This is a genomic window from Bradyrhizobium sp. CW1 (genome assembly GCF_023100665.1).
Lineage (GTDB): Bacteria > Pseudomonadota > Alphaproteobacteria > Rhizobiales > Xanthobacteraceae > Bradyrhizobium > Bradyrhizobium canariense_D.
Window position 1 is genome coordinate 1,053,261 of sequence record NZ_CP064684.1, and the last position, 109,956, is coordinate 1,163,216.

A 109,956-nucleotide genomic window follows, 5' to 3' on the forward strand; every position below is an offset into this window, starting at 1 on the left:
AAAAGCGCGCGCTCGAAGCCTACCGCAAGGCGCTCGCCGTCAATCCGCACCTCGAGAAGATCCCCGACCAGGTCAAGGCGCTGACCGAGAAGGTCGAAGGCCGCGATATTTAGCGGACAAGTCGATCATTGCTCGAGCGAATGCGGCGCAGGCGGATTAACCACGATGACACGCGCCGCGTTACAAGGGGTGTGGATGGCACCGCCGCAGGCCTACCTTCATGGCGGGAGCACAGCCATGAAGCGTTTGATCTTTGCAGGTATGTTGCTGTTGGCGTCGGGCACGGCGAGCCTCGCCGACGGACTGTTCTGGGTGGTCGGCAATCGTGCCACCGGAAAATGCAACATCGTGACCAGCAATCCCGTGATCTTCGGCGACGTCTGGTTCGGTGACGGTCCTTACAAATCGAAGGCCGACGCCAAGCTTGCCCGTTCGACCATCCGCGCCTGTCCCGCACCCACGCCTGACGAGGAAAAGGACGAGGACAGCACGAACTAGGTCGACAGCAATCTAGTGCAAAACGCTGCCTTCGCGCTCGGCGAGGCCGCGATCGACCGCTGCGGCATAGGCCTTTGCAAGCTCCGTCTCGAGGTGCTCGTTGATCAGCAGCAGCGCGCGCACGGCACCGCGCAGGTCACCGTGGCAGCTTGCCACGATCTCGTCGATCGCAGTATCTTTGGATCTCAGGCTCATCGAAATTCTCCGGTTCAAATCAGGATAAATCCTGCCGGTCTTCCCGCATCCCTGAGGGTTGCGAGCACGATCGGCGCCCACCTGCGTCTAAATGGCGGAACCGACCATGGCGATTATAAGGAAGCCGCGATGACGAGTGCATGAAGCTGTTTCGAAGCCTGCGTGCTCCGGGGAGCAGTATTGATTTCATTGCGTTTTTCTCGCTTGAATTATGCACATATCCACAGCCCCGGCATTTCAAGTGGAGCGCGGGGGCTCCCCGGGCGAAACTGCCGGCCGCAAGCCACGTAACTGCCCTGTGCCTTGGGTCGCCCGGATTCCGTCCATGATCGTGATGTCAGTCGTGACCGCGCTGGTTGTGCTGGCGCTGGTCACGCAGGCCGGCGTCCTCGCCGTGCAACGCGCCTTTCCACCGCAGGGCCGGATGATCGAGGTCGAGGGTGCCGTGCTTCACCTCGTCGATATCGGCCCGCGCGATTCGGGCCTGCCGATCGTGATGCTGCACGGCGCGAGCTCCAACCTCGAGGCAATGCGGCGGCCGCTCGGCGATCTCCTCGCCAGGAACCATCGCGTCATCCTGATCGACCGTCCCGGCCACGGCTGGAGCACGCGGGCGCGGCGGCAGGATTCGACGCCGGAGGTCCAGGCGCGAATGATCGATGAGGCGCTCGGCAAGCTCGGGATCGATCGCGCGGTGTTCGTGGTGCATTCCTGGAGCGGCGCGCTCGGCGCGCGGCTGGCGCTCGATCATCCCGGCCGCGTCGCGGGCCTTGTGATGCTCGCGCCCGTCACCCATCCTTGGCGCGGCGGCGTCGGCCGCTACAACGAGATCATCGCAACGCCCGTAATCGGCCCGCTGCTCGCCTACACCATAACCCTCCCGCTAGGCTATTTCCTGAGCGAGTCCGGCGCGCGCAACGTCTTCCTGCCGCAAACGATGCCGGACGGTTTCGTGCAGGACTCCGCGACGCCGTTGCTGCTGCGCCCGCGCGAGTTCATCGCCAATGCCTATGATCTGGTGTCGCTGAAGCAGGCGGTGGCTGCGCAAGCTCCGCGCTACGGCGAGATAACGGCGCCGGTCACGATCATCGCCGGCGAACCCGACAAGACGGTAAAGACCGCCATTCACGCCCGCCCGTTCGCCGCCACCGTGCAGAATGCCAAGCTGATCGTGCTGCCTGATCTCGGCCACATGGTGCAGAACGCGGTGCCCGATCTCGTGAAGACAGAGATCGAGACGATGATCGGGAAAATCGTCCCGGCGCAGGCGACCGCCGATTAGAGCGTTTTCGAGCGAAGTGGATGCCGGTTCGCGTGAAGAAAACGCGTCAAAACGAGAAGCTGGAGCTTCGGTTCAGAACCGAAGCTCCAGCGGCCGCCGTTCCCGCGCTTACTGCTTGATCTTTCCGTCTTTGTCGAACTGCGACACGTAGGCCCAGAGATTGTTGATCTCGGTCTCGTTCTTGATGCCGGCGAACGCCATCTTGGTGCCGGGGATCTTGGCCTTGGGGTCCTTGATGTATTCCTTGAACACGGCCTCGTTCCAGGTGATGCCGGAATTCTTGTTGGCGTCGGAGTAATTGTAGTCCGGCGCGGTGCCGGACTTGCGGCCGTCGAGGCCGTTGAGCTCGGGGCCGACCTTGTTCTTGGCGCCTTCGCCGATCGCGTGACAGGCCAGGCATTTGTTGAACGACGACTTGCCGGCCGCGACGTCCTGCGCCATCGCGGCGGGTGCGGTGGCAATCGCGGTGAGGATGGTCAATGCGCCAAAAATCAGTTTTGTCATCGGGTGCTCTTCGTCTCTTCCCTGGGGGCTGGTCAGTTGCATGCCTGATCGGCAACGGTCGGACCTGCCGGTTTTGGCAGGCCTGCTCGGATTGGACAAGCCGCCAAACCATGGCAGGTTTCACGATTTCCTACTTGTCCCAGAGCGAACTCGCGCAGGATCGTCGATCCGACTTTCGGACGGCCTACCCAAACCACCGCGGACGTGGTTGATTTACCGCGACAAATCGATCATGCGGCCTTGGCCGGAAGGATATGCCATGAAGGAAATGTTATGGCCATCATGATGCCCGCGAGCGACCAGGCCGTGCTCGCGCGCCGCGCCGAGATCGTGGCTGCATTGCGCGCAATCGTGCCGGGCGAAGGCGTGATCGACAGCGCCGCCGAGATGCGGGCCTATGAATCCGATGGGTTGACGGCCTATCGGCAGCCGCCGATGGTCGTTGTGCTGCCCGACACGACCGAGCAGGTTTCGCTGGTCCTGAAATATTGTGCAGGGCAGGGCATCAAGGTGGTGCCCCGCGGCTCCGGCACCTCGCTGTCCGGCGGCGCGCTGCCGCTGGAAGACGGCGTGCTTCTGGGCCTCGGCAAGTTCAAGCGCATCCGCGAGATCGATTTCGACAACCGCGCCGTCGTCACCGAACCCGGCGTCACCAACCTCGCGATCAGCCAGGCCGTCGCCCATGCTGGGTTCTACTACGCGCCGGATCCGTCATCGCAGATCGCCTGCTCGATCGGCGGCAATGTCGCGGAGAATTCCGGCGGCGTGCACTGCCTGAAATACGGCATGACCACCAACAACGTGCTCGGCTGCGAGATCGTGCTGATGAGCGGCGAGATCCTGCGCATCGGCGGCAAGTCGGCGGAAAACTCCGGCTACGATTTGATGGGCGTCATCACCGGCTCGGAAGGCCTGCTCGGTGTCATCACCGAGATCACGGTGCGCATCCTGCAAAAGCCGGAGACGGCGCGCGCGCTGATGGTCGGCTTCGCGCAAGTCGAGGCGGCCGGCGAATGCGTGGCGCGCATCATCGGCGCCGGCATCATTCCCGGCGGCATGGAGATGATGGACAAGCCCGCGATCCACGCCGCGGAGGCCTTCGTCCATGCCGGCTATCCGCTCGATGTCGAGGCCCTCCTCATCATCGAGCTCGACGGTCCCAAGATCGAGGTCGACGAGCTGATCACGCGGGTCGAGACGATTGCGAACGCTTGCGGCTCGACCACCTGCCAGATCTCGACCTCGGAAGCCGAGCGCAATCTGTTCTGGGCCGGCCGGAAAGCCGCCTTCCCCGCCGTCGGCCGCATTTCGCCCGACTATCTCTGCATGGACGGCACCATCCCCCGCGGTGCGCTGCCGAAGGCGCTGGCGCGCATCCGCGAGCTCTCGGAAAAGTACCAGCTTGGTTGCGCCAACGTGTTCCATGCCGGCGACGGCAATCTGCATCCGCTGATCCTCTACGATGCCAACAAGCCCGGCGAGATCGAGCGCGCCGAAGCCTTCGGCGCCGACATCCTGCGCGCCTGCGTCGAGTTCGGCGGCGTGCTCACCGGCGAGCACGGCGTCGGCATCGAGAAGCGCGATCTGATGCCGGAAATGTTCAGCGAGATCGACCTCAACCAGCAGCAGCGTCTGAAATGCGCCTTCGACGCGCAGGGCCTGCTCAATCCCGGAAAGGTGTTTCCGACCCTGCACCGCTGCGCCGAGCTCGGCCGCATGCACGTCCATGCCGGGAATCTGGCATTCCCGGACATCCCCCGGTTCTAGGCGCTTGCGCCGATGGAAGGGCTTGCGATGCACGCCTCTTTCCTCGGCAATGCCTACAGCAGTCCGTATTGCGCCCGCTCGCGCTTCGCCAGCAGCGGCAGGGCTTCGCCAGCGATCCAGGTCTTGAAATGCGCGCTCTCCTGGTGCGCCTTGAATGCCGCCTCGTCGCGGAACAGTTCGTAGAACAGGAACTGGGCCGGATTGTCCTTTGCGCGCGAGATCAAGAACAGCTTGACGCCGTCCTCGCGCTGGGCCTCCGGCAGGAAGCGGTCGAGGATCGCGGCGATCTTGTCGGCCTCGCCCGGCTTCGCTTCCCATTGCGCGACGACGAGCAGGCCGCCGCCGTCGACGGCGTCGCTGAGCGATTTCTGCGTGGCATAGTGGTTCATGATGTCGTCTCCGTCGGTTGGTCTCTCGGTGCAGATTTGTAGCGATCGGCTGTCGGCTTTGGTTCGCCGGTGATCGAAGTGTCGATGTCGTGAATGCTTCGATGAGGATCGAATCTTGGCCGTGGCTCCGAGGTCGAGCCGGATCGCGCGGCAATGGCCGCTGTCGTCACGCTGCATTTGATTTTGGCGGCGAATTTCGCTACCGCCTTTGCCCGTGGATACGCTCAAGGTACGAGACGCCAAAGACGTCGAAGAGGTGGTGCGCGCGGCGATTGCCAATGAGCAGCCGCTCGAGATCATCGGCCATGGCTCCAAGCGCGGCATCGGCCACGCGATGGCGACCAACGCCGTGCTCGACGTCTCCGCGCTGAATGCCATCACCGGCTACGAGCCCAACGAACTCATTGTCACGCTCCAGGCCGGGGCGCCGCTGGCCGACGTGCTGTCGCTGATCGATGCCAAGAACCAGCAATTCGCCTTCGAGCCGATGAACACCGCGCCGCTGCTCGGCACGCCCGCGCTCGGCACCATCGGCGGCATGATCGCGGCTGGCCTGGCCGGTCCGCGCCGGATCAAGGCGGGCGGCGCGCGCGACCATCTGCTCGGGGCGCATGCCGTCTCCGGTTTCGGCGACAGCTTCAAGACCGGCGGCAAGGTGGTGAAGAACGTCACCGGCTACGACCTCTGCAAGCTTCTCGCCGGTTCCTGGGGCACGCTGTCGGTCATGACCGAGGTCACGCTGAAAGTGATGCCCAAGCCGGAGGCCGAGCGGACGCTGTTGCTGCGCGGGCTCGACGATGCCGCCGCCAACAAGGCAATGACGGCGGCGCTCGGCTCGCCTTTCGATGTCTCCGGGGCCGCGCATCTGCCGACATCGGCGTTCCGGACCGAGATCGAAGGTCTCGGCGATATCGCAGGCCAGGGCGAGGCGCTGACCGTGCTGCGGCTCGAGGGCATTGCCGCCTCGGCCGCCCACCGTGCCGGCTCGCTGCGCGAATTGCTGGCGCCGTTCGGAACCGCAATTCTCGTCGAGGACACGGCGTCAGCGGCGCTGTGGACCACGATCCGCGACGTCCTGCCGTTCGCGGCCAGTGGCGCGCTGGGGGCCTGGCCGGTCTGGCGGATCGTCTGCCCGCCGGCGTCGGGCGCGGCGCTCGGGACCCTGCTGGCGCGCGAGACCGGTGGCGACGTGATCTACGATTGGGGTGGTGGACTGATCTGGGCGGCGGTGCCACCGAAGCCGGACGCGCATGCTCGGGCCGTGCGCGAACGTACGAATGCCGCCGGCGGGCACGCCACGCTGATCCGGGCGGCCGAGGACATCAGGCGCGCGATCGATGTATTCCACCCGCAAGCCCCTGGCCTTGCCGCGTTGAGCGAGCGGGTCCGCGCCAGTTTCGATCCGAAGACCATCCTCAACCGGGGGCGGCTGACGCGAGGCACTGCCGCATGAAGACCGAATTTTCACTCGCGCAGCTCGCCGATCCCGACATCGCGGAAGCCGACAAGATCCTGCGCGCCTGCGTCCATTGCGGCTTCTGCACCGCAACCTGTCCGACCTATGTGCTGCTTGGCGACGAGCTCGATAGCCCGCGCGGCCGCATCTATCTGATCAAGGAGATGCTGGAGAAGGACCAGACGCCGACGGCCGAAGTGGTCAAACATGTCGACCGCTGCCTGTCGTGCCTGGCCTGCATGACGACCTGCCCCTCGGGCGTGAATTACATGCATCTGGTCGATCAGGCCCGGGTCAGGATCGAGCAGCGTTACGAGCGGCCGCTCGCCGAGCGGCTGCTGCGCCGAGTGCTGGCCTTCGTCCTGCCGCACCCGCAGCGTTTCCGCGCCAGCATGTGGCTGGCGCGGCTGGCCCGCCCGCTGGCCGCGTTCCTGCCGACGCCGCGGCCGTCGGCGACGCCCGGCCTGGTTCTGCGCCTCAAGGCGATGCTGGCGCTGGCGCCGGACCGGCTGCCGCCGCCCGGGCCCGCCGCCGGCAGTGTGTTCGCGGCACTCGGCAAGAAGCGCGGCCGGGTCGCGCTGCTCCAGGGCTGCGCCCAGCAGGTGCTGGCGCCGCGCATCAACCAGGCCGCCATCAGTCTCCTCACGCGCCACGGCATCGAGGTCGTCCTTGTCAGGGACGAGCAGTGCTGCGGCGCCCTGACCCATCACCTCGGCGACGATCAGGACGCATTGGCACGGGCTCGCGCCAATGTCGCGGCGTGGCGCGCGGAAGCGGCCGGCGAGGGGCTCGACGCCATCCTGGTGACGGCGTCAGGCTGCGGCACCGTGATCAAGGACTACGGCTATCTTCTGCGCGAAGACGCTGCGTTTGCCGCCGATGCGGCGAAGGTCTCTGCGCTCGCCAAGGACATCACTGAATACGTCGCCGGCCTTGGACTCGCGGCCACGACGCGACAGGACAACATCGTCGTCGCTTATCACTCTGCGTGTTCGTTGCAGCACGGGCAGAAAATCACGGGCCTTCCGAAAGAATTGCTTTCCAATAACGGATTCGTGGTGAAAGATGTGCCGGAGAGCCATTTGTGTTGCGGTTCGGCGGGGACTTACAACATTCTCCAGCCCGAGCTTGCGGGCCGGTTGCGCGATCGCAAGGTCGCCAACATCGCGAGCGTCAAGCCGGACATGATTGCCGCAGGCAATATCGGCTGCATGGTGCAGATTGCCAGTGGCACGTCAGTTCCGGTCGTACACACGATTGAGCTTCTCGATTGGGCTACGGGCGGGTCGCAGCCGGCATTGAACGCGCAAGACTGAGCTTTCGAAGACTAAGCTTTCGAAGGCTGAGCTTTCGTCCGGAGATAACGGCTGAAGACACCCGATCGACCATTGTTCGGCGGCAACAGGAGGATCACGATGGCGAAAGCGAAGAAGAAAAAAAGCAAGAAGGCCAAAAAGGCCAAGAAGGCAGTAGCGGCGAAGAAGACCTCAAAGAAGGCAGCCAAGAAGTCCGCGAAGAAATCCGCGAAGAAGTCTGCCAAGAAGGCTCCAAAGAAATCTGCGAAGAAGGCCGCGCCAAAGAAGGCCGCTAAGAAGGCTGCGCCTAAGAAGGCCGCCAAGAAGGCTGCGAAGAAAGCGGCGCCGAAGAAGGCGAAGGCAGCTCCGAAGCCGTCAACGCCGGCAGCTCCGGCTCCCGAGCCTGCCGCCGAGACAAGCTGGGCGATGCCTTCGTCTTCTGCGGACACGACACCGGCCGAAGGACAAGGTTAGGCCCAAGGTCAGGCCAAAGGCTGGATCCAATCCGACGACCATGATCGGCAACAGGAAGGCCGCAGCCGGCGATGCTGCGGCCTTTTTGCATCGGCGCGTCGGCGCGCGGGGATGATCTCGTCGGGAAGCAGCCTGATTCGTGGCACGGGCAGCACGGTACCGCCGGACCCGTACTAACGCGGGCCTCCCAGTGCACTTTGGAATGCAAATAATGTGATCGAGAAGACACACGGGCTGACAACCTTTCGTGGAATCGTCAGAACGCCCAAAAAGTCGGCAGATGCCCGCGTTTTTTGCTTCACGGTTTGCCTCACCCCATCCAGATTGCCGCAGTTACGAAATTTGCAATCAGGTCGAGCGTTCCGGGGGCTTCCGGGATCCGGCTGGGGTCTTAGAACTGGTGATGGGGATCGAAATGAAAAAAGTGGCTTTGTTGGCAACGGCGCTGGCAATGGTGACGGGCTCGGCTTTCGCGGCAGACATGCGAGTGAAGGCACTGAAGGCCCCGCCGGTGGTCGCGTTTGATCCCTGGGATATCGCCTTCGGCGGCGCCATCATGAGCGACTACATCTTCCGCGGCGTCACGCAGTCGAACCACAAGCCGTCGGTCGCGGCCTATTTCGAGCCGCGCTACAACGTCAACAAGGACCTCCAGCTCTACGTCGGCGTGTCCGCCGAGAGCATCTCCTTCGCCAATCGCGCTGCTGCTGAAGTCGACATCTACGGCGGTATCCGCCCGACCTTCGGCGCCTTCGCCTTCGATATCGGTGTCTGGGGCTACCTGTATCCGGGCGGCAGCTGCGCCGACAACGTGCTCACCGGCGGCATTCCGGGCGGCAACGTCTGCGGCGTCAGCACGACCACTATCTTCCTCGCCGACGGCAACGTCATGAAGAAGGACGTCAGCTTCGTCGAAGTCTACGGCAAGGTGAACTACACCATCAACGACAGCTTCACGGTCGGCGCGACCGAGTACTACTCGCCGAACTTCCTGAACTCGGGTGCCTGGGGCAACTACGCTTCGTTGACCGCCAAGTACACGGCGCCCAGCACGGCCTTCGGTGCTTCCGGCATGGGCATGTACGTCTCGGGTGAGTTCGGCCGGCAGTGGTTTGGTACTTCGGACGCCTTCTACGGCACCGGCGTCGGCACCGTTTTCGCCAACGGTATCCCCTACAAGGACTACAACACCTGGAACATCGGCATCGGCTTCACCTACAAAGTGTTCACGCTGGACCTGCGTTACTCCGACACCGACCTGAACAAGGGTGATTGCAACGCCTTCACCAGCGCCTTCAACGCCACCGGCACCACCAACGTCACCGCGATCAATCCGGGCGGTGCTGGCTCCAACTGGTGCGGCGCGGCCGGCATTGCCAAGCTGTCGTTCGACCTGACGGCCATGAGCAACCTGAAGTAAGCTTCTTCCCGAAGCGACTTGATGAGGGCGGCAGGGCAACCTGCCGCCCTTTTGCTTTGGGGCTTTGGGGCGTAGGCCAGGGGCCCGCATGGTTCGAGACGGCCGCCTCCGGCGGGCTCCTCACCATGAGGGGTCACAGATCTCACCGCGAGGACAGACCTCATCCTGAAGGCCGAAAAAGGCGGGCGTCTCGAAGCACGGCCGCAACCAAGGGCCATAGCCTCAGAGCTTCGTCGGGCCGTCTCAGCGTGCCGCGCTCGGCTCCTTCTCGACCGGCACACCACCGTCACCGAGGACGTGGATCGCGCCGTGCTTCACCATCGTCACCTTGCGGGTATGGAAGGCTTCCAGCGTCGAGCGGTGGCCGATCGAGACGAGGGTGGCCTGTGGCAGCTTCTCCGCCAGCAGCCGGTACAGGCGGGCCTCGGACGGCTCGTCCAGCGAGGCCGTGGCCTCGTCCAGGAACAGATAGTCCGGCGCGTGCAGCAGCGCGCGGGCGAGCCCGAGGCGCTGCTGCTCGCCCAGCGACAGCATCCGGTTCCAATGACCGTCCTCCTCAAGCCGCTCGGCGAGGTCGGGCAGGCCGACCGCGATCAGCGCGTCCCTGACGCGTGCAGTTTCAAATGCGCCCGGCGCGGCCGGATAGACCACCGCGTCGCGCAACACGCCGACCGGGAAATAGGGGCGCTGGGGCAGCATCATCAGCTTCGCTTTTTCCGGGACGAAGATGGTGCCGGTGCCGAACGGCCAGATGCCGGCGATGGCGCGGAACAGCGTCGACTTGCCGGAGCCCGACGGTCCGGTCACCAGCACGCGCTCCGGCGTCTGGACGGAGAAGGCGTCGGTGGCGACCAGCGGCGTGCCGCTCGGCAGGTTCACGCAGAGCTGTTCGAGGGTGATATTGCGATTGCCGCCGGCGGCCTTGAGGGCGATCGCAGGCTCGTGCGGCGGCAGGTGCGCGGCCGCATCGACCGACATCTCGAAGCCGTCGAGGCGGGCGACAATCGAGCGCCATTCCGCCAGCGATCGGTACGCCGTGACGAAGAACGACAATGCGCCCTGTACGCTCGAGAAGGCGGAGGCGGTCTGCATCATGTCGCCAAGCTGGATCTTCTTGGCGAAGAAGGCCGGCGCCACCAGCACGTAGGGAAAGATCACGGCGGCCTGCTGATAGCTCGCGGTGAACGCGGTGAGGCGCTTGGTGCGGCTCATGATGGCATACCAATTGCCGATCACGAAGCCGAAGCGGTCCAGCAGCCGGCCGCGCTCGGCGCCTTCGCCCTTGAGCAGCGCGATCTGCTCGGAATTCTCGCGGACGCGGACGAGGTTGAAGCGGAAGTCGGCCTCGAAGCGCTGCTGCTCGAAATTGAGATTGACCAGCGGGGCACCGATCCAGTGCGTCAGCGCGGTGCCGAAGATCGCGTAGACCAGCGCGCCCCAGCACAGATATCCGGGGATCATGAGGTCGGCGCCGAACAGGTGCAACGGCGCAGCGTTGGAAAGCCCCCAGAGGATGATCACGAAGGAGAACAGCGTCACGATCGACGAGAGCAGGCCGAGCCCGATGGTCAGGGTCTGCTCGACGAAGTTCTTGACGTCCTCGGTGATGCGCTGGTCCGGGTTGTCGGCCGCATCGCCCTTAAGCTGCATGCGGTAGTGGGTGGCGCCTTGCAGCCATTCGCCCAAATAGTGCCGGGTCAGCCATTGCCGCCAGCGGATCTGGAGCCACTGGTTCAGGTACAGCTTGTAGACCGCCAGCGCGATGAAGGCGGAGGCGAGGCCGATGAAGATCCAGATCTCCCTGACGAAGCTATCCCAGTCACTTGCCTGCAGTGAGCTGTAGAACCGGTTCTGCCATTGATTGACCAGGACGTCGATCGCGACCAGCGCCAGCTCCATCGCGATGACTGCGGCAAGCAGGCCGCGGCCGGCCCATTTGTCCTCCGACCGGAAATAGGGGGCGGCGATTCGCCAGACGATCGCGAGCGTGGCGCTGATGTTCTTCACAGAGCTCTGTCTCCTGAGGGATGTGCACAACTGCCCGGGGCCAAAGACTTGGGACGACGGCGGAAATCGGCGCGCTTAGACTAAAGTCGCAAGTCCTGCAATTTGCGTTGGCTTGTCGCAGCTTGCAACCCTAGCATGGGGCTCGACGGCGCGGGGTGGGGGCTTCGGGATTTCGCGAGCTTGTGAGCGGACGGGAACCGCTGCATTCGCGAGGAATTCGCGTCCAGCTCGGGGGTTATCGCTTCAGCGTCAAGCAGGATCGGCTGTCCACGCGGGCCGCCTGCAGCACACATGCGTGGGGGAGGAAGATCATGTGGAATCAAGTTTATGACCCGTTGCACAGCCCCGTGCTGTCGACGATCGCGGCGGCAGTCCCTGTCGTCACATTGCTGGTCCTGATCGCGAGCGGACGGGTCCAGGCTCATATCGCAGCGGTCATCGCTGTGATCGTGGCCAATTTGATCACGATCTTCGTCTTCACCATGCCGGCGAACATGTCGATCCGCGCCTCGGTGCTGGGCATCGTCACCGGGTTCTTCCCGATCGGCTGGATCGTTCTCAACGTCATCTTCCTCTACCAGGTGACGGTGAGCACCGGGCGCTTCGAATTGCTCAAGCGCGCGGTGGGCGGCGTCACCGAGGACCGGCGGCTGCAATTGCTGCTGATCGCGTTCTCGTTCGGCGCCTTCTTCGAAGGCGCCTCGGGCTTCGGCACGCCGGTCGCGATCACGGGCGCCGTCCTGATCGGCCTCGGCTTCTCGCCGCTTGCAGCAAGCGGCCTGTCGCTGATCGCCAACACCGCGCCGGTCGCTTATGGGGCGCTGGGCACGCCGATCCAAGGCCTTGCCTCGGTGACCGGGCTTGATCCCTACATCCTCGGCGCGATGGTCGGCCGGCAATTGCCGTTCTTCTCGCTGATCGTGCCGTTCTGGGTGGTGTGGGCGTTCGCGGGCTGGAAGGGCATGAAGGACGTCTGGCCGGCGATCCTGGTCACCGGCGTGTCGTTCGCGGTCCCGCAATTCGTGATCTCGAACTACGTCAATCCCTGGATCGTCGACATCGGGGCGTCGCTGATCTCGATGGGGGCGCTGATCCTGTTCCTGAAGGTCTGGCAGCCCAGGCAGCTCTGGCTGTCGCCGGCGCTGCGCGGCCGCGATGAATCGGCCGCCACCATGGCCGCGGCAAAACCGATGGACAAGACGCCGCTGACGCAGAGCGAGCTGTTCAGCGCGCTGCTGCCGTGGATCATCGTCTGCATCGTGATGCTGATCTGGGGCAATGGTGGATTCAAGACCTGGGCGAACTCGATCTTCACCTGGAACTATCCCGTTCCCGAGCTGCATCAGATGATCAACAAGATGCCGCCGGTCGCGCCGGGGCCGACGAAAGAGAGCGCGGTGTTCGGCTTCACCTATCTCTCGTTCACCGGCACCGGCATGCTGATTGCGGCGATCATCTCAGGCTTCCTGATGGGCGTCGGTCCTGGCCGGCTCTTGACGGAATACGGGCGCACCATCCGGCTTTGCGCGATCTCGCTGATCACGATCTCGGCGATGCTCGCGATTGGCACGCTGACGCGGCTCTCCGGCGTGGACGCGACGCTCGGTCTCGCCTTTGCTGCAACCGGCGTGCTCTATCCCTTCTTCGGCACGCTGCTCGGCTGGTTGGGCGTGGCGCTAACGGGATCGGATACCGCTTCCAACGTTCTGTTCGGAAATCTTCAGAAGATCACCTCCGAGCAGCTTGGTCTGTCGCCGATCCTGATGGCTGCGGCGAACTCGTCCGGCGGCGTGATGGGCAAGATGATCGACGCCCAGTCGATCGTGGTCGCGTCCACCGCGACGAATTGGTACGGGCACGAGGGCACGATCCTGCGCTTCGTGTTCTGGCACTCGATCGTGCTGGCCTCGTTGGTCGGCGTGTTCGTGACGCTGCAGGCCTATGTCTGGCCGTTCACGGCGATGGTCCTGAAGTAGCAGGCCACGCCCGGCTTTAAGCCAAATCCCCGCGAGGTTGCTCCTCGCGGGGATTTTTGCGTGGCCCATGGGCGAACCTTCTCAACGGCGCCGCCGTCTTATAGAAGGTGCCGCAAATCACGTCGGTCGAGAGGTCTCATGGTTTCGTTCAGGCAGATGGTGTGTGCGGCGGTTGCAACGCTCGCGATGTCCACGCTCGCGCGTGCGGAGGACGGTTTTCCGTTCGGCACCGAGATGACGCTGGAGGCGCTGCCGCAGCCGGGCTCGAAGCGGATTCCGAACATCGAGATCGGCGACAATGGCGAAGTCGTGCTGGAGCTCTGGTGCAAGGGCGGCAAGGGCCAGTTCTCGGTTGCCGGCAACACCGTGATCTTCGTCCCCGGCCAGATCCAGGACCGCTCCTGCCCGCCGGCAAGGGCCCAGGCCGACGACGATCTCGTTGCAGCCCTGGGCAGTGTCGAGACCTGGAAGCGCCAGGGTGACGTGCTCACGCTCGTCGGCCCCAAGCCGCTGCGCTTTCGCGTCAACGGCAATTAGCCCCTGCTGTCATTCCCCGCGACCCGGCTACGCCAAGGCTTCGCCGGGGTTGAGGTCCAGGGGCGCCGAAGCTTTAGCACAGGCGGCAGGCGGGGAATCCAGTACGCCGCGGCTTCTCGATTCATCAAAACCTTCTCGGAGTACTGGATCGCCCGGTCAAGCCGGGCGACGACCGAGAGTTGATATGCGGGCTACATCACTTCCACACCGACTTGTCGGCGTCCCAGCGCTGGCCTTTCAGCTCCTTGGTGAGCGCCTCGACCGAACCGTTGTCGTCGGGCTGATCGCCTTCCTCGTCCGCGGTCGCTTCGTCCGAGAGATTGAGCTTGGCGCCGCTGCTCTCGTCAGTGGTCGTGGTCGCGGGACTCCCGATCCAGAGCATGAGCTTGTCGGTCGTGCCGGGCTTGTCGGGCGAGACGAGGCCCGCGACCTCGATCGTGTCGGTGAGCTCGAGCGCGGGAAAATCCTGGTTCGGTCGCTTGAACACCAGCTTGAGCTTGCCGGTCGCCGGGTTGAAGCTTTGCGAGACCGGCTTTGCCGCGAGCGTCCTGCTCAGCACGCCAGCCACCGCGGCCGCGAGCTTGTCGCGGTTGATCTTGTCGCCCTCGCGCCAATCGGCGGCGGCAATGCGGATGGTGCGGTCCATCTCGGTCATGCCCGCGGTCCAGCCCGCGGCGGTGACGCCGGGCGTCGCCTTGAATTTCGCCAGCAGCGCGCCGGCGCGCTCCGGATCGACCGACATGTTGATGGTCTGCTCGCCCGCGCGCAGCGCGTCGCAGCCGACGGTGAGACTCGCCAGCGTCACCTCGACGTCCTGGCCCTTCAGGCTCTTCAGGAACTCGGTCGCGGCATCCAGCTTGACCTTGACCGCGATCGCTTCCGGCGAGACGTCGGTGAAGTCCTTCGGCTGCGGCGTGATGCCGTCGTCGGAGGTCTGGTTGTCGAGGAATTCCTTCTCGCTGAGATCGGAATTGTCGGGCGAGGTGACCTCGGTCACGGTCTGGCCAATGCTGATCTGGCCGCGGAATTCGAACGTGTCTCCGGCCTGTTTGCGCAGCAGCTTGACTGTGACCGGCGCCTTCGCGCCGAGGCTCTGCGTCGTACCCGTCAGGTTCTGGCCCGCGACCTGGAGATTGACGACGAAGCGGTCCTTGCGGTCGGAATTCTTCGCGACGGGATAGCAGACGTCGAGCACGGCTGCGGTGACGGTCTTGCCCTGGCGTGTCTCTTTCAAGATCACGTCGGCATTGCCGTCCATCAGCCCGTCGATCGAGGTGAAATAGCGCGTCTCGACGCCGCCGGGCGCCGTGGCCTTCGGCGCCAGCTTCATCTGGGCGGATGCGACCTCTGGCGAACCTGCAAGCAGAGCCGCCAGAACGGCCGTGGAGCAAAACACAAGCGCGCGCATCGACGAAATCCCCGGGCAAAGTGGGCATGATCCGGAAAGTGTGAAGCGGTTTTCCGACGAGATCAGGCCCAAACAATTCGAATCGGCCGTCACCGTAGTGGGTTTTGGCCGCCGGTTGAATTGGAAAGCACGGGCCATGATCGGCAAAAAGAAGGCCGCCCGGAGGCGGCCTTCGCAGCACTGTCAGGCGAGGTTCGGCCTTAGAAGCCGCCCATACCGCCACCGGCCGGCATGCCGGAGGCGGCTTCCTTCTTCGGCGACTCCGCGACCATGGCCTCGGTGGTCACCAGCAGACCGGCGATCGATGCGGCGTCCTGGAGCGCGGTACGCACCACCTTGGCGGGGTCGATGATGCCCTTCTCGACCATGTCGACATACTCCTCGGTCTGGGCGTCGAAGCCGAAGGTCTCGGACTTGTTCTCCAGGATCTTGCCGACGACGATCGAGCCTTCCACGCCCGCGTTCTCGGAGATTTGGCGGATCGGGGCTTCCAGTGCCTTCAGCACGATGTTGATGCCGGCCTGGACGTCGGCATTGGCGTTGGTCAGACGGCCGACCGCCTTCTTGGCGCGGAGCAGCGCGACGCCGCCGCCGGGGACGATGCCTTCCTGCACCGCGGCGCGAGTGGCGTTGAGCGCATCCTCGACGCGGTCCTTCTTCTCCTTGACCTCGATCTCGGTGGCACCGCCGACGCGGATCACCGCGACGCCGCCTGCGAGCTTGGCGAGGCGCTCCTGGAGCTTCTCACGGTCGTAATCCGAGGTGGTTTCCTCGATCTGGGCCTTGATCTGGCCGACGCGGGCCTCGATCTCCGGCTTCCTGCCGGCGCCCTTGACGATCGTGGTGTTCTCCTTGTCGATCACAACCTTGCCCGCGCGCCCAAGCATCTTCACCGTCACGCTCTCGAGCTTCATGCCGAGGTCTTCGGAGATCAGCTGGCCGCCGGTGAGGATCGCGAGGTCCTCGAGCATGGCCTTGCGGCGGTCGCCGAAGCCCGGCGCCTTGACGGCGGCGACCTTCAGGCCGCCACGGAGGCGGTTGACGACCAGGGTGGCCAGCGCCTCGCCCTCGACGTCCTCGGCGATGATGACGAGCGGCTTGCCCGACTGCACCACGGCTTCCAGCACGGGCAGCATGGCCTGCAGGCCGGACAGCTTCTTCTCGTGCAGGAGGATGTAAGCGTCCTCGAGCTCGGCCGTCATCTTCTCGGGGTTGGTGACGAAGTAGGGGCTGAGATAGCCGCGGTCGAACTTCATGCCCTCGACGATGTCCACCTCGGTGTCGAGTGACTTGTTCTCCTCGACGGTGATGACGCCCTCGTTGCCGACCTTCTGCATCGCCTGCGCGATCATCTTGCCGATGGCGGCATCGCCGTTGGCCGAAATGGTGCCGACCTGGGCGACCTCGGAGGAGGCGGCGACCGGCTTGGCGCGCTTCTCGATGTCCTTGACGACGGCCGCGACCGCGATGTCGATGCCGCGCTTGAGGTCCATCGGGTTCATGCCGGCGGCAACCGACTTGGCGCCTTCGCGGACGATGGACTGGGCCAGCACGGTCGCGGTGGTGGTGCCGTCGCCGGCGAGGTCGTTGGTCTTGGAGGCGACCTCACGCACCATCTGGGCGCCCATGTTCTCGAACTTGTCCTCGAGCTCGATCTCCTTGGCGACGGTGACGCCGTCCTTGGTGATGCGGGGCGCGCCGAACGACTTCTCGATGAGCACGTTGCGGCCTTTCGGGCCGAGCGTCACCTTGACGGCGTTGGCGAGAATATCGACGCCGCGCAGCATGCGTTCGCGCGCGTCTCCGGAAAACTTGACGTCTTTGGCAGCCATGGTCTGCAATTCCTCTTCTTCGTGATGTGTCTTGCTAATTGGGTCGCCTCATTCCGGGGTCCGCGATCGAACCCGGCGGAATGATGCATGCCCGGATCGAGTGACCCGGGCATGCATTCAGCGGCCGTTCAGGCGTCTGGCCTTAGGCCATCACGCCCATAATGTCCGACTCCTTCATGATCAGGAGCTCATCGTTGTCGATCTTGACCTCGGTGCCCGACCACTTGCCAAACAGCACACGGTCGCCGACCTTGAGGTCGATCGGGATCAGCTTGCCGGCCTCGTCGCGACCACCGGGGCCGACGGCGACGACTTCGCCCTGGGACGGCTTTTCCTTGGCCGTGTCCGGAATGATGATGCCGCCCTTGGTCTTTGACTCGGCGTCGATACGTTTGACCACGACACGGTCATGCAGCGGACGAAATTTGGATTTAGTCATGACGTTTCCCTTTGGAGGCTCGCTTCGGAAGGAGAGGAAGTGGGCGGGCGGCGCTTCCGTCCACCCTTCCCGAGGATCGATCGGCGCGCGTTAGCAATCCATCTTTCAGAGTGCTAATGGTGCGCCCGGGAATATGGCTTGGCCGCGATCCTGTCAAGCAAAGGTGGTTAAGCGATTGGTGAGACGGATATAGGATGGTGACATTGGAAACTTGTTCGGGGTGCCGGCGTATTAAAGGACGTCATTGCTCCGGCAGCGGTTTTGCGCTTGGCTGCGTAAGGGGTGCGGCCATGGTTTTGTCCGGGGGAATGCCATGATCAGTTCAGCTCACGCGCGCACGGTCGCCAATCTGGCGGCGGCTTCTTGCCTGGCGCTGCTGCTTGGTGCCTGCGGCGGCGGCATGAGCCTGCCGTCCTTTTCTTCGTCCTCACCGCCCCCCGAGGCCGAGCCCGGCACCGGTCCGGAAATGCCCGCGTCGATCCGCGCCGACGAGATCGTCGGGCGCTGGGGCCTGGCCTCGTTCCAGAACCCGGCCGACCGCGCCCGCACCGAGGCTGCCGCCCGGGCCCAATGCAAAAATCCTTACGTGATCACGGCCGGCTCCTCCGGCGGCGTGATCATGCATCTGGCCGACCAGGCAACACCGCAGGAGCTGCGCCTGAAGGGCTCGCCGAGCGGCAAGAACTATATCGGGCCGGCAGGTCCGACGCCCGGCGACCAGGACCGCGAGATCGTCTCCTTCGACGGCCGCGTCCTCATCACCCGCTTCATCGACAAGGACGCCGCCACCCGCTACGGCAACATGGTCTACGTCCGCTGCGCGCCGAGGGCGTAGTCTCTATCCTTCGTCATGCCCCGCGACCCGGCTACGCCAAGGCTTCGCCGGGGTTGAGGTCCAGGGGCGCCGAAGCTTTAGCGTAGGCGGCAGGCGGACATCCAGTACGCCGCGGCTTCTCGGCTCAATCATTGCCGTCTCTGGAATACTGGATCGTCCGCCTGCGCGGACGATGACAGCGGGGGACGATAGACAACAAAAAAACGCCGGCTTGCGCCGGCGTTTCGTTATTCAGAGCGTCGCGTCCGTTCAGTCGAACAGCGCGTCGATGTCGTCCTGCGAGGCGTGGCCGACGTCGCCTGCGAGCTTCGGGCCGTTGAGAAGCTTGTCGTCATCGCTGCGGGTGTCGACCTGCGGCACGACGTGGGACTTGATCGCGTCGACGCCGCCCCAGATTTCCATCATGGAATTGATGTGCTGCTCGATGAACTTCATCGTGCTCATGACCTTGCTGATGCGCTGACCAGTCAGGTCCTGGAAGTTGCAGGCTTCGAAGATCGAGATGACGCGTTCCTGGATATCGTCGGCGAGCCGCTTCTGCTGATCGGCCGATTGCACCTTGGCCATCGCGCTGGCCGCCTGGTCGATCGACTCGGCGGCTTCGAGGATCTGCTGGGTCGCCTGTTCGGTACCGCCGACGACCGCGCCGAGCTCGCCATTGACCTTGGCCATTTCGCCGCCGTCGAAGCTCTTGCCATGCAGTGTCGCGATCTCGCGCTTGGTGCGGTCGATGGCGTCGTGGATGAGGTCGAGCTCGACCTTCAGCTTCTCGCACTGCTCGATCTGCGCTCGGTAAGTATCGAGCATGGTACGGGCTTCCGAGAGCTCGTGGGCGGTGGAGGCGTCGATCGCCGCCATGGCGGCGCTGCCGGACAACGGCGCGGTGCCCTTCGCCATCTGCGTGCGGATCGCACGCAACTCGGCCATGATCTCGCTATGCATCGGCGCAGCCTCCTCAATCATTTCGGGGCTGGGCATCTCGCCGACAATAGCCTCCTCGACACGAAAACGTTTGCGGTGAATAGCCATCAAGAACTCCCCCCACCTCACTCACGCGTCTTTGTAGGCAGAAGCGATTTAACACGAAGTTCACAGCCGGAACTGTCGTACGGCTGTGCGCGACGGCTTGCAAACGAGCGATTAACCATGCGTGCGCGGCGTTCATCGAAAATAAACGCTGATCGCCAAATTGCGCCGCTGCCGACGACGTGGTGAATCGAAATGGCGTTTCCGTTTACCAAACAAAACGGCTTTTGCTCTTTATTGACCACGTCGCGGGTGCGGATCAGCCATCACCTCGCCACGACGCATGTGATCTAGACGAAACAGTACAGAGTACGTCGATGTTCAAGAAAATGTCCGTTGCGCTGCTTGGCAGCGCTTGCACCTTCCTTGCCGGCGTCAACAGCGCCAGCGCCTTCGACAATAGCGTGCCGAACGATCCGCCCGCGGTGCTGTACCAGCCGCAGGTGCCGCCTGCGCCGGTTCGCGTCGCGTCCAATTCGAACATGGGCGGCGGCTTCATCGAGTTCATCTTCGGTGACGGGCCCGGTCGCGGTCCGGCCTACGCTCCGCAGCAGCCGGTGTATCAGCAGCAGCCGGGTTATTATGACCAGCGCCGCCTGCCGCCGATGGGCGAACCGCAGATGCAGGACGCAGGTCTCCAGCAGGAGGCGGTCGACCCGCGGCAGCGTCAGTTCGATCCGAAATTCGAGAAACAACTCGTTGACTATAGCGGCAACGAAAGCGCCGGCACGATCGTGGTCGATACGCCGAACAAATTCCTCTACCTCGTCGAGGGCAACGGCCGCGCGATGCGCTACGGCATCGGCGTCGGCCGCCCCGGCTTCACCTGGTCCGGCGTGAAGTCGATCACGGCCAAGCGCGAATGGCCGGCCTGGACGCCGCCGGCGGAAATGATCGCGCGCCGTCCTGACCTGCCGAGGCATATGGAAGGCGGCCCCGAAAATCCGCTCGGTGCGCGCGCGATGTATCTCGGCTCGACGCTCTACCGTATCCACGGCTCCAACGAGCCTTGGACCATCGGTACCAACGTCTCCTCGGGCTGCATTCGCATGCGCAACGAGGACGTCATCGATCTCTACGGCCGCGTCAACGTCGGCACCAAGGTCGTGGTGATGTAGGCGCATAGCGCTCGGAACCAAAAACGGCCGCCTCATCGGCGGCCGTTCTCGTTTGGAGCAAGGATAAGAAGCGTCAGGCGTAATCGCTGCCGCCATCATCTCCGCCGCCGAAATCGCCGTCGTCGGCGAGGTCGACATTGCCGCCGTCATTGTCGTTCTGATCGTTGTAATTCTGGTCGTCGTTCGAAGCGTGGTCGGCGAAGCCCTGCCGGGAAGCATCGCCGCGGTTCGAGCCGATGTCGTCGAGGCCGGCATCGCGCGCGAGCGAGCCGCCGGACTGATCGCTGCCGGTCCAGGGGCTGCGATCGCCCAGGGCATTGGTGTCGCCGAAGGCCTGCTGATGCGATCCGCCCATCATGCCGCGGATGCTGGAGAGCAGCAGCGAGCCGCCGACGACGCCGGCCGCGGCGGCCGCCGCCGTGCCGAGGAACGAGCCACCGCCACCGCCGATCGGCGGCGCACCATAGCCCTGACCCGGTCCTTGGCCGTAGGCCTGCCCGTACGGTGGTTGGCCATAGCCCGGCTGGGGCTGCTGCATCGCCTGGCCGCTGTTCCATACCGGCCGCGAGTCACGCGGCGGCACGTTCGGAACCGAGCCGCGCGACGGGCCCCCGCCGAATAGCGTGTCGCGCATGGTGTCCAGGAAACCGCCGGACTGCGCCTGCTCGGGCGCCTGCGCCGCCTCCAGCTCTTGGATGCGGTTGTGAGCACGCTTCAGCGCCTCGTCCTGCAACAGCACGGTCTGCACCAGCGCATAGATGGCGCCGGGCGCCTTGCGCAGGCCGTCGGAGATCGCGGCGATCGCGTCGGGATCGCGCGGTGCATTTTCCAGTTTCGAAAGCCGGTCGAAAAGCTCGTCGACGAGCTGGCGTTCCTGCGGCGTCATGGTCAGTCTCCCTCGCGCAAAACAAGCGCGAGGCAGATGTAGGGTTCCATTGTGGCCCCAACAGTGCCGGCTGGATTAAATTTCGGTATGCGACAAGCTGCCCCGCGGGGCGGCTTTCTCGCAAACTTCGCCGGTTTTACCCCAGCGTGACGCCGCTGTCCGTCAGCAGGCGCGCAAAGGCATCGCCGGCGAGATAGGAGTGCTCGCGTTCGCGGACATCCGTCATCGGGTCGAGCCCGGTGAGAATTTCGTCGACGAAGCCGGGATGACACATCACGAGGCCGCCATCCGGCAGGCCTTCGAGAAATTGCCGCATCAGCTCGCCGAAATCGGCCGCCCGCGTGAAATCATAGGCGCCGGCGAAGCCGGGATTGAAGCTGAGGCCCGCGCTGACGGCACGGCGGCGGAATTGCGCGCTGAGAATGTCGAGCACCATGGCTTTCGGTGAGGCCAGCCGCTGCATCAGCGGCAGGTCGCGGCCGCCCTGGCGCACCCAGGCTTTTGGCGCGACTTCGCTCACCGCATCGACAAAGCCGTCGCGCACCTGCGGGTAGAGCTGCACATGCTGATGGCCGTCGACGAAGTCAGGCGCGCGTCCGAACGCTTTCGCGAAGGCTGCCAGCTGCGCCTTGACCTCGTTGCGAAAGAACTCGCGGTCGAGCCTTCGCGCAAGACCCGCGCGCAGCAGCTTCGGAAACGGGAGAAACATGTCGCCGTCGAGCGGACGGAAATGCATGGTGAGCGGCCGGAACGGTGCCGACAACGTCACGTGCAATCCGATCGCGCAGCGTGGGCTCGCTTGCGCTGCCGCCTGGAGCGCTTCGATCTCGCTGCGCTCGACCGCAGGTCCCACCATCATCACCGAGGTAGCGTTGAGACGGCCGCGTTCGATCAGGTCGCGGATGGCGCGATTGACGCCCGGGCTGATGCCGTAATCGTCGGCGCAGAGCCAGATCCGCCGCAGCGGCGCGGCCGCGCTCATTCGGCCGCCGTCCTCTTCGAGGCGTCCAGGCTTGAAGCGTCCTGGGCCTTCTCGGTTTCGAAATGCTTTTCACTGTGCTCGGCGACGAAGTAGATCGGGCGCGCCTTCAGCTCGGAGAGGATCTTGCCGATATATTCGCCGACGATGCCGATCATGATGAGCTGCACGCCGCCGATCGTCATCAGGCCGATCACGAGTGAGGGATAGCCGGGCACCTGCTTGCCGGTGGTCAAGACCTCCCAGAGGATCGACAGACCGAACAGGAACGCTCCGCCGGCGAGGATCACGCCGAGCAGGCTGGCGAAGCGCAGCGGCGCCACCGAGAACGAGGTGACGCCTTCGATCGAAAGACCAAGCAGGCGTGCGGCGCTGAAGGTCGTCACGCCATGGGTGCGCGGCGCGGGCTCGTAATCGACGCGGATCTGGCGGAAGCCGATCCAGCTCGCGAGGCCCTTGAAGAAGCGGTTGCGCTCGGGCAGCTGCCTCAGTGCTGCGACCGCGCGCGGCGACAGCAGGCGGAAGTCGCCGGCGTCTTCGGGAATCTTCTGGCGCGCGCCCCAATTGATCAGCGCATAGAAGCCGCGCCCGGCGAGCCGCCGCAGGAAGGGCTCGTTGTCGCGATGCGCCTTGGCGGTATAGACGACGTCGTAGCCGTCCTCGATCCAGTGCCGCACCAGTCGCTCGACCAGCGACGGCGGATGCTGGCCGTCGCCGTCCATGAACAGCACCGCGCCGAGCCGGGCATGGTCGAGGCCAGCCATCAGCGCGGCCTCCTTGCCGAAATTGCGCGACAGCGACACCACCTGGACGTCGACCGCGTCGGCCGGCAGCGAGCGGGCGATCGACAGCGTCGCGTCCGCGCTACCGTCGTCGACATAGACGACCTCGCAAGCCAAGCGATAGCGCTGCCGCAAGGTCTTTGCGAGATCGCAGATGCGCTGGTGTAGGGCGGCGAGGCCCGCGGCTTCGTTGTAGAGCGGGACGACAATCGACAGCCCCTTCGCGGCGGCGCTTGCCGCGTTGGTCGTCATGCCGGAAACGTCAGAGCCCAGCGTCATCGATCAAGGTTCCAGAGGCGTTCAAGGTCATCTCAACAGCATATGGTAGCTGCCGTTTGCTGTCGCTACGCTGAACGGAATTGCTCAACAAACTTTGGGCTCACTGCCGCAGGAACGCCTCGAGCCTGGCGAACAGCGGGTTCTCCCGGTCGAACACGTAATCCAGCGAAACCACCGAGACGGTCTCGGCGCCATGCCCGCGCAGGAAGCTCGCGAGTGCATAGAGCTGGCCCGGCGGGCAGTGCAGCGTGAGCATGCCTGACGAGGTCGGTCCGCCGAACGGGGCTTCGACGCCGAAGCGCTCATGGGCCTCGGTGAGCATGGCCGCGTCGCACTGGCGGAAGCGGGTGCGGACTTCGCGGTATTTGTTGGCCCGCGCCCGCGCCGCGATGTGATCGAGGATGATTCGCGCGGTCTCCCGCGCTTGCGGCGACCAATCGGCGTCCCTTGAGGCGACCAGATTGGCCTGGCTGCGCAGGATCACGCCGTCGTCGAGCACCCGCAATCCGTTGGCGGCGAGCGTCGCGCCGGTCGTGGTGATATCGACGATCAACTCGGCGCTGCCGGCGGCCGGTGCGCCTTCGGTCGCGCCCGTGCTTTCGACGATGCGGTAATCGGTGATGCCTTGGCTCTGGAAGAAGGCGCGGGTGAGATTGATGAACTTGGTTGCGACCCGCATCCGCATGTGATGCTGCTCGCGGAAGCCGGTGGTGACGTCGTCGAGGTCGGCCATGGTGCGGACGTCGATCCACGCCTGCGGCACCGCGACGACGACGTCGGCATAGCCGAAGCCGAGGCCTTCGATCAGGGAGACGCGCTTGTCGGCGTCCGCGATGGTCTCCCGCACCAGATCCTCGCCAGTGACGCCGAGATGCGCCGAGCCGCGGGACAGTTGCGAGGCGATTTCGCTCGCCGAGAGATAGGCGACCTCGACATTGTCGAGGCCAGCGAGCGTGCCGCGATAGTCGCGGGCGCCGCCCGCCTTCGACAGCTTCAGCCCGGCGCGGGCGAAGAAGGCCTCGGTATTTTCCTGAAGGCGGCCCTTGGAGGGAACGGCCAGAACGAATGGCGCGCTCATGACTTAAGCTCCCACCTTGCGGCCGATCCGGGTCAGCGCATCCACCCAGACCGAGAAACCGACCGCGGGGATCGGCTCGGCCGATCCAAGCTGGGTCATCAATCCGTCATAGCGGCCGCCGGCAACCAGCGGCTCGGCGCCGTTGCCGCGGTGATGCAGCTCGAATTCGAAGCCGGTGTAGTAGTCGAGCCCGCGCCCGAACGCGGTGGAAAAGCGCGTCGCCTTCACATCGATGCCGCGCGCGGCCATGAAGCCGACCCGGCTTTCGAACTGGTCGATCGCAGCACTGAGGTCGAGCTTCGCATCATTGGTGAGCGCGCGCAGCTCGGCCACGGCGTCATCGGGGTTACCCGATATCGACAGGAAACGTTTGAGCACGGCGATGGCCTCGCGCGGCAGCGCGCCGCCCTTCAGCGTCGACTGCTCGAGGAAGCGGTCGGCAATCTCGGCGGTGGTGCGGCCGCCGACATTGGTGGTGCCGGCGATCGACATGAGGTCGGTTACGAAAGCGAGCGCTGCCTTGCGGTCGGAGCCGGCGAGCGCCGCGAGCACGCCCTCATATTCGCTGCGGGTCGCGGTGGTCGCGGCTGCCAGCCGCTCGAGATCTTGCTCCAGGCTGATCTTGCGGTTGAAATCCTTGACCAGGCGGCGGCGCCAGACCGGATAGAGGTCGAGCGCGTCGAGCAGCGCGTTGAACAGCGCCACGTCGCCGGTGCGGATCTCGACGTCGCGAACGCCGAAGGCGGCGGTCGCCTCCAGCGCCAGCGCCAGCATTTCGGCATCGGCCGCGGCGCGGTCCTGGCGGCCGAACGACTCGATGCCGGCCTGCAGGAATTCGCTGCTCTGGCCGCTGCGGTAGCGGAACACCGGGCCGAGATAACTGAACCCGGCCGGCTGGCCGGCACGGCCAGAGCTGAGGTAATCGCGGGCCACCGGTATGGTCAGGTCCGGGCGCAGGCAGAGCTCATCGCCGGATAGGTCCGTGGTCAGGTACAGGCTCTTGCGGATGTCCTCGCCGGAGAGATCCAGGAACGGTTCGGCCGGCTGCAGGATGGCGGGCTCGGCCCTGACATAGCCGGCCTGCGCGAACGACAGCAGCAGCGTGTCCGCCCAGGCGGAGCCGGCAGCATTTGAGGTGGCAGTCGCGGTCATCTCGGGGTCCATCGTCCCGGTGGAACCGGGCAGGGCAAGCAGGGAACGAATTGCCGCAGGCCTTAGCATGGCCCGGAAGCGGTTTCGACCTCCAAAGGATCAATCGCTTAACAGCGCCGGAGCGACGCACCGTCAGCAGAGGATGCGAAGCCCAATTCAGGCGTCGTCGCCAAGCTAGGTAATATAATACCTAATCGCGCTGCGGCCGATCGAGTTAGGTTGGACGCCTCACCCTCATTCATTCGGCCAGCGAGCTCTCCGGGCCGCTTCCACGAAGGAATGGCCGCCTGGCCGGAATGCTCGCTGCCTCACATGTAACCTCATCCGCGAGCTGCTTGGCCCGGTTGAGGGTGTCCACTGGTCGCATGCTCAATTTGGGTAGGGCGGACGGTCCGTTCGCAGAGCCTTCGTTTACAATGCGAAAGTTGGTTTCCGATTCATGCGGCAACGCACAGACGTTATCGGAACGGTCGCGCGACACACGCTGGCCTATATGCTGTTTTGATTAGCGAGATGTTCCGGCACTACGACTTAGATCCACTCGACCTTCTGATCGTTCGTGCCATTCTCAATGCCCCGCGACCTGCGGCGCGCCGGGGCCAGAGCGCCGGGTGGTTTGCGCCGCGCTAAAGTCGCCGTCTCTACGAAGAACGTCAGGTAAGCAGCAGAACATGGATCAAAGCCGTCTAGTCCCTGCTCGCGAGGCAATGCAAAAGATAGCGGCGGATCGCTTGATGTCGTTCCAGGATCTCAAGCCGTCCTCGGCGCTCGAGCTCAAATCGTATGACATCGATCATTTCGGTGAGACCGAGAAATACGCCGGCGCATCGAGCATGCCGTTGTCTGTCGGGACGACCGCGATCATGCGTGCCCGGCTCACCTTGCCGACCCTGACCCTGTCGCTGTTGAAAACCTTCCCCCGGATCATTCGCGGCTATCAGCTCACCAATGCTGCCGCAGTGGTGGTACCGATGGATCACGTGACCTCTGCCCGCATAAACGGGCAATCGACCGGCGGTTCTGTTGTCATTCTAAAAGGCGGTTCAGATTGCTTGGTGCATGAGCCGGAGGGGCGTCTGCTGGCGGTGGTCTACTTCAGTCCATCCGGGCGGGAGCCATTGCCTGAATTGAGCGATGGATGCCATTTGCTGAATCCGGCGCCGGACGTGCTTGCCTCGCTGCGCCGTCTGATCTCGATCTCGCTTGAAACCGCGGCAAATGACCCGGACTTCCTGAATGAGCCGGCTTCGCAAACGATTGTCGAACGGTCACTGCTCAGCACGATGGATGCGGCGATCTGGTCCAGTGTCGCAAGCGCACCTGCGTCGTCCACCACCGAGCATTATCGGCGGATCGTGGCTGATATGGAAAAACTGATTCGGCGCGATCTGATGATCTGGCACAAGACCACCGAACTGGCGGAACAGGCGGGCGTGTCGGTCCGGACTCTCCAGAGTGCGACACGGGCCATCTGCGGCATGAGCCCACATCGCTATAGCCGGGTCTTGCGCCTCTGGTCGGTACGCAAGCAACTGCGCACCGGCCGAGCAGGCCGGAGTGTGAAGTCCTGCGCGCTTGCGCATGGTTTCTGGCATCTCAGCGAATTCGCAGCGAGCTACAGAGAGGCTTTCGGAGAGTTGCCTTCGGAGACCCTGAACCGATCGCTACGAGGCGAATAGCAACGTGCCTTAGCCGCGTTCGCCACCCCAGTCGCCCAGCACCGCCTGCACCAGCGCCAGCGCGGCCACCGCGGCGGTGTCGGCCCGCATGATGCGGGGTCCGAGCGCCAGCCGCAGGATTTTCGGCTGCCGCAGCAGCAGGACCCGCTCTTCCTCGGCAAAGCCGCCTTCGGGTCCGATCAGCACGTCGATTCCCTCCCCGGCGCGTGCGGCTTGCAAGCTCCGAATGGGGTTTTCGAGCTCCGCCGCCTCGTCGCAGAAGATCAGCAGCCTGCCAGCGGCGCGCTGGGTCAAGAAGCGCTCCAGCGGCACCGGCTCGGCAACGGTGGCGATGCTGAGAATGCCGCATTGCTCGGCCGCCTCGACGACATTGGCGCGCATCCGCTCGGTATTGACGCGTGAGGCCTGGGTGAATCGGGTCAGAACCGGCTGCAGGCTGGCGGCGCCCATCTCGATGGCCTTCTGCACCATGTAGTCGAGCCGGGCATGCTTGAGCGGAGCGAAGATGTAGGCGAGGTCGGGCAGCCGGTCCTGCGGCCGGGTCTGCTGGAGGATGACGAGACCGTCCGGCCGCTTGCGGCCTTCAATGGCGGCCTGCCACTCGCCGTCGCGGCCGTTGAACGCCAAAACCTCGGCCCCGGCGGCAAGCCGCAGCACATTGCCGAGATAATTGCTCTGGTCGCGGTCGAGCTCGACCCTGCCGTCCTGGGCAAGCGGGGCGTCGACGAACAGGCGGGGGCCGCGGAAATCGTGGGAAGGCATCGTCAAAGGTCCGATTTGCCGCCGTTCTTAACCGAAAGCAGTCCTTTCGGGGTAAATTTTGCCAAAATGGTGCGTCGGCGCGCCGCGCTCCCGCCCTATTCAACGGGTTGTTAAGGGCCGGCGGGAATCGTAAAATCGCGAGCACGCCGGTTGCGCTTCAATTGGGAAGACGCCGAACCCCGCAAGCTCCTGCCGGAGAGACTGCCTTGATGATCCGTCATTTGATGGTTCCGATCACTGCCGCCATGGTCACGATGGGCGCCGTTGGTGCCTATGCGCAGGGCTTCCCCGCGCCGCTGCCGGGCCAAGCCCCAACCAGTTCCGCCTTCCCGCCCGTCAATGGCTCGGCGCCCGTCGCCTCCGTCGGCGGCGCGCCGCAATCCTCCTTCCCCGTGAATGGCGCCGCTCCTGTCGGTGGCGCCGGCGCCTTCAGCGCGGCCCCGCCGACGCAAGCCGGTCCCGGCGAGGACTGCATGAAGGCGTTCATGCCTCTGCGCGAAGATGCCGAAAAACGCGGCAAGCTGATCAAGGCCGCGAGCGACCGTCACGCCCCGCCTGACGAGGCCTGCAAGCTGATCCGCAACTTCAGCCAGGCTGAGACCAAGATGATCAAGTACATCGAGGCCAATGCCTCGAAGTGCGGGATTCCGGCGCAGGTCGGCGCGCAGATGAAAGACGGCCACAAGAACACCGAGGCCATGGCGGCGAAGGTCTGCAATGTTGCGCAGCAGATGCAGAACCAGCCGCGCGGACCGGCCGGTCCGTCGCTGAGCGAAGTGCTGGGTTCGGGCTCGCCGCCCGAGGCCAATGCCGGTAAGAAGGGCGGCAGCACCTTCGACACACTCAACGGCAACGTCCTGACGCGATGAGCGACACGTCAGCCCGAGTTGCCGATTCCACCGGCAACTGGGTCGATACGCGTGCGCCGCAATGGGCGCGGCCTTATCTGCGCTTGTCCCGCTTCGATCGTCCGATCGGCTCCTGGCTCCTGTTGATGCCGTGCTGGTGGTCGGCGGCGCTCGCCGCCGGCATGGCCCATGACGTCCGCGGCCTGCCGCTCACCATCGTCCTGTTCTTCATCGGCGCCTTCGTCATGCGGGGGGCAGGCTGTACCTGGAACGACATCACCGACCGTGACCTCGACGACAAGGTCGAGCGCACCCGCTCGCGGCCGCTGCCCTCCGGCCAGGTGAGCGCGAAGCAGGCGCTGGCGTTCATGGTCGCGCAGGCGCTGATCGGGCTCGTGGTGTTGCTGCAGTTCAACCGCTTCGCGATCCTGACCGGCATTGCCTCGCTGCTGATCGTCGCGATCTACCCGTTCATGAAGCGCATCACCTGGTGGCCGCAGATCGTGCTCGGGCTCGCGTTCTCCTGGGGCGCCCTGATGGGATTTGCCGTCACCTTCGGGCGGATCGATGTCACCGCGCTCGTGCTCTATGCCGGCGCGATCTCCTGGGTGATCGGCTACGACACGATCTACGCGCATCAGGACGCCGAGGACGATGCGCTGATCGGCATCAAGTCCACCGCGCGCCTGTTCGGTGCGCATACGCACCAGGCGCTGATACTGTTCTACGGCCTCGCGGTGCTGCTGATCGGCGTGGCGCTGGCGTCGGGCGATGCGCGCTGGCCGGCCTGGCTCGGACTTGGGGCCTTCGCCGTGCATCTGGCCTCGCAGATCGGGCGGCTGAATATCAGCGATGGCGATCTCTGCAAGCGCCTGTTCTACTCGAACCGCGACGCTGGGCTGTTGTTGTTTGCGGGTTTGCTGGCCGACGCGGTGATGCGGACGGCTTAACTCCGGGCGATGATCTCGCGCTCATCGCGATGCACCGACAACTCCCGTGCGACACCGGTGCGGCGGCGCATCAGAAATTTCGGACGGCGGTCGCGAATCGGGTTGGCGCGGCGACGGCGCGGCGCGGGCTGGCGTGCGCCTTCGTCGAGCTGCGGAAGTGCGAACAGCTCGCTCCAGATTGCCCAGGCCTCAACGAGTTCGTCGCCGTCGGCGCTGACCAGCAGCGGAATGGAGAGCGAGGGATCGCGATGAACGAGGACGAGGGTCTGGGCCTCGTCGTTGCCGCGCAGCGCGACGCCGGTGAAGTCGCTGACGCGAACATTGATTGCCATCCGCATGCCGCGGACGGCACGGTGCAGCACGACACGTTCGCGATGAAGCTCGATCTGCCGTACATATCCGTCGGCGCGCGGATCATGCGCATCGAAGCGGACCGGAAGGGAAAGGGGGTCGAGCCGCAGGGAGCGGCTCGACCCGGCGGGAGCGATCCCGCTTGTTGCTGTTTGACGCCTCACGGCTTTAGTTCTCCCCGCCAGGATTATGTTCCCGGTCGATGCGAGGACCTTAGCGCGAGCCTTTCCGAAACCGCTTAAAAAGGCTGGTTAATCCAACCTCACCGCCGCGCATGATTGACAAGACCTTGGCGCGCATGATTGACGAGACGTTGCGCGCAAGGTGCGAATCTGAGCTTTTGGTGGGCTGAAAATGCTTGAAGTCCGCGCGATCAGGGCACATCTGTGGGTTCCGGTCCCGCAGCCCGCCCCAACAGGATTTCGTTTGTGAACCCTTCACCAAGCTCGACGCTTTCGCCCAAGGATTCGTCCACAGCCAGCCGCGACCTGTTCGACCAGTCTGCGCTCTCCGATCTCGCGCAGCGGCTGGTGGAGGCTGCAAGGCGCGCCGGCGCGGATGCGGCCGATGCAGTCGCCGTGCGTGGCGTCTCGCAAGGCGTCGAGGTCCGCGACGGCCGCGTCGAGGAATCCGAACGGTCCGAGGGCGACGATGTCGGCCTGCGCGTGCTGGTCGGCCGCCGTCAGGCGGTGGTCTCGACCAATGATACCAGCGGCGATGCCGTGACCAAGCTTGCCGAGCGAGCGGTTGCGATGGCGCGCGTCGCGCCCGACGACAAATATGTCGGCCTTGCCGATCCGGCACTGCTCGCGCGCGACTTCCCCGATCTCGATCTGCTCGACCCTGACGTGCCCGCGACCTCGGAACTCGAGCGTCGCGCGCTCGAAGCCGAGGCTGCGGCGCTTGGTGTGAAGGGCGTGACCAAATCCGGCGGCGCCTCGGCCTCCGCCGGCATGGGCGGCATGGTGCTCGTCACCAGCACCGGCTTCCACGGTTCTTATCTGCGGTCCAGCCAGGGCATCTCCGCCACCGCCATTGTCGGTGACGGCACCGGCATGGAGCGCGACTACGACTTCACCTCGGCGCCGCATGGTGTAGACCTCTTGTCACCGGAGATCGTCGGCCGTTCCGCGGGCGAGCGCACCGTGGCGCGCTTCAATCCGCGCAAGGTCGAGACCTGCAAGGTGCCTGTGGTGTTCGATCCGCGCGTCGCGGGCTCGCTGGTCGGTCACGTCGTCGGCGCCATCAATGGCGCTTCGATCGCGCGCAAGACCAGCTTCCTGAAGGACACGCTCGGCCAGCAGCTGTTCGCCAACAACATCCGCATCATCGACGATCCGCTGCGCAAACGCGGCCTGCGCTCGCAGACGTTCGACGCCGAAGGCGTCGCCGTGAAGAAGATCGCGCTGATCGACGAAGGCGTGCTGACGACCTGGCTGCTCGATTGCGCGACCGCGCGTGAGCTCGGCCTCACCACCACCGGCCATGCCCACCGCGGCGTGTCCTCCTCGCCGTCACCCGGCCCGTACAATCTGCATCTTGAACCCGGCACGCCGACGCCGGCCGAGCTGATCTCCGACATCAAGCAGGGGTTCTACGTCACCGATTTGATCGGCTCGGGCGTCAACGGCGTCACCGGCGATTACAGCCGCGGCGCCTCCGGCTTCTGGATTGAGAACGGCGAACTCACTTATCCCGTGAGCGAGGTGACGATCGCCGGCCATCTGTTCGAGATCTTCAGGTCGATGCAGCCGGCGAACAATCTCGAGTTCCGCTACGGCGTCAATGCGCCGACGGTGCGCATCGAGGGTTTGACGCTTGGCGGACGTTGACGCGAACGCAACCGGTGAAGCCATCCTGACGCGCGACGCGGCGCTGCTGCAAGAGACGGTGCGGGAGGCGGGCGCACTCGCGCAGTCGATGTTCCGCACCGAGCTGAAGAAGTGGACCAAGGGCGCGTCCTCGCCGGTCTCGGAAGCCGACATTGCCGTCAACGATCTCCTGGAAGCGCGCCTGCGCGCGGCGACGCCCGACTATGGCTGGCTGTCGGAGGAGAGCGCCGACGACGAGGTGCGGCTGTCGCGGCGGATGACCTGGATCGTCGATCCCATCGACGGCACCCGCAACTATCTCAATGGCCATGACGAATGGTGCGTCAGCGTGGCGCTGGTCGAGGATGCCTCGCCAGTGCTGGCCGCGGTGTTCGCGCCGACGAGCGAAGAGTTCTTTTTCGCCGCCCGCGGCCAGGGCACGACCCTCAACGAGGTGCCGGTGCGGGCGACGTCGGGATCCGAGCTTGACTTCTCGCGGGTCGCGGGTCCGAAGCCCCTGGTCGAGCGCCTGAAGCCGTCACTGGGCGAGATCAAGCTGCATCCGCGAATCGGTTCGCTCGCGCTGCGTCTGTGCCGGGTCGCTCATGGCGCGCTGGATGCGGCTTTTGCGGGCGGCAACAGTCATGATTGGGACCTTGCGGCGGCGGATTTGATCGTGCAGGAAGCCGATGGTAGGATGAGCGATCTCTCCGGAGATCCCATCCTCTATAACCGCCGGCAAGTCACGCATGGGGTGCTGGTGGCAGCGGGTCGCGATCGTCATGCGAACATTGTCTCGCATTTTCGAAACCGCCCCTTGCCGTGAAGCGCTTTCTCGTGCTTGTCGAACACTGCTTTGCCGGGCAGCCCGTTAGGAACAGAACCGATGCCAGATAGTGCCCCGCAACAACTGCTCCACCTCGTCGTCGGCGGCGAGCTCGTCGATCTCGAGCACAACACCTTCAAGAACCTCGACGACGTTGAGATCGTTGGCCTCTATCCGAACTATGCGACCGCGCACGCCGCCTGGCGCGCCAAGGCGCAGAGCACGGTCGACAACGCGCAGATGCGCTATTTCATCGTCCATCTCCACCGGCTGCTCGACCCGAATCAAGAACCGGCGCGTTGAAAAAGCTGCTTCGCAATACGCTGAGGAGCAGCTTCGTTCAGCGTGCCGTCGGAATCCTGGCGGCCGAATATCTGCGTCTGGTCTGGCGGACGAACACATTCACGTTCGATCCGCCTGACGTCTATGACCGCGTCGAACCGCAGATCCCGGCGATCTTCGCCTTTTGGCACGGCCAGCATTTCCTCACCCCCTTCATCAAGAACAAGGACTGGTACAAGGCCAGGGTCCTGATCTCCCGTCACCGCGACGGCGAGTTCAACGCGATTGCCGCCGAGCGGCTCGGCATCGGCACCATCCGCGGCTCCGGCGACCATGGCGGCGCGTTTCACCGCAAAGGCGGGGTCGGTGCCTTCAAGGAAATGGTGCGGACGCTCGAGGACGGTTGTAATGTCGCGCTGACCGCTGACGTCCCCAAGCGCTCGCGCGTGGCTGGGCTCGGCATCATCATGCTGGCACGGGAATCGGGGCGGCCGATCATGCCTTTTGCGATGGCGACCAGCCGCTTCGTCCGGCTCAAGAACTGGGACCGCACCACCATCAACCTGCCGTTCGGGCGGGGCGCGTTGGTCGGCATCAAGGAAATCCACGTTCCGCCGGATGCGGACGCCGCCACCATGGAAGCGCTGCGGCTCGAGCTGGAGGAGACCTTGAACGAGGCGACCCGCCGCGCCTATGCGCAACTCGGCCGGCCGGGACCTGCAGATGCCTAAATCGCTACCGGGCTCGCTGCCGTTGACGCTGCGGATGTACCGGCGCCTGGCGCGCGGCCTGGTGCCGCTCGCGCCTGTGCTGATCAAGCGGCGCCTGAAGCAGGGCAAGGAAGATCCCGCGCGCGTCGGCGAACGGCGGGGCCTGTCCCGGGACGTGCGACCGCACGGTCCGCTGGTCTGGATTCACGGCGCCAGCGTCGGCGAGGTCCTCGCCGCGGCGGCCCTGATCGAGCGCTTGCGCGATCTGAACCTGCGCATTCTGCTCACCTCGGGCACCGTCACGTCGGCTGCTATTGTCGCAAAGCGCTTTCCGCCCGACGTCATCCATCAATACGTGCCGTATGATTCCCCGCGCTACGTCGCGCGCTTCCTCGACCATTGGAAGCCGTCGCTGGCGCTGTTCATCGAATCCGATCTCTGGCCGAACCTGATCCTGGCAGGCGCTGCGCGTCGCGTGCCGATGGTGCTGATCAACGGGCGGATGTCGCCGCGCTCCTTCCCGCGCTGGCGCCGCATGCAGGGCACCATCTCGGCGCTGCTGTCGCGTTTCGACATTTGTCTGGCGCAGTCGAAGACCGATGCCGAGCGCTTCTCGGCGCTCGGCGGCCGGGACGTCGTCACCACGGGCAATCTCAAGCTCGACGTGCCGGCGCCGCCGGCCGATCCTGCCAAGCTCGAACGGCTGATGGCGATGACGCGCGGGCGTCCGATCATCGTCGCGGCCTCGACCCATCCGGGCGAGGAGGAGATGCTGGTGGCGGCGCATCGCAGCCTCAGCGGTTTCTTCCCGCAGCTCCTGACCGTGATCGTGCCGCGCCATCCGGATCGCGGCTCCTCGATCACAGGCCTGATCACGGCGTCCGGCCTGAAGCCGGCTCTGCGCTCGCGCGACGAGCTGCCGACGGCGACCACCGACGTTTATATCGCCGACACCATGGGCGAGCTCGGCCTGTTCTATCGCCTCTCGGACATCGTGTTCATGGGCGGATCGCTGATCCGCCATGGTGGCCAGAATCCGATCGAAGCGATCAAGCTCGGCGCGGCCATCGTCCATGGTCCGCACGTCTTCAATTTCGCCGACGTCTACGAGGCGCTCGATCACAGCGGCGGTGCGCGCCAGGCCGACACGCAGGAGCTGCTGATCAAGCAGCTCGGCCAGCTGCTCGCCGATCCTGCCGTGCGTCACAAGATCCAGCAATCGGGCGCCGGCGTGGTCGAGGATCTCGGCGGCGCGCTCAACCGCACCATGACCGCGCTCGAGCCTTATCTTCTGCAGTTGCGGATCGAGATGGGGGCCGCCAATGCGTGAGCCGGCCTTCTGGTACCGGCCACGTTCGCTCGAATCGTACGCATTGGGGCCGCTGGGTGCGCTCTACGGCGCGATCACCGAACGGCGGATGCTGCGCGCGGGCGTCGACGCCGGCATCCCCGTGATCTGCGTCGGCAACTACCATGTCGGCGGCGCCGGCAAGACGCCGACCGTGCTGGCGCTGACGAAGCTCCTGCGCGAGCTCGGCGAGACGCCGGTGGTGCTCAGCCGCGGCTATGGCGGTAGCCTCAGGGGCCCGGTAATGGTCGACCGCATGCGTCACACCGCGTCCGACGTCGGCGACGAGCCGCTGATGATGGCGCGCGACGTTCCCGTCACGGTCGCGCGCGACCGTCTCGACGGCGTCGTGCTGGCGAAGTCGCAAGGCGCCACCGTGATCCTGATGGACGACGGTTTCCAGAACCCGCGTCTTCTCAAGGACACCTCGCTGATCGTGATCGACAGTGAGCGCGGCCTCGGCAATGGCAAGGTGTTTCCGGCCGGTCCGCTGCGTGCGCCGCTGAAGGCGCAGCTCGCGCGCACCGACGCGCTGGTCGTGATCGGCGGCGGCCGCGCCGCCGACGATGTCGCGGCCGAGCTAGCCAGGCGCAACAAGCCGGAACTGCGCGCGCGGCTGAAACCCGACGCCGAGGCGGTCGCAAGACTGTTGGGCAAGCCGGTGTTCGCGTTCGCCGGCATCGGCGATCCCGAACGGTTCTTCCGTACGTTGCGCGCCCGCGGCATCGACCTCGCGCGCACGCGCGCCTTTGCCGATCATCACATGTTCTCGAACGAGGAGATCGCAGCCATCGCTGCGGAGGCGGGGCGCGAGCAGCAAACATTGGTAACGACGGAAAAGGATCTTGCTCGCCTGCACGGCCGTGAAGGCGTGCCGGATGACATCGTGCCTTTCGCGGTGCAGCTCGAGTTCGATGACCCGGTTGCGCTTCGGCAATTGATCAGCGATCATCTCTACAAGGCGCGCGAGCGGCGGTTTTCCAGGCGATGATCTCGTAAGGTGGGCGAGATCTGATCGGGACGACATGTCGCACTGATGAATTTCCTTCCGCACGTTCGGGAGTTGATGTAGCCTCGCATGAGAGCCGTCACCGGGACGTGCCGAACTCCCGGAAATCATCGACGGCGTTTATGCCCACGGCGGGCAGTACCTTCATCATTTCAGATGCAGCGGCCGTAACGACGAGTTCGGAACGGCAGGGAAAGTCATTGCCAAAAACCCAGAGGAGAACATGCCATGCATTTTTGCCTCACCGGACAATACACACCCCGCGCTCTCAATGCCATTTTGGAGAACCCCAAGACCGATCGTCAGGAGGCGGCAAGAAAACTCATCGAAGCGGCCGGCGGAAAGCTGATTTCGATGTTCAGCGTTGCGGCCGACGGCCCAGGCGTGTTGGTGATTTTCGATGTGCCTGATCCGGGTGCGGCTCCGGCCATCTCCGGCCTGACCGTCACGGCGGGCACCCTGCAGAACGTGAAACTGACGCGGCTGTTCACGCAGGACGAGATCAAGCAGGTCCGCCAGAACGCGGCGAAGCTGCGTTCTTCGTATACTCCGCCCGGAAGCTGACATCCGGATCTAAAGCGAAGCCGCCGCAGTCGAAGGAAGCGGCGGCAACGCTCACCTCACAGCAAGAAGCACGTCTGCAACCGAGGCAAGGCGAAGGCCTTCCAGCCTGCGTTGACGAACCATGCTGTCCGGTGCGTGCTGCGTCCGCGGCGTTCAGCAGTCAATCATGCTCACCACGCCCCAACGGCCATCAATCCGATAATGGTCAGGCACGAGACGCAGGCCACCATGGCGGTATAGTACTCGGGTGTATTCATTGCTGCCTCCCAAACTGTTGCCAACTGCTTGGTCACTGCTACGGGGAGAGATCGCCGGTCTCGGGCCGCTTCAATTCGGCGCGCGGCGACCGGTCTTGCGTTGTGCGTCCGTCCTCTCATCGTCACCCTGATCCGGATGATGATGCGCGTCGAGAGCTTCAAAGCGTTCAGCTGCGATCAGAAGCTGTTTCCGCATTTCAGCGAGGCGGGCGCGGCAATATTCACGATAGAGCAGGTCTAATATGGTGGGCATGATCACCCCCATCGTTGATTTTCGATTACAGATATTCCACCGCAAATTTTCGAGGTGATCGTAGCCCGACAGATGGCTCTTCGATATGAGCCCGTTCACAGACTGCGCCAATTCCAGAGCTCAGTGGCCGCTTGGCTGACTTGATTGTCTGTGCGATAAAAAGAGCAGGGCCAGTTACCTAAGATGAAGCATAGCGGCGCTTTGTTTCACCAAGACTTCGTCAAACAACCTAAGAGCGCCAATCGCAACAAAGAATCCAACCACAACGCGAAATAACTAACCATGGAGTGCAAGCACTCTTCGATGCAACGCGGATTGGCATAACGGAAATCATCTCGGCTGTGAGAGCAGCATTTCTGATGCGTCCGAACATGCCTCGTGAAAAAGCTGCACCGCTCGTGCTATGCCGGCAGGGCAGCTGCGCTTTGCCCATCGACAGCAGCCTGCCATTCAGGCGCCATTCATCGCAAGCTCCTATCGTTTTCAGACGCTCAGGAGAATGCGATGAAGTTGCCGTCCGCCGCCGTTGCCGCCAGTCTTGTGGGTCTGATCATTGCGCCGGTGTTTGCACAGACGGCACCGCGGGCGGCGTCCACCGCCACAGTGCCGGTCCCCGCGACCAAGCGCGTGACGTGTCTTTCCACGACGGCAAGCCTGAAGGGACAGGACAAGCGCGACCAGATGCAGCTCTGCATGGCGCAGGCGCGGCTCGATTGCCTGAAGCAGGCGATCGATCAGAAGATCGTCGGCGAGACCAGGAAGAGTTTCATCAAGACCTGCGTGGGCGCGGATGGCGCGGAGCAGCGATAGACGCGCGGCTGCGGCCTCACGCCTGCGGCTTGGGCGCGCCCGGGTAATGCCGCTCGAGCACGGCGGCGGGCGTGGCGTAGGCTTCCTGCAGGTCCACGCTCCAGTATTTCAACTCGTCGAGCGGAATGCGCGTATCGGTGATCGCGCAGCGCACGAAGGTCCCCGGCGAGATCACGCGGAAATCGCCGTCGAGATACTGCACCTGCGCTTCGCCATGGCCCGAAGGGCCGAACTTGTTCAGCACGGTCGAAAGTCTCCGTGGAAGGCCGCTCCGGGATCACCTGGGAGGGCACGATGTGTTGGACGGGATGTAGCACAGATAGGGTGGCTTGTCCGCCCGGTAAACCCACCGGTTTGTGATGTTTTGGCGGCGTTTCCGCATGATAGTGCTTGAGCGAAGGATCCAACGGCAAAGTTCGATGCGCCTTCCGTTCACCGCCCTGTTCCTGACCTTCCTGCTCTCGGCCGCGCACGGCTCGCCGGCACCGCAGCCGGTCGAGATTCCGCTGGCGTCCGGCGTGCTGCATGCGCAGCTCTACAAGCCCGAGGGCACCGGGCCGTTTCCGACCGTGATCGCGCTCCACGGCTGCGGCGGCCTCGGTGGCCATTCCGATTCCGTCCTGCCGCGCTATCGCGAATGGGCCGAGCGGCTGCTCAAATCCGGCAACGCCGTGCTGCTCCCTGACAGCTACGGCTCGCGCGAGCTCGGGCCGCAATGCCGCGTCAAGGAGATCCACGTCAAGGCGCGGCGCGAACGCGTCACCGATATCGCGGCGTCGCGCGCCTGGCTGATGAAGCAGAGCTGGGTTGCGCGCGACCGTGTCAGCCTGATGGGCTGGGCCAACGGCGCCAGCGCGCTGCTCTGGGCCGTGCGTCCGCAAAACCTTGCGCGCGAGACGGGTCCGGATTTCCGCGCCGCGATCGCGTTCTATCCGGACTGCAGGATTTCCGCCGGCCTCGGGTGGAGCACACGGGTGCCGACGCTGGTGCTGATCGGCGGCAATGACGACGTCTCGTCGCCGCCGGCCTGCCGCCAGATGGTCGAGGGCGCGCATGGCCGCAGCGCGCTCGCGCGCATCGTGGTCTATCCCGGCGCCTATCACGACTTCGACCGCGCCAACACGCCGCTGCACGCAGCGAGCGGCAGCACCGACGCCGCCGCGCCCGAGCACGGCCATCTCGGCACCGATGCGGCAGCGCGCGCGGAGTCGCAGAAGGAAGTGGCGGAGTGGCTGGCGCGGTGATGGCAGTGCCGTAGCCCGGATGAGCGTAGCGATATCCGGGTAGGCCTGTCCCGCATGTCGCTGCGCTCATGCGGGCTACATGTGGCGAGCGGGCTCGCCGCGCCGTAGCTCGTGAGAAGCGAAGGCGGGGCCGCCGAAGGGAACAACAGCGGACAGCCCCGCATCGACCACCGCCCTGCACGGAAAATGGCCGACCGTGACTCTACGGATCGCGCGCCGTTGTGGTTTCAGCCCGTGACGACGCCATCATTCGACCACGATGTCGATTAAACGCAATCCCATGCGCAACCGCTTCGTCCTGTTCTCCTCCGCCCTGATCGTCTTCACCGTCGCGGTCTTCCTGTTTGAAGCCCATGCCGGCGCGCCGCAACGCGCGCCGGAACATTGCGGCTTCTGGACCACGATCGACGCGGGATTGTCCTGCCGCTGAGACGCGCAGTCTTGTAGCCCGGATGAGCGTAGCGATATCCGGGGCCGCTACTCCCGCATGTCGCTACGCTCATGCGGGCTACGACAGCGAGTTCGTGACACGCGTCCCACACACTCACTGTCATCGCCCGGCTTGACCGGGCGATCCAGTACGCCGAGGCGGTTGTGATGGATCGAGAAGCCGCGGCGTACTGGATTCCCCGCTCCTGTGCGCAATTGCGCACAAGGCGGGGAATGACAGCCAGGGTGGAACGCCGCCCTCCGCCTAAAACAAATTCCCCTGATCCACCGGCTTGCCCACGCGCTTCGGCGCAGGCTTGGCGTCCTGCGCGGCTGGCTTCGCTTGCGCCGGCGCGCGCTTCGCTGCAGCCGCGGGCCGATCCGCATCCGCGGTCGCACCGACACGGCCATCCGCAAACTCGATCTCGACCCGTGCGCCGGGACCGATCTCATTCGCCGAATGCAGCGGATGGCCGGCCTCGTCCCGCACCAGGGCAAAGCCGCGCGCGAGCACGCCGCGATAGGACAAGGCGGAGAGCAGCTTGCCGCTGTTCTCGACGCGGGCATCCAGCCGCTGCAACAGCGTCACCAGCGCGCGGCCCGCGCGCTCGGCAAGGCGATGCGTGCGCTCGCGCTGGCGGTGAATCGCGTTGCGCTGCGCCTGCGCATTGGACAGTTTTGAGGCGCGCAAGCGCACCTCCAGCCCGGCAAAGCGGTCGCGCCGCCGCCGCAAGAGCGAGCGTGCGGATAGGCCGAGCCGTTCGCCGCACACGGTGAGGCGATGATCAGCCTGCGCGATCTGGCCGTGCAGCACCCGCAGCGTCAGCTTGGCGCCTGCGGCGGTGAACCTTCGGAAATGCGCGTGGGTGTTGGCCTTGAGGCAGCGGGGCAGGGACGCACCCGCCGAATCCAGCCGCTGCCGCGGGATCGCCAGCAAATCGCCGGCGGCCGGCAGCGCGCGCGCGGCGGCACGCAGCTCGCTGCGGCGGCTCTCATGGCCGCGCTGCCAGCAGGACCGGGTACGTCGCCCGAGATCGCCGACCTCGACAAAGAGATCGCTGCGCACCGGCACGGCCATCTCGGCCGCCGCCGTCGGCGTCGGTGCGCGCTTGTCGGCGACGAAATCGATCAGCGTGATGTCGGTCTCGTGCCCCACGGCCGAGATCAGCGGGATCATGCTCTCGGCCGCGGCGCGGACCACGATCTCCTCGTTGAACGACCACAGGTCCTCCAGCGAGCCGCCGCCGCGCGCGACGATCAGCACGTCGGGGCGCGGAATCCTGCCGCCCTCCGGCAGCGCATTGAAGCCGCGGATCGCGGCCGCGACCTGCTCGGCCGAGCCTTCGCCCTGCACCTTGACCGGCCACACCAGCACATGGCGGGGAAAGCGGTCCTCCAGCCGATGCAGGATGTCGCGGATCACGGCGCCGGTCGGCGAGGTCACCACGCCGATCACCTCCGGCAGCCACGGCAGAAGCTGCTTGCGCGCCTCGTCGAACAGGCCTTCGGCGGCGAGCTTCCGCTTGCGCTCCTCCATCAGCGCCATCAGCGCGCCGATGCCGGCCGGCTCCAGCGCCTCGATCACGATCTGGTATTTCGAGGAGCCCGGATAGGTCGTGAGCTTGCCGGTGGCGATGACCTCGAGCCCCTCCTGGGGCTTGAAGCGCATGCGCCCGTGCACGCCCTTCCAGATCACCGCCTCGATCTTGGCGCTCTCGTCCTTGAGCGCGAAATAGCAATGGCCGGACGAATGAGCCCCGCGGAAGCCGGAGATCTCGCCGCGGACCCGGACATGGCCATAGGTGTCCTCGACCGTCCGTTTCAGGGACTGGGAGAGCTCCGAGACGGTGAATTCGGGAGTGTTGAGCAGGGGTTCCGCTGAAGGCATCGGCAAACGATTCGGCATGTGGGGATCAGACCCGACGTTAAGGATTTTTGCAGCGCCGCGCCAATCCGGGTATTGACCAAAAGAGTACTCTGCAATATAGAGTTCTCTATAGCTGAATAGGCTGAGAGGAGTAGATCATGGCAATTCGAGTGCTGCGCGGCGTTGTGAACGGGCTGAAATGGGCCCTGTGTGCGGTCGGCTGTGTGGCGCTGATCCTGGCTGCCATGATCGCAACGCCGCTGGAGCGGCCGCCGGAGATGAAGTCGGTCTCCGACTCATCGAAGGGGATAGACTGGTCCACGCTGCCTCCGCTCGAGCGCTTCCAGGCCCGCGACGGCACCTGGATCGGTTTCCGCCACTACGCTGCCAATGGTCTTGCAACCGGCCGTGGCGCGATCTTCATCCACGGCTCGTCCGGCTCCAGCGGCACCGTCAATCATGCCCTGACCCATGCCATCGCCGCGCGCGGCGTGGAGACCTGGGCGCTCGACATCCGCGGCCATGGTGGCTCCGGCACGCGCGGCGATATCGGCTATGTCGGCCAGCTCGAGGACGACCTCGTCGACTTCGTCGCTCAAATCCGCAAGACCGCGCCGGAGCTGCCGCTCACCTTGATCGGCCATTCCGCCGGCGCCGGCTTCTCGCTGCGCGTCGCCGCGACGCCGATCATGCAGGACATGTTCGTGCGCACCGTGCTGCTCGCACCCTATCTCGGCTATGACGCGCCGACCAACAAGCCGCATGCCGGCGGCTGGGCCAATGTCGACCTGCCGCGCTTCTTCGCGCTGGCCACGCTGCGCAAGATCGGCATCGACTGCTGTTCGCAGCTTCCGGTGCTCGCGCTCGCCGTGCCGGCGAGTTCGGCAAAATATCTCGTCGCCACCTATTCGGACCGCCTGACGCGCAATTTCGCGACGCGCGGCTATCGCCTCGATCTTCCGGCGGCGACACGTCCGGTCACGATCTTCGGCGGCGCCGAGGACGAGATGATGATCTCGGATAAATATGCAGAAACCGTGCAGGCGGTGAAGCCATCGGTCGACGTCAAGATCATCGACGGCATCAACCACATGGGCATCGTCACCAACCCGAAGGCGATCTCGGTCATCGCCGACGATGTGGCGACGCGCGGGACAGGGCAGTCATGATCGACAGCAAGGAAGCCTCCGCGGCGCTGGCCGATATCGACGACATCGTCCAGCGCGTGAAGCAATCGCAGCTCTACGAGCTGGCGAGCCACGCCGCCGTCTGGTGGGGCGCATTGGTGTTCGCGGGCAATCTCGTGACCTGGCTTTGGCCGGTCTATGCGGGCTACGCCTGGGTTGCCGTGGACGTTGTGGGCGCCGGCGGTCTGGTGGTGCTGCGCATTCTCAATCCGCCGCATCACCCCCATGGCGCCGCCTTCAACATCAGACTGCTTCTGGTGTTCGCGCTGTTCTTCGCCTTCGGTTATCTCTGCACCAACGTGATCGGTCATTTCGGTCCGCGCCAGCTGGGCACGTTCTGGCCGCTCTACTTCATGCTGTTCTATTCGCTGGCGGGTCTCTGGTTCGGCTATGCCTTCATGGCGATCGGTCTCGGTATCTCCGCGCTGACGCTGATCGGCTATTTCTACATCGGCGAGGCGTTCCCGCTCTGGATGGCCTTCGTCAATGGCGGAGGCCTGATCCTCGGCGGCCTCTGGATGCGGCGGATCTGATGGCCGAGCTCGACGACATCATCCACCAGCCGTTGCGGCTGAAGATCATGGCGGCACTGAACGCGCTGCCGGCCACCGCAGGATTGGAATTTTCCCGGCTGAAAAAGCTCACCGGCGCCACCGACGGCAATCTCGGTGCGCATATCGAGACGCTGGCCAAGGCGGGCTACGTGTCGGTGGAGAAAGCCTTCGTCGGCAAGAAGCCGCAGACCACGGTGACCGCGACCGCTGCGGGGCGCGGAGCGTTCGCGCGGCATGTGGCGACGCTGCAGGAGATTATTGCGGGGAAGCAGGGGTAGGACGTACTCATAAATGTCGGCTTACCAACGCAAAGCGGAAGTCTCCCACCTCGGGCATGATCGATGGCTTGTGACCCGAAGCTGACCTGCGAGGCTCGCCCGTACAACGATAGTCCATATCAATTGGGGATTGCCGGCATTGCGATGGCCGATTGCTGCGGGTCCAAAGCTATCTCGATACACGCTCCTTCAAAACTGTCCGCACCTTCAAGTGCCAGAAGCTCATTGCGACGATTGAGGGCACCCACGACATCGATTAATCTATGTTAAGGCCGCGCCCGTAACTGGGAGGTAAAATGTTCCCAACGGGGAAGGCGTGCGATGGACTACCGCGCTTATATCATGGGCGAGGACGGGCGGATCAGCGGCGTTCATGAGATCGATTGCGCCAACGACGACGAGGCCACAGCCAAAGCGAGACAGCTGCTCGACGGCCACGATTTAGAAGTGTGGCACAGAGATCGGCGCGTCACTGTTCTCAAGCACCACACAAGACAGTAAGGCCGCTCAGTGGCGGTCGCGGCCATGCAATGTCCCCGGTCAGGCGGCCCTTAGCGGACATGCTCATCAGCTTGTCCTGACGCCGATAACCGCCATTAGCGGACCCTCGCGAACCCGTACCTACGGGGGGAACCAAGGGGCCCGTGATGCGTTAAGAGCAGTTCGGCGGGCCGGAGGGGCGTCCGCCCATTGCACGAACGACGCTCGTATCGGGTCGTCGTTCCTCTCGCCCCCGAGAGCCGGGCACCCGCATGTCGAACGTAGAAGAATTCCCACTCTCCGCCCGGCACCGCCCCACGGAGTTCGAGGCCCTGGTTGCGGCCGGCGCTGCCGCGCTCGATGCCATTCCGGGCGCAGTCTATCTCTGTGACGCGGAGGGGCTGCTGGTCGCCTATAACGCGGAGGCTGTGGTGCTGTGGGGGCGCACACCTGATGTTGGGAGGGAGCGCTTCTGCGGTTCACACCAGCTCTACCTGCTGGATGGAACTCCCCTCGCGCATGCCGACTGCCCCATGGCCACCGCCGTTCGCGCGGGAACGCCGACGCGCAATGCCGAAGTGATAATGGCGCGGCCGGATGGCTCTCGCTTCACGGCCATGGTCAACATCCGGGCGTTGCGCGACTTTTCTGGTCGCATCCAGGGCGCCATCAATTGCTTCCAGGACATCACCGGACGCAAGCAGGTCGAGGAGGAAGTCCGCCGCACGACGCAGGATCTGCAGGACTTTTTCGACAACGGCGCGGTGGGCCTTCACATCGTCAGTGGCGAGGGAATTATCATTCGCGCCAATAAGGCCGAATTGGATCTGCTTGGGTACCGGCCCGAGGAGTATATCGGGCGTCATGTCGCCGAGTTCCACGCCGACGCTCCCGTGATTGGCGATATTCTCCAGCGTCTTTCATGCGGTGAGCCGCTGCAGCGCTACCCTGCCCGGCTGCGCGCCCGCGACGGCACGATCAAGCATGTCCTGATTACCTCGAACAGCCGCATTGTGGACGGCAAGTTTGTCAACACGCGCTGCTTCACGACCGACGTCACCGAACTGCATGCTGCCGAAGAGGCACGGCAAGCAAGTGAGGCGCGGCTTGCGGCGACTTATGAGGCCGCCAGCGTCGGCATTTCGGAGACCGACGAGAACGGTCGCTTCTTGCGGGTGAATGATTCCCTCTGCCGCATCACCGCGCGCAAACGCGACGAACTGTTGGGGATGACCTTCCTCGACTACACCGATTCCAACGATCAGACCGAAGATGCCGAATTGTACGCGCGGCAAGTCCGCGGCGACATCGAGAACTACACGGTTCGCAAGCGTGTACTACGGCCTGACGGGTCCGTTCGCCATCTGGATATCTTCAGTTCGTCGGTGCGGGATTCGGAAGGCTGCTTCCTTTATGGCGTGCGGGTCGCTCAGGATGTCACCACCACCAAGCAACTGGAGGATCGCTTGCGTGAAGGCGAGCAGCGCATGCGCGATCTCCTCGAGGCGTTGCCAGCAGCCATCTACACGACGGACGCCAAGGGGCGCATTAATTTCTTCAATCGGGCTGCCGTCGAGATGGCGGGCAGAACGCCGCAGCCAGGCGACGAATGGTGTGTGACCTGGAAGCTCTATTGGCCCGACGGCTCGCCGCTGCCGCACAATGAATGCCCGATGGCTGTTGCGCTGCGCGAAAACCGGCCGGTTCGCGGTGCCGAAGCGGTGGCCGAACGTCCAGACGGCAGACGCGTGCCGTTTATTCCTTTTCCAACGCCGCTGCGCGACGCGGACGGCAATCTTGTCGGCGCCATCAACATGCTCGTCGACATTAGCGAGCGGAAGAACGCCGAGAACGCTCAAAAGGCTCTCATCGACGAACTAAACCACCGTGTGAAAAACACCCTGGCCACGGTGCAATCTCTGGCGAACCAGACCGCCCGTCACGCCGCCGATCTGCAGGAATTTCTGCCGACCTTCACGGGACGGCTGCTTGCGCTCGCCCGCGGACATGACCTGCTGACGAAGCGAAACTGGCAGGATACGCCTTTCGAAAAGCTCGTCCACGATATCGTCGCTCCGATGTCGGGCGGACGGGTGCTGACTAGCGGGCCGCACGTTGAACTAGACGCCCGCATGGCACTTAGCATCACCATGGTGCTCAACGAGCTTCTGACCAATGCGGCGAAGTACGGCGCACTCTCAGTGCCGAATGGATCAGTTTCGCTCACTTGGCGGATCAGCGCCGGCGAGCGCTCGCAAGCCGTGCTGGATTGCGAATGGCACGAACGTGGCGGACCACCTGTTACGCCTCCAAAGCGGCGCGGCTTCGGCACGCGGTTGATGGAACGTTGCGTCGAGCATGATCTCGCAGGTGAGTTCGATCTGGTATTCGAGCCGGAGGGCACTCGCTGCCGCATGGTGTTTCCCATTATGCCTGCAGCGTCCAATGGTTGAGCTGTCCGGCGCCAAGGTTCTCCTGGTCGAAGATGAGGGCCTTGTGGCCCTCATGCTCGAAGATATGCTTGAGGAACTGGGCTTGAAGGTCGTTGCCTCAGCAGCCCACGTACAAAAGGCGTGCGAACTCGCGACGACGGCATCGTTCGATTTGGCGCTCCTTGATGTGAACCTGGCTGGCGAACTTGTTTTTCCGGTAGCTCGCATCTTGCGGGAGCGAAGGATTCCCTTCCTGTTCAGCACGGGTTACGGCGGACCTCCGCTCGAGGAGGAGTTCAACAGTTCGCCCGCGATAGGCAAGCCGTTTTCTATCGATCAGTTGAACGAGAAATTGCGGGCGATTCTGGCGCTCCCATAGCAGGACGGCTTCGCGCGTTTCCTTGCGTCGGATGCCGATCCGGGCGCCGTGTGCAGGTGCCGAAAGCGAGTACGATTCTCCGGGGTCCGAGGCATCAAGGGGCCAACGCTGCTTTACTGGTACAAAGCTCGTAGGATGGGTTGAGCCCTTGCGAAACCCATCGCTTCTCTATCCCCGTTCTCCGAAATCGCGGCCGTCATCCGACTGATCGCCGGCCCAATCGGCCGGGTAATTGCCGAACTTTATGTGGCGATGAAACGAGGAGGGCGCCCAGTCACGGACTCTGTCGACGAGCCCGTGCTTGACCGGATTGATATGAACATAGTCTACATGCCGCGCGAAATCAGCTTCGTCGCGAACGGTATGCTCCCAATATCTGCTTGCCAGATGCCCCGTTCACCTTTGGCCGCGCGGCTTGGGGATATCCTCTCGTTGCGCGCCAAGCCGCGCGAAAAGGTGGATTTGATCAACTGCCAGCGCATTGCAAAATCGGCACCACCTTCTGGCAACGTCCACACCGTGTGAAGGTGATCAGGCAGCACCACGATGGCATCGATCGTGAATGGATGGCGTCGGTGCGTTTCACGAAACGCCGTGCGCAACAACCCGATATGATCCGTCAGCAACGCTAGCTTCCGCTCCGCCAGGTTGACCGTGAAGAAGAAGCACCCACCCGGAAGAAAGTTGCGGCGGTACGCGGTCATGACGGGACGTTACCACGAAACAAGTGCGATGGGTTTCGCAAGGGCTCAACCCATCCTACGGGCTGCTTACGGTACAAGGTGAGCGTAAAATGGGTCCGTTAGAGCGACTGCGTGGATGGTTTTCAACTGGGTTACTGCCACCGGCGCAATGCCCGCGTTCCGAAGGAGCGAGAGGAGCATCAAAAACTTTGCGTGCGAAATGCGATTTGGAAGTGAAGTGTTGTGAGCAACGATGAACTTTCTGATGGCTGTGAAGCCAGCAACGGTATTAGCAAGCTCGCGGTGAAGCTGCGTTACACTTGAGGTAGCAAAGCCCCCTGCCTTGCGAAGTATTGCCTCAAACTTTGATTGAAGCGGAGAGCCAACAAATCTGGAAAACATTCCTGCGACTAATCGAGTGAGATGCTCGTTGCTTCCCCACATGGAGGCCTTCGTGTCAATTATTGCCATGAGTTCATCGTTCGATGAGTACTTCGAAGCAAGCCAGATTTGGGCATACAAGCTCCATATAGACGAAGAACCGAGACCACTTAGCGTTTGTTTGATGTGTCCACGTACCCAACTATTGTCCGGCAAACGTGCCGCCACAATGGCACTGGCGATTTCGACAAGGGACGCGTCATCTACGAGATGGCCATCTTGAAGGATTTGGGTAAGCAAGTTGAGCTTGAGAGCAGGAGAGCCGGTCAATCCCATCGCTGGTCGTCTGCGTATGGTCCCGATGAATTCGGGCTCGCGCCTCAGCGGCGAGCGCTGGAATGACGGGGAGTTCGGGCGCCGCCCCCTTGAGCCCGGCCCCGATTCGTGCGACCTCCGCCCCCAGCAAATCCCTCATTTCTGAGCCCTCGATGCACATTCTCCTGCTTGGTTCCGGCGGTCGCGAACATGCCCTGGCGTGGAAGATCGCGGCCTCTCCCCTGGTGACCAAATTCTGGTGCGCGCCGGGCAATGCCGGGATCGCGCGCGAGGCGGAATGCGTGGCGCTCGATGTCGCCGACCATGCCGCCGTGATCGACTTCTGCAAGACGAATGCGGTCGAGCTCGTGGTGGTCGGCCCGGAGACGCCGCTGGCGGCCGGTATCGTCGATGACCTCACCGCCGCCGGCATCAAGGCGTTCGGGCCGGACAGGATCCCCGCCCAGCTCGAAAGCTCGAAGGGCTTCACCAAGGCGCTGTGCACCGAGTTCGGCATTCCGACCGGCGCCTACAAGCGATTCACCAACGCCGCCGATGCGCGTGCCTACGTCCAGAGCCAGGGCGCGCCGATCGTGGTCAAGGCCGACGGTCTTGCCGCCGGCAAGGGCGTCGTCGTCGCCAAGTCGGTGCGCGAGGCGGAGGACGCCATCGCCATGATGTTCGACGGCACCTTTGGCGAGGCCGGCGCCGAGGTCGTGATCGAGGAGTTCTTGCCGGGCCGCGAGATCAGCTTCTTCGCGCTGTGCGACGGCGAGACCGCCATTCCGCTGGCCTCCGCGCAGGACCACAAGCGCGTGTTCGACCATGACGTCGGCCCGAACACCGGCGGCATGGGCGCCTATTCGCCGACGCCGCTGGTCACGCCGGCGATCCATGACGCGATCATGGCCAAGATCATTCTGCCGACGGTATCAGGCATGAAGCAGCGCGGCACGCCGTTTCGCGGCATTCTCTACGCCGGGATCATGCTGACGACGCAAGGGCCAAAACTGTTCGAGTTCAACGTCCGCTTCGGCGATCCCGAGTGCCAGGTGCTGATGCTCAGGATGATGTCGGACATCGTGCCGGCCTTCCTCGCCGCCTGCGACGGGCAGCTGAAGAACTTTGACCTGCGCTGGCATCCGGAGGCCGCGCTCACGGTGGTGATGGCGGCAAAGGGATATCCCGGCGATTACCAGAAAGGCACGCGGATCGAGGGGCTCGATGACGCCGCCAAGGTCGAGACCGCCGAGATCTTCCACGCCGGCACGGTCGAGAAGGACGGCGCCATCCTCGCCAATGGCGGCCGCGTCCTCAATGTCTGCGCGCTCGGCAAGACCGTGACGGAAGCGCAGGTGCGCGCCTACCAGGCCGTCGACCGCATCAATTGGCCGGAAGGCTTCTGCCGCCGCGACATCGGCTGGCAGGCCGTGGACGCCGAGAAGTCCAAGGGCTGACACGCTTTTTTCGCACGCGCGCGCAATTTCCGCCGTGCCCGTCGGCACTCCGAATTTGTGTAGGCGGCTGTTGGACTTAGCTACTGTGCATGGGGTTGTTTTTCGACTTTTTTGTTTTGGGGCATTCTCAAGACCGAGCAGATCCCACGCTGACAGATAAGGATGCAGAAGATGTCCGATCTCGCCGACCTCTATCCCGGCTTCGCCTCCGAATGGATCAACACCTCCTTCGGCCGCATCTTCGCCCGCGTCGGCGGCAAGGGACCGCCGCTGTTGCTGCTGCACGGCTTCTCCGAGACCAACGTGATGTGGCACCGCGTGGCGCCGCAGCTGGCCGACCGGTTCACGCTGATCATCGCCGATCTGCCCGGCTATGGCTGGTCCGACATGCCCGAGAGCGACGCGCTGCACATGCCCTACAGCAAGCGCGCGATGGCCAAGGCCATGGTCGAGGCGATGGAGCGCCTCGGCCACGTGCACTTCGCGCTCGCCGGCCATGATCGCGGCGGCCGCGTCTCGTATCGGCTGGCGCTCGATCATCCCGGCCGGCTGTCGAAGCTTGCGGTGCTCGATATCCTGCCGACCTACAATTACTGGGAGCGGATGAACCGCGCCTATGCGCTGAAGATCTATCACTGGACTTTTCTGGCGCAGCCCTATCCGCTGCCGGAGACGCTGGTCGCGAGCAATGGCGAGTTCTTCCTGCGCTTCAAGATGGCGAGCCAGACCAAATCGAAGACGCTCGATGCGATCGACAAGCGCGCGCTCGAACACTACATCGCCCCGTTCCGCGATCCCGCCCGCGTCCACGCGATGTGCGAGGATTATCGCGCCGGCGCCTATTTCGACTACGATCTCGACAAGGCCGATTTCGAGGCCGGCAAGAAGATCACCATTCCGATGCTGGCGCTGTGGGGCAATGCCGGCGTGGCGCAAGCCGCCGCCACCCCGCTCGACATCTGGAAGCAATGGGCGACCAACGTGGACGGCATGCCGGTGGATTCCGGCCACTTCCTCACCGAGGAAAATCCCGGCGTCACCGCGAAGGCGCTGCGCGAGTTCTTTGCCGCGCCTTAGCGCCGCTCGCGAAAGAAGTCCTTCAGCATCCGCGCCGACTCGCTTTCGCCGACCCCGGAATAGACATCCGGGACGTGATGGCAGGTCGGCGAGGTGAAGAACCGCACACCTGATTCAACCGCGCCGCCCTTGGGGTCGGCGGCGCCGTAATACAGGCGCCTCACCCTTGCAAACGAGATCGCGCCCGCACACATGGTGCACGGCTCCAGCGTCACGTAGAGGTCGCAGTCGACCAGACGCTCGCTGCCGATCTTTTTGGCCGCCTCGCGCAGCGCAACGATCTCGGCATGGGCCGTGGGGTCGTAATCGGTTAACGTCCGGTTCGCCGCGGTGGCGATGACCTCGTAATTGCGGACCACGACACATCCGATCGGAACTTCGCCCGCCTTTCCGGCGTTTTCGGCCGTTTTGAGCGCCAAATCCATGAAAGAGGGGGCTTTCAAGCCTCGTATCATCGCGAGAAACCTGCTAGTAGCTGCGCCTTCAGCAGAAGTGCTTGACCGAATTTGCCTGAGCATGCGGCTCGAGACGAGCGCGCACAATGCTTTCTGGCCATCCCCTGAGTGAGATTATTCATGCCTCGCGACAGCGACAAAGACAACGATTCCCGCGGCCGGCGTGATCGCGGCCCGGCCAAGGGAGGCCCGGCCAAGGGCCGGTCCGGCAAACCACGCGGGCCCGACAAGAAGTTCGCCAAGCGCGGCCCTCCCGGGGACAAAGGCGACGCCCGCCCGCCCCGCGGCGACCGCGACAGCCGTCCATCATTCCGCCGCCGCGAGGAGGGCGATGCCCCGCGCCGCGACTTCAGCGACCGCCCGAAGTTCAATCGCCAAGACCGGCCGCGTGAAGACCGGCCGCGCGGCGAGGATCGTGGCGAGCGCAGCTTCAAGCCGCGTGGCGATCGTCCCTTCAAGCCGCGTGAAGACCGTCCGTTTTCCGATCGTCCGTCGCGCGACGGCGAGAAGCGCCCGTTCAAGCCCCGTGGTGACCGCCCATTTTCTGATCGCCCCTCGCGCGATGGCGACAAGCGGCCGTTCAAGCCGCGCGGTGATCGCCCGTCCTATGGGCGTGATGACCGTCCGCCGCGCAGGGATCGCGACGATTCCCGTCCGGCCGGCCGAACCGGTGACGCGAAGTTTGGCGACAAGCGACCTTATGCGCCGCGTGGCGACCGTCCGGAACGCAAGTTCGACGGCGAGCGGAAGTTTTCGCGCGGCGCACCGGACCGCAATCGCAGCGAGCGCAGCGATTCAAAACCCTGGCAGAAGCGCGATGCGGCGCCTCGCGGCGACCGGCCGCCGCGCAAGGACTTCAGCAAGGGTCCGCGCAAGGATTTTGGCGGCAGCGACCGCGGTGGGGACAAGCCCTGGCAGAAGCGCGACGATCGTCCATCGGGTGATCGTCCGTTCCGCGAGCGCCCCAAATTCGATCGTCCTCGCGATGATCGTCCGAGGTTCGATCGCGGCGGCGATCGCCCGAAATTCGATCGTCCGCGCGAGCGTTCCGAGGGCCGTTCCGACTGGCACGAGCATCCCCGCAGCGAAGCGCGTTCCGGCGATCGTCCACGCCGCGAAAACGAGGACGAGAGCAGGATCTTCGAGAAGCGTCCGGCCTTCGGCGGTCGCGGCGCCTATCGCGAGCGCGATCGTGATTCCGAGCGGCGGCCGCGCCGCGAGGAAGAGACCAAGCCGAAGAAGGCCGGCGAGCGTATCGCCAAGGTGCTGTCGCGCGCGGGCCTCGCCTCGCGCCGCCATGCCGAGGAGATGGTCACGCAGGGCCGCGTCAGCGTCAACGGCCGTGTCATCAATTCGCCGGCGCTCGACATCACCTCGAACGATGTCGTCACTGTCGACGGCAAGCCGTTGCCGGAGCGCGAGCGCACGCGGCTGTTCCTCTATCACAAGCCCCGCGGCCTCATGACGACGCATGACGATCCCGAGGGCCGTCCGACCGTGTTCGACAATCTGCCCGAAGGTCTGCCGCGGCTGATCAGCGTCGGCCGGCTCGACTTCAACACCGAGGGCCTGCTGCTGCTCACCAATGATGGCGGGCTCGCGCGCACGCTCGAGCTGCCGGACACCGGCTGGCTGCGCCGCTACCGTGTCCGCGCCCATGGCGACGTCACGCAGGCGCAGCTCGACGAGCTGAAGAACGGCATCGAGATCGAGGGCATCAAATACGGTCCGATCGACGCCACGCTGGAGCGTGACCAGGGCGCGAATGTCTGGCTGGTTTTCGCGATCCGCGAGGGCAAGAACCGCGAAGTGCGCAACGTCTGCGCTCATCTCGGGCTCGAGGTGAACCGGCTGATCCGGGTCTCCTACGGCCCGTTCCAGCTCGGCGAGGTCCCCGAGGGCCAGGTCGACGAGATCAAGTCCCGCGTGCTGCGCGACCAGCTCGGCGAAAAGATCATCGAGAAATCGGGTGCGCAGTTCGACGTGCCGCAGAAATCTGCCTCGCATGAGGGCGACGACGTGCCGCGCGAGAAGAAGCCGGCGACCAAGCGCGGCGTGATCAACGACCGCAAGGGCCGCCGCGTGCTGGTGCAACGCACCGGCAGCGAGGAAGCGCGCGAGCGCAACGAGGCTGAGGCGAGCGGCTACGGCCCGCCGCGCCGTCCCAAGCGCGGCTATCACGGCAAGCGCGATCTGGCGCCGAAGGAGGACTGACGTTGCGCGTCGTCGGCGGTCGATTGAAGGGGCGCAATCTGGCCTCACCGTCCTCGCGCGACATCCGCCCCACGGCGGACCGCCTGCGTGAGTCCGTGTTCAACATCCTCGTGCACGCCTATGACGATCCGATTGCGGATGCGCGCGTGCTCGATCTCTTCGCCGGCACCGGTGCGCTGGGAATCGAAGCGTCTTCACGCGGCGCGAAGTTCACGCTGTTCGTCGACAACGGCGCGGAAGCGCGCGCCCTGCTGCGGAATAATGTCGAGACGCTGGGCCTGGGTGGCGTGACAAAAGTCTATCGCCGTGATGCCACCGATCTCGGGCCTGCGCATCCGGTCGAGCCGTTCTCGCTGGTGTTCCTCGATCCGCCCTATGGCAAAGGGTTTGCGGAGAAGGCGCTTGCGAGCTTGCGCGACGGGGGCTGGCTCACGCCGGGCGCGCTGCTCGTGGTGGAAGAGGCGAAGGCTGCGCAGTTCGTCACGCCGGAAGGCTTCGAGGAATTGGAGCGGCGCGCTTATGACGACACGGAGTTCGTGTTTTTGAAGCGGCCGTAATTTCGAACGTTACCGTCGCCCGAACAGCTTCTCGACATCCGACAGCTTCAGCTCGACATAGGTCGGCCGGCCGTGATTGCACTGGCCGGAGTTCGGGGTGTCCTCCATCTCGCGGAGCAGGGCATTCATCTCCTCCGGTCGCAGCCTGCGGCCGGCGCGCACCGAGCCGTGGCAGGCCATGGTGGCGGCGACGTGCATCAGGCGGCGCTCCAGAGGCAGCGCCTCGTCCCACTCGGCCATGTGCTCGGAAAGATCGCGCAACAGGCCGCCGGCGTTGGTCTTGCCGAGCAGCGACGGCGTCTCGCGCACCGCAACCGCGCCGGGGCCGAAGGATTCGATCGCAAGGCCGAACGACGCCAGCTCCTCGCTGCGCTCGAGCAGGCGCTCCACCGTGGCCTCGTCCATCTCGACGATCTCGGGGATCAGCAGGATCTGCCGCTGCACGCCGTTGGCCGCCAGCGAGGCCTTCAGCCGTTCATAGACGATGCGTTCATGCGCGGCGTGCTGGTCGACGATGATCAGGCCGTCGCGGGTCTGCGAGACGATATAGGTCTCGTGGATCTGGGTGCGCGCAGCGCCGAGCGGGCGGTCGACCAGGTCACTGACTGGCTGGGATTCGATCCGCACGTCCGCGCTGGGTGCGCCGACATCGAACGCGGCCTGTGCGCGCTCGGCGAAGGCCGGCACGGCGGCACCGTCGAATGACGGCATCGGCGCGACCGGGGCGGATGGCGACTGGCGCCAGTCCCAGCTTGCCGGGCGCGGCGTGAATGCGGGGCGGAACGAGGACAGCGCGCTTTCGCCGCTGTTGGCGGCGGTGCGCCGGCCCTCCCGCGCAAGCCCGTCCTTCAATCCGTGCACGATCAGCGCGCGGACCAGGCCGGCGTTGCGAAACCGCACCTCGGTCTTGGCCGGATGCACGTTGGCGTCGACCTCGCGCGGATCGAGCGTGACAAACAGCGCCAGCACCGGATGGCGGTCGCGCGGCAGATAGTCGGCATAGGCCCCGCGGACTGCCCCTAGGATCAGCTTGTCGCGCACCGGGCGGCCGTTGACGAAGAGATATTGCCCGAGCGCGTTGGCTTTGGTCAGCGCCGGCGCTGCGGCATAGCCGGCGACCACCACGCCCTCGCGCTCGGCATGGACCCCGATGGCATGGCTGCGGAACTCCGCCCCCAGGATGTCGCCGAGACGGGTCAGGCGACCGGCGACGCCGGGCAGCGCCGCAGCCCAGGTCACCGGCGCGCGCTCTTCGCCCGCGAGCGTGAAAGCGATTTCGGGTCGCGCCATCGCGAGGCGCCGCACCACCTCACGGATCGCTTCCGCCTCGGTCCGGTCGGTCTTCAAGAACTTCAGCCGCGCCGGCGTCGCGTAGAAGAGGTCGTTGACCTCGACCCGCGTGCCGTGGGCCAGCGCCGCCGGCATGATCTCGGATTTCTCGCCGCCCTCGACATTGAGCGCCCAGGCGTGCGGCTCGCTGGCATGCCGCGTGGTGATGGCAAGCCGCGCCACGGAGCCGATCGAGGGCAGCGCCTCGCCGCGGAATCCGAGCGTGCGGATCTGCAGCAAGTCCTCGTCGTCGAGCTTGGAGGTGGCGTGACGCTCGACCGCCAGCGACAGGTCCCTGGCGGTCATGCCGCCGCCGTCGTCGGTGATGCCGATCCGCCGGCGTCCGCCGCCATCGGTAAAGACGTCGATCCGGCTCGCGCCGGCGTCGATGGCGTTCTCGACCAGTTCCTTGACCACGCTCGCGGGACGCTCGACCACTTCGCCGGCGGCGATGCGGTTGACGACCTGTTCGGGTAATTGGCGGACGGGCATGAAACTCGATTTTCGGCTTTGATCTTGGGCTTCGATCTGGATTCGCGGAGAACGCCATTCTAGGCCGTGTTGCGTCAAAAGCATGTGTTGGGCAACAGGAACGTGGCGGGCTGGGGAAAAGGGCTATCTATCGCATTGATGGGATTGGACGTTCGAGAAAATCGCGCAACCGGGATGGATCGATCTCCGGCTGCCGTCCCGATTGTGGGGTACCGGGCTGCGGTGTAGCATCGCGAAAAAATGGCAACAGGACGGGAGGACGCCATGTGCCATCTCTTCGCGCATCAGCCCCAAGGCGACTACGAATCCCAGACCCGCTCGTTGCGGATCGGTGGGCATTGCACCTCGATCCGGCTGGAAATGGCATTCTGGGACACGCTGGAGGAGATCGCGGCCAAGGAGAACATGAGCGTCGGCAAGTTCCTGACGACGCTCTACACCGAGGTGCTCGACCATCACGGCGAGGTCAACAATTTCGCTTCGTTGCTGCGCTGCTCCTGCCTGATCTACCGCTCCAAGACGGCAGCGCCGGTGCAGGCGTTCAAGACGACGGTTGCGCCCATCCTCGATGCAGCGGAATAGCCCTGATGTCGTCCTGGCGAAGGCCAGGACCCATACCGCGGAATCCATCAGCGATGGGCGGTATGAGTCCCGAACAACAAGCCTTCGCCGAACTCCTTCCCGGGGCAATGGGTCCTGGCTTTCGCCAGGACGACGAACGAGATTGGATCAAATTTCCTTCTTCTGCATCGCACCCGCAATGTAATCCGCCTGCCGGATCGCCAGCGAGACGATGGTCAGCGTCGGATTGCAGGCTGCGCCGCTGGTGAACTGGCTGCCGTCGGAGACGAACAGGTTCTTGACGTCGTGGCTTTGCCCGAACTTGTTGACCACACCATCCCTGGGCTTCTCGCTCATCCGGTTGGTGCCGAGATTGTGCGTGCTCGGATAGGGCGGTGTCGGATAGCTCACGGTGGCGCCGACGGCGTCGTAGACCGCAGCGCCCTGCTTGTAGGCGTGCGCGCGCATCGCGAGATCGTTGGGATGATCGTCGAAGTGCACGCTTGCGACCGGCTGGCCGAACTTGTCCTTCACGACAGGATCGAGCGTGATGCGGTTGGTTTCCTGCGCCATGTCCTCGCCGACCAGCCACATCCCGGCCATCCTGGGATAACCGTCGAGCGCGGCGGTGAACGGACGTCCCCAGGCGCCGGGGTTGAGGAACGCCGCCATGAAGGGCAGTCCGAGCGACAGCGTCTCCATCTCGTAGCCGCCGACGAAGCCGCGCTTCGGATTGTTGGCGGCCTCGTCGCGGATGATGCCGGCCATGGTGGTGCCGCGATACATGTGCACCGACTTCTCGAACACGGCATAGACGCTACCGGTCATGTGGCGCATGTAATTGCGGCCGACCTGACCGCTTGAGTTGCCGAGGCCGTCGGGGAACATCGTGGATGCGCTGTTCAACAGCAGCCGTGGGCTTTCAATCGAATTGCCGGCGACCGCAACGATGCGTGCCTTCTGGCGCTGCATTGCACCGCTCTCGTCGGCGTAAACCACGCCGGTGACTTTGCCGGCGGCATCGTGCTCGATCTTGACCGCCATGCTGGCGGGGCGAACCTCGAGATTGCCGGTCGCCTCGCCCTTGGGTATCTCGGTGTAGAGCGTCGACCATTTCGCGCCGGACTTGCAGCCCTGGAAGCAGAAGCCGATCTGCTGACAGGCGCCGCGTCCGTCGCGCGGCTGGCTGTTGATCGCCATGTTGCCGGTGTGCACCGTCTTGTAGCCGAGCTTCTTTGCGCCGGCCTCCATCACTCTGAAGTTATTGTTGCCGGGAAGTCCGGGAATGCCGTTGGTGCGGGTCACGCCCATCTTGTTCTCGGCCTTGGCGTACCACGGCTCCATCTCCGCGAGCGTGACCGGCCAGTCCAGCAGGTTGGCGCCGGGAATGTTGCCGTAGGTGCTCTTCACCTTGAACTCGTGCTCGTCGAACCGCAGCGACGCGCCAGCCCAGTGTGTGGTCGAGCCGCCGACCGCCTTGACGATCCAGGCGGGAAGACCCGAGAAGTCTTTTGCGACGCGCCATGATCCCGATGTGGTGCGCGCATCGGTCCAGGCGAGCTGCGAGAAACTCTCCCACTCGTCATTGACGAAGTCCTGATTCTCGATGCGGGGACCTGCTTCGAGAATCACGACCTTGACGCCCTTCTGTGCGAGCTCGTTACCCAGCGTGCCGCCGCCGGCACCGGAGCCGACGATCACCACAACGCTGGAGTCGTTCAGATCGAATTTTGCCATATGCGTTCTCCTGAACCGTTGGGTGAGCCTTAAGCCTTCGGCAGCCAGTCGATGTCGGCGAAGCCGCGGTTGATGTAGCCGCCGTGTTCGGCGGAGGAGCCCTCGTAGCCGAACCGCGGCCAGACCTCTTTCTGGTTGTAGAGAGAGACGACGAGGTCGCCGCGCACCTTCTGGAAGAAGTCGCTCTGCTCGATCTCCTTCAAAAGCACCACGCGGTCGGCTTCCCAGGGCACTTCGACATAGGGCGCCTTGTGGCGATCACGCGCGTTCTGATCGAGCCTGGTGATGCCGTCGCTGATTAGCGCCTTGACGGCGGGGTCCTTGGCGGCCTTTCCGTCCCACGGCTTGATCGCGGTGATGTAGTAGCTGTCGCCGAGGACGTCGTGTGGATAGATATCGCGCGCGACTTTCAGCAGCGTCTTCATCGTCGCGGGCGAAAGCGCGCTTGCCTCGTCGGCCCAGGCGCCCTCGATGCTGACGGCGACGCTGGTCGCGACTGCCGCGACCGGCACGGCGGCCGCGGCGCCCTTGAGAAAGATGCGGCGGCTGTGCCTGCTTCGACGATCGACTTCTCTCATGGCATTCCTCCTTTTATGATTTTGATTTTGTGGTTCGATCAGTTGAAACGTCCGCCGCGCTGGATCACCTCGATCTTGTAGCCGTCGGGATCGCTGACGAAGAAGAAGCGCGCCAGCGTTTTGCCGTCGTGCTTGAAGTCGCGCAGCGGACCCGGTGCGAGCTTCTCACGCTCGAAGCGGGCATGTTCGGCATCGAGATCCTCGACCACCACGGCGAGATGTCCGTAGCCGTCGCCGAGCGCATACGACTCCTTGCGATCGAAATTGACCGTCAGCTCCAACTCGAAGGGTGAGGAGGGGTGACGCAGATAGATCAGGGCAAAGTCTGCGAACTTCAGACGGTCGGTGACTTCCAGGCCAAAGGCCCGTCTGTAGAAGTCGAGCGAGCGCGCCTCGTCGAGTGCGCGGATCATGGAATGGACCGGCTTTGCCACTCAGTTCTGCTCCTTAAGAAAGGCGATGATGGCGGCGCGCGTCTCCGGCTTCGCCTGCCGGTAGACCATGACCACGCCGGGAATCACGGCTTGCGGATTGGTCAGCCATGCGTCGAGCTTCGTCTCGTCCCAGGCGAAGGCTGCTTTTGCGAGGGGCTCTGAATAGTGAAAGCCTTCGACCTTGCCGGCGGGCCGCCCGACGATCCCGACCAGCGGCGGACCCTGCCGCACCGGTTCTGACAGGTTCGTGGTGTGGCACACCGCGCATTGCTGCTTGAACAGTGTTGCGCCATCCGGCGGCTTTGCAGCCGGCAAGGGCATCTGCGCCTCGGCCACCCGCACCACCAGCACCACCGCGGTGCACAATCCCAGCACGATCGCGCGCATCGTCAAAAGTCCGCCCGTCGACGTCAATTCAGCGTGCGCAAACTCTAGGCGCGGCAAAACATGCGGTGGTAGTAGCGGGCTGTTTCGCTGCGTGCGGAGGTGCACGCGGGTGCGTTGTTCCGCGCTGCCGTATATGCGGAGGACAATTCCGCGAAACCGCCGTCAAATCCCTAAACGATCACCACACGAGACAGGTTGCATTGCGGTCGCGCCGTTCGAGCTCGTAACGCGATGGACTGGTTCGGCTCAGACGGACGGCGCATCAAGCCGCCGAACCGATCATCGCGAAAATCCAGGAGAAATGGATGAAGTTGGTGAAGACCTCCGCAATCGCATGCGCCGTCTCGGCTCTCATTGTGACACCGGTTCTCGCGCAAGGTACGTCGTCTGGCGCGAGGCCTAGCGGCGCCGTGCAAAGCAAACCCATGCAAGGCAGCACAATGGGCAGCGGCGACGAGGAGATGAGCGCCCAGCCGGGCGCGGCGGGCGAGACGACGGGCATGAAGCCGACGAAGGGCACCAGGGGCACGGTTGGCACCACGGGCAGTGCTGCACACAAAGGGACCGCCGACGATTCCGCGACGGGCGGTGCAGCCACGGGCAAGCGCTACTAGCCAATGGAGTGAGACGGCAGAACTCCGGTCGCCCTGCGGCCGGAGTTCTTTTGCAGTCTCTGCTAGTCGTCGAAACCGCGCCCGCGCTTCGACTTGATGTCGCTGCGGTGTTTCTTGCCCTCGAGCCGGCGCTGCTTGGAGCCAAAGGTCGGCTTTGTCGCGCGCCGCGGCTTCGGCCGGATCATGGCTTCGCCGAGCATCTCCGTAAGGCGGTCGATGGCGTCCTGGCGGTTGCGCTCCTGGGTGCGGAAGCGTTGGGCCTGGATCACGATGACGCCGTCCTTGGTCATGCGCTGCCCTGCGAGCCGGGCGAGGCGCAACGCGGCATCCTCCGGAAGCGTCAGCTTCCGGGTGTCGAAGCGCAATTGCGCCGAGGTCGCGACCTTGTTGACGTTCTGCCCGCCCGGGCCGGAGGCGCGGACAAAGCCGATCTCGATGTCGTCCTCGTCGATGACAAGATCGCGGGATATCCGCAGCATGGTGGCACCATTCGTGATGCCCGGACATATCCCGGACGCCCAAGTTCGGCAATGGCGCCCCCAAATGCAAATGGCCGGGCGAGCCCGGCCATTTCAGAAGGGTATGGAAGACGTCAGTTCGACTTCGTCGCCGGTGCGGCTGCCGGTTGCGCCGCGGCCTGCGGAGCGCGGCCGACGACGACGGTCAGGAGGCCCTGGCCCCAGAGGCGCTTTGCGGCCGCCTTGGCGTCGTCCATGGTGACCGCATCCACGACGGCGTTGCGCTTCTCGATATAGTCGATCGGCAGCTTGTCCTGCTGATATTGCAGCAGCGCCTGCGCGAGCTTCGAGGAGGTGTCGAGCGCCAGCATCTGCGAGCCCTTGAGGTAGGATTTGGCCTCGTCGAGCTCCTTCTGCGTCGGGCCTTCCTCGGCGATCCGGCGCACCTCCTTGTCGATGGCATCGATGGTGTCGCCGGCACGGTCGGCGCGGGTGCCGGTATTGCCGATGAAAACCGCCGAATGCTCCATCCAAAGCAGTGATTCGAACACCGAATAGGCGAGCCCGCGCTTCTCGCGCACCTCGCGATAGAGCCGCGAGGACAACCCGCCGCCGCCGAGGATGTGGTTGACGACATAGGCCGCCATGAAGTTCGGATCGCTGCGCTTCACCCCGGGACCGCCGAAGGTGATCACGGTCTGGGGCACGTCGAGCGTCACGAAGGCGCGTTGCGGCGGCTTGGCGGCCTCGACGTCGGGGACGGGCACGAGATTGGCCTTGGCCGGCAGGCTACCAAATGTGTGGTCGAGCAGCTTGCCGAGCGTATCGGGATCCACGTCGCCAACCACCGCGATCTTGAGCGTGTCCTTGGCGAGCACGCGGCCGACATAATCCTTCATGTCGGCAACCGTAATGGTCGGAACGCTGTCGAGGTTGCCGTTGGACTGCCGACTGTAGGGATGATCGCCAAAGGCAACCTCCAGGAATTTGCGGCTCGCGAGCGAGGTCGGGTTGGTTGTCTCGCGGCGCAGGCCCGAGATCACCTGCGAGCGAATGCGTTCGACGTCGGCAGTTTCGAAATGCGGCGAGGTCAGCGCGCTCCGCAGCAGGTCGAAGGCCTCGTCCTTGTTGTCGCGCAGCATGCGCAGGCTGCCGCGGAACGTGTCGCGGGTGGCGCTGAAAGAGAGCTCGATGGCACGGCGATCGAGCCGCTCATGGAAGGTCTTGGAATCGAGATCGCCGGAGCCTTCGTCGAGGAGATCGCCGACCAGATTGGCGACGCCCGATTTGTCCTTGGGATCCTGGGCCGAACCGCCGGCAAAGGAATATTCCATGGCGATCAGCGGCACGGTCGCATCCTGCACGAACCAGGCCTCGATGCCGCCCGGCGAGGTCAAATGCTGGATCTTCGCCGCCGCCTGTGACGGCGAGACGGTAGCGAGCGCGAGTGCCGCGCCGGTGGCAAAGGAGAATGCAACGCGTCGAAGGAAGGGATAGGTCACGAACGCTTCTCCTCGCGCTTGGTGGTCGCGGTGTCTTTGATCAGATAGCCCGTCACCGAGCGCTTCTTCTCGAGCCATTTCTGCGCGACGGTGCGGACCTGCTCGGCGGTGACGGCGCGGATGCGATCTGGCCAGCTCCGGATGTCCTCGATCGACAGGCCCGTGGTCAGTGCGCCGCCATACCAGCGCGCCAGCACCGCCTGGTTGTCCTGGGCGTAGATCGCCTCGGCGATGAGCTGGGTCTTGACCCGCTCGAGATCCTCGGCGCGGATCGGATTCTGCGCGATGTCGGCAATGACGCCGTCGACCACCTGCTCGACCTCGGCGAAGCTGACCCCGGATTTGGGCGAAGCCGAGATCGCGAACTGGGTCGGGTCGAGCGAGATGCTCGAATAGCTGGCGCTGGCGGAGACCGCGAGCGGCTTGTCCACCACGAGCGCGCGGTAGAGATAGGAATTGCTGCCGCTGCCCATCAGCTGCGCCAGCACGTCGAGGGCCGCGCTTTCGCCGGCCGCAGCCGTGGTCGCCGAGGGCACTAGGTAATAGCGTCGCAGGCCGGGTTGCTCGACGCGCGGATCGGCCAGGGTCACGGTGCGCGGCGCCGCGGGTTCCGGCTCCTGCGGGCGGACGCGGCGCGCCGGGATCGCGGGCTGCGCCGGGATGGCGCCGAAATTGCGCTCGACCAGCGGGCGGATGTCGGCGGGCTCGACGTCGCCGGCGATCACCAGGATCGCGTTGTTCGGCGCATAGAAGCGGCGGTAGAAGGCGAGCGCATCCTCGCGATCGAGCTTCTCGATCTCCTGGTGCCAGCCGATCACCGGCCGGCCGTAGGGATGGTTGAGATAGAGCGCGGCCATGATCTGCTCGTTCAGCCGCGCGTCCGGATTGTTGGCGACGCGCATGTTGTATTCTTCGAGCACGACGTCACGCTCGGGCAACACGTTCTCGTCCTTGAGGATCAGGCCGGTCATGCGGTCGGCCTCGAATTCCATCATGGTCGGCAACTGCTCGCGCGGCACGCGCTGGTAGTAGTTGGTGTAGTCGACCGAAGTCGAGGCGTTCTCGTTGCCGCCGACGCGGAGCACGGTCTGGGAGAATTCGCCGACCGCATGCTTCGATGTGCCCTTGAACATCAGGTGCTCGAGGAAGTGCGCGAGCCCGGACTTGCCGGGCGTCTCGTCCGCCGAGCCGACCTTGTACCAGATCATTTCCGTGACGACGGGCGTGCGGTGGTCGGGAATCACCACGACCTGCATGCCGTTTCCAAGCGTGAAGCTGGCGGGCGGAGCCGATGTCACCGTGGTCTGCGCAAGGGATGCGCCGGCCGTGAGGACACTCGTCGAAAGCAGCGCGGCAAGGAGGCGGGCAGCCGATCGGTAAGAGGACATCATGATCCTTATGAAAGGCCGAGCCCGGATGTCCGGCTCGGAGGCACGGCATGGTACACCGTGCGGCAAACGCTTCGCGTCACGAAGCAGAGAACTCAACTCGGGCGCAAGTTACTGATCAGCAATTAAAGACCGCGTCCGGCGCGCACGAGCCGCCGGCGCGGGACCGCGTCTGTCGCGATATCGCGAAGGGACAGGAGCGCTATTGTTCCTTGTCCTTGCCGGACATGATGTCGAAATAGGTCCGCCGGGTCTTGTCCTCTCCGGCGCCATAGGCATAGCTCGGTGACGGTGTCTGGTAGCCCGGCGGCGGCTCGACCAGCGACTGGCGCGGCGGCTCGGTCGTGAATTGCTTGGCCTCGCCTTTGTTGTTCGACATCATGCCCCACAGACCGCCGGAGAAACCGAGCTGGGCCGGGCTGAGCGACGGATTGCCGTTGGTGCCCGGCTGAATAGGATCATTGCTCGTGCGCTCGGGTGCGGCTGTCCTGCCGACCTCCATCTCGGCGGGCGACAACGCCCGGCCTGCCTGCCAGCTCTCCGTGGCCTTGACGGCCTTCTTCCGCTGCGCGATGGCCTCCTTGCGGCGTCTCTCGTCAGGGTCCTTCGGCCAGTTCGGCGCGTTCTTGGCTTCAACGCCGGCGGGCGGCGGCAGGTCGAGCTTGGGCGGCACCACCAGCGGCGACCGCTCGCGGTATTCGATACCCTTCTTCTCCATGCTCTTGGCGCCGATGCCCGACATCAGATTGTCGATGAGCTTCTCTTCGAAGGTCATGTCGTCGTCGTCCTCGCCGTCGTCACCGGCGCGAGCGACGCCAGCCGACATGACGAGACCGATGCCGAGCGCGACAGCGGACAATTTCAACGCCCGCCAGAACCCCTGCCGGGGGTCTTCAACCATCGAACCGCTGGTCTTCGAGCTGCGCATCACTGTACCTGTTCCAAAATGTGGCAGTTTGCCGCTCTCGCGCGGCATAATCCCTCGCAAAAGCAAGGTTCCGCCTGCCGGTCCGTATCGGCCGGGATCAGGGCGCTTTTGCGGCGGGTACCCCCAGGAAGGAATCATACAATAGCGCCGCCACGCCAGCAACGATCGCCACGTCCGCGAGGTTGAACACGTACCAATTATAGGTATTTTCGCCGATATTGATGTGAAACAGGGCGAAATCGACCACCGCGCCATAGGCGAGGCGATCGATCCCATTGCCGATGGCGCCGCCAATGATCAGGCCAAGCGCGATGGTTGCCAGCAGGGTGTGCGAGCGGGCCATCCAGATCGCCAGCGCAACCACCGCGACGACCTTCACGGCCATCAGCGCCATTTGCGCCGCCTGACCGTCGTTCTGGAGCCAGCCGAAGCTGATGCCGATGTTCCAGGCCAGCACCAGGTCGAAGAACGGGGTCACCTCGACCGCGCCGCGACGGGCGAGGTCGAACACGTTCAGCAGCCAGAGCTTTGAAGCCTGGTCGGCCACGAGCGTGAGCAGGGCCGCGAGGATGCCGGCGCGGAGCGGGGTCATGGGCAGTCGGCCACAACACGCTCCGTCGTCGTCCTGGCGAAAGCCAGGACCCATAGTCCGAGGCGGTCGTTGTTTGAAAGACTTGCGGTCATCAGCCTTCGTCGCAATTGGCGGCCGTGGAATGGGTCCTGGCTTTCGCCAGGACGACGGTGAGACCTAGATGCTGACCCCCAGCGCCTTCCATTCGCGCAGCGCCTTGGCGTCGCGCGGGGTGACGTCGGGATATTCGGGGTCTTCACCCACCGTCGGCGAAATCTTCCAGGAACGGGCGCATTTGGTGCCGACCGCCTTCTCCACCACGACAGCGACGCCTGGAACGGCATCGAGACGGAATGCGGAAGCCGGCACCTCGCCCTCGCGCACCTCGTAGTTCGAGGTGATGCAGATCTCGGCGAGATCGGTGTCGAACAGCGTCGCAAGCATGTCGCGGTCGGCGACATAGATGACCGGTGATGCCTCCAGCGACGAGCCGATGTTCTTGGCGGCGCGTTCGAGCTCCAGCGCACCGGTGACGACGCGGCGGACATTGCGGATCGCTTCCCACTTCGCGGCGAGCTTGTCGTCGCGCAGGCTTTCGAGGTCGTCGGGAAACTGCGTCAGGTGCACCGAGGGCTCGGCGTCGGGCCTGTACATCCGCCAGGCCTCCTCCGCGGTGAAGCTGAGGATAGGCGCCAGCCATTTCAGGATCGAGCTGCACAACAGGTCGATCGTGGTCAGCGCCGCCTTGCGCGTCGGCGAGGACGGCGGATCGCAATACAGCGTGTCCTTGCGGATGTCGAAATAGAACGCGGAGAGCTCACTGTTCAGGAACGCGGACAAGGTTGCGACCACGGTCTTGTAGTCGAACTCCTGATAGGCTTTGCGGACGACGGCAGCACGGACCGCGAGCTCGTGCAGCATCAGCCGTTCGAGTTCGGGCATGTCGGCGGGCGCGACTGCGTCGGCCGGCTTGTAGTGATCCAGCGTTCCCAGCATCCAGCGTACGGTGTTGCGCAGCTTGCGATAGGTCTCGATGGTGTTCTTCAGGATCTCCGGGCCGATGCGCTGGTCGTCGGCATAGTCGGTGGCGCAGACCCAGAGGCGCAGGATATCCGCGCCCGAATCCTTGATCACCTTCTGAGGCTCGACGGTGTTGCCGATCGACTTCGACATCTTGCGGCCGTTCTCGTCGAGCGTGAAGCCGTGGGTGAGCACGATGTCGTAGGGCGCGCGGCCGCGCGTGCCGGCGCTCTCCAGCAGCGACGAATGAAACCAGCCGCGATGCTGGTCGCTGCCTTCGAGATACATCACGGTGTCGTCGCCGCCGTCGACCTTGCGAACGATGTTGCCGAGCTGCGGGAAGTTCTGGCGATCCTCGAGCACGAAGGCATGTGTGGAGCCGGAATCGAACCAGACGTCGCAGATGTCGTCGATCTTCTTCCAGTCTTCCTTCGCGCGGGATCCAAGGAAGCGCTCGCGGGCGCCTTCCATGTACCAGGCGTCGGCGCCTTCCTCCATGAAGGCCTCGGTGATGCGCTGGTTGACGATCTCGTCCTGCAGGATCTCGGCCGAGCCGTCGCTGTTCTCGCGCACGAAAACGGCGATGGGAACGCCCCAGGCGCGCTGGCGCGAGATCACCCAGTCCGGACGGTTGGCGATCATGCCGTTGATGCGGTTCTCACCTGACGGCGGCACCCATTGCGTGACCGAGATAGCATGCAGCGCGCGAGCCCGCAGCGTATCGCCCTTCCTGGCGTGGCCATCTTCGCTGATGTCCTTGTCCATCGCGATGAACCATTGCGGCGTGTTGCGGAAGATCACCGGCTTCTTCGATCGCCAGGAATGCGGGTACTGGTGCTTGAGGCGGCCGCGCGCGAGCAGCTTGCCGGCCTCGACCAACGCCTTGATCACGGCTTCATTGGCATCGCCCTTCTCGCCCTTGTCGTTGAGCACGCGCTTGCCGGTGAAGCCGGGGGCCTGCGCGGTATAGGCGCCGTTCTCGTCGACAGTGTAGGGGGTCGCGGTCGAGATGCCGCGCTCATCGAGCTCGCGGGTATTGGCCATCCAGACGTCGAAATCCTCGCGGCCGTGGCTCGGCGCGGTGTGCACGAAACCGGTGCCGGTATCGTCGGTGACATGCTCGCCGGCGAGCAGCGGCACGATAAACGCGTAACCGCCATCGAGGCCGCGCAAGGGATGGGCGCACTCCACGGCGTCCAGCGTATCGCCGGGAATGTCGCGCAGCTTCTCATAGGCCGTGACGCGCGCCTGCTTGAACACCTCTGCTGCAAGCGCATCGGCCAGGATCAGGAGATCGCCGGTCTTCGCCCAATTGTCCGCGGCCGCATCCGTCACCTTGTAGAGGCCGTAGGCGATCTTCGGTGAGAACGAGATCGCGCGATTGCCGGGCAGCGTCCAGGGCGTGGTGGTCCAGATCACGACCGATGCATTGGCGAGCGCACCATGTGCCGGGGACGTGACGGGAAACTTCACCCATACCATGTCGGATGTGTAGTCCTCGTACTCGACCTCGGCCTCGGCGAGGGCGGTCTTCTCGACCACGCTCCACATCACCGGCTTGGAGCCGCGATACAGCGTGCCGTTGGCGGCGAACTTCATCAGCTCGCGGGCGATCTGCGCTTCGGCGGGATAGCTCATCGTCTGATAGGGATGATCCCAGTCGCCGATGATGCCGAGCCGCTTGAATTCCTCGCGCTGCACGTTGATCCAGTGTGTCGCATAGGCGCGGCATTCCTTGCGGAACGCCACCATCGCAGCGGAGTCGCGGAAGTCGGGCTTCTGCTTGCCCTTGGAACGGTAGTTCTCTTCCTCGATCTTCCATTCGATCGGCAGGCCGTGGCAGTCCCAACCGGGCACGTAGTTGGAGTCGAAGCCGAGCATCTGCTGGCTCTTGGTCACGACGTCCTTGAGGATCTTGTTCAGCGCGTGCCCGATATGGATGTTGCCATTGGCGTAGGGCGGGCCGTCATGCAGCACGAATTTGGCGCGGCCCTGGGCTTCCTGGCGGAGCTTGTCGTAAAGGCCGATGTCGTTCCAGTATTTCAGCAGCTCCGGCTCGCGCTGCGGCAGGCCGGCCCGCATCGGGAATTCGGTCTGCGGCAGGAACAGGGTTTTCGAATAGTCTTTGGCTTCGGATTTTTGGGACTTTTGTGGCTTGTCGGACATGAGGCTGACTGGCTCGGAAGGGCGCGGGAACGGATGGCGATGCGGAATCGCGGGTGAAACGACGACATCCCGGTCTTGCGCCGAGCCGAAGGCTCAGGCGGAAGCCGGGCCGCTAATCCCTATGATGCGCCGCGCAAACATGGGCTCTCCATAGCAGGGGGGCGGGGGAAGCGCAAAAGGTTCGGCGGGCCGGTTTCCGGCCTCAATCGATGACGCCAAGCCGCGGAAACGCGTCCGGGGCGGCGGCGAGCATGGCGCGGGCGCGGGCGGAATCGTTGTCCATCTGGCGGATCAGGGCATCCAGGCCCTCGAATTTCAGCTCCTCGCGGATGAAGCCGATAAAGGCGCAGTCGAGCGTCTGCCCGTAGAGATCCCCCTTGAAGTCGAACAGGAAGATTTCCAGCAGCGGCGCACCATTGTCGAACGTCGGGCGGCGGCCGAAGCTTGCGACCCCATCCAGCCGCTCCGCGCCGCGGCCGACCCGCACCGCATAGATGCCGTGCTTGAGGCCGCAATTGGCATCAAGGCGGATATTGGCGGTGGGATAACCGAGGTCGCGGCCGCGCTTCTCTCCGTGGATGACCTCGCCGGTGATAAACCAGGGCGCGCCGAGCATGGCCGTGGCCTCGTCGAGTTGGCCTTCGGCGAGCGCGATTCGGATCGCGCTGGACGAGACCGGCCGCTCGTCGATATCGACATGCGGCTGCACGTCGACCTCGATGCCGAGCCGGGGCGCCTCGTTGACGAGGAGGCTCGGCGAGCCGACCCGACCCTTGCCGAAGTGGAAGTCGTAGCCGACGGCGATTCCGCCGATGCCCAGGCGCCCGATCAGGTCGTGGTGAATGAAGTCTTGCGCGCTGGTCCCGGCGCGGGACTTGTCGAAGGTCATGACCACGGCGCCGTCAAGTCCGGTGCCGGCCAGAAGCCGCAGCTTGGCACGCTCGTCCGTCAGGCGGAATTGCGGGGTGTTGGGGCTGAAAAACCGGCGCGGATGCGGCTCGAAGGTCAATGCCAGCGCAGGGCGGCCATGTAGCCGGCCCATTTCCAGCGCCGCAGCGATTACGGCGCGATGGCCGAGATGAACGCCGTCGAAATTGCCCATGGCGACCACGGCACCCCTTGCAATGGCGGAGTCCGGCGTGGTGTCGCGGATAACGGTAAAATGCGGGGCCATCAGGGGAATCTCGAACCGGCGGGACCGGCCGGGACCGTGGCGCGACGGGCCGGATGAAGTCAAGCAGGAGGGGGCGGCCGCATCGAGTGCGATTTCAGTCCACCGGGGGCGTTCCCAGTTAACGCGCTGTTTAACGCCTTGGTGCTAGTCCTTGGGCGTGGAACCGCGGGGCTCCGGCCCGGCAGGTCCGATCGTAATATTTCCTGGGTTTGCGTTGGGGGAGTCGAGATGGCGGTTGATTTGTCGATGTCGGTTCTGGTGGTTGACGACTACAGCACCATGATCCGTATCATCAGGAACCTCCTGAAGCAGCTTGGCTTCGAGAATATCGATGATGCAAGCGACGGTTCGGCAGCGCTGAACAAGATGCGTGGCAAGAAGTACGGGCTCGTGATTTCCGACTGGAACATGGAGCCGATGACGGGTTACGACCTGCTGCGCGAAGTGCGCGCGGATCCGAACCTCGCCACCACGCCCTTCATCATGATCACGGCCGAATCAAAGACCGAGAACGTGATCGCGGCCAAGAAGGCCGGCGTGAACAACTACATCGTCAAGCCGTTCAACGCGGCGACGCTGAAGACCAAGATCGAGGCGGTCTTCCCGGACATGGCGAGCGCGTAAGGCGCGATCGAAGCCATCAGTTGAATTCGGAAAGCCCGGGCGATTGTCCCGGGCTTTCTGCGTCGGGTTCGTCGTTCCGGAATCGACGCCCCACATCAACCGGGAATGACGATCAACTCGCTACCACTTCAGTTCGCGCATCAGCGCCTTCGGGGGATGGCCGAACAATTCCAGCACCGACGCCGGGTCGAGCTGGTCGAGACCCTCGAACTCCTCGGCATGGATGCCGCGGGTCACGAACAGGCAATCGATGCCGAACTCGCGCGCGCCGGTGAGGTCGGTCCGGACGGAATCGCCGATCGCGAGCACCTTTTTGCGGTCGATCTGGTGGCCTTGGCGTTCGCCGGCGAGCGCCATCGCGCGCTCGTAGATCGGCCGGTGCGGCTTGCCGTAGAAGATCACCTCGCCGCCGAGCTCGCGATAGAGCTCCGCGATCGCGCCGGCGCAATAGATCAGGCGGTCGCCGCGTTCCACCACGATGTCGGGGTTGGCACAAACCAGCGTCAGCTTGCGCTCGCGCGCCTTCAGCATCATGCCGCGATAGTCTTCCGCCGTCTCGGTCTCGTCGTCATAGAGGCCGGTGCAGACGATGTAATCCGCCTCTTCCAGCGGCGCGGTCACCGCATCGAGGCCGCGATAGATCGAGTTGTCGCGCTCGGGGCCGAGCCAGAACATCTTGCGGCCGGGATGGTCGGCGACATAGAGCCGCGTCAGGTCGCCTGAAGACACGATCGCGTCATAGGTCTCGTCGGCGACGCCGAGCTTGCGCAATTGCCGCTGCACGGAGTCGGCCGGGCGCGGCGCGTTGGTGATCAGGATGACCGTACCGCCGCGGCTGCGGTAGGTGTGCAGCGCCTCGCAGGCTTCGGGGAAGGATTCAAGACCGTTATGGACCACGCCCCAGATGTCGCTGAGCACGACGTCCACGCCCGCCACGAGTTCACGCAGGCTTTCGGCGAAATGCAGTGTGGTCATGATGCGTGCGGCCGATCAGATACGTCGCGCGAGCGCGGCGTTGCCGGTGACGCGCTGTGGCGCAGACGCAGCCGACGTCGCGCCTGAGCTGGATATGCCGGAGCCATTGGATCCCTGAATGTCCTGTGCCTGGTTCGGCGCGGCGGTAGCAGATGACCCCTCCGGCCGCAATGGCCGGGGCGGCGCGAACAGGAACCCCTGGCCGAACCGCACGTCATAATCGAGCAGGTCGATCACGGCGCGCTCGCCCTCGATTCGCTCGGCGATCAGATCGATGCCGAAGCGGCCGAGCAGGTCGGAGAGATCGGACGGGTGGATGTCCGAGGCCGAAGCCTGCCTGGGGTCGAGCAGGAGCGAGGCCGGCACCTTGATGAAGCGCACGCCGCGATCGGCGAGCTCGCGCGGTTCGATGCGCAAATCGGTGACATGGTCGATCGAGAAACGGAAGCCGCGCTGGGCGAGCGCCGCGAGATTCTCGGTTTCGGCCGGGCCGAGATTGCGGAAGGTGGATTGCTTGAATTCCAGCACCAGCGAGGGCGCCAGCGCCCGATTGGCTTCGAGGAAATCGAGGTATTGCGCGAAGGTCGTGGAATTGCCGAGCGTGGAAGCCGCGACGTTGCAGAACACGCCGACTTCCTTGTTGCGTACCATCAGGCGCCGCAGCACCTGCACGCAGCGCAGCATGACCATGTTGTCGATGCGCCCGATCAACCCGGAGGCCTCCGCGATGCTGATGAACTCCTCGGCCGCGACCAGCTGGTCACGCTCGTCGCGCAGGCGCGTCACGGCCTCGTAGAACCGGACCTTGCGCTGCGGCAGCGACACCATCGGCTGGAGGAAGATGTCGATGCGGTTCTCGTCGATCGCGTTGCGGAGCGTCGCCAGCAATTGGGTCTGGTTGCGGCCGTTGGCGGTCTGAACCGGATTGGCGGTCTGGGTCTGGATCGCCGGTGCTGCCGGCCGCATTGGCGGCGGCGCGGGCGCCGGGGCAGCCGGCCGTTCCTCCTCGAACGTGGCCATCAGGTCGAGCGGCGCGTCCGGCTCCTGCCTTGCGACCGGCGCGGGGGCCGACACTGGCGCGTTGCCGGCCATCAGATCCTCATGGGCCGACACGGTGGTGGCGAGTTGCCTGACCAGTCCGCCGAGTTCGTTGATCTCGCCGACCACCGACTGGATGCGGTCGGAGTTGGCCGAATTGGAAGAGGCGATGCGTGCTTCGATCGTGGCGAGCCGGCGGCCGAATTCGGCGACCTGACGGGCGAGGTCGGCGGTGCCGCGCGAAAGATCGGCGATCTGGCCGCCGACGTCGCTGCGGTCGCGCAGTCGCATCGACACTGCATTGTAGAGGATCAGGAAGGTCAGCGCCGTCAGCGCCACGATCGCGGATTCGGTTCCGCTGATGCCGGCGACCGCGTAGAGCAGGAGCCCGAGCGAGGCGGCGACCAGAACCATGCAGATCGCGATGAAGATCGTCGAAATACGAATCATGCCGCGCGTTACGCCTCAAGAGCTGACTGCCTGACCGGGAAAACACGGGTGGCGTTTCGAACCCGTCACGCCGCATGCTCCCCCAAGCGGCATGACCTTAACATCATTGTTGATTCGAGGGGATAGCGGCCCAATCGCAGAGTCAGGACGGCGCCGCGGCGCCGACCGTGTCGGCCGAGACGGCCTCGCGGGTGCCTAGCGGCTTGGGCGGCCCGGTGGTCGTGTCGCGCAAGGTCTGCCGTTCGATCTCCGAATTCAGCTCAGCCCCGAACATGATGACGATGGCCGACATCCACATCCACATCATCAAGCCGATCGCAGCGCCGAGCGAGCCGTAGGTCGCGTTGTAATTTGCGAATTCGGACAGATACCAGGACAGCAGCGCCGAGCCGGCGATCCAGAGGATCGCGGCCGTCACAGCGCCGGGGCTCAGCCATTGCCAGCGCGGGGCGTCGCGGCTGGGCGCGAAGCGGTAGAGGACGGCGAGCGCCGCAAGGAGAATGACGAACAGCACCGGCCATCGCGCCAGCGCCACGATCAGCTTGCTTTCGGGCGCCATGCCGAGGTGGTTGAGCGCGAGCGGGAAGGCGACGACGGCGCCCACCATCAGCAGCAGGGCAACGATGCCACCGACCGTGAAAGCCAGCGAGACCGTGTTCAGCCGGATGAAGCTGCGCTTTTCACGCTCCTCATAGGCGACGTTGAGGGCGTCGAAGATGGCTTTGACGCCGGCATTGGCGCTCCAGATCGCGAGCACGAGTCCAAACAGGAAAGTGAAACCAAGGGTCGCGCCGCCGTTCGACACGACGCGCGCCACCTGGTCCTCGACGATCTGGAACGCGCCCTCGGGCAGCATCATCGCGAGCGATTGCAGGTTGGAACTGATCGTCGAGGGATCGGCGAACAGGCCATAGAATGAAACCAGCGCCGTGATAGCGGGAAAGATCGCGAGCAGTCCGAAAAAGACGACGCCGCCGGCGGTCGCGAGCAGGCGATCCTCGTCGATGCGCTGATAGGTGCGCCAGAGGATGTCCTTCCAGCCTGCCCACGGGATCGCGAACGGGCTTTTCGCGCGGCGGCCGCGGCCGGGCTGCGAGGCTGCGCCCGTCGGGCTCGTTTCCGGCGAATTCGCCTCGCCGTTGCGGTGGTCTTGCGGAGGTCCCGGCCGGATCAGGCCAGAATCCTGGAAATACCGTTCCGCGGTGAGCACGAACACGGTCGTGGCTGCGACTAACAGCCAGCTGTCGAATTGCTCGGCGCGCCGCATACGCATTTTCAGGTATCCGCTCCGTGGCCGTGACGCCGCCTGCGCGCGGCCGTGATCCCGACCAGCCCAACGGCCGCGAGCATCAGCCCGAGTTGCACGGGCCGGTTGGACCGAGCCGGCCACGTGCTGCCGCCATGTCCTGACTCATGTCCTCGTTCGCCCGGCGCGAGCGGCGCCAGGGGAATTGTCGTCGCGACCTCTTTCACCGCCTCCTTCACCGTTCCGCGCGGGATGCGCGGGGTGGCGATAGCCACCCGTAGGCGGCTGGCGAGCGGCACGATCGGCTTGGTCTTGCGCTTCATCTGGGCCATGGCCACGCCGGCGCAGGCGGCGGCCAGGACCAGGAGCACAGCGCCGACGGCGCCGAACCCCCAGAATTGCCCGTAATGGATTGCAATCCAGCGGTACAGGGCGATCAGGCCGACGAAGAAGGCTGCGACGACGAACAAGCCCGCAACCGCGAGCAGTCCGGCCGCAGCCGCGTACGACGTCATGCGCCCTGTGGCCTGGTTGCTCCGGTCGCGGGCATAGGACTGGGCGGCGCGCTTGAGATGGTTGAGCTTGAGCGCGACGCCGGCGCGCAGCAATTCGCCCGATGGCGCAAGCATGCAGTTATCCTCCGAGTGCGAGAAAATTCGTCGGGGGATGAACGTGGCGGTATTTGACTTGTTCCGACGAGGTCTGCCCGCCGTGATGGATCAGCCGAGATCGGCTGCCGCGATCCAGAACACTTCGCCCTCGGAGTCCTCGGTGTCGAGCCAGAGCAGCGGCAATTCAGGAAAGGCCTCGTCAACCAATTCGCGGCCGCGGCCGATCTCGCAGATCAGCCCGCCATGCGGCGTCAAATGGCCGGGCGCATCGCGCAGGATCCGGCGCACCACATCGAGACCGTCGGCGCCGCCGTCGAAGGCGAGCTTCGGCTCGGCCCGGCACTCGGGCGGCAGCGCCGCCATGCCTTCGGCGTCGACATAAGGCGGGTTGGTGATGATCAGGTCGTATTTGGTGTTACCGAGTGGGGCGAACAGGTCGCCGCGATGCAGGCTGATCCGGCCATCGAGCCCGTATTCGCCGACATTTCGTCTGGCGACGTCGATCGCGCCCTTCGAGATATCGACGGCATCGATCGTGGCGTTCGGGAAATGATGCGCGGCGAGGATCGCGAGGCATCCCGATCCCGTGCAGAGATCGAGCACGCGCTCGACGGCGCTGGAATCGTCGATCAGCGAGCCGGCTTCGCCGTCGCCGCCGAAATGCGACTCCAAGAGTTCACCGATGAAGGAGCGCGGAACGATGACGCGCTCGTCGACATAAAACGGCAGGCCGCGCATGTAGATCTTGTTGACGAGATACGCGGCCGGTTTGCGCGTGGTGACGCGCTGATGAACGAGATCGATGATGGTCCTGCCCTCGGCGGTCGTGACGCGCGCGTTGGCAAAAATCTCGAACTGCTCGGGATGCAGATGCAGGGCTTCACAGACCAGGAAAGCCGCTTCCGCGACCGGATCGGGCGTGCCATGGGCAAAGGCGAGCTTGGCCTCATTGAAGCGGCTCACTGCATAGCGGACGAAATCGATCAGCGTGAGAAGCTCGCCGCGGCCCACCTTCGCGAGCTTTGGCGCGGCGTGGCCGCGCACGGCCTTTTTGGATGTTGTTGCCATCAGGATCGGGTCCAGCGTGCGGCGGCTTCGTCGTCGCGGGCCTGGGCCTCGACCCAGCCGGTGCCGGTGGCGCTCTCTTCCTTCTTCCAGAACGGCGCGTTGGTCTTGAGATAATCCATCAGGAACTCGGCTGCCTGGAACGCTGCCTGGCGGTGCTGCGAGGCGGTCAGCACCAGCACGATGTTCTGGCCGGGCATGAAACGGCCGACGCGATGGATCACCGTGACGCCGCTGAGAGGCCAGCGCGAGATGGCCTCGTCGGCATGGCGCCTGATCTCTTCCTCGGCCATGCCGGGATAATGCTCCAGCGAGAGCGCGGCGATCTTCGCGCTGTCTTCGTCGCTGCGGCAGATGCCGGAAAAACTCACGACCGCACCGATGTCGGTGCGGTTCCCGGTCAGCACCGCGATCTCGCGTGCGATGTCGAAATCGTCTTGCTGGATACGGATGGTGACGGGGCAGGTGGTGACGGGCATGGCCTAGCCGCCGGTCATCGGCGGGAAGAACGCGATCTCGCGAGCGCCCGCGATCGCGGCGTCCGACTTGACGTGGGCATGGTCGATCGCGGTGCGGATCACCTTCGGCTTCTCGAACGCATAGGCGTAGGCTTCGCCTTGGCCGGACAGCCAGGCGATCAGCTCTTCCACGGTGCGCACGGTCGCAGGCGGCTCGATCGTCTCCTCGGCCTTGCCGATGCGCTCGCGCACCCAGGCGAAGTACTTCACCTTCATCCCTCATCCTCCTTGATGAGGTGATGGATGCCGGCGCCGAAATAGTCGTAGCCGGTGTACATGGTGAGGATCGCCGAGGCCCAGAGCAGCGCCAGCCCGATCATCGAGACCATGGGCACGACCTCATCGCCGGCCGGACCAGCCAGCAGGAAGCCGATGGCGATGAGCTGAACCGTCGTCTTCCATTTCGCAAGCTTGGTCACGGGCACGCTGACACGCAGCGCGGCAAGATATTCGCGCAGGCCCGAGACCAGGATCTCGCGGCACAGGATCACGATGGCGGCCCACAGCGACCAGCCGTGAATGATGCCGTCGGCGGCCAGCATCAGCAGGCACGAGGCGACCAGAAGCTTGTCGGCGATCGGATCGAGCATGCGGCCGAACGCCGATTGCTGATTCCAGATCCGTGCGTAATAGCCGTCGAGGTAATCGGTGACCGCAGCCGCGATAAAAATGGCGACGGCGACCCAGCGCAGCCACAGCGGGCCGTCCATGATCGACTGTGCGTAGATGCACCCGACCACGACCGGGATCGCGGCGATCCGGCCGTAGGTCAGGATGTTCGGGAGGGACATCGCGCGGCTGGTCGTCCCTCGTGTCGTGGCGATGTTCATCCGTCCTACCAATACCGCTGCAGCCTGAAGGTCAACCGTTCCGCTCCCCAAATGGGGTGCGGGATGCGACGACCATATGACCGCGGCCCCCCTTTTATTTCACCCCGGCTGGGGATGGAAATACTCGAAAATCCTGCGGGCGCTCTCGGCGCTCACCCCCGGAACCTTACCGAGATCGGTGATCGAGGCCCGTTCGATCTCCTTCAGGGTTCCGAAATGATGCAGCAAGGCACGTTTGCGTGACGGACCGATGCCAGGAATCTCCTGCAAGCCGGCCTCGCGGATGTCCTTCTTGCGCAGCTTGCGGTGCGAGCCGATGACGAAACGGTGCGCCTCGTCCCGCAGCCGCTGGATGAAATAGAGCACGGGGTCGCGCGGCTCCAGCTTGATCGCCTCGCGCTCCGGCATGAACAGGGTCTCGCGGCCGGCATCCCGGTCCGGCCCCTTGGCCACCGACATCAGCGCCACCTGGGTCAGGCCGAGATTTGCAAAGATGTCCCGGACCGCGTTGAGCTGGCCGCGGCCGCCATCGATGATCACGAGATCGGGCCATTGCGGGAAGTCGTCGTCCTTGGCTTTGGCCGCATTGTCCTCGGGTGGATTGATCAAGCGCTTGAAACGGCGTTCGAGCACCTCGCGCATCATCCCGTAATCGTCGCCGGGCGTCAGGCCCTCCGACTTGATGTTGAACTTGCGGTACTGGTTTTTCACAAAACCGTCCGGGCCGGCGACGATCATGGCGCCGACTGCGTTGGTGCCCTGGATGTGGCTGTTGTCGTAGACCTCGATCCGCTTCGGCGCATGCGTCAGGCTCAGGGTCGTGGCCATGGCGTCCAACAGGCGGCTCTGCGTCGCGGTGTCCGCGAGCTTGCGGCCCAGGGCCTCGCGCGCGTTGGTGAGCGCGTGGGTGACGAGCTCCTTCTTCTCGCCGCGCTTCGGCATGGACACTTCGACCTTGCGGCCGGCCTTGATCGACAGCGCGTTGGCGAGCAGCTCGCTCTCCTCGATCTCGTGCGAGAGCAGGATATTCCTCGGCGGCGGCTTGTCGTCATAGAACTGGGCGAGGAAGGAGCCGAGCACCTCTTCCGGCGTATAGGTCTTCTCCGCGCGCGGGAAATAGGCGCGGTTGCCCCAGTTCTGCCCGGTGCGGAAGAAGAACACCTCGACGCAGGAGAAGCCGCCCTCCTGGTGGATGGCGAACACGTCGGCTTCTTCCACCGTGCGCGGATTGATGCCCTGCTGCGACTGGATCGCGGACAGCGCAGCGAGGCGGTCGCGGTAGAGCGCGGCGCTCTCGAATTCGAGCTCGCCGGAGGCCTTCTCCATCTCCGCGGCAAGCTCCTGCTTCACCGCATGGCTCCTGCCGGACAGGAAGTCGCTCGCCTCGCGCACCAGGGTCGTGTAGCCGGGGAAGTCGATCTCGCGGGTGCAGGGGCCGGCGCAACGGCGGATCTGGTAGAGCAGGCAGGGCCGCGAGCGACTCTCGAAGAAGGAATCCGTGCAGGAGCGGATCAGGAACGCGCGCTGAAGTGCGGTGATGGTGCGGTTGACGGCGCCGGCGGAGGCGAACGGGCCGAAATAGCGACCCGGCCGCGTCTGCGCGCCGCGATGCTTCAGGATCTGCGGCGCCCAATGGTCGCCCGTGATCAGGATATAGGGAAACGACTTGTCGTCGCGCAGCTGCACGTTGAAGCGCGGCCGAAGCTGCTTGATGAGGTTGGCCTCCAGCAGCAGGGCTTCGGTCTCGGTGTGGGTCGAGATGATTTCCACGGTCACCGTGGCGGCGATCATGCGCAGGATGCGCGCCGGCTGCGGCGCACTCTGGCGCGCATAGTTCGACAGGCGCTTTTTGACGTTCTTGGCCTTGCCGACATAGAGCACGTCGGCATTCGCATTGAGCATGCGGTAGACGCCGGGCGAGGTGGGGGCGAGGCGCACCGCGCGTTCGATCGCCTCGTGGCCGGTCGCCAGCGGCTCTTCGCCGACGGTGCCGCTCTCTTCCAGGATGTCCGGCAGCCGCGCATCGTCCTCGTCGTCGCCATTCGCAGTGGCGGGATCGAGGTCCGGCGGCGCGGCTTCCGTTTCCTGGGGAGGGACGTCGGGTGCGTTGCCGCGCACGGGTTTGCGTACGCGTGCGTCGTCCGGATTGTCGGGGGAATCGTGAACCATGGTGCGAATTTAAGCGCTGCGGGTGTCGATTTGAAGTTCCGGCCGAGCGGCACGCACAGGATGGCGGCGCAGTTCCCGGTAACGCTTGCTTAAGCCTGTTAACAGCGCAGTAACCCGGCTTAACAGGCCTTTAACTTAAAACTCTCGATAAATCTTACGCGAAAAATGGTGGTTCCGTAACCATGCGGTTTTGCCTCGCGCGGCGACGCGGGCATCGCAGCGGTGACGGGAGTTGCGTTGGAGTGTGTGATGAAGAGGCTCGTTGTGGGCGCAGCCGCATTGGCTGCAGTCGGCTGGACGGCTTCGGCAGAGGCCGCCGATCTCAATTACGGGCAGCGAGCGCCCTACACGGTCAATCAGCCGCTCAACGCCTATAGCTGGGCCGGTCCGTATCTCGGTGGCAATCTTGGCTATGAATGGGGTTCGGTGAACAACAATCCCGCAAAACCGTCGGGCTTCGTCGGCGGCGTTCAGGCCGGCTACAATTTCCAGAACGGCCCATGGGTGTTCGGCGTCGAGGGCGACATCCAGGCCGCCGGTGCCGACGACACCTTCGCGCCGTGGAAGTTCTCCAATCCGTGGTTCGGAACCCTGCGCGGCCGCGCCGGCTACGCCTTCAGCAACGTGCTGTTCTACGGCACGGCGGGCCTCGCCTTCGGCGAGCTGCGCGCGCAGACGTTCGGCTGGACCGAGTCGCACACCAGCGCCGGCTGGACCATCGGTGCCGGCGCGGAAGTTATGTTCGCGCCGAACTGGAGCGCCAAGCTCGAATATCTCTATATCGATCTCTCGACGAGTCAGTTCGCGATTACGGGCGTGTCAAACGGCTATAGCGCCAGCGTTGTGCGCGCAGGCGTGAACTATCACTTCTGATAGCTAAAGAAGAAAATACCGGACCAACCTCCCGGCCGCTTGCGGCCGGGATTTTTTTGACGCTTGGCTCGCTAGGGAAGGATGACCAAATCGACCGCCTTCGGCCCCTTGCCCTTCTTGTCCGGTTCGACTTCGAAAGTAATACGCTGTCCTTCGGCAAGGTCCTTCAGTCCGGCCCGCTCCACAGCAGTAATATGTACGAAGACGTCGCGGCCCCCGTCGTCCGGTTTGATGAATCCGTAGCCGCGCTCACCGTTGAAAAACTTGACCGTTCCCGTCATGGCCATCGGGAAACTCCCCCTCATTGCTCCTCCGTCGTGACGCAGACGCGCGTCACGACATGACCGGGCCTTACGAAGCCCGGGAGCTGGCCATCCTTCGGCAGACCATTCGGTCCGACTGGATCTTTCTTAGGCCTTCACTCCGCCGCAACCATTCGCGGAAGCGGAACGTAAAGCCAGTCACTGCAACAGCATAATACGGTTCTCTGCAGATTGACTACCGCTCCTGCATATTTTTCCCAAGAATGCCGGAGTGTTACGGTCTCGGCACCTCTAACCGGAATCTGGCAGCGCCACCCTGGCCGAGCGGCATTTCCAGCTCCGGCAGGATCGTCTTGAGTTCGCCGTGCAGCGTGTAAGGGGGATTGACGATCAAGAGCCCGCTGGAGGTGAGGGCTGCGCCGTCGGCTTGCGGCGCCACGCTGAATTCGAGGCGCAGGCATTTTCCCGGCGGTTTTGCTGCGGCTGCGAGCCGCGCCACTGATTGCACCAGCGTGTCGGTGGCGCGTCGGCTCTTGGCGGGATACCAGATTACATAGATACCGGTCGGCCATTTCGCGAAAGCCGCCGAGAAGGCCTCTGCGAGCTTTTCGAACTCGTCCTTTGCCTCGAAGGGCGGGTCGATCAGAACGAGCCCACGCCGTTCCTTCGGCGGCACGAAAGCCGGCAGCGCCATCCAGCCGTCGAGGTCGACCACGCGGGCCTGTTCGTCGCGGCGCAGTACGCCGATCAGCGCCTTGCGCGCCTTCGGCTCGAGCTCGCAGAGCAAGAGGCGGTCCTGCGGCCTCAGCAGGCCGCGTGCGATCAGCGGCGAGCCCGGATAGGCCTTGAGCTCGCCCTTCGGATTGAAGGCGCGGACGATGTCGAGATAGGGCTTGGTCAGCGCCATGGCGTCGTTCGACAACCGCGCCTGCATCAGCCGCGCAATGCCCGTCAGCCACTCGCCGCCCCGGCGCGCTTCGTCGCTTTCGAGATCGTAGAGGCCAGCGCCGGCATGGGTGTCGATGACGCGGAACGCACCCGGCTTGTCCTGGAGATAGGTGATGATGCGCGTCAGCACGATGTGCTTGATGACATCGGCGAAGTTGCCGGCATGGAAGGCGTGGCGGTAATTCATGCAAGAGCACTACGCCACGTGACGGCCCGAGCAAAGAGGCACGACGCCTGGGCTAGCCACCCCGGATCGGCGGCATCGTCACCTGGTCGCGGCGGCAGGCGCGGCGGTCGATCTCCTCGCAGGCGCGGAATTGCAGGTCCTTGCTGAGGCAGATGCGGACTTCCGATAGCCGCGTCCGGTTGCAGGTGATCGAGACGGCGGCATTGCTGAGGCCCGGATTGGCCTTGATGAAGGCTTCCTCCACCTCCGCCGGCGCCACGGTCTTGGCCTGCGATAGATCGAGATATTCGGCTGGAATCTTGATCGCGGCGCGCGCCTTGCGGATCGTCTCGAAATAGCTGCGGTCAGCGAGCCCCGAGCAGGTGCCGTGCTTGTCCCACTCATTGAAGATCAGCCCCGGCGCCGGCATCAGATCGAGCATGGAGGAGACGATGCTGCGGTTCAGCCGCGGCGAGGGCCGCTGGCAATATTCCGGAAATCCGCTCTCATATTGCGGCCACAAACCATGCACCACGAAAGCGTAGGGCCGTCCGCTGCACTGGGTCTGCGAGCGGCCGCCGCGCTCCGCCGCCTCCTCGCAGAAAGAGGGCGACCAAGACAGTGACAGCACATAAAAATCGAATTCGCCGGGCGTGTTCTGCCGCTTGTCCTGGGCCTTTGCGCCATCGGCCAGCGCAGCCAGCCCGGCCGCAAGCGTCAGCGAGATCATCAGGCGGGAGAACGAATGCAATCTGGAATGAAACATGGCGACGCCCCTCAACTAGACTGTGCAGACAAGCCTAGCAGGCGATAAGAACATTTCAAGAACAAAATGCGGGTGACCGTCGTTCGGCCGCCTGATCGGTCCGGATCAGAACGTTTCAATTACTGTTTGGCGGCGCGGCAGGCCGGGTTGTAGGCCCAGTTGCGGTCGAGCCCGACCACGCACCATTCGACGCCTTGGCCGTAGCCGGCGAAGCCGCCATCCTCCACGATCGAGAAATGCACCTTGCGCATCTTGCCGTCCGTGAGCATGGCCTCGCCGGTGCAATAGCGGCGCGGGATGTTGTCGGATGCCCAAGGCCGGAACGCGGTCTCGTGAACTGCGGCGAAGCCGGTGATCTTCAACGAAGAATTCCAGAACGCGCTTTCTTTCTCCCAGAACTGGGTCGCGATCGTCGGCAGCGCCCTGTCGCACTCGGAGACGTTGCCGTCATAGCGCGGCCCGCTCAGCCAGAAATTCAGCTCCAGCGGATTGGCGGCCCTGGCCTCGCCGAGCGACAGCGCCCCGAACAGGAGGCCGAGCACGGCGGCAAAGCGGAGCGATTTCAGGAAGGTCGAGGCGCGCATGGATGATCCAGACAGCATGATCTGCAAGGGTCGGACGGTGCCGTGAAGGCCGGGGGAGGTCAAGTGCAGCGCGGCAACACTTGCCGACGAGTTGACCGCAATGCTGCGTTGGACCGGCCATCCGTTCTTTCCACCGCCGCGCCGACACCGTAAACTGCCGCCAACCAATCGGAGTGACGGGAATGCGAATCATTGCGGCCGCGGGCCTACTTGCCTTGGGTATGATGGCGAGCCAGTCGGCGCATGCCGATCTGCTTCCGGTGCCTCCGTTCAAGGGCAACGACACCGGCGGCATCATCGCCTATTCGATGGCAACCCAGGTCGATGCGCGGCAGGTCGCGGTCGATCACTGCGCGCGCTATGGCAAAGTCGCCAAATTCCTGGCGATGCAGGCCTATGAGGGCGGCTACATCTCGTTCTCCTGCCGCTGGGTGCCCTATGGCGCCGCCGACCAGCCGATCCGCACGCTCTACTGAGGCGCTTTCGCACGCCGCTACCTCTCAGCCGGGAACTTCCCACATGACGCGCAAACTCGCTTTGCTCGGCTCCGCCCTTTGCCTCGTGTTGTCGGCAGGCAGCGCTCGCGCTGACGACCTGCCGGTGCGTAAGGCAGGGCTGTGGGAATTGAAGATGGTCCGGACCGGCACGCCGGTGCCCGAGATGACCATGCAGCACTGCACCGACGAGACCGTCGACAAGGAAATGAACAACAACGTCTCGCCGATGGCCAAGCAGATCTGCGCCAAGCAGGACATCAAGAAGACCGCGACCGGCTATGTCAGCGATTCCGAGTGCAATGTCGCCGGCATCAGCACGACTTCGCATGCTGAGATCACCGGCGATTTCAATTCGGCCTATACGGTGAAGACGTCGTCGCACGCGCAAGGCGGCGCCGCCGGCGCGGCAGGCCGCGACACGACCGTGCAGCTCGAAGCGAAATGGCTGGGAGCCTGCAAGCCGGACCAGAAGCCCGGCGACATCGTGATGCCCGGCGGCTTCAAGATGAACGTGCGTGACATGGACAAGCTGAAGGCGCTGCTGCCGAAGTAAGGCTCTTCCCCTCTCCCCTTGTGGGAGAGGGTGGCTCGCCGCGCAGCGGCGAGACGGGTGAGGGGTTTGTCTCCGCGTGTGACTCTTTTCGCTTTGAATTCGCGGAGAGAGACCCCTCATCCGGCGCTTCGCGCCACCTTCTCCCACAGGGGGAGAAGGGAAGAGGCAGCTACACCGGTATCCGCACGCTCGCCCTTAATCCGCCCATCGGACTGTCGCCAAGCGTGATGTCGCCGCCGTGCGAGCGGGCGATGTCGCGGGCGATCGCGAGGCCAAGACCTGTGCCGCCTTCGTCCTGGTTGCGGGCGTTGTCGAGCCGCAGGAACGGCTTGAACACCTCTTCGCGCAGATGGGCGGGAATGCCCGGCCCGTCATCGTCCACCGTCACGGTCAAATAACGGTGATCGCGCTGGCCGGTGATGGCGATGCTCTTGCCGTAGCGGGCGGCGTTGGTGACGAGGTTGGCGAGGCAGCGCTTGAATGAGGCCGGCTTCACCGTGACCACGGGCAGCCCGTTGAACGCAACGGTCGCCGTGTGGCCGTGGCGCTCGGCGTCGCTGCGCAGCTCCTCGAGCGCCTGGGCCATGTCGGTCGGCTGCGACTGCTCGCCGGAATCGCCGCGGGCAAACGCGAGGTAGTCCTCGAGCATCATCGACATCTCGTCGACGTCCTTGCGCATGCCCTCCATTTCGGGGCTGTCGCCGATCAACGCCAGCTCGAGCTTGAACCGCGTCAGGATCGTGCGCAGATCATGGCTGACGCCGGCTAGCATCGCGGTGCGTTGCTCCATCGTTCGCTCGATGCGCGACTTCATTTCGAGGAAGGCGACCGACGCGCGCCGCACCTCGCGCGCGCCACGCGGGCGGAAATTCGGCGCCTCGCGGCCCTTGCCAAAACTTTCGGCGGCGTCGGCAAGTCGCAGGATCGGCTTGATCTGGTTGCGCAGGAATAGCACCGCGACGATCAGCAGGATCGAGGACGTGCCGACCATCCAGAACAGGAAGATCTCCGAGTTCGAGGCATAGGCGGCGCTGCGCTGTGCGAACACGCGCATCACGGCGTCGTCGAGCTGGATCCGGATCTCGACGAGGTTGGAGCGGCCGACCGTGTCGATCCAGAAGGAGCGCCCGATCTGGCGGCCGAGCTGCACCGACAGCGTCTGGTCGAGCAGCGAGAAGAACGGCTTTGGTCCCGGCGGCGGCATGTCGCCGGCCGGGAGGAAATCGACGACGAGGCCCAGGCGCTGCTGCGCGATGCGGCGGATCTGGTCGCGATCCTTGTCTTGCGGGTAGCCCGTGTAGACGTCTATCAGCGCGGCGATGTCCTGCACCACCGCGGCCGACAGGCGGCGTGTCACCGTGTTCCAGTGCCGCTCCATGAACACGAAGGCGACCACCGATTGCAGGATCACCATCGGCACGATCATGATCAGCAGCGCACGCGCATAAAGGCCGGTCGGCATCCAGCCCTTGAACGCATTGCCCATCCAGCCATTGGCGGCGGAGACGCGGCCGGCGGCGCTCTTCAAAAGCGTCAGGCCGGTATCGATCGTGCTCATCGGTGGCGGTTCACTCTTTATGGCGAGGCTACCAGCCGGTAGCCGATGCCGCGCACGGCCTGGAGGAACAGCGGATTGGCGGGATCGGTCTCGATCTTGCGCCGCAGGCGGTTGATCTGCACGTCGACGGCGCGCTCGTTGACGCTGCCATTGCCGGTCAGCGCGCTGCGCGGCACGGTCTCGCCCGGTGTCTCCGACAAAATCCGCAGCATCTCGCGCTCGCGGTCGGTGAGGTGAATGACGTCTTCGCCCTGGCGCAATTCGCCGCGGTCGAGGTGATAGATGTACGGGCCAAACGCGATCTTCTCGACCGCAGCGGCCTGTGGCGGCGGCGCGGCGCGCTTGAGGATGTTGTTGATGCGCAGCGCAAGCTCGCGCGGCTCGAACGGCTTTGCGACGTAATCGTCGGCACCGATCTGCAGGCCCTCGATGCGCGCTTCGGCTTCATGCCGCGCCGTCAGCATCACGATCGGCACCGAGGACGAGGTCCGGATGAAACGGGCGAGATCGAAGCCGGTCTCGCCGGGCATCATGACATCCAGGATCAAGAGGTCGAAGTGCAGGCCCAAAAGCTTGGAACGGGCATCGCTAGCGCTCGCGGCGGTCGAGACGCGATAACCTTCGCCGGCAAGGAAGCGCGAGAGCAGATCGCGGATGCGGCGGTCGTCATCGACCAGCAGGAGATGCGGGGCATCGTCTGCGGGACGTGCCGGCGGGCGTGCGAGCGTGGCAGCGAGCGGCACGGTCACTCCTTGTCCTGATTGACGGTGGCAAAGATCGTCTCGAGCACCTTGTCCGGATCGTCGCGGTCGATCATCGCGCGCAGGAAGCGCTTGACGGTCTCGGCATCCTGCGGCGCCATCTCGGCAAGCGCCTTGGTGATGCGCGTGGTCTGGAGGCCGGCGAGCTTCTGCACCAGCGCCTCGCCCTTCGGTGTCGCAAACAGCAGGCGTTGGCGGCGATCATTGTCGCCGGTCTTCTGCACGATATAGCCCTCGTCCAGGAGCTGCTTGAGCACCCGGCCGAGCGATTGCTTGGTGATGCGCAGGACGTCGAGGAGGTCGGCGACCTTGAGGCCGGGATAACGATAGACAAAGTGCATGACGCGGTGATGGGCCCGGCCGAAGCCGAACGCCTCCAGCTCCTGGTCGGGATCGCCGACAAAATCGCGATAGGCGAAGAACAGCAGTTCGATGATATCCCAGCGCAAATTGCCTCCGTCGTCTGCGGCCGGCCGCGGCCCGGCTGCGTCTTGAGAAGGAGTCGCGAAATTTATGTCAGGCATATTGACGTATCTTGGTCTCAATGTTACAAAACGATCAGCCCGCACGAAATTTTAGATCGTTTCGCGTCGGGTGGGCGTCGAAGCAAGGCGGCCGCAGTGGGCCGGACAGGCGGCAACGGCCGGAGCAGATCTACCGTGCGATGTCGAACGGCATTTCGGCAAAACATACTGGACTTCCGTCTTCCGCAAAAGCATGTCCTCCGTGACATGCTGGCCACGGAAACCGGCCGTAACAAGGCTGGCGGCGGTCCGGCCAGAAACCAATCGAGCCAGCCGGGCCCAAATCGGGGCAGGCGGGTGCCACAACGGCGCCGCTACCGGCAGCGGGAGGCAAGGACATGAGCATGAAATTCGACATCCAGCCCGCATCCAATCCGACCTCCGAGAAGGATCGGGTCGCCAAGCTGGTCGACCCCGGTTTCGGGCGGGTCTTCACCGACCACATGGCAGTGGTCCGCTACAACCAGGCCAAGGGTGGCTGGTACGAGGCGCGTGTCGAGGCCCGCGCCAATTTCCAGCTCGATCCGGCCGGCGCCGTCCTGCACTACGCCCAGGAAATTTTTGAAGGCCTCAAGGCCTACAAGCGCGACGACGGCGGCGTGAACCTGTTTCGCCCCGATGCCAATGCCCGGCGCTTCAAGGACTCGGCGGACCGCATGGCGATGGCGCAGCTCCCTGAAGACGTCTTCATCGAGGCGGTCGAGCAAATCGTGCGCATCGATCGCGCCTGGATGCCGGGCGGCGAGGGCAGCCTTTACCTGCGCCCCTTCATGATCGCGAGCGAGACCTTCCTCGGCGTCAAGCCGTCGTCCGAATACATTTTCGCGGTGATCGCCTCGCCGGTCGGCTCCTACTTCAAGGGCGGCCCCGCGCCGGTCTCGATCTGGGTGTCGGAGAATTACACGCGCGCTGCCGTCGGCGGCACCGGCGCCGTCAAATGCGGCGGCAACTATGCCGCAAGCCTGCGTGCGCAGGCCGAGGCGATCCAGCACGGCTGCGACCAGGTCGTCTTTCTCGATGCAATCGAGCGCCGCTACATCGAAGAGCTCGGCGGCATGAATGTGTTCTTCGTGTTCGACGACGGGTCGCTCTCGACGCCGCCGCTGGGCACCATCCTGCCCGGCATCACCCGCGACTCCATCATTGCGCTGGCCAAAGACGCCGGCAAGACCGTGCGTGAGGAGCCGTACTCGCTCGACCAGTGGCGCAAGGATGCGGCCAGCGGCAAGCTGAAGGAAGCGTTTGCCTGCGGCACCGCCGCCGTGATCTCGCCGATCGGCACGGTGCGCTCGGTGAGCGGCGATTTCGAGATCAGCGGCGGTGCCGCGGGCCCCGTCGCCATGGGCCTGCGCAAGCAGCTCGTCGACATCCAGTACGGCCGCACCAACGATCCGCACAACTGGATCCGGAAGGTGGATTGAGGCCCTTCTTCCTTCTCCCCTTGTGGGAGAAGGTGGCGCGAAGCGCCGGATGAGGGGTTCTATCCGCGAGTTCAAGGGTCAGTTGGACTCGCGGATAGAACCCCTCACCCGTCTCGCCGCTACGCGGCGAGCCACCCTCTCCCACAAGGGGAGAGGGGAAAAGGGCATCGCTGGTTGGCTTTTCTCGCCATGAACGCGACACCATGATCGTGCGACAAAGTCCAAGACCTCGCATACCCAGACATCGAGTCATCCGGACATCGCGATCATGACATCCACTCTTCCCCAGTCCCTGAAATGGGTCGTTCTTGCCGCGGTCACCGGCATCACCGTATTCGGCATTCTGACCATCGGCCCCAAGCCGGACGTCTCCGCTGAGGGCCGTTCGCCCGTCGTCGACGTGCGCACCACCGATCCGGAGATGAACACCGCGATCGCGCGCGCCCGCGGCACGCTGCCGACCTTTTGGGCCTCCTACGAGGCGCCGAAGCCGTCGGAGACAGGGCATGCCCTGAAGGTGCACTTTTCGACCCGCAAAGGCGGTGAGCACATCTGGATGGCCGAGGTGAAGAAGCTACCCAATGGGGCCTATTCCGGCCTCTTCGCCAACGAGCCACGCGATCTGGCCGGCAAGCGGGCAGGCGATAAGGTCGAATTCACTGAAGCCGACATCTCGGACTGGATGTTCATGCGCAACGGCAAGATCGTCGGCGGCGAAACCATCAAGCCAACGCTGAAGTCGCTGCCGAAAGCGGATGCCGACGCGCTCCGGGCGCGGATGGAGCAGCCGTAAGCGATTACCCGGCAGTTGCCGCATCACGCGTCGGCTGGTAAATGCCGCGCATGGCCGAAAAACCCAAAAAATCCCAGAAACTGAAGGCGCGCCTGCCGCGCGGGCTCGAGGATCGCGATCCCGCCGCGATCCGGGCGACGCGCGAGATGGTGGAAAAGATCCGGACCGTGTACGAACTCTACGGGTTCGAGCCGGTGGAAACGCCGGCGATGGAATACACCGACGCGCTCGGCAAGTTCCTGCCCGACCAGGATCGTCCGAACGAGGGCGTGTTCTCGTTCCAGGACGACGACGAGCAGTGGATCAGCCTCCGCTATGATTTGACCGCGCCGCTCGCCCGCTATGTCGGCGAGCGATACGGGACCGACGGTCTTGTGTTGCCCTACCGCAGCTACCGCGTCGGCTACGTCTTCCGCAACGAGAAGCCCGGCCCCGGCCGCTTCCGCCAGTTCATGCAGTTCGATGCGGATACGGTGGGATCGGCCACGCCGGCGGCGGACGCGGAGATCTGCATGATGGCCGCGGACACGATGGAAGCGCTAGGCATTGCGCGCGGCTCGTATGTCGTCAAGGTGAACAATCGCAAGGTGCTCGACGGCGTTCTGGAAGCCATCGGGCTCGGCGGCGAAGAGAACGCAGCACGCAGACTGACGGTGCTGCGCGCGATCGACAAGCTCGACAAATTTCCCGCCGAGGAAGTTCGCAAACTGCTCGGTCCCGGTAGATGGGATGGCGGCGAAGAAGGCAAGGGCGACTTCACGAAGGGCGCCAATTTGAGCGCGTCGGAGGCTGACGTCGTTCTCGCCATCACCAAACCGCGCGACGATTGGAAAGAGGCGATCGCCGCGGCGGAGGTCTATCTCGCCAAGAGCGAAGTCGGTCAGGCCGGCGTGAGCGAGCTGGAAGAGATCGCGAAACTGGTGACGGCGTCGGGGTACGGCGCGGACCGCATCAAGATCGATCCCTCCGTGGTGCGCGGTCTCGAATATTACACGGGCCCCGTCTACGAGGTCGAATTGCTGCTCGAGACCAAGGATGACAAGGGCCGCCCGGTCCGCTTCGGCTCGGTCGGCGGTGGTGGCCGCTATGATGGTCTCGTCTCGCGCTTTCGCGGCGAGCCGGTGCCGGCGACCGGATTCTCGATCGGCGTGTCGCGGCTTCAGGCCGCGCTGACTCTGCTTGGCAAGCTCGACACGCGGCCCGAGTTCGGCCCCGTCGTCGTCACCGTGTTCGACCGCGACCGCGTCGCCGACTATCAGAAGATGGTCGCATCGTTGCGAACCGCCGGCATTCGCGCCGAACTCTATCTCGGCAATCCCAAGAACATGGGCAACCAGCTCAAATATGCCGATCGCCGCAATGCGCCCTGCGTCATCATCCAGGGCTCGGATGAAAAAGCGCGTGGCGAGGTGCAGATCAAGGATCTGATCGAGGGCGCGAAGGCGGCGGCCGCGATCGCTTCCAACCAGGAATGGCGCGAGAGCCGCCCGGCGCAGTTCTCGTGCAGCGAGGCCGACCTCGTCGCCAAAGTGCGCGAGGTGTTGGCGCGGCATGACGTGAGCTGGGGCTAGCCATTCGCTGACGTCGCCATGCCCGGGCTTGTCCCGGACATCTACCTCCTGTTTGATGGCGCCCGTCAATGGCCGGTGTCCGGCCCCAAGGGAGAGAAAAATGCCTGAGATCACTGTCAGCATGGCCGAAGGCCGCACCGACGAACAAAAGGCCGGCATGATGCGCGACATCACCCAGGCACTGGTGAAGAATCTCGGCGTCGATGCCGACGCCGTCGTCATCCAGATCAATGAAGCCCCGCTCCGCCACAAGATGAAGGGCGGCAAGACGTTCGTGGAGCGCGCGGCGGCTGCGAAGAAGTAGCCGGCGCTGGTTCGGCAACCACAAAGGTCGTCCTGGCGAAAGCCAAGGACCCATTACCCCAAGCGGCAGTTGTCGCAGCAGGTCGTGGTTTAGACCGCGCATGACAATGTTGGGTCGGGGTAATGGGTCCTGGATCGGCGCTCCGCTTCGCTGCGCTTGTCCAGGACGACGGGGGGAGGCCCCATGGACGCACGCGACTTCATCAAGGTCGGCATGAGCGCCGAGCGCACGCTGGTGGTGCCGGTGGAGCGCACGGTCGGGCATTTCGTGCCCGGCATGCCGATGGTCTATGCGACGCCGATGATGATCCTGGAAATGGAGATGACGTCGGGCGATGCGATTCGTGCGGCGCTTCAGCCGGGCTGGGTCACCGTCGGCACCGAGGTCGATATCCGCCATCTTGCAGCAGCCCTCGTCGGTGCGACGGTGCGGACCACTGCGAAGGTTTTCGCGGTCGAGCGCCGCGTCATCCGCTTCGAGGTCGAGGCCTTCGAAGGCCCGCGAAAACTCGGCGAAGGGCGCCACGCGCGCGGGCTCGTCAATGTCGAGATGTTCAACAAGCGGCTAGCCGCAGGCTCGAAATCGTAGGGTGGGCAAAGGCGCGCAGCGCCGTGCCCACCATCTTTCCGCGATTGCATTCGAATGGGTGGGGCACGCTTCGCTTTGCCCACCCTACGGCACACTTTCTTACTTCGCCAATTCCTTCGACCGCTTCGTCGCCGCCGCGATGGCGCGGATCATCAGATCGCGCAGGCCGGGCTCGCCCATCAGCACGCCGAGTGCCGCGGCCGTGGTACCGCCGGGCGAGGTGACGTTCTGGCGCAGCGTGCCGGAGGCAAGCTCCGACTGGTGGAGAAGTTCACCCGAGCCGGCGACGGTTTCGCGCGCGAGTTTTGTCGCGAGCGCCTCGGGCAATCCCGCCTCGACACCGGCGCGCGCGAGTTCCTCGGCCAGCAAAAACACATAGGCCGGACCCGAGCCGGACACCGCAGTGACCGCGTCCATCAGGCTCTCATCGTTGACCCATTCGACCGAGCCGGTGGCGCGTAGCAGCGCATCGGCCACCGCGCGTTGCTGTGCGCTGACATTGTTCGCGGCGACAGCCACCGTGATGCCGCGACCGATCGCGGCCGGCGTGTTCGGCATCGCGCGCACCACCGCGCCGCCGCAGACCTCCTCGAGCGAGGCGATCGTGGTTCCCGCCATGATCGACACCACCGCGGTCTTGTCGGAGACGAATGGCTTCAGCTTGGCGCCGGCCTCGCGGAACATTTGCGGCTTCACCGCGACGACGAGCGTCTCGACCTGGCCTGCCGTCGTCACATCAGGATTGAGCGCAATCCCCTTGGCGGCAAGTGCGGTGATCTCGGCCGAGATGTGCGGATCGATCACCGCGACGCGGCGCGGATCGAGCCCGCCCGAAAGCCATCCGGTCAGCATCGCGCCGCCCATCTTGCCGGCACCGGCGAGCAGGATGGTGCCGGTGATGTTCTCGAGAGTGTTGTTGCTCGTCATAGCCGTTGCCACAAACTCAGTGTCGTCCCGGCGAAGGCCGGGACCCATAACCACAACTGGTTTTAATGGATGGAGGTGTTGGCAACAAGCAGCGTGCCACAAGCGAAATCACGCGGTATGGGTCCCGGCCTTCGCCGGGACGACGGCGAGCAGGGAGCGACGCCTTCCTCACGCGCTGGAGAGCTGAGTGCGCTTACGCCTCGCCCACCGTGTCGAACATGGCCGCGTCCATGGCTTCCGTCGTGGACTTGCCTGCCCACACCACGAACTGGAACGCCGGGAAATAGCGTTCGCAGGCGTGGATGGCGCCTGCGAGCATGGCTTCGCACTGGCCGGTGGAGGCGATGAGCCCGCCCGGCAGCACCAGGGCCTGCCGGTGCATGATCATGCCGGTGGTGGTCCACAGGTCGAAGTGCCCGACCCACAATTGCTCGTTGACCGCGGCCACGAGCCGCTGGACCTCCGGTCGCCGCGCAACCGGGATCTTCATGTCAAACGCGCAGGCCAGATGCAGCGCCTCGATCTCGCCCATCCAGGTGAAGGAGATCTGGTAGTCGGTCCATTGTCCCTTGGAGACAATCGTGAGTTCGTCTTCGCCGGAGCGTTCGAACGGCCAGTTGTTGCTGGCAGCGATATCCTCGACCACCGCGAGCGGATGGTTTTTGGAATCGATGGTGCCTTCGAGCAGGGACATGCCGTCTCGACCTCTTGCCTTTTTGTTGTCTTTGATACGCACGCGGTTGGTCCGGCGCGCGCTCCCTTAAATCTTGCTAAGGCGATCCATTCGGATCAGCGCGGGCTTGTCGCGGATCAACTGATGTGATTTGCGGAATCTGCGCAACTGGCTGCCGAGTCCGTCCACAAGTCAGGACTCGTTCGTCCACAGCTCATCTCCGCCACAATTATTAACGCCGGTGAGGCCGAACCGGATGGAGAAGAACAAACCGGAATCGGATTCGCCAAAGGCCTGCCAATCGCTAATTCCGTCGCGTGCCCCCTGGACCGCCATGGCGGCATGGGACCATGCGGTTTTCCCATGCGGAACCCGCTTGCCGCGGCCCCGAACCGGCGTCATATTCCGGTCAGGCCGTTCATCCCGGGCGGCCGATGTTCTCAGGGCGGGGTGAAAGTCCCCACCGGCGGTAAGGGCCGTAAGGCCTAAGCCCGCGAGCGCCTTCCTCAAAGCCTTGCTGAGGGGAAGGGTCAGCAGATTCGGTGCAACTCCGAAGCCGACGGTTAAAGTCCGGATGAAAGAGAACGGTCGGTGGCAGACGCATCGCAGGATGCGGCTGTTTGTCGTTCCGTGTGCCCTGATTCTGGTCCTTAACTGAGGAAAGCCATGAATCAGATGTTGCAAGATCCCCAAGCCGAAACGTCCCAACCAACTCAAACGCCACCGCCGGTTCCGCAAGATCCGGTGCCCGACCATCCGCGCTTCGCGAAACCGCAGCGGGTGGCCTTCGTGCAGGCCTGCTGGCACCGCGACGTGGTCGAGGAGGCCCGCATCGCCTTCGCGAAGGAGGCAGAAGCGCGCCACCTCAATCATGTCGACGTGTTCGAGGTGCCGGGCTCGTTCGAGATCCCGCTGCATGCGCAGATCCTGGCCAAGACACGACGCTACACCGCGATCGTCGCGGCCGGCCTCGTCGTCGACGGCGGCATCTACCGCCATGAGTTCGTCGCCGATACCGTGATCAAGGCGTTGATGGACGTGCAGCTGCGCACCGAGGTGCCCGTGTTCTCCGCGGTGCTGACGCCGCAGCAATTCCACGAGACCGAGGTGCACTACGATTTCTTCCGCAAGCATTTTGCCATCAAGGGCGTCGAAGTGGCAGCCGCCTGCGCGGAGACACTGCTCGGGCTCGAACGCCTGCGCGGCCAGGTCGCCGCGGGAATCGTGTAACGCAGCGCAACGACCATCCCTCATCCCGAGGGGCGCGAAACGCGTCTCGAAGGATGAGGGCGATCGCCGCCGTCATCACCCCAGTGACACCCCCGCTTTGGCGCGGCTGATCCCAAGCGTCAGGATGCGCTGCAGGAGAGCCGGATATTTCAGTCCGTCATGTAGAGCGGCCGTGGCGAACTCCTGGCTCTTGGCGATCTCGGGATTGGGATTGGCTTCGATGAAATATGGCGTGCCGTCGGCAGTGAGACGAAAATCGATGCGCGCATAGCCGTCGAGGCCGAGCACCCGGTAGATGCGTTTCGCGGCCCGCTGGATCCTGGCGGTCACTTCCGGCGCCAGATCCTTCGCAGGCCCGTCGACGATGCCGACCTTCTCCTGATAGTCGGTGTCGTGCTTGGCCTTCTCCGTGGCGATATGCCGTGACGAGCGGCCACCCATGCTGCCGAATTTCAGCTCCCAGACCGGCAGAACGCGCAAGCGATTGTTGCCGAGCACGCCGACGTAAAGCTCTCGCCCCTCGATGAACTGCTCGGCGATGGCGGCGGATTCGACCCGCTCGTGGATGAAGGCAACCCGCTCGGCCAGCTTCTCGTCGGTGTCGACGATGGAGGCTTGCGAGATGCCGAACGAGCCATCCATGTTCAGGCTCTTGACGATCAGCGGCAGCGCAAGGCGTGTCGGGCGTTTCACCTTGCGGCGCATCGGGAAGACCGCAAAGGCCGGCGCAGCGATCCGGCGGTGATGCACCAGCGTCTTGGACAAATCCTTGCCGCGGGCCAGGGTCAGGCCGCGCGGATTGCACCCGGTATAAGGGACCTTCATCAGCTCGAGATAGCTCGCGATGTGCTGGTCGAAGGCGACGTTGTTGTGGAATTCCTCCAGCAGCGTGAACACCACGTGCGGCTTGAACTCCTCGATCGCCTCGCGCACCGGCTTGATTTCCTCCTGCGCGCCGAGTGGTCGAACCTCGTGGCCGGCTGCGCGCAAGGTACTTACGACGTCGTATTCGGTTTTCCACGCGTTGATCTCCTGCACGGTGTGTCCGTCGCTGGAGTCCGGCGGCACGAAGTCCGGATGCATGAGCACCAGAATGCGCAGACGTCTCATAGCGCGATCCATTTTCGTTGAGACGGGCCAAACATCGTGTGCATCGTCTTGGCGGTCACGAGGACGATGAAGTCGAGAACGAGCTTCTGTTCGGGGCCGACGGCACGCAGATCGAGCTCGCGGCAGCGAGAGATCATCTCGTCGAGCACGGCATCGAGTGTAAGCTGATTCTCGCCCGTCCATCGCGCCACCAGCTGCCTGATATGGGCGCGGTGCCGCCGGATCAGGGCCGAAGCCGGCTTCGAGCGGTGATGCCGTGGATCGGCTGAAAACAGCCGGGACAGATCGCGGTCGTAGGTCTTGGGGGGCGTGAAGGCGTAGAACGCCTGCTTCTTCTTGTAGTGCTCTTCGAGCGTCTGGCTCAGCCGACCCAGCGTATCGACACGCTCCCGCGTCGTGATCAGCGGTCGCTTGCCCGCGATCTCGCCCATCAGTTCGTCGACATATTCGAGCTTCTTCAGCGCCGGCCAGCCGGCGTATCGTGTCCGCCAGTTCGAACGGGGCCGCAGCCACACCGCAAAGGTCTCGGCGAAATCCTCGTCCGGATGGCTCTGCGCGTACCAGAGCCGCAGATGCTGGACATAGCGCCGGCTGGCCGGATTGGGCCGGTAATAGCGCGGATAATGTTTCGACGACGGGCCGAACAGTTGCTGCCAGCGCCGGCGGCGCTGCAACTGGTAGCCGTGCTGTATGGCGTGGCCCGCTTCGTGACGGAGGATGGCCATGCATTCACGCCAGGTTCCGCCCTCGACGTCGAACATCATCTTCTTCTCGAGCTTCATCAGGCGGGGATGAGCGAGATAGAACGGAATGGCGATGCCGGGAACGCCGCCCGGACTGAACCATTCGCTCGACATCCAGGTGTGCGGCCGCAGCCGGATGCCGCGCTCCTGGAGCTCCTCGTACAGCGCGCTGACGCAATCCTCGAGCCAGGTGCCTTCGACCGTAACCCTCAGGCTGGAGAGGCGTTGCTTGAGCAACTCATCATCCGACAGCTTCTCCCAGGCAAATTTCCGGCGTGGCATCGGGCATCCAGAGGGCAGAGATGACTCGGGATTCGGATGATGTCATGGGCGCTCGTTGGCAACAACCCGGGGGGCGGCGGCGCGTGAGGCCGTAGGGGGCAAAGCGACTTGTCCGCCGGAACTCGACGAGCGAAGGCGGAAGCGTGCTCACCGTCTTCATGGCCACAAAAAAGGTGGGCACGGCGCGTTGCGCCTTTGCCCACCCTACGATTTTCCGCAAGCGGCCAGAGGCGAAAACCTCAGTCAAACAGGCTCGACACCGACTCTTCCGCCGCGGTGCGCGCGATCGCGTCGGAGATCAGGCTGGCGATCGGCAGCGTGCGGATGTTCGGGGCCTTGCTCACCGCATCCGTCGGCAGGATCGAGTCGGTGATCACCAGCTCCTTCAGCCTGGAGTTCGTGATCCGGGCCGCCGCGCCGCCGGAGAGCACGCCGTGGGTGATGTAGGCGTAGACGTCCTTGGCGCCCTTGGCGATCAGCGCGTCAGCGGCGTTCACCAGCGTGCCGCCGGAATCCACGATGTCGTCGATCAGGATGCAGGTGTAGCCGGCGACGTCGCCGATGACGTTCATGACCTCGGATTCACCCGCCCTCTCGCGGCGCTTGTCGACGATCGCGAGCGGGGTGTTGATGCGCTTGGCGAGGCCGCGTGCGCGCGCCACGCCGCCGACGTCGGGCGAGATCACCATTGTCCTGGAGAGGTCGAACTTGTCCTTGATGTCGCGCACCATCAGCGGCGCTGCGTAGAGATTGTCGGTCGGGATGTCGAAGAAGCCCTGGATCTGGCCGGCATGCAGGTCGAGCGTCATGACGCGGTCGACGCCAGCCTGGGTGATCAAATTGGCGACGAGTTTTGCCGAGATCGGCGTGCGCGAACCCGACTTGCGGTCCTGCCGGGCGTAGCCGAAATAGGGCAACACCGCGGTGATGCGGCGCGCCGAGGAGCGGCGCAGTGCGTCGGTGATGATCAGCAATTCCATCAGATGGTCGTTCGCCGGAAACGAGGTCGACTGGATGACGAAGGCATCCGAGCCCCGCACGTTCTCCTGGATCTCGACGAAGATCTCCATGTCGGCGAAGCGCCGTACCACCGCCTTGGTCAGCGGCAGGTCGAGACCTTGCGCGATGGCCTGAGCGAGAGCCGGATTGGAGTTGCCGGCGACGAGCTTGATGGAGCCGTTCTTGGCCGACATGGACGCTTCCTCCCGCGCTTTGCTGGACACGATGTTCAACATCAAACAATACCCACTGGAAGCACGGTTACGACGGGCGAGGAAATATCAGGCCGGGGGCTGCAATGGCAACCCGGGGCACTACGTTTTCCCTGCGAAATCCCGAGTCCGGCCAACGGTTTGGCCGGAAAACGGGGCCGTGGTTTCGCGGGGGTTAGCGCTCGGCATAGCCCAGCGCCGAGGCCGGCATGTCGGCCAATGGAGCCTCCGGGATCACGCTCGCCACGGCCGGCCCGCGCAAGCCGGGCGCCGAGTTCGGCGCATCCGGTGTACCGTTGATCATGTTGGAAAGTCCGCTGAATCCGGCCTGGGCGATCTTCCGCAGCACGAGGTCGTCGGCAGCGCCCCAAGGATCCCGGCCGCCCTTGGCCGCGGTCGGTTCCTCGCCGGAAAGGCGCAGCGCCCGCTGCTGGTTGGCGTCGTAGACGTCCCAGACCCAGGCGATCACGGTCTTGCCACGAACGATCTGGGCGGAGAGGTAGCTGCGCACGCGGTAGGCAGCCGTCCCCTCGCGGGAGACCACGGACAGGCTGCGCAGCTTGGATTCGCTGTCGAGCACGCCGACCATGCGGTCGAACACTTGCGGCGGCGGCCCGTCGATCGATTCGAACGCGACTGTCGCCCCCGAGCCGGCGCTCGGCGCCATCGCATAGGAGTTCGCGGCGCCACCGCCACCGGCACAGCCGCCAAGCGCGGCCGTCAGCAGCATGACCGCGAGCACGCGCGAACCCGCGCGGCGCAAGATGAATGACGCGTCCCTCATTATGGAGGGCAGCGATATCGTTAAAACGCATTAACGTCTAGGGCGGGGGCGCCACAGGCCACTATCATCGCGCGCAGGCATCGCCCCGGAATGACACGGGGTTGCCTTTGTGTTCACGCTTCGAGCGCGATCGCGTGAACGTGGCGGCCGTAATCCGGCTCCTTGCGATGTACCGAGCGGCGGTAGCTGAAGAAGCGTTCGTCGGCGTAGGTGTCCAGACCGAGATCGTCGATCATCAGGATGCCCGCGGCTTCCAGACGCTTGCGGATGAAGCCGGCGAGGTCGAACATCGCGTGTCCCTCGCGCACCGACGGGATGAAGAACATGGCGTTGTCTCCATCCGCCTCGATGAAGCGCGCCACGAACTCGTTGCCGACTTCATAACTGTCCTGGCGGATCAGCGGGCCGATCGCGGCGATGATGCGGCTCCGCGAGGCGCCGAGTTTTTCCATCGCCGAAATGGTCTGCTCCAGCACGCCGGTGAGCGCACCCTTCCAGCCGGCATGCGCGCCGCCGATCACGCCCGCATTGGGATCGACGAACAGCACCGGTCCGCAATCGGCGGTGGAGACGCCGAGCGCGATGCCGGGCACCTTCGTCACCAGCGCATCGCCCTTCGGCCGCGGCCCGCTCGGCCACCGAGCTTCGGCCACGAGCACGTCGGGCGAATGGATCTGGTGCAGGCTGAGAAAGCGTTCGGGTGCGACGCCGACATGCTCGGCCATGCGGCGGCGGTTCTCCGCAACAAGGGCCTGGTCGTCATTGGAGCCGAGCCCGCCGTTCAGCGCGGAATAGATGCCGCCCGAGACGCCGCCCTCGCGGGTGAAGAAGGCGTGGCGCAGGCCGGGCACCGCGGACAGCAGCGAGGAGGCAAGCGTCATGAATCGTCTCCGGCGCGTTCGAGATCGCTGAGTCCCGCAAGGCCCGTCAGCCGCGGCTCGGAGATGCCGAGCACCTTGAACATCGAACCCATGCCGCTGCGCCCGGTTTCGGTCAGGCGCTTGAGCGCGATCGAAATGTCGGTGACGACGTCAGGCGCCGCCTTCTGCATCAAGGCGGCTGCACGGGTCTCGATGCCGACGCGTTTGAGGAAATCGCCCTGCGTCACCGGCCCGTGCACGCGGGCGCCGACGTCCTCCGCCCCGCGCGCGAGCGCCTGGAAGTCGACATGGGCTGTGACGTCGGCCTGGCCCGGCGCCTTCAGGGGATCGGTGAAGGTGTGGCGCGCGATCGCCTGGAAGGTGTCGCCGGCATCGCTGCGCAGATGACCGTAATCGATGATCAGCGCCGCGCCGTCCTGGTCGCGCACGCGGCTGGCGAGCTTCATGATCTCGGCATCGGGCCGCCATTCGAACACGGCCCCGACGGGCGCGGCGCGCACCAGAGGCGGCAGCAACACCTCGAAGCGCGGCGTCGGCTCGGCCGCCGCGCCGAATTGAAGTTTTCCGTTGGCGTCGACCTCGATCACGCGCTCGTGCCAGCCGTTCTCGTGTCGGACCATCTGGTGGATCGGCAGCACGTCGAAATATTCGTTGGCGAGGATGATGCTCGGTCCCTCGGGCACGTCGTCGATGCTGTCGTGCCAGGCGATGTTGCGCACGCCCGACAGCGTCGCACTCTGCCGCTCGCGGAGGACGGGATTGACCTCGACCATGTGGATGTGGAGCGCCTGGTAGAGCGGCGGCAGCACGCGGAGCGCGCGCAGGGCGTCGGCCATCATGGTGCCGCGGCCGGGGCCGAGCTCGATCAGCCGCAGGAATTGCGGCGAGCCCATCTGCTTCCACACCGAGGCGGTCCACAGGCCCAAGAGCTCGCCGAACATCTGGCTGACCTCCGGCGCAGTGGTGAAGTCGCCTTCTCGTCCCAACGGATCGCGCGAGACGTAGTAGCCATAGCGCGGATGCATCAGGCACAGTTCCATGTACCGCCAGACCGGCATGGGGCCCGAGGATTTGATCAGCGCCTTGATCTCGTCGAGTAACGGCTGGTCGGTCACGGCCTATCTTCTCAAAAGGAATTAACGAATAGCCCCTACGGGCTCGGGCGCACCGCGCCTCACTGCCAATACAATAAGTATGAGGCCTACAATAAGCATCGGGATCGACAACAGCATGCCCATGGTTAATCCGCCCCAGAGGAAGCCGAGCTGGACGTCCGGTTCGCGGAAATGCTCGCCGGCGATCCGGCTCAAACCATAGATCAGGATGAAGGCGCCGAGGATCATGCCCGGCCGTTTCAGGGCGCCGAAGCGGATCATGATCGCGAGGGCGGCAAACAGCAAAATGCCCTCCATGCCGGCCTCGTAGAGCTGGCTCGGATGGCGTGGCAGCTGGGTGGGATCATTGGGGAAGATCATCGCCCAGGGCAGCTCCGGGTCGGCGGCGCGGCCCCACAATTCGCCGTTGATGAAATTGGCGATGCGGCCGAGCAGCAGCCCGACCGGAGCGACGGCGGTGGTGATGTCGCCGAGCGACAGGATCGAGATGCGGTTGCGATAGGCGAACCACATCACCGCGACGACGCAGCCGAGGAAGCCGCCGTGGAAGGACATGCCGCCTTCCCACAGCCTGAAAATCGCGGCGGGATGGTCGATGAAGAAGGGCAGGTTGTAGAACAGCACATAACCGGTGCGGCCGCCGAGGATGATGCCGAGCGTGACCCACAGAATGAAGTCGTCGATCTGCACCAGCGACATCGGCGCCGGGCCGCCCCACAGCCGCTCCCTTTTCAGGAGCGAGCGCGCATAGAGCCAGCCGAACACGATGCCGCAGATATAGGCCAGGGCATACCAGCGGATCGCGAACGGGCCGATCTCGATCGCGATCGGCTTGAAGGCGGGAAAGTCGATGAGCAGAAGTTGCATCGCGCCTTCTATGTCTGGACGAGATTGCGGCGATAGAGCGCCAGCAGACGCTCCCAATGCCGCTCGGCGGCGTCGCGGTGATAGGCCGGACGCTTGGGGAAGGCGAAGCCGTGATGGGTGCCGGGATAGATCTCGACTTCGGCTTTGGCGCCGCTCATGCCCTGCTTCACCTTCTCGATGATCTCGGCGGGCGCGTAGATGTCGGTCTCGGCGCAGGCGAAGTAGAGTTCGGCCTTGGTCTTGGCTGCCGCCAGATGCGGGCTGTCGTCCTGGTCGGTTGCGAGCTGGGTGCCGTAGACCGAAGCGGCGGCCTTGACGCGATCGGGAAAATGCGTGGCGGCGTTGACGGCGTAGCGGCCGCTCATGCAGTAGCCGACTGTACCGATCAGTTTGGTGTTCGCGGCCGCCTGGCCCTCGGCATAGGTGAGCAACGCCCGCGTGTCGTCCATGATCATGGGGATCGTGAGCGATCCCATCAGCGCGAACATGCGCTTGCGTTCCGGGGCGTTCGGATCGGCCGGCAGCGCGCCGAGCTCCATCACGCCGGAGCGGTAATAGAGGTTCGGCAGCATCACGTAATAGCCCGATGTTGCGAGCCGGCGCGCCATGTCGCGCAGCTCTTCGCGGATCGCCGGCGCGTCCATGTAGAACAGGATGACCGGAAACGGCCCGCCGCGTTCGGGATGGCTGATGAAGGTTGCGGTGTGACCGTCCTTGGTGGGGATCGCGATCTGCTGATCGATCATCTCGAGCGCCTTTTGTGATTCTTCTTATGCAGGGACGTTGAATACGATTGCAAGGAAACCGGGGCATGACAAGGATACCGCCGATCGGCCCTTGAACCCGCCCAATCGGATTGCCATTGTCTCCCCGCGCGTTCGCGCAGAGTTCATCGAAAGCCGCCAGGAGACCGACATGACCCAGACCAACAACCGGTTTTTCGACGAGATCGGCCGCCTGATGAACGATGCCGCCGGCGCCGCGCAGGGCGTCAAGCGCGAGTTCGACACGGTGATGCGCACCCAAGCCGAAAAATTCCTGCGCGACATGGACCTGGTCAAGCGCGAGGAGTTTGAGGCGGTCAAGGATATGGCGCGCCTGGCGCGCGAGGAGAACGAGGCCCTGAAGGCGCGCATCGCGGCGCTGGAGGCCAAGCTCGGCGGGTAACTCCGCCGGCTCCTTCCGGGCGATCCGGTTCCTTCCGGCCGCCCATTCTCCTTGTTATTTCCGCGTCTTCCGGGTAAAAGCCCGCCACGTCCGCAGCCCCCGCACCCCTGGAGGCTTGCTGCGGCGTATGCCATGGGCCGCGTTGCGGCCCATTAACTTTTGCAAAAACAAGGACTTAACGTTATGGCGACCGTCAAGGAATTGAAGGCGACCGCACGTCCGAAGAGCGGCAAGGGGGCCGCCCGGGCTGAGCGTCGCGCCGGGAGAGTGCCCGGAGTGATCTACGGCAACAACCAGCCCCCGCTGACCATCTCGGTGGACGATCGCGAACTGCGCTCGCGCATCCTCGCCGGCCGGTTCCTGACCACGCTGGTCGACATCGACCTCGAAGGCAACAAGCACCGCGTGATTCCGCGCGACTACCACCTCGATCCGGTCAAGGACTTCCCGATCCACGTCGACTTCATGCGGCTCGGCGAAGGCGCCACCATCCGCATCAGCGTTCCCTTGCACGTGGTGAAGGCCGAAGGTTCGCCCGGCGTGAAGCGCGGCGGCGCCGTGAACATCGTTGCGCATGCGATCGAGCTCGAGTGCGGCGTGGAGAACATCCCGCAGTTCATCGAGGCCGACGTGGGTTCGCTCGAAATCGGCCACTCGCTGCATCTCTCCGACATCAAGCTGCCGGCCGGCGTGAAGGCGCTGACCTCCGAGGACGCGACCCTCGTCACCATCGTGCCGCCGTCCGGCTACGCCGAAGAGCTGAAGGCTGCTGCTGCTGCTCCTGCCGCGGGTGCTGCTGCTCCGGCGGCTGGTGCTGCTCCGGCTGCTGGTGCTGCTGCTCCGGCAGCGGCTGCCAAGGCCCCGGCTGCCAAGGCTCCCGCCGGCGGCGACAAGAAGAAGTAATCTCTCAAAGCTGGCGCGCGGTCCCTGATCGCGCGCCGAGCGAGGGGCGCGCCGCGTCATGCGACTGTTTGTTGGGCTCGGCAATCCCGGCCCGAAATTCGCACGTAACCGGCACAATGTCGGCTTCATGGCCGTCGACGAGATCGCGCGGCGTCATGGTTTCGCACCCTGGCGCCGCAGGTTTCAGGGCGAGACCTCGGAAGGCACGCTCGGCACCGAGCGCGTGATCCTGCTCAAGCCGATGACCTACATGAATGATTCCGGCCGCAGCGTTCAGGAAGCGGCAAGCTTCTTCAAGATCGCGCCGGGCGACGTCACCGTATTCCATGACGAACTCGAACTGCCGCCGGGCAAGGTGCGGGTGAAGATCGGCGGCGGCATCGCCGGCCACAACGGCCTGCGCTCGATCTCCGCCCATATCGGCAACGAGTACCGCCGGGTGCGGCTCGGCATCGGTCATCCCGGCGTCAAGGAATTGGTGCACGGCCATGTGCTGTCGGACTTCGCCAAAGCGGACAACGACTGGGTGGCGACGCTCTGCGACGCGGTGGCCGAGCACGCGGCATTGGTTGCCAAAGGCACGGACGCGACCTTCGCCAACAGGGTGCACCTCGCCATGCAGGCGAAGGGATTTTTGACCAAGGACGACAACGGCAAGGAATAACGCTCGTGGGATTTAAATGCGGGATCGTCGGGTTGCCCAATGTCGGCAAGTCGACCTTGTTCAACGCGCTGACCGAGACGGCCGCGGCGCAGGCGGCGAACTATCCGTTCTGCACGATCGAGCCGAATGTCGGCGAGGTCGCGGTGCCGGATCCGCGGCTCGATAAGCTCGCAGCGATCGCCAAGTCGGGCCAGATCATCCCGACCCGGCTGACCTTCGTTGACATCGCCGGCCTCGTGCGCGGCGCGTCCAAGGGTGAAGGCCTCGGCAACCAGTTCCTCGCCAACATCCGTGAGGTCGACGCCATCGCGCATGTCGTGCGCTGCTTCGAGGACTCCGACATTACCCATGTCGAAGGCAAGATCGCCCCGCTCGCCGATATCGAGACCATCGAGACCGAGCTGATGCTCGCCGATCTCGACAGCCTCGAGAAGCGCGTCGACAATTTGTCCAAGAAGGCCAAGGGCAACGACAAGGACGCCAAGGAGCAGCTCGACCTCGTCAATCGCACGCTGGTGCTGCTGCGCGAAGGCAAGCCCGCGCGCCTCGTCGAGCGCAAGGCGGAGGAGGAGCGCGCCTTCGGGATGCTCGGCCTGCTGTCGTCCAAGCCCGTGCTCTACGTCTGCAACGTCGAGGAAGGCTCGGCCGCATCAGGCAATTCGTTCTCGAAGGCGGTGCAGGACCAGGCTGCCAAGGAAGGCGCCATTGCGGTCGTCATCTCGGCAAAAATCGAATCCGAGATCGCCACCATTTCGCGCGACGAACGCGCCGACTTCCTGGAGACGCTGGGTCTCGAAGAGGCCGGCCTCGATCGCCTGATCCGCGCCGGCTACACGCTGCTCGACCTCATCACCTATTTCACGGTGGGCCCGAAGGAAGCGCGCGCCTGGACCATCTATCGCGGCACCAAGGCGCCGGGCGCGGCCGGCGTGATCCACACCGACTTCGAGAAGGGTTTTATCCGCGCCGAGACCATCGCGTATGAGGACTACGTCGCGCTGAACGGCGAAGCCGGCGCCCGCGATGCCGGCAAGCTCCGCCTCGAAGGCAAGGAATACGTCGTCGCCGACGGCGACGTGATGCATTTCAGGTTCAACACGTAAGACGCTGGAGTTCGTGCCCCGGAAGCGCCCTACCGCACCCCGCCGCCTTGATCCCTGATCGCGCCAAGATGCTCGTTGATGCGGAAGATGATCAGGATCAGCTCGGCGAGAATGCGCGAGAACACGATTCCGACGACGACGCTCGCGATCGACGACAGCAGCATCAGGAAGCCGCCGAACGGGCTGATCGCCATCATTGCGAGGCCGGAGAAGATGCCGGAGAGGCCGAACAGGCAGATCAGCGCGATCACCAGCCAGTAGAAGGTCTTGATGATCGTCGGCGTGATAAAGCGGTCCCATTGAAACAGGTCGCTGAATGAAAACATTGCTCTCCCCAGGGCAATTCAGGTGTTGTCGGGCCTTGCAAATGGATCGTGGCCCCTGCTCGATCCGACTCAAGACCGACGCCGGCGCGCCGAATGTAGCACGAGCCATGCGGGCCGGCGGGTTGAGATTGCCGCAAAGTGCGGCCACAATCTGTCGTTCCCTCAAACCTTTCCCAAGATGACCCTGACCTTCGAAGATTTCCCGCCCGGCCGGTTCGGAACATTCGGCCCGCGCCATGTCACGCGCGACGAGATCGTGGCCTTTGCCGCCGAGTTCGATCCGCAGCCGATGCACCTCGACGAGGACGCCGCCAGCAAAAGCATGCTGCGCGGCCTGTCCGGCTCGGGCTGGCATCTCTGTTCGCTGATGATGCGGATGATGGCCGACGGTTTCATCACCCGCGCCGCTTCGCTGGGATCTCCCGGCGTCGACGAAGTGCGGTGGCTGTCGCCGCTCAGACCCGGCGACGATCTCATGCTCGAAGTCGACGTCGTGGAGGCCCGCACCTCGAAGAGCCGCCCGGAGCTCGGCATCGTCAAATTCAAATGCACCGTGCGCAACGCCGGGGGTGATGCGCTGTGCGAGATGACGTCGCCGATCCTGATCAAGCGGCGCGAAGGGGCGGTCTGATGCCGTTTTTCGAGGAGATCGAGATTGGGCATCGCCGTGAGATCGGCGCCTATACGTTCACGGCCGAGTCGATCAAGACATTCGCCGCAAAGTTCGATCCGCAGCGTTTTCACCTCGACGAGGAGGAGGGCAAGAACTCCTTGTTTGGCGGGCTCGCGGCCTCGGGCTGGCACGTCGGGTCGGCCTGCATGAGCCTGCTTGTCGCCGACGGCCAGCGCCTGGCGCGGGAAGCCGCTTCGCGCGGCGAGGAGGTCGCGGTGTGGGGCCCGTCGCCGGGCTTTCGCGACCTGCGCTGGATCAGGCCGGTGCTCGCCGGCGACATCGTCACCTACGTCAACGTCGTCATCGACAAGCGCAGCTCCGCCTCGCGACCCGGTTGGGGCATCCTGACCGCGCGCACCACCGGCACCAACCAGCGCGGCGAGGACGTCTACGCCATCACCGCAACCGCCTTCGTGCCGATGCGTGTGAACGGCGGTTAGATTCGTTCCAGGATGAACGGCGAAAACAGCGCGCGAGTGTTGCCCCCGCGCTATGGACGCGATTCCGGGTGGCTGCCATAAGCCTGCGCAACATGGTTTTCCCGCGAAGCAATGCGCGGAACCATCGAGTTGCTAACCAATTATGAACCTGTCGCTGTCTATTTGAACGAACTGGGCAGAGTACAGGGGACGAGGACCATGGCAGACCGCGGCGCACTCAAGCTGGTCGGATTCATCTTTGCTACCGCGACGCTGGCCGTGATGCTGGTGGCCGGCATGGTGGTGAAGGGCTATGCCGACGGCGCCTACACCCTGGAAGCTTCGACCGTGGAAGCCGCCCGGTAAGATTTCGTTAACTCCGCGGCCTCCGCCCTCAGCGGCTATAGACGAACGCCAATGTGGCGATCGCAACCGCCAGCAAACCGACAAAACGCAGCATGATCGTGCCGAACTGGTTCGGCGCGGGCCGCAGCGGTATCGGGTCGGTGGTGTCGGGCCGAATGCTTTCCATGAAAAGTCCCCAGGCCCGGCCGCGATGGCAAGAGCGCTTGGCGTTAGTCGCCGGATGGATGCGGGAAGTTCAAACCCCTCCGCTGTTATGCCCCGCCAAAGCGGGGCATCCGGTACGCCGCGCGTCACAGTTCTAGCCTCGCTGCCTCTGGAATACTGGATCACCCGCTTTCGCGTGATGACACTTTTCGTGGGGCGCGTGCGCACCGTCACACACCCCACGAATCAAAACCGCCGCGCCCCTTTCGGAACGCGGCGGCTGGTGATGCGGGATGCAGCGATCAACTGTTGCGCAGGCCGTCGGCGGCGCGCTTCCACTGCGAGACGTTGTCGGCGATCATGCGGGTCGACTTCATCGCGGCCTGGCTGAGCTGGGCGTAGCCGGAGATCTCGCGCTGGACGCGCTGGCCTTCGGCGTGGAGCAGGTCGCGCAGGCTCTCGAGCTCGGAGATCAAATTCTCGATCTCGGCGAGGGAGGTGCCGGCGACGCGCTGGATCAGCGAGTTGACGTTGGTGACGGTGGCCTCCGCGCTCGGATCGAGCGGCGGCGCGTCCGCGGCGGTCGCTGCCGGGCGGCGCAGATAGGCGATGTCGTTGCGGACGAAGTCACGGATGCCGGCTTCGACTTCCGTCACTGCGGCAAGGTTGGTGTCGATGGTCTCGGTCTCGGTGGCTTCGGTCTTTTCCGGACGCATGGCGTTCATCGTTATTCCCCTGTTCGCGTTGAGCGCAGCGCGAGTGTCCCCCGCACGACGACGTCGGTCTGGGACTAGGGCGCCGGATTTTGGCCGCAACTTGGCCGAGGTGCGGCAAGGGCGGTCCATTCGGGGGCTTTGCCGTGGCGTATGGTTACCGGAGTCTGAACGCGGCCGCCGCGCCGAAGTGAATGCGCGGCCGGTCGGTGCTCGACTCCCTCGCCCCGCAGGGGGGAGAGGCGAAAACAGCTACCAGCTCTTCTTGAAACCCGCCGTCAGGCTCTTGTTGATCGCCCCTTGCGAGGTTTCGCCGACGGAACCGGAGACGGTGACGTTGTCGAACAGCTTCTGTTCCGCGCCGACCTTGCGCAGCCATTTGTCGTCCGTGGTCGACAGCGACTGGCCCGCGGTGATGCTGGTGCCGGTATCGGTGAGAGTGACCTTGGCCGACTGCTCGGTCTCGTAATTGCGCGTGACGTGACCGCCGACGCCGGGGAGCGCCGTGGTGCCCTGCTGGTTGACGCTGTAGCCGTTCTGCAGCGTCAGCGACGTGTCGCCCGACAGCGGCACCGACTTGATCAGCGAGGCCCCGAGCTTGCTCTGCTCCGCGCCGGGATCGACGCGAGCCTCCACCGCGGTCTTGTCCCAGATCGCGCCGGCGCCCGGCGCGGTCGCGGCCGCCCAGGCGCTGCCGGACGATTGAGGCACGCTGCCGCCATTGCTGGCCTTCTGTGCCAGCAGCTCGGACATCGTCCGCGGCTCGCTCGTCACCGTCATGTCGGCGCCGATGCGGGCGTCCCAGAATGAGGATACCGACTGCTTCACCGTCACCGCCGAGGAGCCGTTGGCGTTGGCGTTCGTCGCCCAGTTCAGCCCGTCCTTGGCGGCGGCCTGCGCGCGCTTCTTGGCGGCGATGATGTCGTTGAGCGTGCCGGCGTCGATCGCGAGCTGGCCCCAGTCGAGCTTGTCAACGTCGATGCCGCTCAGCACGTCGGGGTCGTTGACGTCGGGGGCCTCCGCCGCTTCGGCGTCGTCGTCGGGCGCTGCGGCCGGGCCGGGGGAGAAGGGCGGAATGATCTGCGCCGAAACCGTCAGCACCGATCCCAAGATCAAAGCGGCCGCCAGCATCGGCAGCCTGGTCCAGCCAAACCCTGTCGCGAATTCCATCGTCCTGCCCGTCAGCCCAGTTCCCGCCGAGGATGCGGAACCATCATTGCGAAATTGTGGCGGTTCCATCAGACGCGAACCAACGGGCCGCGCGAAAGGCGCGCGCCCGATGACGAGCTTCTCCACGATTGCATCGGCGGGGCTGGAGGCCAGGACGCGTCGTGGGGTGCTCAGCCATCGGTCCCGAAGTGCGGGGCCCGTTGGTGTTCCGTTCAGCCGACGCTGGTCATCTTCGGCAGATGAATGGCGCGGCCAAGTGCCTGCTCGACCAGATCAAACGTGTCGATCAGCACGCGCATGCTGGTGAGCTTGCCCGCCCTGAACTGGGCAAACTGCGCCACCCGCAAGCTGATCGGCTTGCTGGAATCCAGTGCGGTCAGCGAATAGCGCAGCATCGAGGCGGCGGAATCGACACGAGCATGATGCTCTCGCGGTCGAAGCGGCGGACCTGGAAATTGTCGGCGAATTGGCGGATGACGTCGAGCACGGCGTCCTTGCCCTGGCGCGCGCCGAGGAACGGAAACATGTCGATCGGCCCATAGAGCGCCCACTCGACGTCCTCGTCGATCAGGGCCTCGATGTCCTCGAAATGCCGGTCGTTGATCGCGCGGTGCAACGCACGCGAGAAACGCCAGAGGCTGTGCTCTGTCATCTTGGGCAGTCCTGAAGCTGGCTTGCGAAAAAGCGAAAAACAACCCCAAGCGCACAGGAAAGATGCCGCGGGGTCGCTCAACTCATTTGTATACGAACAAAATACGTCAATTCGGCCAAAACGCAATTCACGTTTTCGCAATGCACAATTGATTCCGGCGTGTGAGATTTACAATAGAACCCCGTATTTTCCCGGTCCGGGCCGGTTTGGGAGAGAGCTAGCCCCCGTCCACCCGCTCGCCCACGATCAGGGGGCCGATCTCACGTTCCAGCACCTGCTGCACCAGGTCGTAGGAATCGATGATCTCGCGGATCTGCGCCACCTTGCCGCGGCGAAAAGTGTAGAAGACGGCCATGTCGACCTGAATGATGCGGTCGTTGCTGCGCTTCCTGAAGAACACGCGCAGATAGGCCGCGACCGTGTCCCCCTCGGCGACGATCTGCGGCACCTCGTAGCGGATCTCGGCGTATCGCTCCTGCACGGTGCGCCAGAATTCGCCGAGCTCCTGCTTGCCGTGGCAGGGGCCCATGTGCGGCAGCACATCGATCGGCGCGTGGGTGAGGAAGTCGACGTCGTCGGTGCAGCACGACAGCGCGGCAGCGAGATCGCTGCGCGAGATGGCGTCGAGCAGATGCAGCACGCGCTGGCGATTGAGCTTCTCGACCGTCATTCCGCCCGCCCTCATCGGCCGTGTGGAGTTCGCGCAAGGCTAACGCGCTGCCTCGGACACCGGCA

117 protein-coding genes, 2 pseudogenes and 1 riboswitch (1 of these 120 cut by a window edge) are annotated in these 109,956 nt (G+C 64.6%); of the genes and pseudogenes, 54 read left to right on the forward strand and 65 right to left on the reverse strand.

Annotated elements, in window-relative coordinates; genetic code table 11:
- Both IVB54_RS04970 and IVB54_RS04975 read left to right on the forward strand, forming a co-directional pair.
- Nucleotides 1-113 carry the 3' end of a tetratricopeptide repeat protein gene (locus IVB54_RS04970; RefSeq protein WP_026232527.1) on the forward strand. The gene continues 526 nt to the left of window position 1, outside the view, so 113 of the gene's 639 nt are visible here — the last part of the coding sequence; the start codon falls outside the window, past its left edge; it ends in the stop codon at nt 111-113.
- Nucleotides 114-237: 124 nt separating this feature from the next.
- Nucleotides 238-498: a hypothetical protein gene (locus IVB54_RS04975; protein WP_018453420.1), complete on the forward strand. Its 261-nt coding sequence runs from the start codon at nt 238-240 to the stop codon at nt 496-498.
- A gap of 12 nt (nt 499-510) precedes the next feature.
- On the opposite strand, the gene IVB54_RS04980 is transcribed toward IVB54_RS04975, so the two are convergent.
- Entirely contained in the window at nt 511-693 is a 183-nt protein-coding gene (locus IVB54_RS04980; RefSeq protein WP_007596968.1) for a hypothetical protein, read from the reverse strand.
- Nucleotides 694-1,018: 325 nt separating this feature from the next.
- Between IVB54_RS04980 and IVB54_RS04985 the strand changes: the two genes are divergently transcribed.
- Nucleotides 1,019-1,975, forward strand: a complete 957-nt coding sequence (locus tag IVB54_RS04985; protein ID WP_018453421.1) for an alpha/beta hydrolase — start codon at nt 1,019-1,021, stop codon at nt 1,973-1,975.
- A 108-nt stretch (nt 1,976-2,083) separates the two neighbouring features.
- Here the strand turns inward: IVB54_RS04985 and cycA are convergent, their stop codons facing one another.
- Nucleotides 2,084-2,479: a cytochrome c-550 CycA gene (gene cycA / locus IVB54_RS04990; protein WP_018453422.1), complete on the reverse strand. Its 396-nt coding sequence runs from the start codon at nt 2,477-2,479 to the stop codon at nt 2,084-2,086.
- A 273-nt stretch (nt 2,480-2,752) separates the two neighbouring features.
- Between cycA and IVB54_RS04995 the strand changes: the two genes are divergently transcribed.
- Nucleotides 2,753-4,246 (forward strand): FAD-linked oxidase C-terminal domain-containing protein, encoded by a 1,494-nt coding sequence (locus IVB54_RS04995; protein ID WP_018453423.1) that lies wholly within the window; start codon nt 2,753-2,755, stop codon nt 4,244-4,246.
- Between the two features lie 53 nt (nt 4,247-4,299).
- On the opposite strand, the gene IVB54_RS05000 is transcribed toward IVB54_RS04995, so the two are convergent.
- Complete coding sequence (locus IVB54_RS05000) at nt 4,300-4,635, reverse strand: antibiotic biosynthesis monooxygenase family protein (RefSeq protein ID WP_026232528.1); 336 nt, start codon at nt 4,633-4,635, stop codon at nt 4,300-4,302.
- A 214-nt stretch (nt 4,636-4,849) separates the two neighbouring features.
- Here IVB54_RS05000 and IVB54_RS05005 point away from each other — a divergent pair, with 214 nt between their 5' ends.
- The 4 genes from IVB54_RS05005 (at nt 4,850) to IVB54_RS05020 (ending at nt 9,280) form a co-directional block, all read left to right on the forward strand.
- Entirely contained in the window at nt 4,850-6,088 is a 1,239-nt protein-coding gene (locus tag IVB54_RS05005; protein WP_018453425.1) for an FAD-binding protein, read from the forward strand.
- The gene (gene glcF / locus IVB54_RS05010) at nt 6,085-7,407 is read left to right on the forward strand and encodes a glycolate oxidase subunit GlcF (RefSeq protein WP_018453426.1); all 1,323 of its coding nucleotides are present in this window, start codon (nt 6,085-6,087) and stop codon (nt 7,405-7,407) included. The genes IVB54_RS05005 and glcF overlap by 4 nt, the downstream gene beginning before the upstream one ends.
- Before the next feature lie 99 nt (nt 7,408-7,506).
- On the forward strand, nt 7,507-7,860 hold the full coding sequence (locus tag IVB54_RS05015; RefSeq protein ID WP_083926345.1) for a histone: 354 nt from the start codon (nt 7,507-7,509) through the stop codon (nt 7,858-7,860).
- A 415-nt stretch (nt 7,861-8,275) separates the two neighbouring features.
- A complete protein-coding gene (locus tag IVB54_RS05020; RefSeq protein ID WP_026232529.1) occupies nt 8,276-9,280 on the forward strand; it encodes a TorF family putative porin in 1,005 nt (334 codons plus the stop codon).
- Nucleotides 9,281-9,523: 243 nt separating this feature from the next.
- On the opposite strand, the gene IVB54_RS05025 is transcribed toward IVB54_RS05020, so the two are convergent.
- The gene (locus IVB54_RS05025) at nt 9,524-11,287 is read right to left on the reverse strand and encodes an ABC transporter ATP-binding protein/permease (protein ID WP_018453429.1); all 1,764 of its coding nucleotides are present in this window, start codon (nt 11,285-11,287) and stop codon (nt 9,524-9,526) included.
- A 311-nt stretch (nt 11,288-11,598) separates the two neighbouring features.
- On the opposite strand from IVB54_RS05025, the gene IVB54_RS05030 reads away from it, so the two are divergent.
- Together IVB54_RS05030 and IVB54_RS05035 are read left to right on the forward strand one after the other, a co-directional pair.
- Complete coding sequence (locus IVB54_RS05030; protein WP_026232530.1) at nt 11,599-13,263, forward strand: L-lactate permease; 1,665 nt, start codon at nt 11,599-11,601, stop codon at nt 13,261-13,263.
- A gap of 138 nt (nt 13,264-13,401) precedes the next feature.
- Nucleotides 13,402-13,800: an META domain-containing protein gene (locus IVB54_RS05035; protein WP_018453431.1), complete on the forward strand. Its 399-nt coding sequence runs from the start codon at nt 13,402-13,404 to the stop codon at nt 13,798-13,800.
- Between the two features lie 196 nt (nt 13,801-13,996).
- Here IVB54_RS05035 and IVB54_RS05040 read toward each other — a convergent pair whose 3' ends face one another.
- From IVB54_RS05040 to IVB54_RS05050, 3 genes are all read right to left on the reverse strand, one after another.
- Complete coding sequence (locus IVB54_RS05040; RefSeq protein WP_247299347.1) at nt 13,997-15,208, reverse strand: hypothetical protein; 1,212 nt, start codon at nt 15,206-15,208, stop codon at nt 13,997-13,999.
- Nucleotides 15,209-15,408: 200 nt separating this feature from the next.
- Nucleotides 15,409-17,040, reverse strand: a complete 1,632-nt coding sequence (gene groL / locus IVB54_RS05045) for a chaperonin GroEL (RefSeq protein WP_018453433.1) — start codon at nt 17,038-17,040, stop codon at nt 15,409-15,411.
- A 142-nt stretch (nt 17,041-17,182) separates the two neighbouring features.
- The gene (locus tag IVB54_RS05050; RefSeq protein ID WP_007596954.1) at nt 17,183-17,479 is read right to left on the reverse strand and encodes a co-chaperone GroES; all 297 of its coding nucleotides are present in this window, start codon (nt 17,477-17,479) and stop codon (nt 17,183-17,185) included.
- 313 nt (nt 17,480-17,792) lie between these two features.
- Between IVB54_RS05050 and IVB54_RS05055 the strand changes: the two genes are divergently transcribed.
- Nucleotides 17,793-18,314 carry a hypothetical protein gene (locus IVB54_RS05055; protein WP_018453434.1) on the forward strand — a complete coding sequence of 174 codons (522 nt, stop codon included), beginning with the start codon at nt 17,793-17,795 and terminating at the stop codon, nt 18,312-18,314.
- Between the two features lie 249 nt (nt 18,315-18,563).
- On the opposite strand, the gene IVB54_RS05060 is transcribed toward IVB54_RS05055, so the two are convergent.
- On the reverse strand, nt 18,564-19,343 hold the full coding sequence (locus tag IVB54_RS05060; RefSeq protein WP_018453435.1) for a protein phosphatase CheZ: 780 nt from the start codon (nt 19,341-19,343) through the stop codon (nt 18,564-18,566).
- 314 nt (nt 19,344-19,657) lie between these two features.
- Between IVB54_RS05060 and IVB54_RS05065 the strand changes: the two genes are divergently transcribed.
- Complete coding sequence (locus IVB54_RS05065) at nt 19,658-20,458, forward strand: L,D-transpeptidase (protein ID WP_018453436.1); 801 nt, start codon at nt 19,658-19,660, stop codon at nt 20,456-20,458.
- 73 nt (nt 20,459-20,531) lie between these two features.
- Here IVB54_RS05065 and IVB54_RS05070 read toward each other — a convergent pair whose 3' ends face one another.
- The 5 genes from IVB54_RS05070 to IVB54_RS05090 form a co-directional block, all read right to left on the reverse strand.
- Entirely contained in the window at nt 20,532-21,344 is an 813-nt protein-coding gene (locus tag IVB54_RS05070) for a DUF2076 domain-containing protein (protein ID WP_018453437.1), read from the reverse strand.
- Nucleotides 21,345-21,480: 136 nt separating this feature from the next.
- Nucleotides 21,481-22,326: a ChbG/HpnK family deacetylase gene (locus IVB54_RS05075; RefSeq protein WP_018453438.1), complete on the reverse strand. Its 846-nt coding sequence runs from the start codon at nt 22,324-22,326 to the stop codon at nt 21,481-21,483.
- The gene (locus IVB54_RS05080; protein WP_018453439.1) at nt 22,323-23,384 is read right to left on the reverse strand and encodes a glycosyltransferase family 2 protein; all 1,062 of its coding nucleotides are present in this window, start codon (nt 23,382-23,384) and stop codon (nt 22,323-22,325) included. Before IVB54_RS05080 ends, IVB54_RS05075 begins: the two co-directional genes overlap by 4 nt.
- 100 nt (nt 23,385-23,484) lie before the next feature.
- Nucleotides 23,485-24,462 (reverse strand): ATP phosphoribosyltransferase, encoded by a 978-nt coding sequence (gene hisG, locus IVB54_RS05085; RefSeq protein ID WP_018453440.1) that lies wholly within the window; start codon nt 24,460-24,462, stop codon nt 23,485-23,487.
- A 3-nt stretch (nt 24,463-24,465) separates the two neighbouring features.
- A complete protein-coding gene (locus IVB54_RS05090; protein ID WP_026232531.1) occupies nt 24,466-25,614 on the reverse strand; it encodes an ATP phosphoribosyltransferase regulatory subunit in 1,149 nt (382 codons plus the stop codon).
- A 734-nt stretch (nt 25,615-26,348) separates the two neighbouring features.
- On the opposite strand from IVB54_RS05090, the gene IVB54_RS05095 reads away from it, so the two are divergent.
- Nucleotides 26,349-27,293 (forward strand): helix-turn-helix domain-containing protein, encoded by a 945-nt coding sequence (locus tag IVB54_RS05095; RefSeq protein WP_240543985.1) that lies wholly within the window; start codon nt 26,349-26,351, stop codon nt 27,291-27,293.
- Between the two features lie 9 nt (nt 27,294-27,302).
- Here the strand turns inward: IVB54_RS05095 and IVB54_RS05100 are convergent, their stop codons facing one another.
- Nucleotides 27,303-28,055, reverse strand: coding sequence for a 16S rRNA (uracil(1498)-N(3))-methyltransferase (locus IVB54_RS05100; RefSeq protein WP_018453443.1), 753 nt, complete (start codon nt 28,053-28,055; stop codon nt 27,303-27,305).
- Nucleotides 28,056-28,264: 209 nt separating this feature from the next.
- Here IVB54_RS05100 and IVB54_RS05105 point away from each other — a divergent pair, with 209 nt between their 5' ends.
- Nucleotides 28,265-28,924 carry a hypothetical protein gene (locus IVB54_RS05105; RefSeq protein ID WP_085350104.1) on the forward strand — a complete coding sequence of 220 codons (660 nt, stop codon included), beginning with the start codon at nt 28,265-28,267 and terminating at the stop codon, nt 28,922-28,924.
- The gene (gene ubiA, locus IVB54_RS05110; RefSeq protein WP_018453445.1) at nt 28,921-29,853 is read left to right on the forward strand and encodes a 4-hydroxybenzoate octaprenyltransferase; all 933 of its coding nucleotides are present in this window, start codon (nt 28,921-28,923) and stop codon (nt 29,851-29,853) included. The genes IVB54_RS05105 and ubiA overlap by 4 nt, the downstream gene beginning before the upstream one ends.
- On the opposite strand, the gene IVB54_RS05115 is transcribed toward ubiA, so the two are convergent.
- Complete coding sequence (locus IVB54_RS05115; protein WP_018453446.1) at nt 29,850-30,368, reverse strand: DUF6101 family protein; 519 nt, start codon at nt 30,366-30,368, stop codon at nt 29,850-29,852. The genes ubiA and IVB54_RS05115 overlap by 4 nt on opposite strands.
- A 264-nt stretch (nt 30,369-30,632) precedes the next feature.
- Here IVB54_RS05115 and IVB54_RS05120 point away from each other — a divergent pair, with 264 nt between their 5' ends.
- The 7 genes from IVB54_RS05120 (at nt 30,633) to IVB54_RS05150 (ending at nt 36,754) form a co-directional block, all read left to right on the forward strand.
- Entirely contained in the window at nt 30,633-32,036 is a 1,404-nt protein-coding gene (locus IVB54_RS05120) for a TldD/PmbA family protein (protein WP_018453447.1), read from the forward strand.
- Nucleotides 32,023-32,841 carry a 3'(2'),5'-bisphosphate nucleotidase CysQ gene (locus IVB54_RS05125; protein WP_018453448.1) on the forward strand — a complete coding sequence of 273 codons (819 nt, stop codon included), beginning with the start codon at nt 32,023-32,025 and terminating at the stop codon, nt 32,839-32,841. Before IVB54_RS05120 ends, IVB54_RS05125 begins: the two co-directional genes overlap by 14 nt.
- A gap of 60 nt (nt 32,842-32,901) precedes the next feature.
- Nucleotides 32,902-33,144, forward strand: a complete 243-nt coding sequence (locus IVB54_RS05130; protein ID WP_007596929.1) for a DUF4170 domain-containing protein — start codon at nt 32,902-32,904, stop codon at nt 33,142-33,144.
- Entirely contained in the window at nt 33,141-33,854 is a 714-nt protein-coding gene (locus IVB54_RS05135; protein WP_018453449.1) for a lysophospholipid acyltransferase family protein, read from the forward strand. Before IVB54_RS05130 ends, IVB54_RS05135 begins: the two co-directional genes overlap by 4 nt.
- Complete coding sequence (locus IVB54_RS05140; RefSeq protein ID WP_018453450.1) at nt 33,817-35,163, forward strand: 3-deoxy-D-manno-octulosonic acid transferase; 1,347 nt, start codon at nt 33,817-33,819, stop codon at nt 35,161-35,163. The genes IVB54_RS05135 and IVB54_RS05140 overlap by 38 nt, the downstream gene beginning before the upstream one ends.
- A complete protein-coding gene (gene lpxK, locus IVB54_RS05145; protein WP_018453451.1) occupies nt 35,156-36,172 on the forward strand; it encodes a tetraacyldisaccharide 4'-kinase in 1,017 nt (338 codons plus the stop codon). The genes IVB54_RS05140 and lpxK overlap by 8 nt, the downstream gene beginning before the upstream one ends.
- Nucleotides 36,173-36,418: 246 nt before the next feature.
- A complete protein-coding gene (locus tag IVB54_RS05150) occupies nt 36,419-36,754 on the forward strand; it encodes a GYD domain-containing protein (RefSeq protein WP_007596925.1) in 336 nt (111 codons plus the stop codon).
- 327 nt (nt 36,755-37,081) lie between these two features.
- Here IVB54_RS05150 and IVB54_RS05155 read toward each other — a convergent pair whose 3' ends face one another.
- Nucleotides 37,082-37,276, reverse strand: coding sequence for a hypothetical protein (locus tag IVB54_RS05155; protein WP_083926320.1), 195 nt, complete (start codon nt 37,274-37,276; stop codon nt 37,082-37,084).
- 492 nt (nt 37,277-37,768) lie between these two features.
- On the opposite strand from IVB54_RS05155, the gene IVB54_RS05160 reads away from it, so the two are divergent.
- Nucleotides 37,769-38,074 (forward strand): hypothetical protein, encoded by a 306-nt coding sequence (locus IVB54_RS05160; protein ID WP_247777089.1) that lies wholly within the window; start codon nt 37,769-37,771, stop codon nt 38,072-38,074.
- A 16-nt stretch (nt 38,075-38,090) separates the two neighbouring features.
- Here the strand turns inward: IVB54_RS05160 and IVB54_RS05165 are convergent, their stop codons facing one another.
- Nucleotides 38,091-38,318, reverse strand: coding sequence for a DUF2093 domain-containing protein (locus tag IVB54_RS05165; RefSeq protein WP_007596922.1), 228 nt, complete (start codon nt 38,316-38,318; stop codon nt 38,091-38,093).
- A 175-nt stretch (nt 38,319-38,493) separates the two neighbouring features.
- On the opposite strand from IVB54_RS05165, the gene IVB54_RS05170 reads away from it, so the two are divergent.
- Nucleotides 38,494-39,318 (forward strand): dienelactone hydrolase family protein, encoded by an 825-nt coding sequence (locus IVB54_RS05170; protein ID WP_018453455.1) that lies wholly within the window; start codon nt 38,494-38,496, stop codon nt 39,316-39,318.
- Nucleotides 39,319-39,577: 259 nt separating this feature from the next.
- Entirely contained in the window at nt 39,578-39,748 is a 171-nt protein-coding gene (locus tag IVB54_RS05175; protein WP_198293346.1) for a hypothetical protein, read from the forward strand.
- Between the two features lie 264 nt (nt 39,749-40,012).
- Here IVB54_RS05175 and xseA read toward each other — a convergent pair whose 3' ends face one another.
- Nucleotides 40,013-41,635: an exodeoxyribonuclease VII large subunit gene (gene xseA / locus IVB54_RS05180; RefSeq protein WP_026232534.1), complete on the reverse strand. Its 1,623-nt coding sequence runs from the start codon at nt 41,633-41,635 to the stop codon at nt 40,013-40,015.
- A gap of 137 nt (nt 41,636-41,772) precedes the next feature.
- On the opposite strand from xseA, the gene IVB54_RS05185 reads away from it, so the two are divergent.
- From IVB54_RS05185 to IVB54_RS05210, 6 genes are all read left to right on the forward strand, one after another.
- On the forward strand, nt 41,773-42,783 hold the full coding sequence (locus IVB54_RS05185) for an alpha/beta fold hydrolase (protein WP_026232535.1): 1,011 nt from the start codon (nt 41,773-41,775) through the stop codon (nt 42,781-42,783).
- Nucleotides 42,780-43,334 (forward strand): hypothetical protein, encoded by a 555-nt coding sequence (locus IVB54_RS05190; RefSeq protein WP_247777090.1) that lies wholly within the window; start codon nt 42,780-42,782, stop codon nt 43,332-43,334. The genes IVB54_RS05185 and IVB54_RS05190 overlap by 4 nt, the downstream gene beginning before the upstream one ends.
- Nucleotides 43,334-43,633, forward strand: a complete 300-nt coding sequence (locus IVB54_RS05195; RefSeq protein WP_018453460.1) for a transcriptional regulator — start codon at nt 43,334-43,336, stop codon at nt 43,631-43,633. Before IVB54_RS05190 ends, IVB54_RS05195 begins: the two co-directional genes overlap by 1 nt.
- A gap of 321 nt (nt 43,634-43,954) precedes the next feature.
- A complete protein-coding gene (locus IVB54_RS05200; protein ID WP_018453462.1) occupies nt 43,955-44,134 on the forward strand; it encodes a hypothetical protein in 180 nt (59 codons plus the stop codon).
- A gap of 251 nt (nt 44,135-44,385) precedes the next feature.
- Nucleotides 44,386-46,566, forward strand: coding sequence for a PAS domain S-box protein (locus IVB54_RS05205; RefSeq protein ID WP_018453463.1), 2,181 nt, complete (start codon nt 44,386-44,388; stop codon nt 46,564-46,566).
- Nucleotides 46,559-46,924 (forward strand): response regulator, encoded by a 366-nt coding sequence (locus IVB54_RS05210; protein WP_018453464.1) that lies wholly within the window; start codon nt 46,559-46,561, stop codon nt 46,922-46,924. Before IVB54_RS05205 ends, IVB54_RS05210 begins: the two co-directional genes overlap by 8 nt.
- A 168-nt stretch (nt 46,925-47,092) precedes the next feature.
- Here the strand turns inward: IVB54_RS05210 and IVB54_RS05215 are convergent.
- Both IVB54_RS05215 and IVB54_RS05220 read right to left on the reverse strand, forming a co-directional pair.
- A pseudogene (locus IVB54_RS05215) lies at nt 47,093-47,628 on the reverse strand (transposase).
- 66 nt (nt 47,629-47,694) lie between these two features.
- A complete protein-coding gene (locus tag IVB54_RS05220; protein WP_018453465.1) occupies nt 47,695-48,324 on the reverse strand; it encodes a hypothetical protein in 630 nt (209 codons plus the stop codon).
- A 152-nt stretch (nt 48,325-48,476) separates the two neighbouring features.
- Here IVB54_RS05220 and purD point away from each other — a divergent pair, with 152 nt between their 5' ends.
- Complete coding sequence (purD, locus tag IVB54_RS05225) at nt 48,477-49,760, forward strand: phosphoribosylamine--glycine ligase (RefSeq protein ID WP_018453466.1); 1,284 nt, start codon at nt 48,477-48,479, stop codon at nt 49,758-49,760.
- Nucleotides 49,761-49,931: 171 nt separating this feature from the next.
- On the forward strand, nt 49,932-50,837 hold the full coding sequence (locus tag IVB54_RS05230) for an alpha/beta hydrolase (RefSeq protein ID WP_026232536.1): 906 nt from the start codon (nt 49,932-49,934) through the stop codon (nt 50,835-50,837).
- Here the strand turns inward: IVB54_RS05230 and IVB54_RS05235 are convergent.
- Nucleotides 50,834-51,292, reverse strand: a complete 459-nt coding sequence (locus IVB54_RS05235) for a nucleoside deaminase (RefSeq protein WP_039798664.1) — start codon at nt 51,290-51,292, stop codon at nt 50,834-50,836. The genes IVB54_RS05230 and IVB54_RS05235 overlap by 4 nt on opposite strands.
- Before the next feature lie 120 nt (nt 51,293-51,412).
- Between IVB54_RS05235 and IVB54_RS05240 the strand changes: the two genes are divergently transcribed.
- The gene (locus tag IVB54_RS05240) at nt 51,413-53,506 is read left to right on the forward strand and encodes a pseudouridine synthase (RefSeq protein WP_247563795.1); all 2,094 of its coding nucleotides are present in this window, start codon (nt 51,413-51,415) and stop codon (nt 53,504-53,506) included.
- A 2-nt stretch (nt 53,507-53,508) separates the two neighbouring features.
- On the forward strand, nt 53,509-54,063 hold the full coding sequence (gene rsmD / locus IVB54_RS05245) for a 16S rRNA (guanine(966)-N(2))-methyltransferase RsmD (RefSeq protein WP_018453470.1): 555 nt from the start codon (nt 53,509-53,511) through the stop codon (nt 54,061-54,063).
- A 9-nt stretch (nt 54,064-54,072) separates the two neighbouring features.
- Here rsmD and mutL read toward each other — a convergent pair whose 3' ends face one another.
- The gene (gene mutL, locus IVB54_RS05250) at nt 54,073-55,884 is read right to left on the reverse strand and encodes a DNA mismatch repair endonuclease MutL (protein WP_018453471.1); all 1,812 of its coding nucleotides are present in this window, start codon (nt 55,882-55,884) and stop codon (nt 54,073-54,075) included.
- 264 nt (nt 55,885-56,148) lie between these two features.
- Between mutL and IVB54_RS05255 the strand changes: the two genes are divergently transcribed.
- Nucleotides 56,149-56,466 (forward strand): ribbon-helix-helix domain-containing protein, encoded by a 318-nt coding sequence (locus IVB54_RS05255; RefSeq protein WP_018453472.1) that lies wholly within the window; start codon nt 56,149-56,151, stop codon nt 56,464-56,466.
- Nucleotides 56,467-56,613: 147 nt separating this feature from the next.
- Here IVB54_RS05255 and IVB54_RS05260 read toward each other — a convergent pair whose 3' ends face one another.
- From IVB54_RS05260 to IVB54_RS05275, 4 genes are read right to left on the reverse strand one after another with little or no spacing between them, the layout of a single operon-like run.
- A complete protein-coding gene (locus tag IVB54_RS05260) occupies nt 56,614-58,182 on the reverse strand; it encodes a GMC family oxidoreductase (RefSeq protein ID WP_085350087.1) in 1,569 nt (522 codons plus the stop codon).
- A 29-nt stretch (nt 58,183-58,211) separates the two neighbouring features.
- Nucleotides 58,212-58,760 carry a hypothetical protein gene (locus IVB54_RS05265; RefSeq protein WP_018453474.1) on the reverse strand — a complete coding sequence of 183 codons (549 nt, stop codon included), beginning with the start codon at nt 58,758-58,760 and terminating at the stop codon, nt 58,212-58,214.
- Between the two features lie 38 nt (nt 58,761-58,798).
- Entirely contained in the window at nt 58,799-59,194 is a 396-nt protein-coding gene (locus tag IVB54_RS05270) for a VOC family protein (RefSeq protein ID WP_018453475.1), read from the reverse strand.
- Entirely contained in the window at nt 59,195-59,581 is a 387-nt protein-coding gene (locus IVB54_RS05275) for a c-type cytochrome (RefSeq protein WP_018453476.1), read from the reverse strand.
- 425 nt (nt 59,582-60,006) lie between these two features.
- On the opposite strand from IVB54_RS05275, the gene IVB54_RS05280 reads away from it, so the two are divergent.
- Nucleotides 60,007-60,195 carry a hypothetical protein gene (locus IVB54_RS05280; RefSeq protein ID WP_240544164.1) on the forward strand — a complete coding sequence of 63 codons (189 nt, stop codon included), beginning with the start codon at nt 60,007-60,009 and terminating at the stop codon, nt 60,193-60,195.
- A 62-nt stretch (nt 60,196-60,257) separates the two neighbouring features.
- Here IVB54_RS05280 and arfB read toward each other — a convergent pair whose 3' ends face one another.
- The 7 genes from arfB to IVB54_RS05315 all read right to left on the reverse strand — a co-directional run bounded on the left by arfB (nt 60,258) and on the right by IVB54_RS05315 (nt 69,402).
- A complete protein-coding gene (gene arfB, locus IVB54_RS05285) occupies nt 60,258-60,674 on the reverse strand; it encodes an alternative ribosome rescue aminoacyl-tRNA hydrolase ArfB (protein ID WP_018453479.1) in 417 nt (138 codons plus the stop codon).
- Nucleotides 60,675-60,787: 113 nt separating this feature from the next.
- Entirely contained in the window at nt 60,788-62,155 is a 1,368-nt protein-coding gene (locus IVB54_RS05290) for a pitrilysin family protein (protein ID WP_018453480.1), read from the reverse strand.
- Nucleotides 62,152-63,546, reverse strand: coding sequence for a pitrilysin family protein (locus IVB54_RS05295; RefSeq protein ID WP_018453481.1), 1,395 nt, complete (start codon nt 63,544-63,546; stop codon nt 62,152-62,154). Before IVB54_RS05295 ends, IVB54_RS05290 begins: the two co-directional genes overlap by 4 nt.
- A 199-nt stretch (nt 63,547-63,745) precedes the next feature.
- Entirely contained in the window at nt 63,746-64,471 is a 726-nt protein-coding gene (locus IVB54_RS05300) for a hypothetical protein (protein WP_018453482.1), read from the reverse strand.
- Nucleotides 64,472-64,568: 97 nt separating this feature from the next.
- Nucleotides 64,569-65,063 carry a signal peptidase II gene (gene lspA, locus IVB54_RS05305; RefSeq protein ID WP_026232539.1) on the reverse strand — a complete coding sequence of 165 codons (495 nt, stop codon included), beginning with the start codon at nt 65,061-65,063 and terminating at the stop codon, nt 64,569-64,571.
- A gap of 156 nt (nt 65,064-65,219) precedes the next feature.
- Nucleotides 65,220-68,228 (reverse strand): isoleucine--tRNA ligase, encoded by a 3,009-nt coding sequence (ileS, locus tag IVB54_RS05310; RefSeq protein WP_247299163.1) that lies wholly within the window; start codon nt 68,226-68,228, stop codon nt 65,220-65,222.
- A gap of 202 nt (nt 68,229-68,430) precedes the next feature.
- Nucleotides 68,431-69,402: a bifunctional riboflavin kinase/FAD synthetase gene (locus IVB54_RS05315; protein ID WP_018453485.1), complete on the reverse strand. Its 972-nt coding sequence runs from the start codon at nt 69,400-69,402 to the stop codon at nt 68,431-68,433.
- Nucleotides 69,403-69,630: 228 nt separating this feature from the next.
- Here IVB54_RS05315 and IVB54_RS05320 point away from each other — a divergent pair, with 228 nt between their 5' ends.
- The gene (locus tag IVB54_RS05320) at nt 69,631-70,026 is read left to right on the forward strand and encodes a response regulator (protein WP_007596883.1); all 396 of its coding nucleotides are present in this window, start codon (nt 69,631-69,633) and stop codon (nt 70,024-70,026) included.
- Nucleotides 70,027-70,146: 120 nt separating this feature from the next.
- On the opposite strand, the gene IVB54_RS05325 is transcribed toward IVB54_RS05320, so the two are convergent.
- From IVB54_RS05325 to uvrC, 9 genes are all read right to left on the reverse strand, one after another.
- Entirely contained in the window at nt 70,147-71,001 is an 855-nt protein-coding gene (locus tag IVB54_RS05325) for a TIGR01459 family HAD-type hydrolase (protein ID WP_018453486.1), read from the reverse strand.
- Between the two features lie 15 nt (nt 71,002-71,016).
- Nucleotides 71,017-72,489, reverse strand: coding sequence for an EAL domain-containing protein (locus IVB54_RS05330; RefSeq protein WP_018453487.1), 1,473 nt, complete (start codon nt 72,487-72,489; stop codon nt 71,017-71,019).
- 142 nt (nt 72,490-72,631) lie between these two features.
- Nucleotides 72,632-73,762 carry a YihY/virulence factor BrkB family protein gene (locus IVB54_RS05335; protein ID WP_026232540.1) on the reverse strand — a complete coding sequence of 377 codons (1,131 nt, stop codon included), beginning with the start codon at nt 73,760-73,762 and terminating at the stop codon, nt 72,632-72,634.
- 2 nt (nt 73,763-73,764) lie between these two features.
- The gene (locus tag IVB54_RS05340) at nt 73,765-74,364 is read right to left on the reverse strand and encodes a hypothetical protein (protein WP_018453489.1); all 600 of its coding nucleotides are present in this window, start codon (nt 74,362-74,364) and stop codon (nt 73,765-73,767) included.
- Nucleotides 74,365-74,454: 90 nt separating this feature from the next.
- Nucleotides 74,455-75,414: a 50S ribosomal protein L3 N(5)-glutamine methyltransferase gene (prmB, locus tag IVB54_RS05345; protein ID WP_018453490.1), complete on the reverse strand. Its 960-nt coding sequence runs from the start codon at nt 75,412-75,414 to the stop codon at nt 74,455-74,457.
- Nucleotides 75,414-75,890 (reverse strand): molybdenum cofactor biosynthesis protein MoaE, encoded by a 477-nt coding sequence (locus IVB54_RS05350; protein ID WP_018453491.1) that lies wholly within the window; start codon nt 75,888-75,890, stop codon nt 75,414-75,416. The genes prmB and IVB54_RS05350 overlap by 1 nt, the downstream gene beginning before the upstream one ends.
- A 3-nt stretch (nt 75,891-75,893) precedes the next feature.
- Nucleotides 75,894-76,145: a molybdopterin converting factor subunit 1 gene (moaD, locus tag IVB54_RS05355; RefSeq protein ID WP_018453492.1), complete on the reverse strand. Its 252-nt coding sequence runs from the start codon at nt 76,143-76,145 to the stop codon at nt 75,894-75,896.
- Complete coding sequence (gene pgsA / locus IVB54_RS05360; protein WP_007596859.1) at nt 76,142-76,759, reverse strand: CDP-diacylglycerol--glycerol-3-phosphate 3-phosphatidyltransferase; 618 nt, start codon at nt 76,757-76,759, stop codon at nt 76,142-76,144. The genes moaD and pgsA overlap by 4 nt, the downstream gene beginning before the upstream one ends.
- A gap of 99 nt (nt 76,760-76,858) precedes the next feature.
- Nucleotides 76,859-78,928 (reverse strand): excinuclease ABC subunit UvrC, encoded by a 2,070-nt coding sequence (gene uvrC / locus IVB54_RS05365; RefSeq protein ID WP_018453494.1) that lies wholly within the window; start codon nt 78,926-78,928, stop codon nt 76,859-76,861.
- 249 nt (nt 78,929-79,177) lie between these two features.
- On the opposite strand from uvrC, the gene IVB54_RS05370 reads away from it, so the two are divergent.
- Entirely contained in the window at nt 79,178-79,801 is a 624-nt protein-coding gene (locus IVB54_RS05370; RefSeq protein WP_018453495.1) for an outer membrane protein, read from the forward strand.
- A 71-nt stretch (nt 79,802-79,872) separates the two neighbouring features.
- Here the strand turns inward: IVB54_RS05370 and IVB54_RS05375 are convergent, their stop codons facing one another.
- The 4 genes from IVB54_RS05375 to IVB54_RS05390 form a co-directional block, all read right to left on the reverse strand.
- Complete coding sequence (locus IVB54_RS05375; RefSeq protein ID WP_007614865.1) at nt 79,873-80,088, reverse strand: cold-shock protein; 216 nt, start codon at nt 80,086-80,088, stop codon at nt 79,873-79,875.
- Nucleotides 80,089-80,338: 250 nt separating this feature from the next.
- On the reverse strand, nt 80,339-81,199 hold the full coding sequence (rlmJ, locus tag IVB54_RS05380; protein WP_018453496.1) for a 23S rRNA (adenine(2030)-N(6))-methyltransferase RlmJ: 861 nt from the start codon (nt 81,197-81,199) through the stop codon (nt 80,339-80,341).
- A 52-nt stretch (nt 81,200-81,251) separates the two neighbouring features.
- Nucleotides 81,252-81,944 (reverse strand): ribonuclease T2, encoded by a 693-nt coding sequence (locus tag IVB54_RS05385; RefSeq protein WP_026232541.1) that lies wholly within the window; start codon nt 81,942-81,944, stop codon nt 81,252-81,254.
- A gap of 119 nt (nt 81,945-82,063) precedes the next feature.
- Nucleotides 82,064-82,528, reverse strand: coding sequence for a hypothetical protein (locus tag IVB54_RS05390; RefSeq protein ID WP_018453498.1), 465 nt, complete (start codon nt 82,526-82,528; stop codon nt 82,064-82,066).
- A 182-nt stretch (nt 82,529-82,710) separates the two neighbouring features.
- Here IVB54_RS05390 and IVB54_RS05395 point away from each other — a divergent pair, with 182 nt between their 5' ends.
- Together IVB54_RS05395 and IVB54_RS05400 are read left to right on the forward strand one after the other, a co-directional pair.
- A complete protein-coding gene (locus IVB54_RS05395) occupies nt 82,711-83,004 on the forward strand; it encodes a hypothetical protein (RefSeq protein ID WP_247777091.1) in 294 nt (97 codons plus the stop codon).
- 43 nt (nt 83,005-83,047) lie between these two features.
- Nucleotides 83,048-83,578: a DUF3617 family protein gene (locus IVB54_RS05400; RefSeq protein ID WP_018453500.1), complete on the forward strand. Its 531-nt coding sequence runs from the start codon at nt 83,048-83,050 to the stop codon at nt 83,576-83,578.
- A gap of 169 nt (nt 83,579-83,747) precedes the next feature.
- Here IVB54_RS05400 and IVB54_RS05405 read toward each other — a convergent pair whose 3' ends face one another.
- Genes IVB54_RS05405 through IVB54_RS05415 form a run of 3 tightly spaced genes read right to left on the reverse strand, consistent with a single transcriptional unit; the run spans nt 83,748 to nt 86,421 of the window.
- The gene (locus IVB54_RS05405; RefSeq protein WP_247777092.1) at nt 83,748-85,136 is read right to left on the reverse strand and encodes an ATP-binding protein; all 1,389 of its coding nucleotides are present in this window, start codon (nt 85,134-85,136) and stop codon (nt 83,748-83,750) included.
- Nucleotides 85,137-85,153: 17 nt separating this feature from the next.
- A complete protein-coding gene (locus tag IVB54_RS05410; protein WP_018453502.1) occupies nt 85,154-85,885 on the reverse strand; it encodes a response regulator transcription factor in 732 nt (243 codons plus the stop codon).
- Nucleotides 85,882-86,421, reverse strand: a complete 540-nt coding sequence (locus tag IVB54_RS05415) for a MarR family transcriptional regulator (RefSeq protein ID WP_007596846.1) — start codon at nt 86,419-86,421, stop codon at nt 85,882-85,884. The genes IVB54_RS05410 and IVB54_RS05415 overlap by 4 nt, the downstream gene beginning before the upstream one ends.
- Nucleotides 86,422-86,759: 338 nt before the next feature.
- On the opposite strand from IVB54_RS05415, the gene IVB54_RS05420 reads away from it, so the two are divergent.
- The 5 genes from IVB54_RS05420 to IVB54_RS05440 all read left to right on the forward strand — a co-directional run bounded on the left by IVB54_RS05420 (nt 86,760) and on the right by IVB54_RS05440 (nt 91,098).
- Complete coding sequence (locus tag IVB54_RS05420; RefSeq protein WP_026232543.1) at nt 86,760-87,842, forward strand: branched-chain amino acid aminotransferase; 1,083 nt, start codon at nt 86,760-86,762, stop codon at nt 87,840-87,842.
- 268 nt (nt 87,843-88,110) lie between these two features.
- Nucleotides 88,111-88,635 carry a DUF2314 domain-containing protein gene (locus IVB54_RS05425; RefSeq protein WP_018453504.1) on the forward strand — a complete coding sequence of 175 codons (525 nt, stop codon included), beginning with the start codon at nt 88,111-88,113 and terminating at the stop codon, nt 88,633-88,635.
- A gap of 50 nt (nt 88,636-88,685) precedes the next feature.
- Nucleotides 88,686-90,206 carry a histidine--tRNA ligase gene (gene hisS / locus IVB54_RS05430; protein WP_026232544.1) on the forward strand — a complete coding sequence of 507 codons (1,521 nt, stop codon included), beginning with the start codon at nt 88,686-88,688 and terminating at the stop codon, nt 90,204-90,206.
- A gap of 55 nt (nt 90,207-90,261) precedes the next feature.
- The gene (locus IVB54_RS05435) at nt 90,262-90,510 is read left to right on the forward strand and encodes a tautomerase family protein (protein ID WP_083926322.1); all 249 of its coding nucleotides are present in this window, start codon (nt 90,262-90,264) and stop codon (nt 90,508-90,510) included.
- A 183-nt stretch (nt 90,511-90,693) separates the two neighbouring features.
- Entirely contained in the window at nt 90,694-91,098 is a 405-nt protein-coding gene (locus tag IVB54_RS05440) for a hotdog domain-containing protein (RefSeq protein ID WP_018453507.1), read from the forward strand.
- Nucleotides 91,099-91,197: 99 nt separating this feature from the next.
- Here the strand turns inward: IVB54_RS05440 and proC are convergent, their stop codons facing one another.
- Both proC and IVB54_RS05450 read right to left on the reverse strand, forming a co-directional pair.
- Entirely contained in the window at nt 91,198-92,025 is an 828-nt protein-coding gene (proC, locus tag IVB54_RS05445; protein WP_018453508.1) for a pyrroline-5-carboxylate reductase, read from the reverse strand.
- Nucleotides 92,026-92,218: 193 nt separating this feature from the next.
- Complete coding sequence (locus tag IVB54_RS05450; protein ID WP_018453509.1) at nt 92,219-92,719, reverse strand: YbjN domain-containing protein; 501 nt, start codon at nt 92,717-92,719, stop codon at nt 92,219-92,221.
- 411 nt (nt 92,720-93,130) lie between these two features.
- Nucleotides 93,131-93,288, forward strand: a riboswitch (FMN riboswitch).
- 76 nt (nt 93,289-93,364) lie between these two features.
- Here IVB54_RS05450 and IVB54_RS05455 point away from each other — a divergent pair.
- Nucleotides 93,365-93,928 carry a 6,7-dimethyl-8-ribityllumazine synthase gene (locus tag IVB54_RS05455; RefSeq protein ID WP_026232546.1) on the forward strand — a complete coding sequence of 188 codons (564 nt, stop codon included), beginning with the start codon at nt 93,365-93,367 and terminating at the stop codon, nt 93,926-93,928.
- Nucleotides 93,929-94,003: 75 nt separating this feature from the next.
- Here IVB54_RS05455 and IVB54_RS05460 read toward each other — a convergent pair whose 3' ends face one another.
- The 8 genes from IVB54_RS05460 to IVB54_RS05495 form a co-directional block, all read right to left on the reverse strand.
- Entirely contained in the window at nt 94,004-95,038 is a 1,035-nt protein-coding gene (locus tag IVB54_RS05460) for an ATP-grasp domain-containing protein (protein ID WP_018453512.1), read from the reverse strand.
- On the reverse strand, nt 95,035-96,063 hold the full coding sequence (locus tag IVB54_RS05465; protein WP_018453513.1) for a putative zinc-binding metallopeptidase: 1,029 nt from the start codon (nt 96,061-96,063) through the stop codon (nt 95,035-95,037). Before IVB54_RS05465 ends, IVB54_RS05460 begins: the two co-directional genes overlap by 4 nt.
- Before the next feature lie 239 nt (nt 96,064-96,302).
- Entirely contained in the window at nt 96,303-97,256 is a 954-nt protein-coding gene (locus tag IVB54_RS05470; RefSeq protein WP_007614838.1) for a ribose-phosphate pyrophosphokinase, read from the reverse strand.
- A gap of 193 nt (nt 97,257-97,449) precedes the next feature.
- Nucleotides 97,450-98,058 carry a hypothetical protein gene (locus tag IVB54_RS05475; protein ID WP_018453515.1) on the reverse strand — a complete coding sequence of 203 codons (609 nt, stop codon included), beginning with the start codon at nt 98,056-98,058 and terminating at the stop codon, nt 97,450-97,452.
- Between the two features lie 113 nt (nt 98,059-98,171).
- The gene (gene pgeF, locus IVB54_RS05480; protein WP_018453516.1) at nt 98,172-98,939 is read right to left on the reverse strand and encodes a peptidoglycan editing factor PgeF; all 768 of its coding nucleotides are present in this window, start codon (nt 98,937-98,939) and stop codon (nt 98,172-98,174) included.
- Complete coding sequence (locus tag IVB54_RS05485) at nt 98,936-100,054, reverse strand: SAM-dependent methyltransferase (protein ID WP_247360972.1); 1,119 nt, start codon at nt 100,052-100,054, stop codon at nt 98,936-98,938. Before IVB54_RS05485 ends, pgeF begins: the two co-directional genes overlap by 4 nt.
- Nucleotides 100,055-100,075: 21 nt before the next feature.
- Nucleotides 100,076-100,921, reverse strand: coding sequence for a prolipoprotein diacylglyceryl transferase (lgt, locus tag IVB54_RS05490; RefSeq protein ID WP_018453518.1), 846 nt, complete (start codon nt 100,919-100,921; stop codon nt 100,076-100,078).
- An 8-nt stretch (nt 100,922-100,929) separates the two neighbouring features.
- The gene (locus IVB54_RS05495) at nt 100,930-101,667 is read right to left on the reverse strand and encodes a dienelactone hydrolase family protein (protein WP_018453519.1); all 738 of its coding nucleotides are present in this window, start codon (nt 101,665-101,667) and stop codon (nt 100,930-100,932) included.
- 169 nt (nt 101,668-101,836) lie between these two features.
- Between IVB54_RS05495 and IVB54_RS05500 the strand changes: the two genes are divergently transcribed.
- From IVB54_RS05500 to ychF, 4 genes are all read left to right on the forward strand, one after another.
- Nucleotides 101,837-102,088 (forward strand): accessory factor UbiK family protein, encoded by a 252-nt coding sequence (locus IVB54_RS05500; protein WP_007596812.1) that lies wholly within the window; start codon nt 101,837-101,839, stop codon nt 102,086-102,088.
- 183 nt (nt 102,089-102,271) lie between these two features.
- Nucleotides 102,272-102,991, forward strand: coding sequence for a 50S ribosomal protein L25/general stress protein Ctc (locus IVB54_RS05505; RefSeq protein ID WP_018453521.1), 720 nt, complete (start codon nt 102,272-102,274; stop codon nt 102,989-102,991).
- A gap of 58 nt (nt 102,992-103,049) precedes the next feature.
- A complete protein-coding gene (gene pth / locus IVB54_RS05510) occupies nt 103,050-103,655 on the forward strand; it encodes an aminoacyl-tRNA hydrolase (RefSeq protein ID WP_018453522.1) in 606 nt (201 codons plus the stop codon).
- 5 nt (nt 103,656-103,660) lie between these two features.
- Nucleotides 103,661-104,758 (forward strand): redox-regulated ATPase YchF, encoded by a 1,098-nt coding sequence (ychF, locus tag IVB54_RS05515; protein WP_026232547.1) that lies wholly within the window; start codon nt 103,661-103,663, stop codon nt 104,756-104,758.
- 29 nt (nt 104,759-104,787) lie between these two features.
- On the opposite strand, the gene IVB54_RS05520 is transcribed toward ychF, so the two are convergent.
- Nucleotides 104,788-105,084, reverse strand: a complete 297-nt coding sequence (locus IVB54_RS05520) for a DUF4282 domain-containing protein (RefSeq protein WP_018453524.1) — start codon at nt 105,082-105,084, stop codon at nt 104,788-104,790.
- 178 nt (nt 105,085-105,262) lie between these two features.
- Between IVB54_RS05520 and IVB54_RS05525 the strand changes: the two genes are divergently transcribed.
- The 3 genes from IVB54_RS05525 (at nt 105,263) to IVB54_RS05535 (ending at nt 106,542) form a co-directional block, all read left to right on the forward strand.
- On the forward strand, nt 105,263-105,715 hold the full coding sequence (locus tag IVB54_RS05525; protein WP_018453525.1) for a MaoC family dehydratase: 453 nt from the start codon (nt 105,263-105,265) through the stop codon (nt 105,713-105,715).
- Nucleotides 105,715-106,197 carry a MaoC family dehydratase gene (locus IVB54_RS05530; RefSeq protein ID WP_018453526.1) on the forward strand — a complete coding sequence of 161 codons (483 nt, stop codon included), beginning with the start codon at nt 105,715-105,717 and terminating at the stop codon, nt 106,195-106,197. The genes IVB54_RS05525 and IVB54_RS05530 overlap by 1 nt, the downstream gene beginning before the upstream one ends.
- A gap of 198 nt (nt 106,198-106,395) precedes the next feature.
- Entirely contained in the window at nt 106,396-106,542 is a 147-nt protein-coding gene (locus tag IVB54_RS05535) for a hypothetical protein (protein WP_007596790.1), read from the forward strand.
- A 28-nt stretch (nt 106,543-106,570) separates the two neighbouring features.
- On the opposite strand, the gene IVB54_RS05540 is transcribed toward IVB54_RS05535, so the two are convergent.
- From IVB54_RS05540 to IVB54_RS05560, 5 genes and pseudogenes are all read right to left on the reverse strand, one after another.
- On the reverse strand, nt 106,571-106,708 hold the full coding sequence (locus IVB54_RS05540; protein WP_018453527.1) for a hypothetical protein: 138 nt from the start codon (nt 106,706-106,708) through the stop codon (nt 106,571-106,573).
- 280 nt (nt 106,709-106,988) lie between these two features.
- The gene (locus tag IVB54_RS05545; protein ID WP_018453528.1) at nt 106,989-107,411 is read right to left on the reverse strand and encodes a hypothetical protein; all 423 of its coding nucleotides are present in this window, start codon (nt 107,409-107,411) and stop codon (nt 106,989-106,991) included.
- A gap of 240 nt (nt 107,412-107,651) precedes the next feature.
- Nucleotides 107,652-108,569: a hypothetical protein gene (locus tag IVB54_RS05550; protein ID WP_026232548.1), complete on the reverse strand. Its 918-nt coding sequence runs from the start codon at nt 108,567-108,569 to the stop codon at nt 107,652-107,654.
- A 212-nt stretch (nt 108,570-108,781) separates the two neighbouring features.
- Nucleotides 108,782-109,221, reverse strand: a pseudogene (locus tag IVB54_RS05555) (nuclear transport factor 2 family protein).
- Nucleotides 109,222-109,438: 217 nt separating this feature from the next.
- Nucleotides 109,439-109,891 (reverse strand): nuclear transport factor 2 family protein, encoded by a 453-nt coding sequence (locus tag IVB54_RS05560; protein ID WP_247299169.1) that lies wholly within the window; start codon nt 109,889-109,891, stop codon nt 109,439-109,441.
- Nucleotides 109,892-109,956 lie beyond the last annotated feature (65 nt).

Coding starts and splice junctions, on each gene's coding strand:
- IVB54_RS05545 (WP_018453528.1), bottom strand. CDS start 107,411: ATGAACGCCATGCGTCCGGAAAAGACCGAAGCCACCGAGACCGAGACC.
- IVB54_RS05040 (WP_247299347.1), bottom strand. CDS start 15,208: ATGCGCGCGCTTGTGTTTTGCTCCACGGCCGTTCTGGCGGCTCTGCTT.
- IVB54_RS05000 (WP_026232528.1), bottom strand. CDS start 4,635: ATGAACCACTATGCCACGCAGAAATCGCTCAGCGACGCCGTCGACGGC.
- IVB54_RS05505 (WP_018453521.1), top strand. CDS start 102,272: ATGGCGACCGTCAAGGAATTGAAGGCGACCGCACGTCCGAAGAGCGGC.
- lpxK (WP_018453451.1), top strand. CDS start 35,156: ATGCGTGAGCCGGCCTTCTGGTACCGGCCACGTTCGCTCGAATCGTAC.
- IVB54_RS05550 (WP_026232548.1), bottom strand. CDS start 108,569: ATGGAATTCGCGACAGGGTTTGGCTGGACCAGGCTGCCGATGCTGGCG.
- xseA (WP_026232534.1), bottom strand. CDS start 41,635: ATGCCTTCAGCGGAACCCCTGCTCAACACTCCCGAATTCACCGTCTCG.
- IVB54_RS05195 (WP_018453460.1), top strand. CDS start 43,334: ATGGCCGAGCTCGACGACATCATCCACCAGCCGTTGCGGCTGAAGATC.
- mutL (WP_018453471.1), bottom strand. CDS start 55,884: ATGCCCGTCCGCCAATTACCCGAACAGGTCGTCAACCGCATCGCCGCC.
- IVB54_RS05185 (WP_026232535.1), top strand. CDS start 41,773: ATGGCAATTCGAGTGCTGCGCGGCGTTGTGAACGGGCTGAAATGGGCC.
- IVB54_RS05100 (WP_018453443.1), bottom strand. CDS start 28,055: ATGCCTTCCCACGATTTCCGCGGCCCCCGCCTGTTCGTCGACGCCCCG.
- IVB54_RS04975 (WP_018453420.1), top strand. CDS start 238: ATGAAGCGTTTGATCTTTGCAGGTATGTTGCTGTTGGCGTCGGGCACG.
- IVB54_RS05140 (WP_018453450.1), top strand. CDS start 33,817: ATGCGCAACTCGGCCGGCCGGGACCTGCAGATGCCTAAATCGCTACCG.
- IVB54_RS04985 (WP_018453421.1), top strand. CDS start 1,019: ATGATCGTGATGTCAGTCGTGACCGCGCTGGTTGTGCTGGCGCTGGTC.
- pgeF (WP_018453516.1), bottom strand. CDS start 98,939: ATGACGCTTGCCTCCTCGCTGCTGTCCGCGGTGCCCGGCCTGCGCCAC.
- IVB54_RS05395 (WP_247777091.1), top strand. CDS start 82,711: ATGCGAATCATTGCGGCCGCGGGCCTACTTGCCTTGGGTATGATGGCG.
- IVB54_RS05375 (WP_007614865.1), bottom strand. CDS start 80,088: ATGGCCATGACGGGAACGGTCAAGTTTTTCAACGGTGAGCGCGGCTAC.
- IVB54_RS05475 (WP_018453515.1), bottom strand. CDS start 98,058: ATGAGGGACGCGTCATTCATCTTGCGCCGCGCGGGTTCGCGCGTGCTC.
- IVB54_RS05260 (WP_085350087.1), bottom strand. CDS start 58,182: ATGGCAAAATTCGATCTGAACGACTCCAGCGTTGTGGTGATCGTCGGC.
- IVB54_RS05015 (WP_083926345.1), top strand. CDS start 7,507: ATGGCGAAAGCGAAGAAGAAAAAAAGCAAGAAGGCCAAAAAGGCCAAG.
- groL (WP_018453433.1), bottom strand. CDS start 17,040: ATGGCTGCCAAAGACGTCAAGTTTTCCGGAGACGCGCGCGAACGCATG.
- IVB54_RS05370 (WP_018453495.1), top strand. CDS start 79,178: ATGAAGAGGCTCGTTGTGGGCGCAGCCGCATTGGCTGCAGTCGGCTGG.
- IVB54_RS04980 (WP_007596968.1), bottom strand. CDS start 693: ATGAGCCTGAGATCCAAAGATACTGCGATCGACGAGATCGTGGCAAGC.
- IVB54_RS05460 (WP_018453512.1), bottom strand. CDS start 95,038: ATGAGACGTCTGCGCATTCTGGTGCTCATGCATCCGGACTTCGTGCCG.
- IVB54_RS05060 (WP_018453435.1), bottom strand. CDS start 19,343: ATGGCTATTCACCGCAAACGTTTTCGTGTCGAGGAGGCTATTGTCGGC.
- IVB54_RS05340 (WP_018453489.1), bottom strand. CDS start 74,364: ATGCTTGCGCCATCGGGCGAATTGCTGCGCGCCGGCGTCGCGCTCAAG.
- IVB54_RS05435 (WP_083926322.1), top strand. CDS start 90,262: ATGGCGCCCGTCAATGGCCGGTGTCCGGCCCCAAGGGAGAGAAAAATG.
- IVB54_RS05525 (WP_018453525.1), top strand. CDS start 105,263: ATGACCCTGACCTTCGAAGATTTCCCGCCCGGCCGGTTCGGAACATTC.
- IVB54_RS05325 (WP_018453486.1), bottom strand. CDS start 71,001: ATGACCACACTGCATTTCGCCGAAAGCCTGCGTGAACTCGTGGCGGGC.
- ubiA (WP_018453445.1), top strand. CDS start 28,921: ATGAGCGACACGTCAGCCCGAGTTGCCGATTCCACCGGCAACTGGGTC.
- IVB54_RS05065 (WP_018453436.1), top strand. CDS start 19,658: ATGTTCAAGAAAATGTCCGTTGCGCTGCTTGGCAGCGCTTGCACCTTC.
- IVB54_RS05050 (WP_007596954.1), bottom strand. CDS start 17,479: ATGACTAAATCCAAATTTCGTCCGCTGCATGACCGTGTCGTGGTCAAA.
- IVB54_RS05020 (WP_026232529.1), top strand. CDS start 8,276: ATGAAAAAAGTGGCTTTGTTGGCAACGGCGCTGGCAATGGTGACGGGC.
- IVB54_RS05255 (WP_018453472.1), top strand. CDS start 56,149: ATGTGCCATCTCTTCGCGCATCAGCCCCAAGGCGACTACGAATCCCAG.
- IVB54_RS05465 (WP_018453513.1), bottom strand. CDS start 96,063: ATGCCACGCCGGAAATTTGCCTGGGAGAAGCTGTCGGATGATGAGTTG.
- IVB54_RS05265 (WP_018453474.1), bottom strand. CDS start 58,760: ATGAGAGAAGTCGATCGTCGAAGCAGGCACAGCCGCCGCATCTTTCTC.
- IVB54_RS05280 (WP_240544164.1), top strand. CDS start 60,007: ATGCAAGGCAGCACAATGGGCAGCGGCGACGAGGAGATGAGCGCCCAG.
- IVB54_RS05385 (WP_026232541.1), bottom strand. CDS start 81,944: ATGTTTCATTCCAGATTGCATTCGTTCTCCCGCCTGATGATCTCGCTG.
- IVB54_RS05520 (WP_018453524.1), bottom strand. CDS start 105,084: ATGTTTTCATTCAGCGACCTGTTTCAATGGGACCGCTTTATCACGCCG.
- IVB54_RS05030 (WP_026232530.1), top strand. CDS start 11,599: ATGTGGAATCAAGTTTATGACCCGTTGCACAGCCCCGTGCTGTCGACG.
- IVB54_RS05530 (WP_018453526.1), top strand. CDS start 105,715: ATGCCGTTTTTCGAGGAGATCGAGATTGGGCATCGCCGTGAGATCGGC.
- IVB54_RS05230 (WP_026232536.1), top strand. CDS start 49,932: ATGTCCGATCTCGCCGACCTCTATCCCGGCTTCGCCTCCGAATGGATC.
- IVB54_RS05235 (WP_039798664.1), bottom strand. CDS start 51,292: ATGATACGAGGCTTGAAAGCCCCCTCTTTCATGGATTTGGCGCTCAAA.
- IVB54_RS05175 (WP_198293346.1), top strand. CDS start 39,578: ATGTCGATTAAACGCAATCCCATGCGCAACCGCTTCGTCCTGTTCTCC.
- IVB54_RS05170 (WP_018453455.1), top strand. CDS start 38,494: ATGCGCCTTCCGTTCACCGCCCTGTTCCTGACCTTCCTGCTCTCGGCC.
- IVB54_RS05105 (WP_085350104.1), top strand. CDS start 28,265: ATGATCCGTCATTTGATGGTTCCGATCACTGCCGCCATGGTCACGATG.
- IVB54_RS05070 (WP_018453437.1), bottom strand. CDS start 21,344: ATGACGCCGCAGGAACGCCAGCTCGTCGACGAGCTTTTCGACCGGCTT.
- IVB54_RS05400 (WP_018453500.1), top strand. CDS start 83,048: ATGACGCGCAAACTCGCTTTGCTCGGCTCCGCCCTTTGCCTCGTGTTG.
- IVB54_RS05330 (WP_018453487.1), bottom strand. CDS start 72,489: ATGATTCGTATTTCGACGATCTTCATCGCGATCTGCATGGTTCTGGTC.
- IVB54_RS05405 (WP_247777092.1), bottom strand. CDS start 85,136: ATGAGCACGATCGATACCGGCCTGACGCTTTTGAAGAGCGCCGCCGGC.
- IVB54_RS05470 (WP_007614838.1), bottom strand. CDS start 97,256: ATGTCGGCCAAGAACGGCTCCATCAAGCTCGTCGCCGGCAACTCCAAT.
- IVB54_RS05320 (WP_007596883.1), top strand. CDS start 69,631: ATGGCGGTTGATTTGTCGATGTCGGTTCTGGTGGTTGACGACTACAGC.
- IVB54_RS05210 (WP_018453464.1), top strand. CDS start 46,559: ATGGTTGAGCTGTCCGGCGCCAAGGTTCTCCTGGTCGAAGATGAGGGC.
- uvrC (WP_018453494.1), bottom strand. CDS start 78,928: ATGGTTCACGATTCCCCCGACAATCCGGACGACGCACGCGTACGCAAA.
- IVB54_RS05455 (WP_026232546.1), top strand. CDS start 93,365: ATGAATCAGATGTTGCAAGATCCCCAAGCCGAAACGTCCCAACCAACT.
- IVB54_RS05190 (WP_247777090.1), top strand. CDS start 42,780: ATGATCGACAGCAAGGAAGCCTCCGCGGCGCTGGCCGATATCGACGAC.
- glcF (WP_018453426.1), top strand. CDS start 6,085: ATGAAGACCGAATTTTCACTCGCGCAGCTCGCCGATCCCGACATCGCG.
- arfB (WP_018453479.1), bottom strand. CDS start 60,674: ATGCTGCGGATATCCCGCGATCTTGTCATCGACGAGGACGACATCGAG.
- IVB54_RS05295 (WP_018453481.1), bottom strand. CDS start 63,546: ATGATGTCCTCTTACCGATCGGCTGCCCGCCTCCTTGCCGCGCTGCTT.
- IVB54_RS05090 (WP_026232531.1), bottom strand. CDS start 25,614: ATGACCGCGACTGCCACCTCAAATGCTGCCGGCTCCGCCTGGGCGGAC.
- IVB54_RS05440 (WP_018453507.1), top strand. CDS start 90,694: ATGGACGCACGCGACTTCATCAAGGTCGGCATGAGCGCCGAGCGCACG.
- IVB54_RS05275 (WP_018453476.1), bottom strand. CDS start 59,581: ATGCGCGCGATCGTGCTGGGATTGTGCACCGCGGTGGTGCTGGTGGTG.
- ileS (WP_247299163.1), bottom strand. CDS start 68,228: ATGTCCGACAAGCCACAAAAGTCCCAAAAATCCGAAGCCAAAGACTAT.
- IVB54_RS05450 (WP_018453509.1), bottom strand. CDS start 92,719: ATGTCCCTGCTCGAAGGCACCATCGATTCCAAAAACCATCCGCTCGCG.
- IVB54_RS05335 (WP_026232540.1), bottom strand. CDS start 73,762: ATGCGTATGCGGCGCGCCGAGCAATTCGACAGCTGGCTGTTAGTCGCA.
- IVB54_RS05500 (WP_007596812.1), top strand. CDS start 101,837: ATGACCCAGACCAACAACCGGTTTTTCGACGAGATCGGCCGCCTGATG.
- purD (WP_018453466.1), top strand. CDS start 48,477: ATGCACATTCTCCTGCTTGGTTCCGGCGGTCGCGAACATGCCCTGGCG.
- IVB54_RS05075 (WP_018453438.1), bottom strand. CDS start 22,326: ATGAGCGCGGCCGCGCCGCTGCGGCGGATCTGGCTCTGCGCCGACGAT.
- rlmJ (WP_018453496.1), bottom strand. CDS start 81,199: ATGAATTACCGCCACGCCTTCCATGCCGGCAACTTCGCCGATGTCATC.
- IVB54_RS05130 (WP_007596929.1), top strand. CDS start 32,902: ATGCCAGATAGTGCCCCGCAACAACTGCTCCACCTCGTCGTCGGCGGC.
- cycA (WP_018453422.1), bottom strand. CDS start 2,479: ATGACAAAACTGATTTTTGGCGCATTGACCATCCTCACCGCGATTGCC.
- hisS (WP_026232544.1), top strand. CDS start 88,686: ATGGCCGAAAAACCCAAAAAATCCCAGAAACTGAAGGCGCGCCTGCCG.
- hisG (WP_018453440.1), bottom strand. CDS start 24,462: ATGAGCGCGCCATTCGTTCTGGCCGTTCCCTCCAAGGGCCGCCTTCAG.
- IVB54_RS04995 (WP_018453423.1), top strand. CDS start 2,753: ATGGCCATCATGATGCCCGCGAGCGACCAGGCCGTGCTCGCGCGCCGC.
- IVB54_RS05535 (WP_007596790.1), top strand. CDS start 106,396: ATGGCAGACCGCGGCGCACTCAAGCTGGTCGGATTCATCTTTGCTACC.
- IVB54_RS05095 (WP_240543985.1), top strand. CDS start 26,349: ATGTCGTTCCAGGATCTCAAGCCGTCCTCGGCGCTCGAGCTCAAATCG.
- IVB54_RS05300 (WP_018453482.1), bottom strand. CDS start 64,471: ATGCGCAGCTCGAAGACCAGCGGTTCGATGGTTGAAGACCCCCGGCAG.
- lspA (WP_026232539.1), bottom strand. CDS start 65,063: ATGACCCCGCTCCGCGCCGGCATCCTCGCGGCCCTGCTCACGCTCGTG.
- IVB54_RS05390 (WP_018453498.1), bottom strand. CDS start 82,528: ATGCGCGCCTCGACCTTCCTGAAATCGCTCCGCTTTGCCGCCGTGCTC.
- IVB54_RS05240 (WP_247563795.1), top strand. CDS start 51,413: ATGCCTCGCGACAGCGACAAAGACAACGATTCCCGCGGCCGGCGTGAT.
- prmB (WP_018453490.1), bottom strand. CDS start 75,414: ATGGCAACAACATCCAAAAAGGCCGTGCGCGGCCACGCCGCGCCAAAG.
- IVB54_RS05350 (WP_018453491.1), bottom strand. CDS start 75,890: ATGCCCGTCACCACCTGCCCCGTCACCATCCGTATCCAGCAAGACGAT.
- IVB54_RS05035 (WP_018453431.1), top strand. CDS start 13,402: ATGGTTTCGTTCAGGCAGATGGTGTGTGCGGCGGTTGCAACGCTCGCG.
- pgsA (WP_007596859.1), bottom strand. CDS start 76,759: ATGAACATCGCCACGACACGAGGGACGACCAGCCGCGCGATGTCCCTC.
- IVB54_RS05055 (WP_018453434.1), top strand. CDS start 17,793: ATGATCAGTTCAGCTCACGCGCGCACGGTCGCCAATCTGGCGGCGGCT.
- lgt (WP_018453518.1), bottom strand. CDS start 100,921: ATGCAACTTCTGCTCATCGACTTTCCCGCCTTCAAGCCGATCGCGATC.
- IVB54_RS05425 (WP_018453504.1), top strand. CDS start 88,111: ATGACATCCACTCTTCCCCAGTCCCTGAAATGGGTCGTTCTTGCCGCG.
- IVB54_RS05560 (WP_247299169.1), bottom strand. CDS start 109,891: ATGACGGTCGAGAAGCTCAATCGCCAGCGCGTGCTGCATCTGCTCGAC.
- IVB54_RS05420 (WP_026232543.1), top strand. CDS start 86,760: ATGAGCATGAAATTCGACATCCAGCCCGCATCCAATCCGACCTCCGAG.
- IVB54_RS05080 (WP_018453439.1), bottom strand. CDS start 23,384: ATGACGCTGGGCTCTGACGTTTCCGGCATGACGACCAACGCGGCAAGC.
- pth (WP_018453522.1), top strand. CDS start 103,050: ATGCGACTGTTTGTTGGGCTCGGCAATCCCGGCCCGAAATTCGCACGT.
- IVB54_RS05540 (WP_018453527.1), bottom strand. CDS start 106,708: ATGGAAAGCATTCGGCCCGACACCACCGACCCGATACCGCTGCGGCCC.
- IVB54_RS05220 (WP_018453465.1), bottom strand. CDS start 48,324: ATGGGATTGACCGGCTCTCCTGCTCTCAAGCTCAACTTGCTTACCCAA.
- moaD (WP_018453492.1), bottom strand. CDS start 76,145: ATGAAGGTGAAGTACTTCGCCTGGGTGCGCGAGCGCATCGGCAAGGCC.
- proC (WP_018453508.1), bottom strand. CDS start 92,025: ATGACGAGCAACAACACTCTCGAGAACATCACCGGCACCATCCTGCTC.
- IVB54_RS05200 (WP_018453462.1), top strand. CDS start 43,955: ATGGACTACCGCGCTTATATCATGGGCGAGGACGGGCGGATCAGCGGC.
- IVB54_RS05160 (WP_247777089.1), top strand. CDS start 37,769: ATGAAGTTGCCGTCCGCCGCCGTTGCCGCCAGTCTTGTGGGTCTGATC.
- IVB54_RS05415 (WP_007596846.1), bottom strand. CDS start 86,421: ATGCCTGACATAAATTTCGCGACTCCTTCTCAAGACGCAGCCGGGCCG.
- IVB54_RS05205 (WP_018453463.1), top strand. CDS start 44,386: ATGTCGAACGTAGAAGAATTCCCACTCTCCGCCCGGCACCGCCCCACG.
- IVB54_RS05155 (WP_083926320.1), bottom strand. CDS start 37,276: ATGGGGGTGATCATGCCCACCATATTAGACCTGCTCTATCGTGAATAT.
- IVB54_RS05315 (WP_018453485.1), bottom strand. CDS start 69,402: ATGGCCCCGCATTTTACCGTTATCCGCGACACCACGCCGGACTCCGCC.
- IVB54_RS05150 (WP_007596925.1), top strand. CDS start 36,419: ATGCATTTTTGCCTCACCGGACAATACACACCCCGCGCTCTCAATGCC.
- IVB54_RS05495 (WP_018453519.1), bottom strand. CDS start 101,667: ATGATCGATCAGCAGATCGCGATCCCCACCAAGGACGGTCACACCGCA.